Source organism: Synechococcus sp. BDU 130192, from assembly GCF_963876085.1.
GTDB lineage: Bacteria > Cyanobacteriota > Cyanobacteriia > Cyanobacteriales > MRBY01 > MRBY01.
Genome location: NZ_CAWNNO010000059.1, coordinates 1 through 115,343 on the forward strand (window position 1 = coordinate 1; position 115,343 = coordinate 115,343).

The window sequence follows — 115,343 nt, forward strand, 5'->3', positions numbered from 1 at the left end:
AACCCCTGACCCCAGAACAGCGCTTGATCGCGGCAATTCAAGCCCAGTTAGATGAAGTTACCCAACCCTATGGGGACAACATTGTGCGCACGATCCAGGCGGATTTTGACACCAATACCCTGCGGATTACGGTAGGTGATGCTTGGTATCTCTTGCGAGAGGGGTTGCAAGATCGCCTCGGCATGGAGGTTTTAGAATTAGCCCAGTTGCTCGATTTTAAAAAGATGGTTGTGGAAGATTTAGCCGGAAATTTCGTGGCGCGGAATCCGGTCGTGGGCGATCGCCTTGTGATTGTGCGGCGCTATCAAGATTTCCAGGGGGCAAGCTGAAGCTAAGTCTAAGTCGGTGCATTCAGCCCATAAACCCGTTAAGATAGGGGCAACAGCGGACTGAATTGGGGACAATACTGACCATGACAGCGGGAATGAGCAAACAAGGCAAAGTATCCATCCGGCCAGTACAGTATCGGGATCTCACGGCGATCGCCAATTTTGCCAGCGAAGCGGATCTAGATGGGCCTTCTCCCCTCGATATGCCCCTTGAGGATCACCTCGAAAATACCAAGAATTTCTACGGCCTCGTTAAGTTACTGAGTTTCTTTCCAAATCCTAATCAGTACAGCTTCCATGGTTATGTCATTGAAGTCGATGGCCAGCTTGTGGGCTTTGTGAAGATTTCCCCCTTCAACTCCTCCCAAAGTACCTGGCGCGTTGAACAGGTAATCATTGACCCCCATTTTCCCAAATTGCAATACCACGGCTCCGCCAGAGACCCCGGTTCAGCCCTGCTCCGTTATTGCTTTGACCATGTTGTCGAAGCCCGCAACTGGGTCTTAGAGGTGAATGTTAACGCCCAACAGACCCTCAGCCTTTACCGTCAAAATGGGTTCCAGCCCCTCGCAAAACTTACCTACTGGGCGATCGCCCCGGAAATTCTCAGTGAATTGGCCCTCCAGGAACCCGCCCTACCCAATTTGATGCCCGTGGGCAATGCCGATGCCCGCTTGCTCTACCAACTAGACACCGCTTCCATGCCGCCAATGCTCAGACAGGTCTTTGATCGCCACGTTCAAGACTTTAAGAGTGCGCCCCTCAGCAATTTAATCTGCCGCGTTAAAAATTGGACGCAGCACGTGGATGTGGTCGAAGGCTACGTTTTCGAGCCCCAACGAAAAGCCGCCATCGGTTATTTCGCCGTGCAATTAGCCCACCAAGACCACAAACCCCACCATGGCCGCCTCACGGTACACCCGGCCTACACCTGGCTCTATCCGGAACTGATGATCAAAATGGCCCAGATCGCCCAGATCCGACCAGAACAACCGCTTTTGACCACCTCTACGGATTACCAGCCGGAACGGGAAGAATTTTTTGAAACGGTGGGTGCTACTCCCAGGGAGCATACACTCCTCATGTCTCGTTCGGTATGGCACAAAGTGCGGGAATCCCAGCCCCTCGAAGCGTTGCAATTATCAGGGGTACTCCAGGGTTTACAGCCGATGCGATCGCCAATCCCCAGCCGCATCCATTGGTTTAAAAATCATCCCAGCCTAAAATTACCAAAGGAATCACCGCAGCGGGATTTCTTCCCGGAAAATTAGGCACAGCAGATGGAATCAGTGGCAGCATTGGGCCTGGATATTGGCCGTAAACGTATTGGGGTGGCTGGCTGTGATGGTCTGGGGCTGTTGGCGACGGCTTTGACCACCATTCAACGCACCACTTTAGAGGCAGATTTAGCGGCGATCGCCCATTGGATCGAACAGCGCCACATTCAAGTTTTGGTGGTGGGTCTGCCCTATGCCATGGACGGCAGTCTAGGGAAACAGGCGAAACAAACCCAAAAATTTGCCCGCAAATTGGCAGAAGCCTTTGGACTCCCTATTGAATATGTAGACGAACGGTTAACCTCCGTCGAAGCCGAAAACCAACTCAAAGCCGAAAAGCAATATGACCGCCAACAAAAGGGCCTCGTCGATCAGCGAGCGGCCCAAATTATTCTGCAACAGTGGCTAGAAACGAGACAGTGTGCCCCGACTTCCTAAGTGACAGCATCAGAATTTCCTGAAGCGAACAGTTCAAAGGCTTTTTGGGAAAATCGTTGGAGGCGATCGCACACATCTTTAGCGGGTTGATAGTCGCCGACCAGTTGCCACTGGGCAATGGTTGAGAGTCGCCACGCTTCCCCCTGGTGATTAAAACCCGCCGTTTCAATACCGATAAAGGTTTGCACTTGATCTAGGGGGTCTGTAAAAAAGCGAATTTGCACCAGCATACTCCGACTTTGGAAACGGGGACTCCAGCCCGGCAGGTGAAAGCCAATGTCAATGGAATCTGGGTCCATCCATTCACGGGTTTCGGGGTCATTGCGCCAGGGTTTGAGGTCGGCCCTTGCATCGGGGAATTCGGCTCGGAATAAATTCACCACCGAGGCAATTTTCGTCGCCAGCTCAACGCCTAAGGCCCGTTCTGATGCATTCACGTTTAACCTCCTCGGAATCTAGTAGACATATCTCAAGCTTAACGAGTCATGTTCTACGCTAAGGGAGAAATTCGCAGTTTTTTGACAATTGGTTTACAATCTCGCGAAAATTTGTCTCTTTATAGTTGTTTTAGTATCTGGGCAAGCCGTTGTCGGAGGGTTTCAAAACCGAGGCGATCGCCCGCAGAAATATAAACAGCGTGTGGATGGCGCAACTTCGCCTCCTGGAGCGCTTCACTAGAAACTTGATCCAGCTTATTAAAAACCAACAGGGCTTGGGCTGGCATAATCGGCATTTCCCCTAGAATTTTTTCGACGGATTCTAACTGATGCTGCCAGGCAGGATGAGACAGATCCACCACATGAATCAACGCATCGGCTTCGGTGACTTCTTCGAGGGTCGCCCGAAACGCATCCACCAGGGCCGGAGGCAACTCATGGATAAAACCAACGGTATCCGTTAGTAGGATTGTCTGAGTTTGAAAGGCTTCATCGGTGAGAGTCAAGCGCCGAGTCGTGGGATCGAGGGTGGCGAACAGTTGATCCGCCGCATACACTTCAGCATTGGTGAGGGCATTGATCAAGGTCGATTTGCCTGCATTGGTGTAGCCGACAATCGCAAAGGTGGGCACATCCTGCCGTTGTCGTTGACTACGCATCCGAGAGCGATGGGCTTGTAGCTGATCGACTTCCTTTTGCAAGCGACTGAGGCGACTTTGGATCGTGCGGCGCTCCGTTTCTAGTTTCGTTTCCCCAGGGCCACGGGTGCCGATCCCCCCCCCCAAACGGGACATGGCTTGACCCCGACCCACCAAGCGCGGCAAGAGATACTCCAATTGCGCCAGTTCCACCTGGAGTTTTCCGGCGCGAGACTGGGCCCGCTGGGCAAAAATATCGAGGATTACTTCCGTGCGATCGCAAACCTTCACCCCCAGTTGTCGTTCCAGGTTGCGCCCCTGGGCAGGGGACAGATCCCGGTCAAAGACCACAAGATTCGCGCCGAGGGTTTGTACCTGGAGGGCAATTTCTTCGACTTTCCCGGTACCAACCACGGTTTGGGGATGGGGTGTACTGCGTTTTTGCTCCAGGGTCAGCAGCACTTCCCCCCCGGCGGTATCCACCAAGCGGGCCAGTTCCGTCAGTCGATCCTGGAAAGGGCGATCGCCAATGTCTGATGTTTGTAAGCCGACGAGAATCACCCGGTCATGGCTTTGATCCACTTGTTGGGCGGTAAATTCCCGGCGAAACTCCGCCTCTAGTCCTTCAACCAGATCCAGAAAATCCTGTTGGGAAACCTCCTCTAGGGCTTGGGACTCAGAAACAAGCCAATAGGCATGGCTCGGATGGGTCTGGGGGAGTAAGTGAGCCACATAGACATTTTTAACATAGCCAGCGGCCCCCCGGCCCCGTTTCGTCGTCCCCGTTCCCGTTAACGTAAAACTCACGAGGGCGTCTAATCGTTGCAGCACCATCGCCGTTAAACTCGATTCCTTGGGCGGTTCATCCTTCGGGCTGGCGGTCAAGCAGCGGATACCCGATAAACGCTCGGCACCATAACGGGGCAATTCTAGGGGAGGAATTTGGGTTTGTCGGGGTGAACCAACTCCAACCCGGATTACCTTGCCGCGTCGGTTGAGATAGACACAAACCGCTTGGTTTAGCTCTGTACTGAGGGCTGCGATCCGTTGGGCTAATTCTGGAGTTGTGAGGCGATCGCCAGGCACAGCCTGTTGATACAGTCGTTGCAACTGCTTGAGTTGACTACTTTTAAGACCTTTGAGATTACCGTGAATAGTATCGATGGGCAGCTTCCTAGAACGAAATGAATGCTAAATAATCATTAGAATATCGTGTCGAAATGTTTTCTATTCGTCAAGGCGAGGGGCCGCCGCCGTATCGGTGCGACCATTGCCACAGACAAAGTCTAGGAGGCTAGCTCCCGTCGAACCGGGGGAAACCGTATTCACTTCCCCTTGATCGCCGTAGTTTTTGTAAAAATCAGTGTTTTCGCCGTTGAGGATAAACACCGAAATTTCCCGTAGACGGGTGACCCGCCGGGAGCAGTCCCCAGAATAATAGGCCCGGGCATGGTAGCGCAATTCCTTCGATGTGCTATCGCGGTTGACCGCTTCTACTTCCCACCAAGCAAATGGCCCCTGCCGTCTGATGGTTGTGGGGTTGACGTATAGCTCTTTTTCCATGTACTGGCCGTAGTCTTCGTCGTAGCTGCGACTGGCTACCACCTGTACCAGTTCTGCCTGGGCGACCAGGGGAACCGTTAAAATCCCCGTGGCGATCGCCAACGTGCGCCAAAATTTTGAAAAATTACCCATTGCCCGTCCTCCGCAAGGCATCAAAATCAAAAATTGGGGAAGGGTTTTGAGGCGATGTTTTAAAAAATATGCGATCGCCATCTGTTCTACTAGCTGGGAACTTCCCCGAATGCCTCAACCAGCAAGCCAAAACACTATTGATAGCGGTCGAGTAGCGTTTGCAAGCCTCCTTGGTAACCATCACCCACTGCATTGAGACGCCATTCGCCCCCTTCGTTAACGACCTCTGCCATAATCAGGGCTGTCTCACTGGAGAAATGTTCCTGGAGAGAATAGCGCAATACCTCTGCTTTCGTTTCCACGTTCACCAACCGGACATAGGCATTTTGCACCTGACCAAAGTTCTGCCGCCGCGCTTCCCCGTCATAGATCGAAATCGCGACCACAATTGTGGCGACATTTTCCGGTACTTTCCGAAAATCAATGATCATCACCTCATCGTCACCTTCACCAGCCCCCGTGCGATTGTCTCCCATTAATTTGACGGCTTGTTCAGGATCGGGACTCGTCAAGTTATTGTAAAAAATGAAGTGCTGGTCTGAAATGAGCTTGCCATTATTCCCTAGCATAAAAATAGAAGCATCAAGGTCAAAGTCTGCCCCTGTGCCCTGTTGCTTTATATCCCAACCTAAACCAATAAAAGCGGCGGTGAGGCTTGGTGCAGCTTTCTTGAGGGAAATGCCTTGGCCCTTGTTTAGATTAATCGTCATTTTCTATAGCTAAAATTCGATGAACGTTTCTGAATTAATTCAAGTTTTAAAGTCTGATCTCATTATCGATCATTCCCTCGGAAGTGACCCGGAGATTACGGGGGTCGCCGCCATTGATGCCGCAAAATCCCAGGAAATCAGCTACATCGAAGGGGGGAAATTTGCCGCAAGGGTCGATACAACGGCAGCTTCGGCGTTAATCTTGCCAGCGGATGAAGATTTGCAACAGCGGGCGACGGATCGGGGTTTGGCTTGGCTCAGTACCAAGGAGCCGCGTTTGTTATTCGCGGCGGCGATCAAAGTCTTTTATCAACCGTTTCGTCCGGCACCGGGGATTCATCCCACCGCTGTTATTGATCCGTCGGTGCAGCTGGGCGAGGCTGTCTCGGTGGGTGCCCATGTGGTGCTTTATCCGGGGGTGAAAATTGGCGATCGCACTTGCATTATGGCCAATGCGGTGATTTATCCCGATGTGGAAATTGGTGCGGATACCTTACTCCATGCCAATTGCACGATCCACGAGCGAGTAAAGATTGGCAATCATTGTGTGATCCACAGCGGCGCGGTAATCGGGGCAGAAGGATTCGGCTTTGTGCCCACGGCCCAGGGCTGGTTCAAGATGGAACAGTCGGGGATTGTCGTCCTCGAAGATGGCGTTGAAATCGGCTGTAACAGTGCGGTGGATCGGCCTGCCGTTGGGGAAACGCGCATTAAAACCCAAACCAAACTGGATAATCTCGTCCATGTAGCCCATGGGGGAACCATCGGCTCGAACTGTGCTCTTGCTGCCCAGGTGGGTTTAGCAGGGGGCGTCACCGTCGGGAATAATGTGCTCCTTGGGGGTCAGGTGGGCGTCGCGAACCAAGCAGTGATCGGTGATGGGGCGATCGCCACGGCCCAAACCGGGATTAATAATCGGGTTGCCCCTGGGGAAATCGTTTCTGGTAGTCCGGCAGTCCCCAATGCGGTTTACCGGAAAGTCTCGGCCATCTACAAGCGTTTACCGGAAATGTACGAGGTATTTCGTAAACTCAAGAGGGGTTAAATCACCGCCAGTTGGGGCGTTTGGATGGTGGGAATGCTGGCTTGGTTTTGTATCTGCTCAATGGCTTCATCGAGGAGGGCCTGACCTTCGGCGACGGTGTTGATTTTATTAAGGCGATCGCGAAAATCTGCGGCTCCCGAAAAATCCCGACAATACCAGGTCAAATGTTTGCGGGATTGGTAAATGCCCTTTTGTCCTTTGTAGGCCCAGAGCCCGTCCAAATGTTCCTTGGCGCACTGGAGCAATTCCACCACGGTTGGTTGGGGCCGCCGTTGTCCCGTTTTGAGGAAATGGTCAATTTCGCCGACTAAAAATGGATAACCCAAGGTGCCCCGGGAACACATTGCCCCATCAGCTCCCGTTGCTTCCAAGCAGGCGATCGCCGCATCCACTGAAAAAATATCGCCGTTGGCAATCACCGGAATCGAGAGGACTTCTTTGACTTTTTTAATCCACTGCCACTGGGCTTTCCCGGTATAACCCTGGGCCCGGGTGCGACCGTGCACCGTCAGCATTTGCGCTCCGGCATCTTCTAACCGGCGGGCAAAGTCAACAATCACGATTTCAGCATCAGCCCAACCAATGCGGGTTTTAACGGTCACAGGCACATCGACGGCTTCCACCACTGCTTTAACGATCGCCACCGCCACCTCTGGTTGCCGCAGGAGAGAGCTACCACCTCCTTTGCGGGTAATTTTATTCACCGGACAACCCATGTTGATGTCGATGGTTTGGGCGCCCTCGGCCACGGCTTTTTTCGCTGCTTCCCCCATAAAATCAGGGCGACAGTCAAACAGTTGAATGCTGATCGGCTGCTCCCCTGGGTCAATCTCCATGAGCCTCGGTAAGGTCTGGAGGTGGTGGACTTCCTGGGCGCGTACCATTTCGGTGTACATCATTGAACTGGGGGCGTAGCGACGTACCAGGCGACGAAATACTAGATCTGTGACCCCCGATAGGGGCGCTTGGAGGACACGGCTCTGGAGGGCAACGTTACCGATTTTTAAGGGGCTATCCGGCAGGGAGATTTGGGGCGATCGCCTTGGGTCAGAATTCACTGAATTTACTGGGGCCGTGGTGTTAGGGGTCAGGGGCATCAAAGATTACCGAATCATGGGGAAATATTGTCTTGGACAAGAGTAACTGCTCTAGTTCTGGGGCGCTCATCGGATAGCCCAACAAAAAACCCTGGGCGCGATCGCAGTTGAGTTGCTGCAAACACTCTAATTCTGTCTCGTTTTCAACCCCCTCCGCAATCACTAAGCGTTTCTGTTGGTGGGCCGTGTTAATTAGCGATCGCACTACTGTCTGTTGTGCCGATTTTTGGTGGATGTTGCGGATTAAGCTGGGGTCTAGCTTGAGGAAATCAAAGGGAAATTTTTTGAGGTAAGTCAAAGAGCTATAACCGAGACCAAAATCATCCAGAACAATTTTGACACCGAGGGTTTTAATCGCCTTGAGGCGGCGAATGGTTAACGGGGCATTGTCTAAGAGGGTTGACTCCGTGAGTTCTAACACGAGGTTTGCTGGGTTTAAGCCATTTTCAATCAGTAAGTGGCTGAGATCTTGGTGGAAGTGGGGTTGATTAAATTGAGTCGCCGAGAGGTTGACCGCCATTTGGAACGTTTGATGGTCTTGGTTTGCCCAGCGGCGGAGCTGACGACAGGCTTGGGTCAGCACAAATTGATCGAGAAGTTCGAGTAAACCGATGGGGTTGGCGATCGCCAAAATTTCCTCAGTCAGAATAGAACCCCTCAGGGGATGTTCCCACCGCAGCAGGGCCTCCGCCCCCACCATCTCTTTTCCTGGCAGTTGGCATTGGGGCTGATAATGAACCGTTAACTGATGCTGGTGATAGGCATCCCGCAGATCATCGGCTAGATCAAGGCCCTTGGGGTAACTTTGCGGCGTCATTGCGTTGGCAAATTGATAGCGCGGCTCCCCTAAATTTTGGGCCTGGCGCTGGGCGGCCTGGGCCTGGGCGACTAAATCCCTGAGATTGTCGGCATCCTGGGGATATTCAGCAATCCCTAGGCTCACGGACAGGAAAAACTCCTCGGTGGCAGTGGTTAAAAATTGCTCGAAAGCAGCAAGGATTTCCTGGGCGATTGCTCCGGTATCGGCCTGGACATAGGCGCGATTTAAAACGAGGCAAAATTCCCCAGCCGCCAAACAAATAACTCTTCCTCGCCCTTGGAGCCCTTGATTTAGACGATTGATGATCGCCTGGTTGAGCTGGTCAATTTCCTGGGGTTCGAGGTCGGCACAGATCTGGGCAAACCGTTCAAAGCCAACGACAAATAGCGGTAAAAATGCAGCATCATCTTGCTGGAGGGTCAGGGCGATCGCCTCGAAGGTTTCCTGGAGACTAAAGCGATCGCTGCAATCATTTCTCAGTGCTGGGGGCGTTGTCTGGGGCGCTGCCTTTGGCGATGCATCTGGGGGGCTATAGTGCTGTTGCAAAGAAGATAACTTACTCAACCGGATGGCGATCGCCGACAGTAACTCTTCTTTTGTAAATGGTTTTGTTAAATAATCATCCGCCCCCAAACGCATTCCCTGGCGAATGTCCTGTTTTTCCGCCCGGGCCGTTAAAAACACAAAGGGGATCATCGCCGTTGCCGCTTCGGCCTGGAGCTTTTGCAAGACCCCATAACCATCTATCCCCGGCATCATCACATCACAAACAATCAAATCCGGTTGGTGCGCCAGGGCTAACTGTACACCCTGATGTCCCCCGGCGGCTTCTAGGACTGCATATTGTTGCTGCGCTAGGATTTTACGGATTAGCTTCCGCACAATATCATCATCTTCAATGACTAGAATTGTCGTCATAACAAAATAGGTGATTAGGGTATGGCCCCCTTGCTACCCTCCTTTCGTTTGTCCCAAAGGCCGCCGTTTTTGGCTGGTCGTACCATGGCTCTCAAATCGATCATAGGCGCTAACGATTCTCTGGACGAGGGGGTGACGCACAACATCAGCATCCGTCAGATAACAAAAGCCAATCCCTTCTACAGACTGGAGAATCTTACTCGCCATAATCAATCCCGAAGACTGATGACTCGGCAAATCCGTTTGGGTGATGTCCCCGGTGATCACCATCTTAGAACCGAAACCCAACCGTGTCAGCACCATTTTGAGCTGGGCTGGGGTCGTATTTTGGGCCTCATCGACGATCACAAAGGAATTGCTGAGGGTGCGTCCCCGCATGTAGGCTAATGGTGCGATTTCAATGCGCCCTTTTTCCATTAGTTCAGGCAGTTTCAGCGGATCGATAAATTGGTAGAGGGCGTCGTATAGAGGACGCAGGAAAGGATCAACTTTTTGTTGCAAGTCCCCCGGCAAAAAGCCTAATTTTTCCCCAGCTTCCACCGCTGGCCGGGTTAAAATCAAGCGTTCGACTTCATCCCGGAGCAGGGCTTGGACGGCTAGGACTGAAGCGAGAAAGGTTTTCCCAGTACCCGCCGGCCCAATGCCAAAGGTGATGTCATGTTTTTGAATGAGTTGGATATATTGGCGCTGTCGAAATGTTTTGGCGCGGATATATTCGCCACGTCTGGTTTTTCCTAGGGTCTGCTTTTGGAGGTCTTGGTATTCTTCGACTTGGTGGGTATCGATGGCATGGAAGGCCGTCAGTAGATCTGGTTGGGAGATGTGTTGGGCTGTTTCCCAAAAAGGTTGCAGGAAATAGAGTGCTTTAACGCAACGATTAACGGCCTTTTCGCGACCTCGCACCAGTAGCTCTTGTCCCCGTAAGACCACAGTTGTGCCGGTGTGCTGGGATAGAAATTTGAGGTTTTCTTCCTTGACGCCAGAGAGGGCGATCGCACTTTCTAGGCTGGGGAGTTGAATGGTTTGCGAGGTTTCACTCATGGGCAAAGCAAAAAAATAGATCAGCCTTAATTATAGGCAGCAGAGGGAAGAGAAAAGACCAAGATAGGGTTTCGGACCCTCACTTTTGGGGGGTCTTTTCCTGTCAGATGACGCTACAGACTGGGAACTGATCAGCGGGTTTCGCTAAAGGAGTTTAATGTTGTTTCAAACATATAGCCCACACCCCGCACAGTTTTGATCGGGTTTTCTTGCTGCATGAGGTTGTCAAGTTTGCGACGAATTTGTCCGATATGGACATCCACGACCCGTTGATCGCCTAGGTAATCGTAGCCCCACACTGCTTGAATCAGTTCTGAGCGCCGCCAAACTTTGTTCGCATTTTTCGCGAGGAAGTGGAGCAGGTTGAATTCTAGGGCCGTTAGGTTGACGGGTTCTCCCTTGACAGCGACCACATGGCGCATCGGGTCAATGTTTAAATCAGCAAAATCGAGGCTTTGGTCTTGGGCTGGGGGGGCAACGGGCGATCGCTGACGGCGGAGAATCGCATGGACACGATGTTCAAGCTCAATAATGTCAAAGGGTTTAGTCAGGTAATCATCTGCCCCTTGGGTAAAGCCTCGTACTTTATCGGTCGCATCGGTGCGACTGGTCAGAATCAACACGTAAGTATCCTTCGACTCTTGCATTTGCTCACAGAGGGCATAGCCGAGGGTATCTGGCAGATTAATGTCGAGGATTACCAGGTCAGGACTAAAGGATTGAAATGTTTCTTTAGCAGATTGTCCATCCGTTGCTGCTGCCACTGCATAACCTTTCTGCCCGAGAAATCGAACAATTAGTGTGCGAATTGCTGGATCATCATCAACAACTAAAATTTTGGCACCGGCCATAGACTCTTCAAGATACTTTCGGCGAATAGTAAATCAAGGCTTCAAACTAAAGCTTGTTTGATTAGTGTGCGATCATATTCCTCCCTAACACATTATTTTAGTGTAATTCTGCGAAAAGTCTATGGCGATCGCCCTGAGCCGCCCCAGAGTTTTTAAAAATTCAATTTGACCAGTGGGCAAGCCCTAAAAATGGCCTGAAGGGAGCCAGAACATAAAAAGCAACTTTTGCTGCTTTCCCAAACTCCACGACGGCTTTCCGAAGTAGAAAATTTTACCTTCTTCTTTTTTTGATAATTTTAGACAACCTTTGCCTGTTAAATTAATTGTGTTAGAAAAAAGATGCATCACCAAGCTTTCAAAATTGAGACTTCAATTTATCCCAAGAAGTTAGAGGTAGACTAGATTCAGACTACTAAACGAAGGTCATCAATACCCCTCTTGCTTATGTAATATTTGTTTACTATTTTTGAGCATCGAAACATATCTTGAATTTTTATTTAAGCTACGTAGTCATGCTTTCTCAAATATTGTTATCATTTAGGGGGAGAGCATCAATATTTCAATCACTCAACCTCGAATTTTTCTCATCGTAAACATAAATAATTCATGACCGAAAGCACTGAGTACAACATTAAGCACCAACAAATCCAAGAGATGTGCTTTCAGCAAAAATTCTTTTACAAAAAATTTCACTCAAACTGATCGCTCCAATATTGATCAATTAAGTCAAGGGAGGAAAAGAGCAAGATGAATAAACTGTTTACAACAGCCCTCAGTGGTCTATCATTTATCGTTGTTCAACAGGCAAAAAGTGAACCTGTATTCATTGATTTTGATTACCAGTATCGGTATGGTTATGAATATAATTACGACTATGATGACTATAGCTATTACTACCACGCCAATGTCTACACCTATAGCGATGATTCGGTTGTATTCCCAGTCAAAGTACTCGTTAATGCTGCATGTCAACAACCACAGTACCCCATTGTACTAGACTCTGAAGCAGATACAAGCAACGGTACAAATATCTTGATCGAAGAATCTAATGTCGTTATTGATAATGATTTCAGTACAAATTGCTCTGCTTTTACAGAAAAAAATGTCCTGCTGCTCTGGGAAGAAAACGAAATAAAATAGGCGTCCCTTCTGGTTTTTCTTTCTGTCAAGCTGTACTGTTTTAAAATAGATCTTAATAAAAGCACTTTGACTTTATTTTCTTGAGTTACTGATACAAAATTAACTCAAGAAAAATACTGTGAACCAAAAGATACAGTAGGATATTTCAATACAACAATTCCATGCCTATTTGACGGACCTCTAAGTATGGCAATAAAAACACTTGGAGTTAGTAACAAAACGACTGTGTTTTAGTGCTTTAGAATGCAAAGACATGAGCTACTGTAAGCTGAAAATTTTTTTTAGCCACTCTTTTTTTATTTTTATATAGCCTTTGAGATATTTTTCCTCACCACTCAAAATATTATATTTAATCAGTCTTTAAGTAATTAGCAGACAATTCTACATCATCATCTAGCTTATTGTGAGTCGATTCATTTTGTCGGGCTTCATTTGTGCTAGAAGTCCGTCCTTGTGAAACCAACCGAACCGCAGAACATTGCCGCGCTAATACTGGATAAACCTCTGGATCTACTTGAATGCCTGAAGAAATCATGTCAGCACAAAGTTTGACTGTTTCCGCTGAAGTTTGGATTTGAAACTTTTCTAATTCGGCTTGCTCTCTTTCCAGTAGGGTAGTGCTGAAATCTCTACAGTTGCTGCCCACTTGACCACCGAGGGGCACAATAATGGCACCGGAAAGAGCGTAGGAATTTGAACTCTCCCCATCAAATGTATTGCCATTTGCAGAGCCACTGAGCACAAAGGAAGGGCGGGGACAAACGATCCCTCTAAAACCGTAGGTGGCACTTTGACCTAAGTTGTACACAGCGGTTTGGTTGACTACCCCAGTCGCACTATTCCCCAATGAATTTTCATTATTCATCGTATTACTTTGATCTTGCATCGTTTGAGCCGCTCCGTAAATAGGAGTCAGGAACACTGTGGAGACAGCCGTTAAAAGTGTGAAGAATTTTCGACCAAACATAAATGAAACCTTTAGAAATCAACGGAGAGATTGCTTTCAAAAATAAAGGTGGTGCCATAGGTCTCTGCTGAGCCTTTGACCGTTGTAGAGGAACCTCGTGTTGTAAATTCTGATGCGTACGAATATTGACTTTCGACTGTGTAATTTTCGAATTCGACACCACCATTGATGGGGTTCATCGATCCAGAAACTACATTTTGAGAGAATTCTGTTTCGAAAATGCTGGATTGCCCACGAGATTCTTCTGTAATATCAATTTCTGTGGAGCCGCCGTAGAATGGCTCAATGGAATGAAAAAAATTAGCCCGGATTGTGGGTACAGATGCAAAAGGATCTGGCTCTATATCCAAAGATAAAGGAGCGCCTGTGTATAAACCATCATAATAAGGCTCTCCCTGGAGCAGATTACCCGCAGATGCCGGGCTGGCGATGAACAATGCCATCGCCAAACCTAGCATTCTTTTCATGATTCTATCTGTAATAGTTAGAAACTTAGCTACGTGATAAATTACCGATGAGATTATCGGTTGCCGGCAGCAGTTTCATGCTCTGTAGTGTCAGATCCAGATTGCGTGAAAATGCTACCATCAAGTTTCGTTGTACTGCCGAAAGTTTCATAACCAGTTTCACCAGCAGAGGCAGTATGGAAAGTAAAGTCCTTAAAAGTTGTCGTAACGTCATAGCCACCACAGTAGCAGTCGATTTCCTGTGTTACAGACCCATCTTGATATGTTTTGTAAGCGTAGCTGCCCCAATCACGGCGACCATTAGACCATTCATCACTGTCTAAGGTAAGGTTAGTAGTCGTTCGAGACCAGCTAGTGATGTCTCTGTTAGTAACGTAGCTTTCGCCAGCCTGTGCGGCTTGACCGATGGCACCAAAAGCGATGATGGTTGCGAATGCGATTGTAGAAGAATTGAATTTAGCCATTGTAAGGAATCCTCAATAGAATTCAGTTTGATTTCAACAAATGCGTAACTAATTAATTTAGTCTTGCTGCTAGGCAAAGGTAAGACCCAAACCATCAAGTCTAAATTTCCCGTATAAACCAAGCCTCAGAACACTTAATTTCCTTGAAATCTCGGTAGAAGAACTACTCCCTACTTCTAGGATTTTTTTGGGAAAACACGTACGTATATCGCTTTGATCCTTGCAAGTAGAGGTTTCAAGTGCCCCAGAAGGATCTCCATGAACCTTCTCTCAAAGAAGAAAGATGAATAAAATACTTCTTTTGGGGTAAGAGTACGTGATTATACTGAAGCAGATTGTGGTTTACTTCTTTTTGTTACTTACGTATTTGTTTGTACTTCAGTTTTATTCCCTTTCAAAAGGAAGGTCAACCCTTTAAAGCTTGATTTTTATAAATTCTATATAATGAAGCTTTTTTCTATAAAATTAGTGCCTAATTAATCTGAGATTAAAAGAAGCTTCATGAAACTGACAAAATTCAGGACGTCTTTAACTAATTAACATAAACTTATGTTTACAAAGCCAGATCGAAAGAAAGACGATCCATAAAAACTCAAGCTTGAGTTTTTATGGATCGACAAAATGGACTTATTTTAGTGCCGAGTGCGATCAACGGGCACGAACCACAGTCTGGGAGGATTGTATTTTTGTGCTTGTCTGTTCATTGGCCTCTACGCGATCGCTTAGTGGAGGGTCTTTGGGATGGTCTCTGAGATTTTGTACATTGCAGCGAGTTAGGGAGCCTGAGTGGTTCAAGTACCTACTCCGTTGATCAGCTAGCGTTAAGTATGGGGATGTATGCTCTCTGGTCTAGGCAAGTCTTGAGGCGATCGCCCCGGCTATCATCACCAGAAAAAATTTTGCTCTATGGAAAGCGCACCGGAAAACGCTCATAATAATAAACTGTATGATGATTGGGTTACATTAAGAATCTAAGGATGTTCCAATAACCCAGTGGCATGCTCACAGGAGGAGGAGAATGAGCGAACAAAATCCCTACGAAACCCTTGGGCTTGCAAAAACGGCTTCATTTGAAGAGATCCAAGCAGCCAAACAAAAACTAAGCGCCCAATACGAAGGCGATCGCGCCGTAGTGGACAAACTCGAAGCGGCCTACGATGCGATTATTATGGACCGCCTTAGACAACGGCAACAGGGCACCCTAGATGTTCCGGATAAAATTCGCTTTGCAGAAACTTCTCAGAAGAAAGCGCAGGCGTCTCAACCGCTGATGAAGTCTCCCGAACTGCCCCAGTGGTTGGTCAATTTACGGGATACACCAGAAACCAACACTCTATATACCGCCCTCGGTGTCAATGGGGCGATCGCCATTGCCGGAATATTCCTCGCAACGGATCTCACTTCAACTCTTTTGACTGTGGCATTGATCGCGAATATTTATTTGCTTTACCGTAAAGAACAACGCTTCGGGCGAGCCGCTCTGATTGGGATTGTCGCCCTGGTCGCAGGCATTGCCCTCGGTAGTGGTGTGAATGCCATCCTCAATAGTACTGGCGTCACCGTGGCGATCGCCCCCGAACATCTCCTATTAGTGCTCACCAGTATTGTTTTTGGTTTAGGGACGAGTTTCTTAAGATAATGATAATAACGACCTGAAGGGCATCTATTTGAGGCTGTCTTCAGCCCGGAGGCGATCGCTAACCCGGCGCAGAACACCATTAATGAAACGATGGCCATCTTCGTCAGAATAGCGTTTTGCCAGTTCTACGGCCTCATTGATGGCCACTTTATAGGGCGTTTCTAAAAACAAAATTTCAGCCACAGCGATGCGCAGAATATCACGGTCTAAGCGGGGCAGACGATGGTATTGCCAATCCACTAAAGACCCGTCAATGACCTCTTTGATTTGATCATTGCGACGGCGGAGGGTTGTGAGAATCTCTAACGCAAAATTGCGCACCTCATGTTGGCGGGTCAACTGCAAAAATTCTGGCAATTCCACCACATGACCCAAACGATTAATTGCCGCACGAGTCAATTCCAGGGCATCTGCGGCCATTGTGCGCGCACTCTTGACATTAACCGCTAACGTTTCACTTCTGAGTAATTGCTCCTCTGCCCGGGAAACCTCACTCGCCGCATCCTCTAAAATGTCATGGATTTCGCTACTCAGGGTCCGAACCGCTGCCAACATCAATTCATCAAGCTCTACGGCTTCTAACTTATCGGGCTTGCCTTTGATCTGGCTCAAACTCAGTAGAGCAATTTCACGGGCAACACTACGGGGCTGTTTACGGGCGGGCATAGTCTAACTAGGGATAAACAATAAGGAAAATCAACGTCACTCAGAGGCACCATTAAACTACACTTCTTCCTCTAGAGAAAGCATATCCGCCTGGGGACTGTTTAATTCTTCGAGGGGACGCTCCAATTCACGGGACTTTTTACGGCGGGTCAAATTGAGGGGAATTGTGCCCCGCACTGATTTTCGTTCGGTCTCTGCATCCGGACTCACAATGCCCCCAGAAATTAAGACTTTAAAGGCATCCTCAATGGACATTGAGAGGTTGATCACATCATCTTCTGGCACCATTGCATACCAGCCAGAGGTGGGGTTCGGAGTCGTCGGAATAAACACACTCAAGAGGGGATCGGCCACCTGGGCCTGTAATTGGGGACTGACTGTTCCTGTGACAAAACCTAGAGTCCAAACACCAGGTCGCGGATATTCCACCATCACTACCCGTCGGAAGCGACTCTGGGAATCCCGCAAGAGAGTTTCTAATAGTTGCTTGAGGGTTTTATAAATTGCGCCTGCTAGGGGAATCCCTTGGAGAATTTGTTCTCCGACATCTAACAGCCAACGTCCGACAAAATTTCGTGCCATCAGACCGATCACCAGAATAAATGTCAGGGGAACGGTGATCCCAACGCCAATATTTAAGGCATTGGTCAAGATTGGGTCCAGGCCATCGAACGGATTAATCTGCTTAGGGATTTGCGTCAAAAAATTAATCACCCAAGTCGCAATCGTGATCGTCAACCAAATGGTGGTCGCTAGGGGGATAACAACGAGCAACCCGGCAATCAGATCGTTTTTTAAATCTTGTTTCAGACGTTCTAACACGGTAGGGCGAGGTTTCCTGGTAGGGAGATGGTGGACGAAATGGCGGGAATATGTACAGTGGGTAGTCGTTTTTGTCGGTTTAGGAAATCAGGGAAATTTTGGGGACTAGGGTAGAAAAATAAGTGAAATGTTAAGAAAAAAGACGACGTAATCTATTTTACTGAATTCTTTGGGGTTGCCAACGTGTCTGGGTGCTACTGTGTTGGAAAAAGTGGGGTGACAAGTACCCGTCGAGGTCACCCCAAGCGGGAAAAGTATTATTCGGAATCGGCAGGTGCTTCAGGTTTGGGGGCTTGGGATGGGCTTGTTTTATTGAACCAAGCATTGCGAACGCCAAGCCAACCCACAATCAGATAAGCAATTCCTAACAAGAGACTGCGGATAGTGGTTGGGATAATTTCCTGGAGGACACTGCGGTTGGCTTCTTGGCGCTGTTGTGTCTGGAGTTCAACAACGCTTTGTTGTAATTCTTCTAGCCGCGCATTCAGGGCTTCGGGGTCATTGACGAATGTTTGGTAGTTGAGGAATTCTTGTCTTTGAGCTTCGACTTCGGCGATCTGCTGGGGGGGAACTTGACCAGAGTTGAGGGCTGTTTCAATTTCTTGGATCTGTTGCTCTAGTTGTTGTTTGGCTTCGGGGTTTTGGGCAAGGGCTTGGAGTTGGCTATATTGCTGCTGGACTTGTTGTTCCCGTTGTTGGGTTTCTTGTTCAATTTGGGCGATCGCCTGTTCCCGAATGCCCTGCATATTATCGAGGTGGATAGGGATGAGAATCAAGAAGATCACTCCAAGGACGAGGGAAAAAAGAAAACTTAAAAAACGACCATCTGTAATGGAGGCGCGCAGTTTTGCTGGTTTTCCGGCATTGTCATCTAGCCAACTGCCCAGAAGCAGAGCCACAATCCCAATCAAAGGGTTAAGCCCTCTACCGACTACCTGATTTGTGAAATTAATTTGCCAAGCATTGTCCAGGGGCAGCCACGGGAAGGCGGCAATGACGTAATCAACGAAAGAAGAAATTAACAGTACGCCCCCCAAAATCTTGAGGCTCAGGGACGTAAAAGAAGCAAGGCGAACATTATTCATACTTTATGTATCAGTCAATGGGCGTTTATGGGTGTCACCACTAGAATGACGAGTAACGCTATTTTAGGGGGCATGGTTCGTCCTCTGTAAAGTTTATGACAAAATACCTGGAAATCCTGGATGACAAACCGGAACTCATTAAACGGGCGCTGCGTATTGTCATGGGCCGGATTGAGGAGGCGATCGCCCGTCGTGGTGTCTGTACCATTGCCCTTGCCGGCGGCAGTACCCCCAAACCTTTATACGAAAAATTAGCAGAGCAATCCCTCCCCTGGGCGCAACTCCACATTTTTTGGGGAGATGAACGCTATGTACCTGCCGATCACCCCGATAGTAATCAACGGATGGCCCGGCTCGCCTGGCTGGATCAGGTGCCGATTCCGGAGGGCAATATTCACCCGATGCCGACCGCAGCCGCAGACCCCCAGCAAGATGCAGCGGCCTATGACGCAACGTTGAGAAATTTTTTTGGCGATCGCCCCTGGCCCAGTTTCGATATTGTGCTGTTGGGTATGGGGGATGATGGCCATACTGCTTCGCTCTTTCCCCAAACGGCGGCCCTAACGGTTGGCGATCGCCTCATCACCGTCGGTGAAAAACAGGGAGAACCCAGGCTGACCTTTACCGTGCCCCTGATTAATGCCGCCCAGAACATTCTTTTCTTAGTCGCTGGGGAAAATAAACAGGAGGCGCTCCAGAAAATTTTCCATAGCGATGCCGATGGGTTTGCCTATCCCAGTAAACTGATCAACCCAGACCACGGTGTCCTCTGGTGGCTCCTGGATGCTGCTGCTGGCGATCGCCTCGCCCCCGATCAAGCAATCTATCAAACGAAATCTCGCCCAGAGCCTTAAAATAAAACCATTCTTTTCCCTTTGACCACCCACTGTCATGATTAGTTGTCCCAACTGTAACCACCAAAATCCTGACGGCGCTGTCCAATGCGAAGCCTGTTATACCCCCCTCCCCCAAGCATCGGCTTGCCCCCAATGTGGCGCTAGCGTCCAAAGTAATGCCGCCTTCTGTGGTCAATGTGGCTTTAACCTGCAACAGGCCGCTCCCATGGCAGTAACAGAGGAGTTACCCAAAACTGTGGTTCCCAATGCCCCCAGTGCCAGCGCCCCCCCCACAGATCCCCCTGAGCCCACCCTGGATTTCCCAGAGATTCCCGAAGCGGATTTCCCTGATTTTCCTGACTTTTTCGAGGAAGAAGAAGCCGCTGCCCCTGCCGTTGCCGAATCTCCAGAATTGCCTGATCCTTTCACATTTGATTTTGAAGAACCAAGCCCTGCCCCAGAGGTGCCGCCAACGCCTGCTCCTGCTCCTGCCCCAACCACTGTCCAGGGATCAATGCAGGCAACCCAAATTCAAGTGCAGACCGCCAGCTTGCTCCATGTGCAAACCCAGGTGGCCTTAGAAATTCCTGAACACCTCGATGTGATTCACATCGGCAAACCGAATGAGACCGTCCCACCAGATATTGATGTTTCTGGTTTCCCGAGTTCTGAGGTGGTATCACGGGTACACGCCGACCTGCGCCAAGAAGCGGGCCTCTACTATATCGAAGACACTGGTAGTTCCAATGGCACCTATATCAACCATGTGCCCCTCCCCGTGGGTAATCGACATCGACTCCGGGCCGGCGATCGCATTGGTTTAGGCAAAGGCGATAAGGTGACGTTTATTTTCCAAATCAGTTAAGGGCGATTTTCCAATCCTGGCGTTTTGCCGTGGCCATTGACGTACCTTGGTTTAGAAAAACTTATCAATAGCCCCTAAAATTCCCTAAGAGGTTCTGATAACGGAGTTTCCCGGAACAACGATATACTAATTCAGTGATGTCACTTTTGTTGGAAATCCCTGCCTCGATACATTCCCTTAACAATCCATCGTGCAGGCCAAAGAACCCCTATGAACTCAGGAATCGATCTTCAAGGTAGTTTTATCGAAACCCTCCAATCCTTTGGGTTGTCCCATGAAATTGCCAAGACTATTTGGCTACCCCTACCGTTGTTACTGATGATTATTGGCGCGACAGTGGGTGTTTTAGTCGTGGTGTGGTTAGAGCGAAAAATTTCAGCGGCAGCCCAACAACGGGTTGGCCCGGAATATGCAGGCCCCCTAGGGGTTTTACAGCCGGTGGCCGATGGTTTAAAGCTGGTTTTTAAAGAAGATGTGGTCCCCGCTAAAACAGATCCCTGGCTCTTTACCCTCGGGCCTGCTCTCGTGGTCATTCCGGTCTTTTTGTCCTATCTCATCGTTCCCTTCGGGCAAAACCTGGTGATTACGGATTTGAACGTGGGGATTTTTCTGTGGATTTCCCTCTCAAGCATCGCTCCCATTGGCCTTTTGATGTCAGGCTACTCTTCTAATAATAAATATGCGTTACTGGGGGGACTGCGTGCTGCCGCCCAATCAATCAGCTACGAAATTCCCCTGGCCCTGGCTGTATTGGCGATCGCCATGATGTCCAATAGCCTGAGCACCATTGACATTGTTGAACAACAATCCGGTTACGGCATTTTAGGCTGGAATATTTGGCGACAACCCATTGGCTTCCTCATTTTCTGGATTGCCGCCCTTGCCGAATGTGAACGACTCCCCTTTGACCTACCCGAAGCAGAAGAAGAACTCGTCGCTGGCTACCAAACCGAATATGCCGGGATGAAATTTGGTCTGTTCTACGTTGGCTCCTATGTCAACCTCGTGCTTTCGGCCCTGATTGTTTCGATTCTCTACCTAGGCGGTTGGGAGTTCCCGATTCCCCTCGATAAGCTTGCCGGTTGGTTAAACGTTGCCCCCAGCACCCCTTGGCTCCAGGTGATCACCGCCTCCTTGGGGATTATTATGACCCTCGTGAAAACCTATGCCCTGGTCTTTATCGCTGTCCTCCTACGCTGGACTTTACCGCGAGTACGCATTGACCAACTCTTGAACTTTGGCTGGAAGTTTCTCCTCCCCGTTGCCCTTGTTAACCTATTGCTCACGGCGGCCCTAAAACTTGCTTTCCCCATTGCTTTTGGGGGCTAAGGCTTCGTCGTTTCTTTCTCCTTCTTTGTTGATCTTCTCACCCTATGTCCTATGTTTAAAATCCTCAAACAAGTCGGTGACTATGCCAAGGATGCAGCCCAGGCAGCGAAGTATATTGGCCAGGGTCTCTCGGTAACTTTTGATCACATGCGGCGACGCCCCGTGACAGTGCAATATCCCTACGAGAAGCTGATTCCCTCAGAACGGTTTCGCGGCAGAATTCACTTTGAATTCGATAAATGTATTGCCTGTGAAGTCTGTGTAAGAGTTTGTCCGATCAACCTCCCCGTCGTGGATTGGGAATTTGATAAAAGCATCAAAAAGAAAACTCTCAAGCATTACAGCATCGACTTTGGGGTTTGTATCTTCTGCGGTAACTGTGTCGAATACTGCCCCACCAATTGTCTATCGATGACAGAAGAATATGAGCTGGCCACCTACGATCGCCACGAATTGAACTACGATAATGTGGCCCTGGGTCGTCTGCCCTACAAAGTCACCCAAGATCCAATGGTGACGCCTCTCCGGGAGTTGGCCTACTTGCCCCAAGGTGTCATTGACCCCCATGATCTCCCCCAAGGCAGTCAGCGGGCTGGCGAGCATCCAGAGGATATTCTCGAACGCTTACAGGCCGAAAAGCGACAAGAAACGGCAGATCAATAAAGCCACGATAGACTAAGCAAGATTAGTGCAGGTGTGAATTTAGCAGGAGTTTTAAAAAAACTGTGAATTTAGCAGAAGGTGTTCAAATTGTTTCGTTCGTCATCCTCACGGTGATGATGCTGGGGTCAGCCCTTGGGGTTGTGCTCTTTGAAAATATTGTCTACTCAGCGTTCCTGCTGGGGGGCGTGTTTATCAGTATTTCTGGGTTCTATATTCTGTTAAATGCGGATTTCGTCGCGGCAGCCCAGGTCTTGATTTATGTAGGGGCGATTAATGTTTTGATCTTATTCGCCATCATGTTGGTGAATAAAAAAGAAGACTTCAGTCAGATGCCTGGTCGTCTCCTTCGTCAGGGGGCAACGGCTCTGGTCTGCTTGGGTCTTTTCGCTCTCCTTGGCACGATGGTTTTGGTAACTCCTTGGGAATTGTCAGCAATTTCTCCGGCAGCAGTGGGCAATTCTGTGGTGGCGATCGCCAAACATTTCTTTAGCGATTTCCTCCTGCCTTTTGAACTAGCTTCAGTGCTCCTCCTGATTGCCATGGTGGGCGCGATTATCCTGGCCCGTCGCGATATTATTCCTGAGATTACAACCACAGAAGAAGGGAGTACTGGCCTCCAACTACCAGAGCGTCCCCGGGAGCTCGCTGGCGCAAATAGCCCCAAATCCAAACAAAACTAAGCTTTTCTTGACACCCATGCAAATTCAACTCGAATACATCCTGGTTCTCGCTGCCGCCCTATTTTGCATCGGCATTTACGGTTTAGTGACCAGTCGCAATGCCGTCCGCGTGTTGATGTCCATTGAGCTATTGCTAAACTCCGTCAATCTCAACTTTATGGGCTTCTCTAACTTCCTCGATCCCGGCGAAATCAAAGGACAAGTTTTTACCGTCTTTGTTCTGACTGTTGCTGCTGCCGAAGCCGCCGTGGGTTTAGCGATCATCCTTGCCATTTACCGCAACCGCAACACCATCGATATGGAACAGTTTAATTTGCTGAAATGGTAGCCCTTTAAAAACCAAGCAAAGTTAATAAACTTCATCTTTTTGAGAGGGATCAGTCCACTGGTCTCTCTTTTTTTCTTCACAAAACATAAGGTTATCAAATAATAACAAGATAAACTAAAACTTAAACTTAACTCCCAAAGGATTGAGATAACATTAAGACCACGACAGCACAAACGACCTTGTGGGATTGACCGTAGCGATCTTCAAGCATCGTCCCGTGATTGCGATAAAGATATATAAGGAAAAATACATGGTTTCGACACTTTCTCCTCAAGCAACCCAATTACCCAATATTTGCGGTCAGGAGCAGGAAATTTCAGAGATTGTCAATCATCACGAAAAAATCTTTCTCGATCGGAGTGATCTCAATCTTGATCAAGTCAAGGCTGGGTTTGCCTGTGCCCTTCATATGCACCAACCCACCATTCCCGCCGGAACCGATGGCGCACTCATTTGCAACTTGCAGCACATGATGGAAAATCCCCATGATGGTGATAACCACAATGCCACAGTGTTTGCTTGGTGCTACAGCCGCATGGGAGAGTTTATCCCTGAGCTAGTAGCTGCAGGCTGCAGCCCCCGGATTATGTTGGATTATTCTGGCAACCTGCTCTGGGGTCTACGGCAAATGGGTCGGGAAGATGTCCTCGATAACCTTAAGAAAATCACCACAGATGCCCGTTATCAGCCCTATGTGGAATGGCTAGGGACTATGTGGAGCCATGCGGTAGCCCCTTCGACGCCTATTCCTGATTTAAAATTGCAAATTCAGGCCTGGCAGCATTATTTTGCAGAAATTTTTGGGGTCGAAGCCCTGAAGCGGGTTAAGGGATTTTCGCCCCCAGAAATGCACCTCCCCAATCATCCGGATACGCTATTTGAATACATTAAAGCCCTCAAGGAATGTGGTTACCGTTGGCTCTTGGTGCAAGAACATTCCGTGGAGCGTTTGGACGGTTCTGGTTTACACCATGATGATAAATATCTCCCCAATCGCCTGGTGGTGAAAAATTCCCGGGGCGAAGAAATCAGCATTACGGCACTGATTAAAACCCAGGGGTCTGATACGAAACTGGTGGCCCAGATGCAACCTTATTACGAAGCGAAGAGTCGCGATCGCCAAGAATTAGCAGGTCAATCAGTGCCCTGTTTAGTTTCCCAGATCGCCGATGGGGAAAATGGCGGCGTGATGATGAATGAGTTTCCTGGAGGTTATCTCCCGGCTTGGCATGACATTAAAAATGACGGTAGTGTTGTCGGTTTCAATGGCACAGAATATCTTGAACTCCTAGAAGCGAAGGGTATTACCGAAGCCGATTATCCAGTGTGTCAGGCGGTGGGCCAGGCGAAGATTTGGGCAAGACTAGAGGCCGAAAATCAAGGTGTTACGCCGGAAACTGTCAATCAGGCGATCGCCTATTTAAATGAACATGACCACCAATTCCATGTGGATGGCGCTTCCTGGACAAATGATCTCAGTTGGGTCAAGGGTTATGAAAATGTCCTGGAGCCGATGAACGAACTGAGCGCTAAATTCCACGAAAAATATGACCGCCTCGTGGCCGAAGATCCCAGCGTAACGAAAACAGAAGCTTATCAACGATCTCTGTTGTATTTGCTGTTGGTAGAAACCAGTTGTTTCCGCTATTGGGGCCAGGGCACTTGGACGGACTACGCCCGGAAGCTCTACAGTGATGGGCTTGCAAGTTTGGCTTAGGGTTTGTACTAGAGTGATGTGATGGCGAAACTCTTCTGGTCTTGGACTGGGGGAGTTTTTTCTTGTTGCGACTTTGGCTTATGCTGGGATACTCCCTTGGTCGCACGGGCTGACGGGTTAGCCCGAATTTGCGTATGCTAAGGGAACCATTGAGCGATCGCCCACCATGCAAATTTACCTTGATTACAGCGCAACAACGCCCCCCCATCCCTTGGTGATCCAGCGGGTGCAAAAAGTCTGTGGCCAAACCTGGGGCAATCCCTCAAGCTTACATGGTTGGGGCAATCGAGCCGCTACCCTCCTGGAAATGGCGCGGATGCAAGTGGCGAGCCTCATTGGTGCAGCGAACCCCGATGAAATTATTTTTACGGCGGGGGGTACCGAAGCCGATAACCTGGCAATTTTTGGCATTACAGACCAGTACCGAGAGCCGCAACATTTGATTATCTCCCAGGTGGAACATCCGGCGATCGCCAAGGCCGCAGATTTCCTCGCAACCCAAGGCTGGCAAGTGACACGCCTCGGAGTTAATCGTCGTGGCCAAGTAGATCCTCAGGATCTAGAAAAGGCGATTCAAGCCAACACGGTTTTAATTTCGGTGATCTATGGCCAGAGCGAAGTGGGCACCATTCAACCCATTGCCGAACTGGGGGCGATCGCCAAAAAACATCACATTACCTTTCACACCGACGCAGTTCAGGCCGTGGGACGCATTCCCATTGATCTCCGCCAGCTTCCCGTGGATTTGCTTTCCCTGTCTGGGCACAAGATCTATGGCCTCCAGGGGGCTGGTGCATTGTATGTGCGCGATGGTATTAAACTTCAGCCCCGACTCTACGGCGGCGGCCAAGAGCACAATTTACGTTCCGGCACCCAAAATTTACCCGGCATCGTTGCTTTGGGCATGGCCGCTGAACTCGCCGAGGAAACCATGGCCCAAGAAATTGAACGCTTGAGTCGCCTCCGCAATTTTCTGTTAAACCGAGGGAGCAGTAGCCCACATCTACAAATTACAGGCGATCGCCATGCCCGCTTGCCCCACCATGTCAGTTTTGCCTTGCGCCAAGATTCGTCCCTCCTGGGCCTAACCGGGAAAACCCTCGTGCGCCAAATGAACCTCGCTGGCATTGGTATTAGTGCGGGGTCTGCCTGCCATAGCGGTAAACTCAATCCCAGCATAACCCTAAAGGCGATGGGCTATAGCGATCAAGAGGCTCTCTCTGGGATTCGCTTAACCCTAGGTGCACAAACTCAAATGGAAGATATAGAATGGACGGCGATCGCCCTCGAACAAATTTTGCAGCGACAACCTACCGTGCTTCTGGCATAACCTGACCCAAATACATGGCTTCTGACTTCTCTAAGGATCCCTCCCCGCGGCTAGATCCAAGCCCTCCCATCCACCACAAACAAAATGAATTCTATGTGCTTTATCTCTACGTTGCTGGCAGTAATAGCCATTCCCGCTGGGCGATCAACGAACTAGAAAGCATTTGCAGCGAATATCTGCCCGGACGCCACGAAATCCGGATCATTGATATTTATGAGCACCCCGACCTCGCTGAATCAGAACGGATTGTTGCGACCCCGACTCTGATCAAAAAATTGCCGCCCCCCTTGCGAAAGTTTATCGGCGATTTATCCGATCGAGAAAGTATTCTGATTGGTTTAGATATTTGGTAAAAGCCATGGGGAGAGACCGCCCAACCGCTATACTGACAGACGTTCTGTTTTAATGTGGGCTGTTATGGCAGGGGAAAATCCTGAGGCAAAACTTTCGCGTCGCCTGGCCCTGGTGGGGGTGACGCTTACCGGGCTATTTGTGGCGATCGCCCTCGGCGCACCCTTATTAGAAAATGTCGGCTGGCTGAAAGACCCCCTCGATTCCCTTAGTTTCCCGATCCATAGTCCCCCCAGTTGGCGCCATTGGTTTGGCACCAGTCGCCAGGGTTACGATGTTTTGTCCCGCACCCTCTTTGGTACCCAGGCAGCCCTCAAGGTAGTGCTGCTAGCCACGAGTCTCAGTTTAATGATCGGCGTTCCCCTGGGGATGGTGAGTGGGTATTTTGGTGGCAAGGTAGACCGGGTGCTGCTCTTTTTAATGGATACGATCTATACCCTACCGGGATTGCTGTTGTCCGTTACCCTTGCTTTTGTGGTGGGCAAAGGAGTGATTAACGCGGCGATCGCCTTGAGTATTTCCTATGTGCCCCAATATTTTCGTCTTGTCCGCAACCGCACCACCAGCGCCAAAACAGAACTGTTTATCGAAGCAGCCCAGGCCATGGGGGCAACGCCGAGGCGAATTTTGTCGAAATATTTGTTTCTCAATGTAATCCAGAGTGTACCGGTACTGTTTACCCTCAATGCCGCCGATGCGATTTTAATCCTGGGGGGATTGGGCTTTTTGGGTTTAGGTTTGCCCGATGGCACGCCGGAATGGGGCCATGATTTGCGCCTCGCCCTCGATGCTTTGCCGACGGGGATTTGGTGGACGGCGCTATTTCCGGGGCTGACCATGACCCTGATGGTGATGGGTTTATCTTTGCTAGGGGAAGGCTTAAACACCTGGCTAAATCCTGCGAACCGCCGCTAGGGACAACTTTTAGGGCGAGATTCGACCTCAGCGATTAATTGGTCTAATTCCCGCTGCATTTCCCCTAAAACCCGCTGATAGCAGGCTTCAACATAGGGGCGATCGCCCGCCGCGGCCCGGCCATATTTTTCAAAGCGAATTGGTGGACAGACCCGTGTGTACATTTTTGTGGGTAAGGGAAAGTTGGGTAGGGGGCCAAAGGCGACGCCCCAGGGTAAACCAAGATAAATAGGAAAGACTTCTGGGTCGATGTTAAATAGCCACGGCAGGTTAAACGCTTTTAAAAATTCTTTAAGGGGTTCGTAGATATCTTCAATGACGAAAATGCTGTCGTGGGCACCCCAGGAAATCAGTGGCACAATGGGCACCCCCTGGCGCAGGGCCAGTTTAATAAATCCCCGCCGCTCGGCAAAATAAATCTGATTTCTTTGGGCATGGGGCCGGAAGACATCTTGGCCACCTCCGGGATAGACAAGGACATTGGCCCCGGATTTCAAAGCGGCGATCGCCATTTTCGGGTGGGCTTGCACTGCTCCCGTTTTGACCGCAATTTTCGCTAATTCTGGGAAAGCAAGCCAAATATTACGATGCATCAGGCCATAGGTAGGCCTTTCAACTCCATACCGCTGAAACCAGTCATACATCATCATCCACATATCCGGCGCCGCAAGGCCGCCATTATGGGAACCAACCCCTAACACCGGCTCAGCCGTCGGCAAATTTTCCCAGCCGCTCGTTTCTACCCGAAAATAAAATTTGTAGAGCCACTCCCAGAGGGGCAGCAAACGCCGGATAGTTTCTGGGTCGCGCCCTTCTAAAGACCAGCCATCCAAAGGCGGATCCAGGGGCGGAAATGGCGGAAAAAGGGGCATAATAGCGACAAAACAAGACTTTACAATGCTTAAAATTATGGCACGGTTTGTTAAGGAGGAATTCCCTTGGTGAAAATTGCAATTATTGGCTGTGGCTATGTGGGCCAGGCGATCGCCAAGCAGTGGACAACGGCGGGTCATCAAGTGACCGTGACAACAACGACCCCCGAAAAAGTCTCCCAGTTACAAGGCATAGCCCACCAGGTGAAAGTCCTCAGCGGCGATCAACCCGAAGCCCTCCAGGAGCTTTGTGAAGGCCAAGATGTCATTCTTTTGGCCGTGGGTTCAAAGGGGCGCACCGAAGCAAATTATCGGCAGGCTTATCTCAAAACGGCCCATAACCTCGCCCAGACCCTCACCCATAACGACACCGTTAAACAGGTGATCTATACCAGCAGCTACGCCATCGTCGGCAATCACCACGGTGCTTGGGTTGATGAAAAGACCCCCGACAAACCACCCCATATTTTTGCAGAAATTCTTTTGGCAACGGAACAAACCCTAAAGGCGATCGCCACCGATGCACGTCAGGTTTGCATTCTCCGTTTGGGGGGAATCTATGGTGAAGGGCGGGAAATTAAGAAAATTTTCCAGCGGGCCATGGGGCAGGTGCGACCTGGTGACGGCAGCGAATATGGTAACTGGATTCATTTAGCAGACATTGTGGCAGCGATCGAGTTTGCCCAGATCCATAATCTGAGCGGTTTATTCAATCTGGTTTGTGATGAACCACTGCCCCGGCGAGAATTACTCTCTCGTTTGGCCGAAAAATATGCCCTGGCCCCAGTACGTTGGGATGCGAGTCAACCCTCTGATCGCCCCTTAAATGTGCGTGTATCTAACCAAAAATTAAAAAATTTAGGGTTTACATTCCGCCATCCGACCATTGAAGTTTAGATTGAAAGACAGAGCATTACGACCCAAGCTAGAGTTGACCCGAAAAATATGCCCATTGACTTCATTCGGGGGGCCAGTTACCCATTCCGCGCCGCGAGATTTTTTTCCCGTCACCCGAAGCTTCTCCAATATTTAGCGATTCCCCTTGGCGTTAATGTCGTGCTGGGGGGATTGCTCTATACTTTTTCTTTGCGCTGGGCGTGGCGGACGGCGGGGGCTGGCTACACTTGGATTAGCACCAGTCTGATTGGTTTAATTGATCGCTTGCCTGCCTGGTTGCAGTGGTTAGATTACGGCGCAAATTTTCTGGGAGGGTTGTTAGGCCTGATTTTCATTGCGGCAGTGTTTATTGCTGTGGGACTGCTGCTGGTGCAGTTTGGCGTTATTCTTGGTGCCCCTTGGTATGGCCAACTCTCAGAACAGATTGAAAAACTCCGCACCAGTCGCCTGGAAATCATTGAAGTGGGTATTCTCCGCGACATTGGCCGCGCCATTCTCTTTGAACTAAAAAAATTAGCCTTGGTTTTGGCGATCGCCCCCTTGTTGTTTGGGATCAACTTTTTGCCGGGGATTGGTAGCGTACTGTCCTCCCTGGGAGGCTTGGCGGTGACTTTAACGATCATTTGCCTTGATTTTTTTGATGCCACCCTCGAAAGAAGGCGCTTTACATTTCGTCAAAAGTTGCGACAAGTTTACCGGGCCTTGCCGGGTAGTGCGGGGTTTGGGCTGGTTTGTCTAGGGTTGATCAGTTTGCCTTTTCTCAATCTCGTGACAATTCCCCTCTGCGTTGCCTCTGGCACTTTGTTTGTGTGTGATCGCCTGTTGCCAAAGCTAAATCCCCCAGCCAGCGATTAGGAACCGAGAACAGGATACTCTCTTAAACTCTTCCCAATGCAGGAAAACCGATTGTTTATCAATCACGCCACGGAACATTAATCCTCTTAATTGTCAAACTCCACGAGGCGATCGCCACGGAAGAAGACGATAAACTTCAGAAAGTAACCGTGGACTTGGTATTTTACAAACGCAGCGAAGCAGCAAATGGTTAGCTTGAAATTAGCCTAGAAACGTTGAATTACAAGCATTTTTTGTTTTTTTCTAAACAGTGTTTATGGCACATCAAGGTTTATGAATTAGCCTTAAGTATTGTAAACTACCCAAGGATTAACCAAATTTCACAGACATCGAGGAGAACAGGAGCTTATGACGGCGGCGGCAGCGTCATCATTGGTAATGTCAAGGGAGTATTTGCGTCCCCCTGGTGGGATGAACCCCAATGTGTGGATGGTCATCATCGCAGTAGGATTGATCGCCACCTCCGTGGGAGGCTATTGGTTTTGGGGTTGGTATGACTGGATTTGCTTCCTAGAAAATGTTTTAGCGCTGCACCTTGCGGGAACGGTGATCCACGATGCGTCCCACCGTGCCGCCCATAGCAACCGTGCGGTCAATACCATTTTGGGCCATGCCAGTGCCCTAATGCTGGGATTTGCTTTTCCGGTCTTTACTCGAGTCCATCTCCAGCACCACGCCCATGTCAATGATCCTGAAAATGATCCGGATCATTTCGTTTCGACTGGCGGCCCCCTTTGGATGATTGCAGCCCGTTTTTTCTACCACGAAATCTTTTTCTTTAAGCGTCGTCTGTGGAAAAATTACGAGTTACTGGAGTGGTTCCTTAGCCGTGCTTTTTTAGGGGTCATTGTCTACCTGGGCATCCAGTATGGCTTTATTGGCTACATCATGAATTTTTGGTTTGTCCCGGCCCTGGTGGTTGGTATTGCCCTGGGTTTGTTCTTTGATTATTTGCCCCATCGTCCCTTTGAAGAACGCGATCGCTGGAAAAATGCCAGGGTTTATCCGAGCAAGCTCCTCAATATTTTGATCCTTGGGCAAAATTACCACCTAGTCCATCACCTGTGGCCCTCGATTCCTTGGTATAAGTATCAACCCGCCTATTACTACATCAAGCCCCTGTTAGATCAAAAAGGTTCTCCCCAATCATTAGGACTGCTCCAGGGAAAAGATTTTCTCAGTTTCCTCTACGATATTTTTGTGGGCATTCGCCTGCACCACAAACCCAAATCCTAAATTTTCCTGAAGTTATGGCTGATACCCAAGCAATTCTGGCTGCCCTCCGTCCCGTTCAAGATCCTGAGCTTCAAAAAAGCCTGGTGGATCTCAATATGATCCGCAATGTTTCTGTGGAGAATGGTACGGTGAAATTCACTCTGGTGCTCACAACGCCCGCTTGCCCCCTCAAGGAATTTATCGTCGAGGAGTGCAAAAATGCTGTGCTGCCTTTACCTGGGGTAAACGCTGTGGATGTGGAAGTCACCGCCGAAACGCCTCAACAGAAAGCACTGCCCAACCAACAGGGCATTGATAACGTCAAAAATATCATTGCCATCTCCAGCGGCAAGGGGGGCGTTGGTAAAAGTAGCGTTGCGGTGAATGTGGCGATCGCCCTGGCCCAAACTGGCGCAGAAGTCGGCCTCTTGGATGCAGATATCTACGGGCCAAATGTGCCGAACATGATGGGCATTGGCGAAGTCGAAATCAAGGTCGATAAAACAGGTGGCCAAGATATTCTCCAGCCAGAATTTAACCATGGGGTCAAACTCGTTTCCATGGCGTTCCTGATTGACCCAGACCAACCAGTGATTTGGCGAGGGCCGATGCTCAACGGGATCATTCGTCAGTTTCTCTACCAGGTGAACTGGGGCGAACTGGACTATCTCATCGTTGATATGCCCCCTGGTACGGGTGATGCCCAACTAACGATGGCCCAGGCGGTGCCCATGGCCGGTGCTGTCATTGTCACCACCCCCCAAACCGTTTCTCTCCTAGACTCGCGCCGGGGCCTCAAGATGTTCCAGCAAATGGGAGTGAATGTGCTGGGAATTGTTGAAAATATGAGCTACTTTATCCCGCCGGATCTGCCAGATCGCCAATATGACCTGTTTGGCTCTGGGGGCGGCGAAAAAACCGCGAACGAATTGGATGTGCCTCTCCTCGGCTGCATTCCCTTAGAAATTGCGCTCCGGGAAGGGGGCGATACTGGTACACCGATTGTGGTCGCCCAACCAGAATCTGCTTCGGCTAAGGCTCTGGTCTCCATCGCTAAGGCGATCGCCGCGAAAGTTTCTGTGGCGGCCCTCGCTTAAATTGAACCCTTAAATCCAACTGATCGGCATAAAAAAGGGGGCGTTAGCCCCCAGCTTTTTAGTGAATATTCTGAAAATCACCGTCGAAAATCGCAATAGTTCTTAACCCTTAGCGATTCATTTTCTTCGCCATGTTACGGAACATGTCCATGCTGCTATCGACCTTCAGGTTAGGACGAGGTGCTGCCGGGGTGATGGGAGTGCTGGCGGTTTCAGAAGAAGCCTTTGTTGCTTCCGTTGCCTGGGATACAGCTTGTTGATTTTTGTTCAATTTACGGGCGATCTCCGAGGAGACTTGAGTCACGATTGTCGCGCCCTCTTGACCTTTAACCTTCGGGAAAGTCCGCTTAATGGTTACGGATTTCTTCATCAATTCAGTATCACCAAGGGTCTGGGCTTCTTCAAAGTCGAGGAAGTAATCACCCTTAGGAGCTTCGTTCTTTTTCTTGCCGCCAAATAAGCCAAAAAGTGCCATAGGATTTAAATTTTCTTTTTTTAACAAACAACATTACTTGTTGTAAATGATATCAAAATTTTCTCATTTATGAGTTGGAACTCGCTTCTAACCCCACTTCAAAGCCCCTTGCTTTTTTTTGCATCATTTTAAAAATGTTGTAAAAACCGTTAGCCCTAGACGGCGTTAGGCTCACATTCAATCCCGTTTCTGCGATGAAGTCTGGGGTGACCGCCAGGATCTCGGCAGGCGATAAACCATTTAAACCTGTAATCAGTAGGCCCACTAATCCTTTCACGAGCTGGGCGTCAGAATCCCCGTGGTAGGTCACTTTGCCCGCTTCGTAGTCTGCTGTGATAAAGACCTGGGAAACGCAACCATGGACTTTATTGTTGGCGTTTTTCTCACTGTCGGCCATGGGTTCGAGCTTGTTGGCGTACCACAAAAGCTGTTGATATTTTTGTTTGGGATCTGTTTTTCGCTTAAACCGACTGACGATCTTTTCGAGGTTTGCAGGTAACGTTCTAGGCATAATCACTTAAAAATAAACGTCGATAAAATTTGCAACTTCTATTGTTAAATATTGTGACAAAAAAAGATTGGCGATCGCCACTGGGTCAATCACCAACGGGGTCTTAGGGAGACCCAATATTTAGGACAGCAATTAGTTCCGTAAAAAGGCTGGTAGATCCACCACTGCCGCAGACATCGGCCGCTTCTGGCTCCGGGGACTGTTGAGGGTCGGCGCTGGCCAGTTGTGGTTGGTTTCTGCTTTGGCCGGGGTGCCCATGGGCGCACTGACCCGTCGTTTTGTCACCGGGGGGGTAATCCGTAGGGCGGCTTTTAGGCTCATGGTGGACTTCAGGATTGAAGCGGCCCCGGCGGATTCTTCCATTTCTTCAATTTCTTCTTCGAGGGCCGCTAACTGACGATCTAGGTCAGCTTCGGTATTCGGATCTGCTTTAGCGATCGCCGGCCTTGTTGGCTCGGTTGCCGCTGTTTCCGGCTCAGACCAGGGTTGAATATTCGACGCCTTGGGCATGGAGGCTTCCCCGGTCGCCAAATCGTTTTCGACGGGAATATCCGCGCATTCATCCAGGGCTGATTTGTACTGCAGGGTGTAGCGTTGTTGCCGCTGGAGTCGCACCTGGAGATCCTTAATTTCCTGTTCGGCGGCGAATAGTTTTTGCTGCTGCTCGTTATAGGCTTCCTGGAGGAGGGCACATTCGCGCTCGATTTTCGCCAACTGAGTTTGGCTGGTTTGGAATTTGTATTCTAATTCTGCGAGCATCTCTTGGTATTGGCGGGCATTTTGTTTGGCTTGTTCGAGTTCTTGCCCCAACTGACTGAGCTGTTGCTGGCTCGTATTCAGTTCGTCACTCTGCTGGGTAATAAGACTGTCGGCGCTGCGGGAACGGATAATGTGTGCCTGGAGTTTTTCTTGGGATTCGGCCAAGGCTTCTTCGAGTTGAACGACGGTTTTGACCAGTTCGCGGTTGTGCTGCCTTAGTTTGTGGGCAATAACATAGCCATCGGCGTTGGGATTCGGTTTCGGAATCGTCGGGCTAGGACTCACAGACTCTGGTTGTTGTTTTTCAGAATGACCCGGATCTACGGCACTGGTCGCTTCGGTCTCGGGGGCCTGGGGCGGAGACTGATTGAGGTTCGCTTCGGTCTCGGGGGGCGTGGGCTCTGGCGAGGGGAAGTTAAAGTTGCTCATAGTTGTGCTGATGTAGACGGGACGCGAAAGGAAAACAGGAGAGGCAATGGGGTTTTGCTCTGCAGTGTAACAAGGGATTTGGCCGACTTTGACAAAATTTGCGAATTCTATCGTTTTTTTAATGGACTTGTCCCCAAGGAATCATGGTGGTGGGATAGGGTTCCCCAAAGTCTTGTCCCAAGTGTATCTGAATTGAACCATGGCGATCGCCAAATTGCATACCACTCCCGTAGGATTCTTAGGGGCTTGGGGCCAGGGCCACTTGGATCATTTCCGCAGGACTGAGGTTTGGGTGGGTAATACTGCCATCCCGGAGCCAGATAATCCGCTTGGTTTGCCGGGCCACTTCTGTTTCATGGGTGACCATCACCACGCTCATGCCGTCGTCGTGGAGGGTCTGAAATAACGCTAAGATTTCTTGGGTGGTGCGGGAATCTAAAGCCCCGGTGGGTTCGTCCGCTAGCAGTAGCAAGGGTTTGTTCACAATTGCCCTGGCGATCGCCACCCGTTGTTGTTGTCCCCCAGAGAGTTGGTTGGGACGATTATAGAGACGACTGCCCAAACCGACTTTGGTTAAAGCGGCGACGGCCCGGTCCCGCCGTTCATGGGGAGGGACATTGCCATAGACCATCGGCAAAATCACATTTTCAAGGGCGCTCATCTGGGGCAAGAGATGAAATTGCTGGAAAACAAAGCCAATATTGCGATTCCGAATGGTGGCCAGTTGGCGATCGCTGAGGGTGGCGACATTTTGGCCATCGAGGAAATAATCGCCACTGGTGGGCTGATCGAGGCAACCAATGATGTTCATCAGGGTTGATTTGCCGGAACCCGACGCCCCCATAATGGCGCAATATTCTCCCGCTTGAATGCTGAGTTCTACCTGTTTGAGGGCATAGATTTGGGTGTCCCCTTGGCCGTAAATCTTGGAGAGATTATGAATTTCGATCATTGATTTTTTTTGGCGATCGCACAGTTGATCTTCATTCTAGGCCACAATCTTTGGAGTCTGCCGCTGTGGAGGTTTTCACGCTATGCCCCAAGAAATTGAACGGAAATTTCTCGTGATTGGCGATCGCTGGCGGGATCTGGCCCCAGGGATTCCCTATCGCCAAGGCTATCTCCAGCGGACACCCGAAAAAACGGTACGGGTGCGCATTGCCGGAGAACAAGCTTTTTTGACGATTAAAGGTAAAACCGAGGGGATTGGGCGCTTGGAATTTGAATACCCGATTCCCTTAATCGAAGCCCTAGAGATGCTAGAACATCTTGGCGATCGCCCCCAGATCGAAAAAATCCGCTACCGCATTCCCCTCGATAATTTCCTCTGGGAAGTCGATGAATTTCTCGGCGAGAACCAAGGCTTAATCCTGGCAGAAATTGAACTCACAGATGCTGATCAACCCTTCCCAAAACCCAATTGGGTTGGCCCTGAAGTGAGCCACGAGCCCCGCTATTACAACGCCAACCTCGTTAGCTATCCCTACTGTCAATGGTCCCCCACAGAACAATCACCCTAGGGTTTCCCAAAGCTGCTACATTATTGGATCGATAACAAAATCCTTTAATTTTTTTCTAAATCCAAAGCGCCATGACCTCCTCCCTCAATGACAAAACCATCGTCAAAGATTATTTCAATGCCAAGGGCTTTGACCGTTGGCGACGCATTTATGGTGACGGGGATGTCAACAAAGTCCAGGCTGATATCCGCGTCGGGCACCAACAGACCATTGATAAGGTGGTGGCTTGGCTCAAGGCCGATCAAAATCTTAACCTCAGAAGCATTTGTGATGCTGGCTGTGGGGTCGGTAGCCTCAGTATCCCCCTCATGGAGGCCGGTGCTCGCTCAATTTACGCCAGCGATATTTCTGAAAAAATGGTCGGTGAGGCCCAGGAACGGGCCGCAAAAATCTTTGGCAACACCCCTAATCTAAAGTTTGAAACCAAAGATCTCGAAAGCATCAGCGGCAAATACAATACGGTGATTTGCTTGGATGTGCTGATCCACTATCCCACCGAGGATGCGGCAAAGATGATTGCCCACTTAGCATCCCTCAGCGAAGATCGCTTGATCTTGAGCTTTGCGCCGAAAACGTTTTGGCTGACGATCCTCAAGAAAATTGGTGAATTCTTCCCTGGCCCCAGCAAGACCACCCGCGCCTACCAACACAAGGAACAGGATATCCGCCAAATCTTAATCGATAACGGTTTTGCGATCGCCCGCACCGAAATGACCAGTACCCGTTTTTACTATTCTCGTTTGTTGGAAGCGGTTCGCCTCCGGTAATATTGCCTGAAATTTCCTAAGGAGACTTTGTGTCGAATGAGGGGGCTACGTAGGAACACCAATCACTCCAGCCCCCAGGGTACAGTTTCAAATTATGATGGCCCGTCAGCTCCAAAGACAGCCAATTGACGCAGGCCGTGACCCCGGAGCCACAATACAGCACGATCTCTTGCTCAGGGGATAGGTTTTCCCAGAGGGTTTGTTGCACTTCCGGCGGTTGAGCGAACCCTTGGGCATCGGTAACTTGTTTCCAGGGGACATTGAGCGCCCCAGGAATATGGCCAGCAATTGGATCAATGGGTTCAACTTTTCCCAAATAGCGATCGCCATCCCGGGCATCGATCACCAGCCGTTGATTGTCCGTCGCAATCAGTAAATCCTGACGATTAACCACCAATTGAGGTTGGGGATTTGGCTCAAATTGGCCGGGTTTAAACCCAGGAATATCAGTGTCGATTGGCGCTTGGGCAGTCTGCCAGGCCGGAAACCCGCCATCTAACAGGCGGGCTTTGTCGTGGCCATAGTATTTGAGCAACCACCAAAACCGCGCCCCAAAAGCACAGTAAAAGTCGTCATAGATAATCACTTCGGTGCGATTGCGCTCAATGCCGAGGCGAGAAAGTAACGAAACAAAAGCTTCTGGGTCAGGCAAAGGATGACGCCCCCCATGTTGTTGCACAGGGCCAGAGAGATCCCGATCCAAATGCAGGTAATAGGCCCCAGGAATATGGCCTTGTTGGTATTGCGTTTCCCCCCAGGTCGGATCATTGAGCCGAAAGCGACAATCCACAATGACAAGGTTGGGATCAGCTAGGCGATCGCCCAATTGATCAACGGTGATGAAATGGGAAGATAAACGGGGCATCAGATGTTTAACGATATGTAAATAATTCTGTTGCCGCTGGGGATCACGGCGATAGGTGAGATGATTGGCCACTTTCTGCAAAATCATCATGCCACGCCCCCCCGCATCTTCTAGGGTGGTTTGTTGGTGTTGTTGGGTGGCGTAATATTGCTCTAGATCAAAGACAGTGGGGCTATGGTCCCAAATGCGAATTTCGAGGCTGTGGTGACTGAGGCAGAGTTCAACGGTGATCTGGTACTGCTTGAGATCTTCGCCGTGGGCATGGCGAACGGCATTGGTAAATCCCTCAGCGATCACGATTTTGCACTGGAGCCAATCTTGGCTGGCCAGGTGATGACGCAGTTGAAAAGCCTCACAGTGCTGGAGGACTTGGTCTAACTGAGCCGTATCACTGGGAATTTGGAATTGAAATTGGTCTAAGATAGCCAAAGTACAGCCATAAAAAGGGATAGTCTCCCTTGGTAGTTTAGCTTAAGTAATGCCTCAGATTCTTGTCATTGATGATGACCTTGCCATGCGGGTTCTCTTGGAACGGACCCTCAAACGTAAGGGTTATCAAGTCACCACCGCGAGTGATGGCAAAACGGGATTGGACTTGGCGATCGCCACCCGGCCCGATCTCATCATTTCCGATTGGATGATGCCGGAAATGAATGGCATTGAAGTCTGTCAAGCAGTGAAACAACACCCCGATCTCTCGACTACCTTTTTTATTTTGTTGAGTGCCCTAGATGCCGTCGAAGATAAGGTGATGGGTTTAGATGCGGGAGCCGATGATTTTCTCTGTAAGCCCATTAGCAGCCACGAACTAGAAGCCAGGGTTAGATCTGGCCTGCGAATCTGTCGTCTCACCCAGGATTTGACTGCCCAGAAACGCGCTTTAGAGTCGGAACTGACCGAGGCGGCCCAATACGTTAAATCCCTTTTACCAGATCCCCTCTATCAAGATCATTTACAGATCGATAGCTGCTTTATCCCGTCTTCCCAATTGGGGGGCGATGGCTTTGATTATTTTTGGCTCAGTCCCCAGGAGCTGGTGTTTTATCTTTTGGATGTGTCGGGCCATGGCCTCAAAGCCGCACTTCCTTCCATTAGCATTTTGAACCTATTGCGATCGCGCAATAAAACTAAAGGTCTTGACTACCGCAGCCCCCAGGCTGTTCTGAATCACCTCAACCGCACTTGCCAATTTCTCGAACAGCAAGGGCAATACTTCACCATGTGGTATGGGATTTATGACGTGGATGACCGGATCGTTACCTATGCCTGTGCGGGCCATCCCCCGGCGGTTCTGGTGAAGCCCAATACTGGTGAACCGCCGCAATTATTAAAGGCCCAGGGGTTCCCGATTGGGATGTTGCCACCCGACCTCAGCATCTACGAAGAACATAGTCTTTATCTGCCGTTTAATTCCCGCTTGTATCTGTTTAGTGATGGGGTCTATGAAAATACGGCGGCCCTAAACCACAAGCAACAATGGAATCTTTTTTTGAACTTTCTACAGCGGTTCCAAGGCACTTCTCTCCAGCCTCTGGTCAAAAGCATTGGCGATCGCCTGCACCAAAATCACCTCGAAGACGATTTTTCACTGTTGCGTTTGACCCTCTAGCGTAACCTTGCCGCCGTCCGCAAAATTTGTCCCGCCAAGATCGCCGCCCCAAAGCCATTATCAATATTCATCACACCAATGCCCGCCGCACAGGAATTAAGCATGGTCAGGAGAGCAGAAACGCCCCCAAAACTCACTCCATAGCCAACACTGGTGGGCACCGCAATCACAGGGCAATCGGCCAGACCTGCCACCACACTAGGCAAAGCCCCCTCCATGCCCGCCACCGTAATCAGAACGTCTGCTTGCTCGATTACATGGCGATGACTTAAAAGACGATGAATTCCGGCCACCCCCACATCCCAAAGGCGATTTACCGCAAAACCCGATAACTCTGCAGTGACAGCCGCTTCTTCGGCTACGGGGAGATCAGCGGTGCCAGCGGTCAAGATCGAAATCGTCCCCCGATGGCGTACCTGGGGCGGTGCCTGGATGAGGGCACAAATGCGGGCTTCGGGGAAATAGGTGAGGTTATGTACCTTGGGCTGCAGTTGGTGGTAGGTCTCCACATCAATGCGGGTAGCCATGACAACCGGGTGGCGATCGCCCATCGTTTGCATAATTTGGGCAATGTGATCCGGCGTTTTCCCTGGCCCCCAGATCACTTCCGGAAAGCCTGTGCGCAGTTGGCGGTGGTGATCAATTTTGGCAAAGTCACCCACAGCTTCAAAGGTCAAATGCTTCAGCTCTGTCAGCGCATTTTGGGGACTAACTACCCCCTGGGCCACCGCTTCGAGTAACTGTTTGAGGGCCTCAGGATCGCTCATGGATAACCTTGTCGGTACAGATCGCGCCGCGCCTTAGTTGAGAACCAACCATTTTTGGCCATTGAGCCGCTGGATCACATAGCCAACCATCAAGGGAAGATTCACACGACGTTCATCGATCATGAAAGACTCTAGGGTGCTGTGGGGGGAGCCATCCGTCGCAAAAGACCAAGCTTTCTGGCCTTTGATGTCTGCATCAATGAAATAAAGGATAAATTGCCGCTTGTTGTTGAGCCAACTGCCTTGAACCTGCCAGCAGACTTGGGATTCTAAGCCTTTAATGGGAATATTCGTTTCGATAAATTTGAGACCCATGTCCCCAATGCCATTTTCCTTGAGGGCAGTTTGTAGATCCGGGAGGAAGTGATTCTCAATAAACTCCGCAAAGGGTTTGTCTTCTACTGCGGGGGGCTTTTCCTTTTTTTTCGCGGCGGGGGCTGCTTTGGATTTGGGATCGGTGGTTTCTGCCATAGTCTGCCGAAAAGTTGAGAGGTTCACGAAGGGCAAAGGGTTTTTGCTCTTTTTCATTTAAGCATATCCAAGTTTAGCGTGGGGGACGTGGCACAATGGGATGGCAAATTTTTTCGTTGGACATTTTTAAGGAGTGAGTTCGTGGGGCGATCGCGCGTTCGACAGCATGTCAATCCCTTAACCGATAAGTATCAACAGGTGTTTCAGATGCCAGATTGGTCAGATCTTTTTGCTGATCTAACGGCTCCTTTACACCTCGATATTGGTTGTGCGCGGGGGCGGTTTATTTTAGAGATGGCCCAACGGTTTCCAGAGCGTAATTTTGTTGGTGTAGAAATTCGTGAACCCCTCGTGGACGATGCCAACGAAATCCGGGATCAACTGGGGCTAAAAAATCTTCACTACGTTTTTGCGAATATTAATACCTCTCTCCAGGTGCTGTTGGACTCCTTGCCGACGGAAACTTTGACTTGGATCACGATTCAATTTCCTGATCCTTGGTTTAAGAAAAAGCACCACAAACGCCGGGTTGTGCAACCAGATTTAGTTGACATTCTGGCGAAACATACACCCCAAAAGCTGGTTTTGTTTTGTCAGTCGGATGTTGAAGAAGTTGCTTTAGAAATGAGAGAAAAATTTCTGGAGCATGAAAAATTCATCCTCACCCATGATTCGTTTTGGCTAAAGGAGAATATTTTTCCAGTGCCGACGGAGCGGGAAGTCGCCACGGCCAACAAAGGCGAACCTGTCTACCGTTTTCTTTTGCATAAAAAAGAAGAAAGTAGCGCGTAACAGATGCCTTGGCGATCGCCCCTAAAGCGACTAAATACCTTGGCCAAGCCCTAGCCCACTAACACAAATGATCCCGTCTGAAGCCGAACCGTTGATTTCGGTTAACCGCGTTGTATCAAAAATGTGACGATCTTTACAATGGGGGAATACAAAGCTTTCTGCGGACAACATTGCTATGAGCATCAAAGATAAACCCCCCTCTCGGACGAGGCAAATTGGCTCCATTTTGTTGTGGCTGACGGGACTTTTTTTCCTGGTGAATGCCTTTTTCCCCAATTTGTTTGGTAATCCGACCCCTCAGGTGCCCTACAGTCTCTTCATCAATCAGGTAGAAGATGGTCAGGTGGCCCGCGCTTCCGTTGGCGATCGCGAAATCCGTTACCAACTCAAAGCCGAAGGCGAAGAACAACAGGGCACAATCCTCCGCACCACCCCCATTTTTGACCTAGATTTGCCCAAGCGTCTCGAAGCCAGTGGCGTTGAATTTGCCGCACCACCCCCAAAAAATAATTTCTTTGGCAATATCTTGGGTTGGGTGATCCCGCCGATTATTTTTGTCTTAATCTGGCAATTTTTCATTGGGCGCAGTGCTGGCGGTGCCGGTGGAGCAGGGGGAGCGCTCTCCTTTACCCGCAGCAAAGCAAAAGTTTACGTTGAGGAAGAAGCGACAAAAATTACCTTTGATGACGTGGCTGGTGTCGAGGAAGCCAAAACCGAACTCACGGAAATTGTTGAATTTCTAAAAACGCCCCAACGTTACACGGCGATCGGTGCCAAAATCCCGAAAGGGGTGTTATTGGTTGGCCCTCCGGGAACTGGAAAAACCCTCATGGCGAAGGCCGTTGCTGGCGAAGCTGGCGTGCCTTTCTTTAGTATTTCTGGTTCGGAATTTGTTGAACTCTTTGTCGGTGCCGGTGCCGCCCGGGTACGGGATCTCTTTGAACAAGCCAAGAAAAAAGCCCCTTGTATTATCTTTATCGATGAATTAGATGCCATCGGCAAATCTCGGGCCAGTGGCGGCATGATGGGGGGCAATGACGAACGGGAGCAAACCCTCAACCAGCTTTTAACCGAAATGGACGGTTTTTCGGCGGGCGATGCCACCGTGATTGTCCTAGCTGCAACGAATCGCCCCGAAACCCTTGATCCTGCCCTGCTCCGCCCAGGACGGTTTGACCGTCAAGTCTTAGTCGATCGCCCGGATCTCGGCGGACGTCTGAAGATCCTCGAAATCTACGCCAACAAAGTCCAACTCGATAACGAAGTCAATTTAAAAGAAATTGCGACTCGCACCCCTGGATTTGCGGGGGCTGACTTGGCAAACCTTGTTAACGAAGCAGCTTTGCTAGCGGCTCGTAATAAGCGCGATAAGGTGACCCAAGCGGATTTTTCAGAAGCAATTGAGCGGGTTGTCGCTGGCCTGGAGAAAAAAAGCCGGGTTTTGTCGGATAAAGAAAAGAAAATTGTCGCCTATCACGAAGTCGGTCATGCCCTTGTTGGTGCTTTGCTTCCTGGAGGAGGCCGAGTTGCGAAGATTTCCATTGTGCCGCGTGGAATGGCAGCCTTGGGTTATACCCTACAAATGCCTACGGAAGACCGTTTCTTGATGGATGAGCGGGAAATGCGCGACCAGATTGCCACCCTACTCGGAGGCCGTTCCGCAGAAGAAATTGTTTTTGGTTCGATCACCACAGGTGCCGCCAACGATCTGCAACGGGCCACGGATCTCGCCGAACGGATGGTCACCACCTACGGCATGAGCAAAGTCCTCGGCCCCCTCGCCTATGAACGGGGTTCCCAAAATAATTTCCTCGGTGAAAATATGATGAATCCCCGGCGCATGGTCAGCGATGAGACAGCCCAGGCCATCGATGCAGAGGTGAAAGAAATTGTCGAGACTGCCCATGATCAGGCGATCGCCATTTTGCGGGCCAACCGAGATTTACTCGAAACCATCTCCCAAAAAATCCTCGATACAGAGGTCATTGAAGGCGATGAACTCCAGGAACTTTTGAACCAAGCCGTTAAGCCAGAAGTTTCAGCTTCAGCCTAGGCCCCAAACCTTGAATGTTGCCTGATTAGTAACTTAGAAATAAAAAATAGTTTCCTATGGCTTTCAAGGGTCATGGGAACTTTTTTTATGGTGCTGTGGTCTCTGGGGGGCTCACATTTTCCACGTCTGGTAGGGTAGGAATGCTAGGTAAAGCAGGAATCCCCGCATCGGGAACTAACCCTTCGCTTGGGGTTGGGGTCGTATCTAAGCTTGGGGGTGGCGTGATTGTCTCTGGGGTTGGCGATGCTGGCGATGTTGCAGCTTCGTTGCTCGCTACGGGCTGACTGAGGTTCAGGAGGACATCTACTTCGGGATAATAACTGGCCCACTGTTTGATATTGGGGTTCCGTTGCCAATCCTGTTGGGAAATACGCAGATTAAATAGAGGGGCTACCGCCACATCATTTTGACCAAGTACCAAAAGATCCAAAGTGCTGGGGGTAGGACTTTGCCTAAATAACAAAGGAATTAGCAATTCGGTGCGATCTTCGGCCTGGCGCATAAACCAGGAATAGCGGCTGGGGGGTTGACCGGAACTTAAGGGTTCTAGACCATTAATTTCGATGGCATCAAAACGGAGCATACAAGACATTTCTGGGGTGATCGCTGGGTCTTGGGGAGGCTCGGCATAATCACAGGTCAGTTGGGGCGGTGCTTGGGCGATCGCCTGGGGGAGCGTCAAGCTTAATAGTCCAACTAAGCCCACCAGACCCAAACAAGATCTAGAGGCGAGACCCAGGGCCAATGGGGAAATCCCTGGGACAGAGATGCGGTTTTGAAAACTATAGAACATCGGCGAAACCTACAATAGGAGCGCGAAAGGAAGGCAAAAGCCTTGTATGATATCATCCTACCGAAAAAATACCTGTCGCCAAGTCAGGCTTGATCATCCTCTGCCCTTGACACGTTTCGTTTCAAGACAAGAAGATTCTTTCGGCAACCCCTCAGCTTGCCATAAACTTTCTTTAGAAAAGCTTAGATCTAAAGCTCCCGCCAAAAATTAGGGCCATGCTAGACAGCAACGAGGTCTGTCTGATTGGTCTCTTGACGTAATTCATGATTCTTAACGCCATTACCCCCGATATTGCTTGGACTGCCCCTTGGAATGTGCTGCAACAGCTGTGTCATCTTTGGCGGCGGTTTGGCATTGGCATCGACCCCCAGGATCGCCTATACATCAGTGGTGCCCAGTTACAAGAGGCAGGGTTGGCCCTCGACTACGACGTTTTTCACCTCCTCATCGAAACGGATTTTACGGCTCTGCTGTGGGCGAAGGCTATTGATCCCGCCGCAGTTACTCCGGATACGCCGTCAGCCCCAGGGGAACAGTATGAAATTTCTATGGCGTTTGATCCCCAGGCGATCGCCCCCCTGATTGCGACCCTCCTCGGTAGTCATGTGGACTTTCCCCAATTGAAGGCCCTGCGAAAAAAGATTTTGCCCCAACGCTCTGCGATTCCGCCGGATCTGATGGTGGGCCTCTTGGAGATTGTGCGATCGCCGTCCATCCAAGAAACTGCGCCTGACGAGGCGGTGGTGCCCAACCAACCCCTGAATATGTTGCTGAGCCAGCGCCTAGAACAGGAAAAAATCCTCAACAATGTCACCCATCGCATCTACCAAAACCAAGACCTGATGGTGACGGTACGCATGGCCCTCGAACAAGCCCAGCGCCTCTTACGGGTTGATCGGCTGCTGGTTTATCAGCTCGATTTACCGACGGCGAATCCAGAGAAATTCGTCAATCGGGTCACCTTTGAAGTGGTGTCCTCAGACAAAGTCACTTCCCTCCTGCATTTTGACCAAGATGAATGCCTGACGAATAATCAACTGATCAAAGATGCCTATCTGAATGGGAAGCACTTGGCGGTAAATGACATCGAGACCCAACCAAACCTCAGTCCCTGTTTTAAGCAACAACTCCAAGGGATGCAGGTCAAGGCGAAGTTGGTAGTGCCCCTCATCGTCGAGCAGCGCCTCTGGGGTTTGCTCATCGCCCACCAATGCCATGGCCCCCGCCGTTGGCGCAAAAATGAAATTACTTTCCTGACCCACGTGGCGGAATATTTGGCGATCGCCATCCTCCAAGCCCGTTCTTACCAGCAATTGCAAGAACAAAAAACCAGCCTTGAGACCCTCGCCCAACGCCGCGCCCGGGAACTAGAAGATGCCCTCCTCTCTGCCCAAGTGGCCAGCCAATCGAAAAAAGAATTTATCCACATCATGAGCCACGAGCTTTTGACTCCGCTCACGTCGATCATTGGTCTATCGAATACCCTCAGCTATTGGACAGCCGATGACAATCCGAAAAAGCTCTCCCCCGAAAAACAGCGCGTCTATCTCCAAACCATCCATGAAAGCGGCACTCGCCTGCGTAATTTGCTCCAGGATATTCTTGATTTTTCCCAAACAGAAGCGGCCCGTTCTGTGTTGGATTTACAGAAATTTTCCCTCAAACAATTGTGTTATCGCGTCCTCAATGGGTTCCAAGAATTAGGCGATCGCCAGGGGATCAGCCTTAAATTCATCAATCAACTAGAACCAGAACAAGATTCCTTTTACGCCGACCCGATCCGCCTGGAAAAAATCCTCAGTCACCTCCTGTCCAATGCGATTAAATTCACCTCCCACGGTGGCGAAGTCACCTTCAGTATTTGGCGCGAAAAACAAAAAGATGTCAGCTTCCAGGTCAAAGACACGGGCATTGGCATCCCCCCCCAGCAAATTCCCCTCCTGTTTGAGCAGTTCCAGCAACTCGAACCTTCCATGAGTCGTCGCTACGATGGGGCGGGGTTTGGTTTAGCCCTCGTCAAACAGCTCGTCGAAATTCACCAGGGACAAATTCACGTCACCTCCACCCCAAAAAAAGGCTCCATCTTCACCGTCCGCATCCCCAACCAAGTGCCCCGCAATCTTCACCCCGTGGGTAAGGGGAGTGTGGGCGGCAACCAGGGCGGCACCATTGTGCTGGTTTCCCAGGATGAAGAAATGGCGACCCTGATTTGTGAGTTGTTAACGGCGACGAACTACCAAGTGATTTGGCTGATCGATAGCGAAATTGCCAGCCGTCAGATTAGTGCTCTCCAGCCGATTTTAGTGATTCTCGATGCCCACCAACATAAAATTCAAATTGAAGACATTATCGATAGCCTTAAAATGGCTCCCCAAACCCAACAAATTCCCACTCTCTTGACGGGCGATCGCCTCAGCGATGACCAGTGGCAAAAACTCCAAAAACATGGTTTCCAAGATTACCTACCCAAGCCGATCCACAGTGAAAAACTGATTGATATGGTGAACCATTACGTCACCCGTCACTATCTCGCCAGCACCCTCTAGGACAGCCAACCCATTGGCGATCGCCCGCTGTTTCTGGCACGATTCAACTATGCCCACCCCTTCACCTCGGCCATGCGCAACCTCTATCCCCCTCTCCAGCCCTACCACAGCGACAAACTCCCCGTTTCTGATCTCCACACCCTCTATTACGAAGAATCCGGCAATCCAGATGGTAAACCCGTCGTCTTCATCCACGGTGGCCCAGGGGGTGGCTGTCCCCCGATTTATCGTCAATTTTTTGATCCGCAACAATGGCGCATTATTCTGTTTGACCAGCGGGGCGCAGGCCAGAGTACCCCCAGGGCAGAATTACGGGAAAATACCACCTGGGATCTCGTTGCAGATATCGAAAAAATCCGCGACCATCTCGCCATTGACCAATGGTTTATCTTTGGCGGCAGTTGGGGCAGTACCCTCGCCCTTGCCTATAGCCAAACCCACCCAGACCGTTGCCTTGGTCTGATCCTGCGGGGAATTTTTATGCTCCGTCAAAAAGAAATCCAGTGGTTCTATCAGTACGGGGCCAGCGAAATTTTCCCCGATGCCTGGGAAAGTTATCTCAAACCGATTCCCCCCGACGAACGTCACAATCTCGTCAGTGCCTATTACAAACGTTTAACCAGTCCCGATCCCCACATTCGCCTAGAAGCAGCCCAGGCCTGGTCTGTGTGGGAAGGTAGCACCAGTCGGTTAATCCCATCGGCGGCCAGTAAAGTGAGTTTTGCACGCCCAGAATTTGCCGAAGCCTTTGCCCGGATTGAATGTCATTATTTCGTGAATAAAGGTTTTTTTACCACGGAAAATCAACTCCTCGAAAACATTGATCGCATCCGTCATTTACCGGCAGTCATTGTCCAGGGTCGCTATGATGTGGTTTGTCCGATGACCAGTGCCTGGGAACTCCATCAAGCCTGGCCGGAAGCAAAGTTTGTCCTTGTCCCGGAGGCAGGTCACTCGGCCTTTGAACCGGGGATTCAAACGGAATTATTGAACGCAACGGATGCGTTTGCAACCCTATAGTTTTTATTTTTTAGCAGCACTTATGGCTTGGCATTACCAGACCCCTGGCATTCCGGATCACCTATTTAAACGTTTACCGGGCATTCCCCTGACGAAACGAGAAGCGCGGCTTTTGATTATTTCGGCCCTACGGATGGAGGCGGATTCTGTACTCTGGGATATTGGGGCCGGGACGGGGACAATTTCCGTTGAGATCGCCCTTTTATGCCCCCAAGCCCAGGTGATCGCCGTTGAACGGGATGAGGAGGTGGCGGATTTAGTGCGTCGCAATTGTGCACATTTTCAAACCGACAATATTACGGTGATTGAGGGGAATGCACCGGAATGTTTTACCCAGATTGCCACGAAGCCGGATCGGATTTGTCTTGGGGGTGGCAAACCGATCAAAGTTCTGTTGAGTGAGGCTTGGCAATGCTTGCGGCAAGGGGGCCGAGCGGTGGCGATGGCGACTAACTTGGAGCAGCTTTATCAGCTTTCGGAGGGTTTTTCGGAACTGCAGGCCCGGAATGTGGAAGTGGTCCAGGCGGCAATTAACCGTTTAGAAACCCAGGGAATGCGTCAGGTGTTTGCGGCGGTAGACCCGATGTTTATCTTGAGTGGGGAAAAAATTTAGGGGTAGAAAATGCTTGTAAAATAAACCCCTGCCCCTGGATGGAGAGAGATAAAACGATGCGCCCCCGAAAACGGTTTGGTCAACATTGGCTGACGGATCAACAGATTTTAGATGAGATTGTTGCGGCGGCAAACCTGCAACCGACAGACCGGGTCTTGGAAATTGGCCCAGGGAAAGGGGCGTTAACCAGCCGTTTATTGCCTCAAGTAGAAGCCTTGCTCTCGGTAGAAATTGACCGGGATCTATGCAAGTACATGGTCAAAAATTATGGCGATCGCCCGAACTTTTTACTCCTCGAAGCGGACTATCTCCAGGCAGATATTAATGAATTTTTAGGGGATTTTCCCCAATTTCAGAACCCCCGCAAGGTGGTGGCAAATATTCCCTACAACATCACCGGGCCGATTTTAGAGAAGCTCCTGGGCACCATTGACCGACCGAACTCGAATCCCTTTGAGTCGATTGTGCTGCTGATTCAAAAGGAAGTAGGCGATCGCCTGGTGGCCCATCCCTGTACCAAAGCCTTTGGGGCCTTGACTCTGCGGGTGCAATATCTCGCCGATTGTGAAACGGTTTGTGTCGTCCCACCGAAGGCCTTTTACCCGAAACCAAAGGTCGAATCCGTGGTGGTGCGCCTACGGCCCCGGCCCCTTGCCCAGCCAGCCCAGAACCCCAAACTACTCGCAACCCTGATTAAGGTGGGCTTTGCCAGTAAGCGCAAAATGCTGCGCAATAACCTCAAAAGCCTTTACAAGCCGGAAATTCTCGATCCAATTTTTGCGGATCTCGACATTAGTCCCCAGGCGAGGGGGGAAGAAGTGGATCTTTTACAATGGATTGCCCTGAGCGATCGCCTCAATGATTACCCAAAGGAATAGTGCTTTTTCACAGATTGGGTAATCTCCCAGGTACAGGTCAGGCCCGCCGCAAAGGTCACTAAATCTCCTTTACCCATGGTGACCGGGGTGCCTCCCTCTGGGGTTACAGTTACTTCCCCCTCAAGGAAATAGCAGGTTTCCGCTTCGTCGTAAGACCAGGGAAAGGTGGAGACTTCCTTCGTCCAAATGCCCCAAGTTTTGACCCCCAGTGCCGTTAACCGTTCCGGGCTGGGTTGACGTTCAATCTGAATGGCTTGCTGGTTTGTTGTGACCATGGTTTTTCTGAAAAAAACGACAAATCAAGTGCGTTTCGATTGTAAGGGAAAGCCAATGAAAGCTAGTTGCGGAAATACAGGCGACCATCAAGATCCATAAGCCGTACCCGCACATTCATCAACTCTGCCTCTTCCCGTTGGGCAAAGGGGCCGATGGCGATGTGAGGCCCCCGGGGAGCGCTTTTTGCTTCGATCAAATCCTGTTGAATGCCCATGCGCCGCAGTTGGTCTTGAATATCTTGGCCTTGGCCGCGGCTGGGAATCGCCACAAAGTAACCACCATGGCTACTGGCTGCTGTGGTGCTATTGGCAGCGAATGAATCCCCGGAACCCATGTCTGTAATTTGGGCAGCAATGCCACTGGCTTGGAGGTTGGCCCGCAGCGTTTCTGCATTTTCGCGCTCAGAAAACAAACCAGCCTGGATGCGATCGCCTTTCACAAAAGCAGTTGGTTCCACCTGGCGCACCGTTGCCAACATCAAGGGGCTAGATCCGACTACTTCAACCCGGTAGCGGGCGCTTGACCGCGGCGTCGAGGGAACAAATGCCGGAGGGGACGCGGTGGGAGCCGGAGCCTCAAAAATATATTCTTGACCAGGGGCCACCGTCGTTGCAGGGCCATCGTAAAACACAGGTTCCGAGGCGGGGGGTTCTTCCCAGAGGGGAATCACTGGGGGGACGGGGGGTAACGGCTCAAAGGTGAAAACTTCTTGGGCGATCGCCCCAGGCGAAAGCAGCACAAATCCCCCAAGAACAGCCAATAGGGGACACAGATTAGGGCAAGACTTCAACACCGATCTTTTCCTCCGTAAACAGACGGGGTAAATAGGCTTTTTCGACAATCTTATTAAAGATTTGGCCAAACGCAAATGCTGACCCCCAGTCCTGAAGATTCCGAACCCATGACCCACCGAGATTAAACATTTAAGCAGGGATTAGGGTCGGCTTTTGGGACACAATTTTCGCCGTTAGGGCTTCTTCCAAAGGCGATCGCCCCAAACGAGCCTCTAGAATGGCCATCACTTCCCGACCAAAATCATTGGGGTTTTGCCGCCACGCCTGGAGACACACTTCCCCAAAGAAAGAACCGAGGGGTTCCGGGTTCCACAGGAGTTTTTTCGCCGTCCAGGGCATCAAACTCATCGGGTTATAGTCCGGCTTTAGCACTTCTTGGTCAAAGGCATATTGTTCAAGGTGGGTGTGGGGCTGGAGGCCAATGAAGAAAATGGCGGGTTCTACCTTATCGACCCCGAAGATTTTTTCGAGTTCCCGGTGGTAGGCAATGGTTTGGCGGATCGTATCAAAGGTCTCATCAATGACGTTAAAGGAATAATTCACCGAGACCACATCATTAAAGCCCGCCGCTTTGAGATCCCGGCAGTTTTGTAAGACCCGCCGCAGGTTGTAGCCCATGCGCATTTTCCGCACGAGTTCCTGGGAGCCGCTGGTGATGCCAATCTCGAAATAATTCATCCCCGTTTCTACCATCAGATCGCAGATCTCTGGGGTCAGATTATCGGCGCGGATGTAGGAAGCCCAGTGAATATCGTCCATGCCCGAATCGCGGATCGCCTGGAGCAGTTCCACCACATCATCCATGTACTTTTTCGCCGGGATAAACTGGGCATCGGTAAACCAGAAATTGCGAATGCCTCGATTGTAGAGTTGGCGCATTTCTGCCACCACTTCCGCTGCTGGATTGACCCGGACTTGCTTGCCTTCGACGACGGTGTAGACGCAGTAGCAACAGTTGTGGGGACAGCCCCGTTTCGTCTGGACACCGATGTAAAAATCATTTTCCTGGAGATAATAATCAAACTCCGGCCAAATTTCAGCAATGTATTGGTAGTTGCAAGCGGTTTTTTCGATGGGAGTGGGTTCTTCGTGGATCATGCCGGGGCGTAGCTCTGCCTGACCCACAACATAGCAGCGTTGATCGCTAAAGTCTTGGCCCCGGAGTAGGCGTTCTAGTAGGGTCTCCCCTTCGCCGATGGAGACGATCGCCCCTTTCGGTAATGCGGTTTTTAGTTGTTCATAGAAGACACTGACTGCTCCGCCGCCAACGACCATCTGGGCTTCAGGATTATACTGTTGGGCTTTTTGAAGACCGCGCTTAATGAGTCCCAGGTTGCGCCACAGTTCGCCGTAGTAGGCAGCCATTACCTTCAGGCCCCCGAAGGCTCCCCTCAGCTTAATGAAGGGATTTTTTGCGTAGAAAATCTCAAAAGAGTTTTGTAAAGGGTTACCACCCCGACCACCCACAGGGGCATAGATCTGGATATCACGCCAGGAAAAGACCAGCAGCGTCGGCTTAAAAGCGGCGATACAGTCATCGAGGGCTTTTTTGTAATCCAGGGGCGGTACGGCCCCCAGGTCGAAAATCTTTTGTTCGAGGTTTGGGAAGAGCTTATGGACATGATCTGCTAGGTACACCACGCCAATGGGAAAGATGGGGTTGCAAGGGAGGCGGACGTAGAGGAGGCGCTGAGTCATGGTGAAAATGAGCAGGCGTTGTTACATAAGTTAACTCTCATTATAGGGAAAATCCGCAGCGGGGCGATCGCCTTGGGGTAGTGACAGGTGCCTGTTCGCAAAACGAGCAGCCTAAAAATATACCGTAATTATCGATTTTAAATTCAATAGATCAGCTTCTTTCTTAAACGGATTGAAAGAAAATTTAAAGTTTTAACTGGTCAATCTTAATTTCTACTTAATTCCCATGGAGATAATTGTAATCGGCATCCTCTATGTCTGCCCATTTAACCGATTAGATGTTTTCTAACCACGGCTAAAGCCTTTGTTTAAAACAATATTTAAAAGGCTCTAACCACTTCCTGTTTAAGGACATTCATTTGGATAAAAGTGTATTTCAGGAATTGATTCGCCATAAAAAAAAATAATGGCATAATTCTCTATGCTAAACACTCAATATTCAAAACCAAAATCAGGGGCAAATTAGAATATTTCTTCCTTAAAACATCTTTGAGACGCTGTAAACTAAGCACCCTACAATCATGATTCACGACGACGGCAGAAGTAATTATTCAAATAATCGTCCTTTCCAAGATATTTTCAAGGCGCGATTCTCCCGCCGGAGTATGCTCCAAAAAAGCATGATGCTCTCCGCCGCTGGTTTTATCGGGGCGATCGCCGGCAATAGCGTCCTCAAACCCAGCACCGCCGCCACCCAAGTTGCCCAACGGCGCACCAGTCCCCTGTTGGGATTCAATGCTGTAACCCTAGCCCAAGGCAATGGCCCCGTCCCCAGTATTTCCAGTGACTACCAATACCAAGTGTTGATCCCCTGGGGCACTCCCATCCAACCCGGTGGCCCCGAATACAATGGCGACCCCAACACCCGACCCACCGCCGACGAACAGGCCCAGCAGATCGGCATCGGCCACGATGGGATGTGGTTTTTCCCCCTCGGCAACAACAATGACCATGGTTTGTTGGCGATTAACCATGAATTTGGCATCAACGAACACGTCCTAGGTAAAGCAGATCCCGCCAGCCTTGAGGATGTGCGATTGTCTCAACATGCCCATGGTGCCTCCGTTGTTGAAATTAAGAAAAATAATCGTGGCGTTTGGGAAGTGGTTCGCAGTAACTATGCCCGCCGGATCCATGCCAATACCCCCATGGCCTTCAGTGGCCCTGCAGCAAATCATCCTCTCCTAAAAACGGCAGCGGGCAATGCGCCGAAAGGGACGATCAATAACTGTTCTAATGGTCACACTCCCTGGGGCACTTACCTCACCTGTGAGGAAAACTTCAACACCTACTTCGGGGCCACCGGAGAATGGACGCCCACCGAAGCCCAGGCCCGCTATGGACTCGCCAGCAGTTCTCGCTATGGCTGGGCAAACTATGACGAGCGATTCGACTTGTCAAAGGCAGCCTACAAAAATGAAGAAAATCGCTTCGGTTGGGTTGTCGAAATTGACCCGATGGATCCCAACCAGACCCCTGTTAAGCGCACAGCCCTCGGTCGTTTTAAGCATGAAGGGGCAGAAATTGTCGTTGGTCGTGGTGGTCGTGTGGTCTGCTACATGGGTGACGATGAACGCTTTGACTACATTTACAAGTTCGTTTCGGCAAACAATTGGCAGTCAATGCGGGCGCGGGGGATCAGTCCCTTCGATGAAGGCCAGTTGTACGTCGCCAAGTTCAACGATGATGGCTCTGGAGAGTGGTTACCCCTCAGCATGGATAACCCAGCCTTACAAGGAAAATTCCAAGACCAGGCTGAAATCCTTGTGTATGCTCGCTTAGCGGCAGATGCGGCTGGGGCAACGCCAATGGATCGTCCGGAATGGATCACTGTCGGCACCGAGGAAAACGTTTATTGTGCCCTCACCAATAACAGCCGTCGCACGGAAGCTGATGCGGCGAACCCCCTGGCACCGAATCCTGATGGCCACATTATTCGCTGGCAGGATAGCGATCGCCACGTGGGGACAAGCTTCACCTGGGATATTTTTGCGATCGCCCAAGATACCCATGGCACCGAAGAATCTTTTGCCTCTCCCGATGGACTATGGGCTGACCCCGATGGCCGTCTCTTTATCCAAACCGACGGTGCCCAGAAGGACGGCTTGAATGACCAACTGCTCGTAGCGGATACCAATACCAAGGAAATTCGGCGTCTCTTTACTGGGGTGACTGATTGCGAAGTAACGGGGATTACGGTGACCCCAGAACGCCGCACGATGTTTATTAACGTGCAGCACCCAGGCGATGGCAACCCAGCCACCACCAATTTCCCGGCTCCCCAGGGGAGTGGGATGGTGCCCCGGGATAGCACTGTGGTCATCACCCGTAAAGATGGCGGCATCGTTGGTTCATAGCACTTTGATGATTTAGTTAGGATTTGGCGTTACAGTTCGGTCACCCCAACGGTTCAACTCTGGGGTGACTTTTCTCTTTCATCGGCCTAGGGGTTAAGCTGGATTTTGCTCTGTCACCACCCAATTTTTGTCCATGTCCCCAACGACCCACGCCACGGGCCAAGATCCTGAAGTCCAGCTCCAACGGGTTTGTACCCAAGCCTACGGCGAGCCTCTGCAACTACTTTGGTGGGAAATTGCGGATGCCCAGGGGAGCCTCAAGGTCATTTGTCGAGAACAGCGCCGGGGGTATTACATTGAAGTGTTCTTGCACCGTACCGCCGCTGGCTATCAACTGAGTCATGGTTTGGTGGCAGCCTTTGCGACGTTGTTAAAACCTGACCCCAGTCGCTGGGAAAATTTGACCAAACGGGCCACGGCAACGGACTGGCAAGCTCTCGATCGCCTCTGGTTTTATGCTTTGACAATTCCCGATAGTGAGATTCTCTGGGGCGATGAAACGATTATTGGGGTTACGGTGGCAGAAAAGGCGATCGCCCGGTTTGGTTATGCCGTGCCCGACCCATCCTTGCTCCCGGTCTTGATCTTTGAAAATCGAGCTTTGGGGTTAAATCTAATCAGCTATGTTTGCGATCCAGATCATTTTGCGGGCGAGAATCTCCTTTATGATCACCGTACCCACCGGGGGGAAGCTTACCCAAATCTGTTTGAAGCCCAAATCCGCCTAAAACAAAAACTAGATTTGTATTTTCCCGGCTAGACCGCCGCGATCCATGGCTTGTCCTGGGGGCGAATGGCTCAGAATTTATTGGGTGCAAACAACCCTAAATAATCCGTTGAGATCCCAGATAAAACTTAATCTAAAAAACACCATTTCTTTAACTGCAATTAACTTTTTTCCTTTGTTCGCCTAATCACCTAAATACGTGAAACCTAAATACGTGAAAAAAGATAAAGCCCAATCATTGCGCCTCGGCACTGGAACCTCTGGCCTTGATGACTAGGGTTCGGGTTTTAAGTTAGGCTTGAGTTGAGAAATATAGAGGTTGCCTCTGCGCTAATGGAATTGCTCGAATACCAAGCAAAACAACTTTTTGAACAGGTGGGGATACCCACGTTGCCGTCCCAGATTATTGCGGATCCCCGGGAACTGAAACAGTTGCAAATTCCCTATCCCATTGTGCTGAAGTCCCAGGTGCGGGCTGGGGGACGGGGTAAAGCTGGGGGCATTAAACGGGTGCAGAATACCATCGATGCGATCGCCGCCGCGCGGAATATTTTTAATTTGGCGATCGCCGGACAATACCCTGATGTTTTATTGGCCGAGGCCCACTACGAACGCAAGCAGGAAATTTTCTTGGCGGTGGTTTTAGACTACGAATTGCAGCGGCCTGTGCTTTTGGGGTCGGCCCACGGCGGCATGGAAATCGATCAACTTTTGGCGAACCTCCATCAAGTGGTGATCAAAGACTTTTTCTCCCCGTTCCAAGCGCGCCATCTCCTCAACAAAATGGGTATCCGGGGGGCATTGGTGCCCGCCTTGAGCGACATCATCAAAAAAATGTACGATTTGCTCCTTGCCAAGGACTTGGAATTGGTGGAAATCAACCCTCTGGGCATTAACCAAGCAGGGGAATTAATGGCCCTTGATGGTAAGGTCACGGTTCACGATACGGCCCTCCGTAAGCACCCTGAAATCGCCCTGTTTTACGAGCACCAAAATCAACTCAGCTTTACCCCAGAGGCGGCCCCCCTCTCTTGGCAACATGATGTCCAGGGGGGCGCGGTGGGCATTGTTTGTTATGGGGTGGGGGCGGCGGCGGTGATTTGGGATATGCTCCATGATCTCAAGGGTCATCCAGCCTGCTGTTGGCTCCTTGGCCCCCGCGCCCAGGGTCGAGTGTTTTCGCCCTACGACCTAGATGAACAGATCGAAATTATTCTTGAACAATTGGCCGCACTACCGCAGATCAAGGTGGTTTTGTTGAACTTGGTGGCGGAAGCAGAAATTAACCAACGCATTTTGGCAACTTTAACCGCACGTTTACCCCAATTGGCGATCGCCCCGGATGCCGACCCCGATCCAGAGCTGCCTGAGTTGCCCCAACACATTATTGTGCGCTGTTTACCTTCCCTTGACCCGGCGATCGCGCCTGGTTGCCATTGGGAAGAAGATTTAGAGGCCGCCGTCAAACAGGCGATCGCCCTCAGTAAACCCGGAACCTAAAACGCCTTTCAACTTCTCTCACACATAGGACTTAGACACAACGGCAATGGCTTGGCACACAAATCACAATATTCTGATTCAAGGGATCCATACGCCCCTCGCCCAATATTATCTCCCCCGGATGGTCGCCTATGGCACCGAGATTATTGGGGGCGTCAGTGCTGGGGGCGGTGGCGAGACCCTTGACGGCATTCCCATTTTTGATTTGGTCATGGAAGCCAAGGCCCAGGTCGGCGAGATTACCACCAGTTTGATCTTTGTCGAACCCTTTGAGGTTTTGGATGCGGCCTTTGAGGCGATCGCCGCCGGGATTAAACAACTAATCATCGTTTCTGCGGGAGTGCCGCCCCTGGATATGGTGCGCCTACTCTGCCAAGCCCAACAAGAAGAGGTGCAGATCCTAGGGCCAGGGAGCAGTGGACTCGTGATTCCGGGGCAACTGTGGCTAGGGACAAGCTTCGTTAATCATTTCCAACCCGGCGAGGTTGCGCTTCTCAGTCGGTTTAGTAGCCTCTCCCAGGAAGTGGCAATTTTGCTCAATCAAGCGGGTTTAGGTCAATCCTATGTGGTGGATGTGGGCAACGCCGATCTGCCGGGTTCCCATTTTGCCCAGTGGCTCCACTACCTCGATCAAGATCCCCAAACCAAGGCGATCGCCCTTTTGGGTCGTTATGGTTCCCAAGAAGAAATCGATCTGATTCCTCTGATCCGCGACCAGATCCAAACCCCCGTGGTCACTTACCTCTGTGGCAGTCACGCTCCCATCCAGCGCAGTTGCTACGATGCCGGAACCATCATCGCCAACCAACTTTCCTACTGCATTAGCGACACTTACACCCCTGCGGAAATGCACAGCGCCTTTAAACGGGAAAAACTCGCCTTTGGCCGTAATCTTAAAGAAATTCCAACCCTGATCAAAAAAGCCCTTCAACCCCCACGCAGTCGCAGCCGTCGCCCCAAAAATTCTCCTACAACTCCTTAAATTTGACTGATTCAAGCCCTATCCCCAGCATCGGATCTAAGATAAACTTGGCAACCGAAATGCTCAGCATCCCCGACATCCATGGCACAAATCCTTGACGGCAAAAGCTTTGCCCAAAAAATCCAAGCAAACCTCAAAACCCAAATCGCGGCCCTCACCCCAAAAATGGGTCGTCCCCCCGGTCTCGCCGTGCTGATGGTTGGGGATAATCCTGCTAGCGCTGCCTATGTCCGCAACAAAGAACGCGCCTGCGAACGGATTGGCATGGCCTCCTTTGGTAAGCATTTTCCCGCTGACACCACCCAGGGCGAACTTGAAGCCGTGATCCAAGACCTGAATCAAGATGAGCGAGTTGACGGGATTTTAGTGCAATTGCCATTACCGCCCCACCTAGATGCTGTGGGTTTGCTGTTGACCATTGCTCCGGAAAAGGATGCCGATGGGCTGCACCCCTTGAACCTAGGTCACCTCGTGCGCTCCGAACCGGGCCTGCGCAGTTGTACCCCCTACGGCGTGATGGAACTGCTCAAGGAATATCACATCCCCCTCGAAGGGAAAAAAGCCGTGGTGGTGGGCCGGAGTATTTTGGTGGGGAAACCTATCGCTCTGATGCTTTTAGAAGCAAATGCCACGGTGGCGATCGCCCATTCTCGCACCCAAGACCTCGCTGCGGTGACCAGGGAGGCAGATATTCTCGTAGCCGCCATTGGCAGACCCGAATTTATTACCGCTGACATGATCAAGCCCGGTGCCGTGGTGATCGATGTGGGCATCAATCGCATCGTCGATACGGCAACGGGTAAATCTCGTCTGGTGGGAGATGTCGCCTACACAGAGGCCGCCCAAGTCGCCGCCCAGATTACGCCCGTCCCCGGTGGCATCGGCCCCATGACCGTAGCAATGCTCCTACAAAATACCTTCAACAGTTACCAAGCTAAGGCGAAATAAGCATTTATTTTTAGGTACAGATTTTGATGAAATTCTCTCTCCTCCTGGGGGGAGTTTTTTATGGTCTTTAGCGAGGGAAATTGCCCAGAGAAATTGACCTATCTTTGGCCAATTTTTGATTAATGAAGATATTTTTCAAGGATCCTTACTGGGCTAAAGGGTACGCTAACATCACAACAGCAGTTACCTTTTGGTTGCGTTTTGCGATTCATTTTTCAACGAAAACCAAACCCCTTGCGACGGTTGATATTGGGTATGCCCCCAGAGCAACGATGATGCGTCCCCAATCCCCTCAATACATCGTTTTAATTAGTATTCACGGTCTTATCCGCAGTCAAAATTTAGAATTGGGTCGTGATGCTGATACGGGTGGTCAGACGAAATATGTGGTCGAACTTGCGGCTGCCCTGGCCCAGCACCCAGACATTGAACAGGTCGATTTGATTACCAAGCAGATCATTGACCCAAAAGTGAGTGCCGATTACGGTCAGTCTTGCGAACCCATTAGCGAAAAAGCCAATATTATTCGCATCTCGGCCGGGATCGATGACTATATTCCCAAAGAAGAACTGTGGGATTACCTCGATAATTTCGCAGACAATACTTTAACCTATCTCAACCATCAACCCAGACTCCCGGATCTGATCCACAGTCATTATGCCGATGCGGGTTATGTGGGCATCCGTCTAGCGAATCATCTGGGAATTCCTTTATTTCACACGGGCCATTCCCTCGGTCGCAGCAAACGCAAGCGCTTGCTTGCCAGTGGAGTTAAAGGGGAACTGATCGAGAGTCGCTACCGTTTGACCCGGCGAATTAATGCGGAGGAAGAAACCCTTGCCTCGGCGACCAGGGTGATTACCAGTACCCAACAGGAAATCCAGGGTCAGTATGCCCAGTACGATTTTTACCATCCGGAAAATATGCGGGTGATTCCACCGGGGACGGATCTGCAATGTTTTTATCCTCCTACGGGTGATGAATGGCAGGGCTCAGTTTGGCAGAAATTGGCGGTGTTTTTGCAGGAACCCCGTAAGCCGATGATTTTAGCATTGTCCCGTTTGGATCAGCGCAAAAATATTCTGGGCCTAATCCGAGCTTTTGGGACATCACCATCGTTGCAACAGCAGGCTAATTTGGTGGTTTTTTCGGGTACGCGGGACGATCCACGGGATTTAAGCAGCAATGCCCAGGCGATCTTTACGGAATTGTTGTGGGCGATTGATCGGTATAACCTATATGGCAAAGTGGCCTATCCTAAATTTTTGTCTGCCCAGGAAATTGGGGAACTGTATCGGCTGGCTAGTCTTTCCCAAGGGGTATTTGTGAATCCAGCGTTAACGGAGCCCTTTGGTTTGACGTTGATCGAGGCGGCGGCCAGCGGTTTACCCATTGTGGCTACTGAGGATGGGGGGCCAGTGGATATTTTGAAAAATTGTCAAAATGGTTACTTGGTCAATCCCCTTGAACCCCAGGATATTGCGGCGAAGATTAGCAAAATTTTAGGGGACGCCCAACGGTGGCAAAAGTTTTCGCAACAGGGGATTCGCAACGTGCGCCGGGTATATACTTGGCAGTCCCATGTGGAGCGGTACATGGAAGTGGTGCAGTCGATTTTGAACCGCACGGAGTCCCGACAGGAATTGGCGATCGCCCGTCGTCCGGCCCTATATCACCAGGGAGCGATTGTTTCGACCATCGATCAAAATTTGGTGGGGGATCCGCTTGCCCTGCAAGCATTGGTGGATTTGCTCAATCAGCACCGTAAGGAAATTGCCTTTTGTATTGCGACTGGAAGGCGTTTGGATGCGGCCCTCAAGGTTTTGCGGGAACACAATATTCCCCAACCCGATGTGTTGATGACGAGCCTCGGCACAGAAATTTACTACGCCCCTCAATTGACGCCAGATCGAGCTTGGTCAAATCACATTAATTATCTTTGGAATCGTCAACGGGTGGTGGATCTTTTAGGGGATTTACCTGGGTTAGAGCTTCAACCTAAATTATTCCAAAGCACCTTTAAAATTAGCTATTTTTACGATCCGGCGATCGCCCCCAGTGTTGAGGAATTAAAACGCATTTTATTTAAAAATGATCAGACCGTAAATGTTATGTTTTCCTTTGGTCAATACCTTGATGTTGTGCCGATTCGCGCCTCAAAAGGTTACGGGTTACGCTGGTTTGCAGAACAGTGGGAAATTCCTCTCAATCGTATTCTAACGGTGGGTGGTTCTGGGGCCGATGAAGACATGATGTTAGGCAATAGTTTGTCTGTGGTGGTTAAAAATCGCCACCGGGAAGAGCTTTCAGATTTAAACAATATTCAACCAATTTATTTTTCTGAAAAAGAATTTGCGGCTGGCATTTTAGATGGTTTAGCCCACTACAATTTCTTAGAATTGTGTCGTGCGACAGGACAAAATCATGACTGATCGCTTGCTGTTATGTACTGATTTAGATCGCACTTTGATTCCCAATGGTGCCGCCCCAGAATCTCCCCAGGCAAGGGCTTATTTCCGTCAATTTGTTGCCCAGCCCCAAGTAACTTTAGCCTATGTCACGGGACGCCATTTAGCTTTAATTGATCAGGCGATTTTAGACTATCAACTGCCACACCCCCAATTTGCGATCGCCGATGTGGGTAGCAGTATTTATACTTGGCAAAATTCCCAATGGCACCGCTGGCAAACCTGGGATGAACACCTCGCGACGGACTGGCCAAAACAGGGGGCGATCGCCATCCATCACCGCCTTGCCAATCACCCGGCTCTCCAACTCCAGGAATCAGCCAAGCAAAGCCACTATAAACTAAGTTATTACGTCGATCTTCAAGCAGATAGTCAACAATTATTAATTGAGATCCAAGCACTTTTAGAAAAACATAATTTTTCCACCCATTTAATCTGGAGCGTTGATGAAGAAAAGCAAATAGGCTTATTAGATATCTTGCCTTCCCAAGTGAATAAATATCAAGCTATTTCTTTTTTGATGGCTGCCCAAAAATTTTCTTTGGCACAAACGATTTTTGCTGGGGATAGCGGCAATGATGAGGCAGTTTTAAGCAGTCCTATTCCTGCGGTGCTTGTGGCCAATGCTCCCCAAGAATTAAGAAAAAAACTTCAAAGTGCCCATGATCAAGCCTCACTTTATTTTGCCCAAGGCAATTGTTTAGGTATGAATGGCAATTATAGTGCTGGAATTTTAGAGGGCATTTTTTATTACTTTCCCGAATATCAACAATGGCTTAATTCCACCTAAGGAAACGTTTGACTATGGCAAAAAATATTGTAATTTTTGGTGAAGTGTTGTGGGATATTTTTCCCGATAATGATCGAAAGCTGGGGGGCGCTCCCTTCAATGTGGCCTGGCATCTAAAGGCATTTGGGGCCAATCCTTTGTTAATTTCTCGGATTGGAACCGATGATCTTGGGGCGGCAATTCAAACCAAAATGCAGACTTGGCAGATGACCCTTGCTGGTCTTCAAATAGATAAAATTCACCCCACCGGAACCGTTCAAGTCACCCTGGAAAAGGGTCAACCCCAATATGAAATCACCGCCGACTGCGCCTATGATTTTGTTGATAGTCAACAGTTTCCCATATTAGAAAATGAATTTTGGCTTTACCATGGCAGTCTTGCCCTCAGAAATGCTGTTTCTCAAGCCAGTTTTAGGGTACTACAGCAACGAGCAGACCAGATTTTTTTTGATGTGAATTTACGTCAACCCTGGTGGACATTAGAAACTATTGCTTCTGCCCTAGCTGCTAGTCAATATGTGAAATTAAATACCGAAGAATTAACGTTACTCACACCTGAGTTTTCCTCAACTAACCTTGCCATCGATCATTTATTGAATCAGAATTCGCTACGGCATATTATCCTAACAGCGGGAGAAGCCGGTGCGAGTCTCTACACCCAAGGCGATCGCCAACAAATTTCTCCTCCAAAAAATACCACCGTGGTTGATACGGTTGGAGCTGGGGACGCTTTTTGTAGTATTTGCTTATTGGGGCTTATGAATGATTGGCCATCTGTCCTAACCCTAGAACGGGCGCAAGCCTTTGCCAGCGCTATTGTGGGGATTCGTGGTGCGGTAAGTGAAGATCCCCGATTTTATCAACCTTTTATTCAGGCCTGGCGGTTATAATTGCTTGGAGTTAACCCAGTACTCATTTAATTTTCTGCAAACGTTTTTTTGCAAGCACCTTTGCTTTACTATAAATACGGTTCAATTTTCTAAACTTTAGGTTTCGGGTTATGTACGAACAGTTTTCTCACTCGATTTTAAATGAGATTTTAGATCAATTAAGGCCCGAACTTAAAGAACAAGAATTAAGTCACTTTTATACCCGTCTAGGTGCCAATTTTTACAGCCTTTTCTCTCTCTTTTATAAACTCTATGGTCGCCGCTCAGACTTTAAGGCCCAACTGCTGAGACTGGTCGAAGTGATGGCCTATCAATACATTGGGCGATCGCCAGAATTTAAACAGACTGATTTAGTACGGGAAAAAAACTTTAACTGGTTTCTTGAATCCCAATGGGTCGGTATGACTTTGTATGCCGATGGCTTTGCCGATGATCTCCAAGACCTAGGCGATCGCGTTGCCTATTTCAGCGAATTAGGAGTTAATTTCATCCACATTATGCCGATATTAGAGTGCCCTCGCCATGCCAGTGACGGCGGCTATGCTATCAGTAATTATCGACAAATTAACCCCAAAATTGGAACCCTCCAGGATCTCCAACACCTCGTAGAAATCTTTCGCCAAAAAGAAATTTTGTTGGCCCTCGATATTGTAATTAATCACACTTCAAACGAACATGAATGGGCACAAAAAGCACGTAAAGGCGATAAAAAATATCAGAAATATTATTACATGTTCGACACACGGGATATTCCCGACATGTTTGAAAAAAATCTCCCAGAAATTTTTCCAGAAACGGCTCCGGGTAATTTTACCTGGGATGAAGAATTACAAAAATGGGTGATGACTGTTTTTAATAACTACCAATGGGATCTTAATTATCAAAACCCAGCGGTGCTCATTGAAATGGTCGATATTATTCTCTTTTGGGCCAACCAAGGCGTTGATGTGCTGCGGCTCGATGCGGTCGCTTTTCTATGGAAAAAGATCGGCAGCCAGAGTCAAAACGAAAAAGAAGCCCACATGATTTTGCAGATCTTCAAAGACTGCTGCCAAATTACCGCCCCAGGGGTCATTTTCATTGCCGAGGCGATTGTTGCCCCCGTAGAAATTGTGCGGTATTTCGGGGAGGATGCGATCAACGCCAAGGAATGTGAAATTGCCTACAATGCCACGCTCATGGCCCTCCTGTGGGATGCCGCCGCCACCAAGAATGCCAAACTTTTAATCCAAGGACTCAAAAATATTCCGGCAAAGCTGGACCGCGCCACCTGGCTCAATTATATTCGCTGCCATGATGACATTGGCCTGGGGTTTACCGATGCAGATATTGCCCAGGCGGGCTATGATCCAAAATCCCACCGACGGTTTCTCATTGACTATTTTTGTGGCCAATTTGAAGGCACCGACGCGAGGGGTTTACTGTTTGGTCAAAATTCTAAAAATGACGATGCCCGTATTTCAGGTACTCTGACATCTTTAATGGGCTTAGAAACAGCTATTGAGGCCAATGATCATCAAAAAATAGCGATTATTATCAAACATATTTTGTTACTCTACAGTATTATTTTTTCCTTTGGGGGCATTCCACTAATCTATTATGGCGATGAAATTGGCACTTTAAATGACTATTCCTACGTAGGAAATTTGAGTAAAGCTAATGATACCCGCTGGGCCCATCGACCGAAAATTAATTGGAAAAAAGCAGAACTACGACACATTGAAGGCACCATTGAACACCATATTTTTTCTGCTTTACAACACATGATCGCAGTACGTAAAGCAATTCCTGCCTTTGCTGATTTCAATAATCGTCAACTGTTATCCATTGATAATTCGCACCTATTTGGGTTTGTGCGCATTAGTCCCAATAAACGGGATCATATTTTAGTCATTGGAAATTTTTCACCGGACTATCAAAATTTAGATCTTAGTCACTTAGCCTGTCATCCTTTTGATTGCCATGACCAGGATTTATTGATTGATTTATACAGTCAAAATGCACCGGAAATTTTTGAAAAACAACTTGTGCTGGCACCGTTCCAGTTTTATTGGTTGAGTAAAATGCAGCCGAGTCTGACCACAACTTTGCTGTAGGTTATTGCGCCAAGAACTAATTGAGAGAACCATTGGCCTTGCTGCTACCGATGAGATAAAGCAACGCCATCCGTACAGCGACGCCATTGGTCACCTGCTCAGAAACAAGACTGAGGGCGGGATGATCCATCACATCGGAGGCAAGTTCCACGCCACGATTCACAGGCCCCGGATGGAGCACTTTAACATCTGGTTGACAAAATTTAAGGCGATCGCCTGTAATGCCAAACCGTTGATGATATTCCCGCAAACTGGGCAGGAGATGGGCGGTCATCCGTTCATGTTGCAGGCGGAGGGTCATCACAAAATCGGCATCTTTTAGGGCAGGTTCAATGTCCCAGTGGAGCTTGAGGCTTCCCGCGGCGTCCGTGGCAAATTCCCGAAATCCTTCTGGGAGCAAAGTGGGCGGCGCGGCTAAGTGGACATCGGCCCCAGCGGTAGTCAAACTCCAGATATTCGAGCGGGCCACCCGGGAGTGCATAATATCCCCGACAATGGCAATTTTTTTGCCCCGCAAAAGTTCACACCGGGGATTTTCGGGATCGAGTACCCGGCAAATGGTAAACAGATCCAATAGGGCTTGGGACGGGTGGGCGTGGAGTCCATCCCCCGCATTGAGAATACTGACGCCTGAATTTATCCGATCCATCTCGGCGGCGATCGCCTGGGGAACACCCGATTGCTGGTGGCGAATCACCATAATGTCTGCCCCCATGGCCAGATAAGTCTTCGCTGTATCCAAAATCGTTTCCCCCTTACTCAGGGACGAAGATCCCGGCGCAAAATTCATCACATCCGCCGAAAGCCGTTTCGCCGCCAACTCAAAACTACTCCGGGTACGGGTCGATGGCTCAAAAAACATATTTGTGACCACCTGCCCTTGCAGCGCGGGCACCTTCTTCATGCGACGAAATAAAACATCCCGCAAGCTAGTGGTCGTCTGCAGTACCGCATCCAGTTCCGCCACCGAAAAATCCATCAGTGACAGAATATGTCGCCTTGTCCAGGTGGCCGTTGCCGTTGTCATAACTGTTCCCATTCACTATCAAGCCACAAAAAAAGAGGGCACTTTCTGTGACGCCCTCCCCATCTTAACCAATCAAATTAGGTGTCCTTACGCAGCATCCGTGTGGAAAAAGCTGAGGTGTAGTAAGTTTCGCTTCCAGGGATGGGACTGGATTTCTCGCACAACCGCAGTGCCAGACCAATCGGGGGTTTTGACTTCAACTACGGTTTCGTTGGGGGTTACTTTTTTCAGCAACGTTAGGGCATCTTTGTAGTTCACCACAAAAACATCAGAATCAGCACCCTTATGGCCATAGAGGTTGACGGGTAGGAGGCCGTCACGGCGGAGTGCACGGGGGTTGACCCCTTCAGGGCGAGCTTGACATTCAATCGTTAAAGACATGGGAAATAACCTAAATAAATAGCGTTAGAAAATAAAAAGTTAAAAAATAGCAGGCTTAGCCGATGGGTTCACCGTTACGATCCAACAAAGCCCGTTTGGGGCCATGGATTGGGTCTTCGACGATGATCGTTTGTTCTCGACCTGCCCCTAGAGAAACAATGGCGATCGGCACGTCCATTAGTTCTGCTAGGAATTTCAAGTAGGCAAGCGCTTCCTTGGGCAACTCATCGAGGGAACGACAATCACTCGTGGGCTGTTTCCAGCCGGGCATTGTCTTGTAAATCGGCTGGCAACGAGCAAACAGATTAGCATTACTCGGGAAGTGTTCACAAGCTTCCCCGTCGATTTCGTAGGCCACACAGACCTTGATCTCATCGAGGGAATCGAGCACATCTAATTTAGTAATCGCTAGACAATCTAGGCCATTGATCCGTGCCGCGTAACGTCCAATAACGGCATCAAACCAGCCGCAGCGCCGCCGCCGCCCCGTGGTTGTCCCAAATTCTGCACCCACATGGCCAAGGAGTTCACCGATCTCGTCGTCGAGTTCTGTGGGGAACGGCCCTTCGCCGACCCGTGTGGTGTAGGCTTTAGCGACGCCAATCACGCGGTCAATGATGGTGGGGCCAATGCCAGCACCAACACAAGCCCCCCCAGCAATGGGGTTAGAGGAGGTGACGTAAGGATAGGTTCCGTGGTCAATATCGAGGAGTGTGCCCTGGGCGCCTTCAAAGAGGATATTTTTCTTCGCGTTGACGCCTTCAAAAACCTTCAGGGAACTGTCTACGACGTGGGGACGTAGCGCATCGGCATAGGCACGATATTCTTCGATGACTTCCTGGGGATCTAGGGGAGGCAGATCGTAGAGTTTTTCGAGAATGACGTTTTTGTATTTGATCGCCCAAACGAATTTGTCTTGGGAGTTATCAAGATCCATGAGGTCTAGAACTCGTACCCCCGTCCGTTCGGACTTATCGGCATAGGTCGGGCCGATTCCCCGTCCGGTGGTGCCAATTTTGCGATCGCCACGCATTTCTTCGGAGGCCCCATCGATTAAACGGTGGTAGGGCATCGTCACGTGGGCGGTTTGGGAGATAAACAGATTTTCCGTCGAAACATTCAGACGGTGGAGCTGATCAATTTCTTCGAGGAGGACTTTCGGGTCAATGACCGTCCCTGAGCCGATGATACATTCGGTATCTGGATATAAAATGCCGGAAGGGATTAGATGAAGCTTAAAAGTTTGTCCCTGCACAACGACGGTGTGTCCTGCATTCACGCCCCCTTGGGAGCGCACGACAACATCGGCGGATTTGCTCAGTAAATCCGTGATCTTTCCTTTTCCTTCGTCACCCCATTGGGCACCAATGACAACTACGTTAGCCAAGGGTTTGTCTACTCTAATTCACACAAACTTCAATTATTGTGACTTTGGCGATCTTGTGTCAAGCTTTTTAAAAAAGTTTTCTAAGGGAAGTCATGGAAAATATCAACAAAATCCCAGTGGTGATCAACGGTGCCGGTGGCAAAATGGGCCGGGAAGTGGTCAAAGCAGTGGCTGGGGCAGCGGATCTAGAAATTGTCGCTGCTGTGGATAAAAATCCGGCGCTCCTCGGTCAGGATGCAGGGGAAGTTGCGGGCTGTGGTGCGATTGAAGTGCCCATTGTGAACGATTTAGAGGCTTCCCTGGTCATGGCGACCCAGAGCAAAATCCAAGGGGTGATGGTGGACTTTACCCATCCCAGTGGGGTTTATGCGAATACGCGCGCGGCGATCGCCTATGGGGTGCGTCCTGTTGTGGGAACCACAGGATTAAGCGAAGAACAAATCAATGACCTCAAGGAATTTGCCGAAAAAGCCAGCACCGGAGCATTGATTATTCCCAACTTTTCCATTGGCGTCGTCCTCATGCAACAGGCTTCATTACAGGCCGCTAAATATTTTGATCACGTCGAAATCATCGAGCTACACCACAACCAAAAAGCCGATGCCCCCAGTGGCACTGCGATTAAAACGGCGCAGATGCTGGCGGAGCTCGGCAAGCAATTCAATCCCGCTGAAGTAGAAGAAAAAGAAGAGATGCCCGGTGCAAAGGGAGCTGTCACCGAAGATAATATCCGCATCCATAGCGTTCGGTTACCTGGTTTAATCGCCCACCAGGAAATGATTTTCGGTGCTCCTGGTCAAATCTATACCCTACGCCATGACACCAGCGATCGCTCCTGCTATATGCCCGGTGTACTGCTCTCGATTCGTAAAGTGACTGAGTTAAATACCCTTGTTTACGGCTTAGAAAATATCCTGTAGTACTTGCCAAAATTATGGCTAAATCCGCCGATATTGGCAGTAAACGTCTCATTAGTCTTAACCCCGATGCCTGGGTGCAGTGGGTCATGGGGGATCAAACGCTCCAGGCCCAGGAATTTATCGATCCCCAATTCCAGTGGGTCAGCCGGGATAGCGATGTGCTGTTGCGCGTGACCTGTCCCCAAGATGGCGATTTTCTGCTGCTCAACGAATTGCAGTTGCGTTATACCGCCCAGATGCCCCGTCGGATGACGGCCTATGCAGCCTTAGCGCGGGAAAAATTCAACTTGCCCGTTTACCCAGTACTGATCAATATTCTGCCCCCGGCAAGCAAACCCCAGATTCCGACTTCCTACCAAGCGGTGTTTAAAGGGTTGCAAACGAGGCAGGACTATCAGGTGATTAATCTTTGGGAGGTGGAAGCTAATTTGGTTTTGGCCCAATCCCTAACCTCATTGTTGCCCTTTGTTCCGATTCTCGCCGGGGGCAATGATGAAAGCTTAATTCGGGAAGCGGTCTACCAACTCCGTCAAGAGGAACGACTCGATGAATTGGAGCCGCTGTTGGCCTTTTTTGCTAGCTTTGTATTGGATCTGCCCCTTGTTCAACAAATTATGAGGTGGGATATGACTGTACTTCGGGAATCGCCTTGGTATAACGAAATTCTTAGTCGAGGTCAGCGTCGAGGTCAGCGAGAAAAAGAAATTTCAGTTGTACTTCGTCTTTTACAAAGGAATTTTTCGGTGGAGGAAATTGCCGAGATTGTCGATGATTCTGTTGAAGCGGTGACCAAAATCATTCAGGATCATCAAGGGCGATCGCCACAAGAGGGCACCCAAGATTAACCAATGCTCATTCCCATTACCCAAGAGAAATTTGAACAATTGATCCCCCTGGTCGCCAGCGCCGAGCAATACCAATACTACTGGGGGAAAACCGAAGATTTTTTACGACGCGCCCTAATCTCTTTTATTTTGGTGGTCTTGTTTTATTTACTGGGCCTCTTGCTGCGAGAAACCGATTCCCTGCGGCTCCTGACCCAAATCATTGGTGGTTTGTATTGGTTTTGGTCGCCCATCTACTCCGCCAGTCTGAAAAACGCAGAATATCGACGGCAAGCCTACTGTTTTTTTTGGCGAGGCAAGATTCTCGATGTTTACCTCACCGAAGAAATTGTCCGTACCCAGGAAGAAGTCGATAAACTTGGTCGTTTGTTGCGGGTCGAAAATCGAGAACGCCGCATTAACTTAGAAGTCGGTGACAAAGAAGGCTATTTGGCCCGCATTCAAGCCCCAGTCGCCCCCATCCATCGCAACCTCAAACCAGGCCAAGCCGTTGAACTGTTGGTGTTGTCGAATCAGCGCAATCTCGGCCCCAAACTAAAGGTAACGGATGCCTATGTACCTCGACTTAATCTTTGGGTGGGGCTATATCCCTATTTGCGGCGAGATGTGTTTTGGGATGTGCGGGAACAACTGCGGGTACGCTACAGCAAAAACCCCAATAATCCTCCCCCAAGACCCTATCCAAAACGGCGATCGCCCCGACTGATGCGTAATTTTTAAACGACTCAAGAAAGCTCTTGGTACAGATTGTGGGTCTGGATATATTCAGTAACAGCGGGAATAACTGTCTTTTGTTTGCCTTCACTGCGATATTCACTGGAAGAAACCGAGGGTGGCACATAGGTCGCTGTTTCCCAGGAACCCTTGAGGGCTTCTAGTTGTTGGAGTGCTTCTGGTTGGAGAGGGTAGCCCCGGCGGGGAAAGATGAGGAGAGTAACTTGTTGGAGGAGATCCTTGGCCCGGTACCAACGGGGAATTTGACTGACTAGATCAGAGCCAATTACCAGAAAAAATGCTGTTTCTTGACCCCAAATAGTCTGGGCGCGCTGGAGAGTATGTAAACTGCGGCGATCGCTGAGGCGTTCATCCACCAGAACATTGTCGCAACCTAAATCTTCGATCACCAACTGCAACATCGCCGACCGTTGAGCCAAGGATGCCCCATGTTTTTTAAAGGGATTATCGGCAGCCCAAACCGCCACTTGATCGTAATGTTCACTGAGCCAGCGGAGGATCGCTTGGTGGCCCACCGTAGGCGGATCAGCACTGGTACCAAAGAGGGCAACGCGTGTCATGGAAACAGACATTGGTGTGACATGATGGAAGGTTAGGTTGTTCTGAGAAGTTTATATGAATTTACCCACTTGGATCACGGTTTCTCGATTGGCGGGTGTGCCTTTCCTCTTGTTTCTGTTAGAAAATCCGACGCCGAGACTACGCCTCATTGCCCTAATTATTTTTCTCGTCGTGGCCCTGACCGATTGGCTGGATGGCTATTTAGCCCGCAAACTGGATCAAGTGACAGATTTAGGCAAATTTCTCGATCCCCTCGTGGATAAACTGCTGGTCACAGCGCCGCTATTATCTTTGGTTCATCTACAACAAATTCCTGCTTGGGGCGTTTTCCTGATTTTGGCGCGGGAACTGACCATTGCTGGCTGGCGCGTCACCGGAGAAAAGAAAATTCAGGGGGCAAATCTCTGGGGAAAAGCGAAAACAGTGACCCAAATTGCGGCGATCGCCTTGTTAATTTACCCAATTACCGCCCAAGGGGAAATATTGGCTTTCGGTTTATTCTGGCTGGCTGTCGCTTTGACTTTGATTTCCGGCCTGATTTACTTGCTGCCCCAAACCCCAGATCGCGCTCAGGAGGAGCCAAGTAAATAAATTTAAACGCAAATCGAGCACCGTCACATCAAGGGTATTGAACAAAACATAACCGCCAAAAGCCATCAGATAACTAAACAACAACAGGCGATCGCCCTGGTTCGTTAACTTGTGCCAGGCCAACACTCCCTGGGCGTAGAGCCAGCCAATAGTACCGATCAATAAAGCCGCGAAGGGAATGCCAATTTCAGAAGTGAGCATCAGATAAAAATTGTGGGGGTGGCCCAGCCAACGGTTCATCGCCACTTCATAGCTGGGGGTAAAACTGCGGATGCCCCACCCCGTCAAAGGCCGCTGACGAATCATGTCTAGGACAAACTGCCATTGGGTAATGCGGAGATCTTCGATGGCACGGCCACGGTGCATTTGATCCGATAAACGTCCCCAAAAATAGTAAGGCACAATCTGGCGCAGGGGATCGCGCCAGGGGGTTTGGCCAAAAGATGCGCCGAGAATGGCGGTACCGAAGCCCGTTGCAAAGCCACAAATCCACCACCAGCCCACATAAATGGCATAGATAAACAGCCCTAAAAAGGCGATCGCCCAGACATTCCGGGAATTTGTCAAAATCAGAGCAACACCATCCAGGAGTAAGGTCAAGGTGAGATAAAGAAAAATTCGGGACTGCCGTAACTTTCCCCAAGCGAAATCCCGCAACCATAGCCCCACCCCCAATAAAAAAGCCATCAACAGATAGGCGGCGCAAATGTTGGCATACATAAACGTGGAGGACAACCGCGTGGGGGGATTTCCTTCCCCTGTCAAACCCCAGCCAAACAGTTGCCAAATCAGAGGGGGCGTCCGCCAGCCAAACCAAAGCTCCCCTAAACCTAAAACGGCGATCGCCAAAGAAGGGGCCACAATCAGCCACGCCAAGCGCTCCAAACGTTCCAGGGTATTGAAGAGGGTCGAGAAAGCGAGAAAAACTAGGAAAAACGGGACAAAGTTAGCAACCCCCAACAACGATTCCAAAGGATAGGGGGCGATCGCCGTTACTCCGAATAGCCAAATTGAAATGGCCCCAAAAATCCAAGTTAACGGTTGCTGCCATAGCTGTCGTCCAGCCTGTTTTAACAACATAATCATTTGAATCCCCAGACAAGCGACCCCCCAGCCAGGGGCGATCGGCAGGAGAACCATCCCCAGTTCTGTTAGGGGTGGTAAATATTCTAAAGTTGAGGCTGACGAATGTTTGATCATACCGAGGGGAAGGGAGCCACAGCCTTCAAATCCTACCGCACCACCCCACCCTTCTTGGATTGCTGGAGATTCTAACCGCCCCAAATGCCCCAACTGGTCAAGCCCACGAGACCCAAGCCCAAAGCCCACCAGAGAAACTGATTATCCTGGGTTTCGATTTGGGATAGATCTTCAAAATCCTCGATGGCAAGTTCTTTGGTTTCCACTTTTTTCTTGCCTTCGACGTAGAGCGATTTTGCCGGATCAAGGTTATCTAAGCTGGGGATTTCCGTGAGCCACTCCTTGGGTCGTTCAAGTTTGGGAGCTTCGAGGATGTACAGTTGTCGCTGGGCCCGTTGACTGGTGCTGGCAAAGGGATGGGTCATTAGTTCACGGCAGAGGGCGATCGCCTTTTCCCCTTGATTGTTCGCCTGGTACGCACTGACAAGCCAAAGTTGCACTTCCCCAGATTCGCGGGAATAGGGAGGTAGATTTGCAACGGTGCGCTGGAAATAGTCGATGCTTTGGCGATATTCCCCCTGGAGAAAAGCATCCTTGCCAGTTTCAAACAAAATTTGCGTCGTGGTATCCATCAAAAAAAACGGTGGCGCTGGAGAGCAGAATTTATTTTTGCTAGCCTACAAAATTTTGCGGCCCGTCAACATTTGGCGCACCTCTAACATCGCTGAATAGGTAGGCAGAATATGGAGGGTTTGCTCGGCTGGACTAAGGGCGATCGCCTGGTCGAGGGCTTTTGTTAAATCCGGTTCCACAATTAATTCGGCAGCCCCTTCGCAATAGCGCAGCCGCAGGGCCATGTCGTAGGTGCGATCGCCGCTGATGATAATTTTGCCGGGGGATTGGGTGAGCTTTTCGAGATCCACATCCCAAATCCAGGACACATCGGTGCCGTCAGGGGTGCGGTCATTGAGTACGACGAGGACGGTGCTCGTTTTCCCTTGCTGCTGTAAATCAGTGATAGCGCGGACTGTTTCGTTCATGCCCACGGGATTTTTTGACAACAGAATTCGCACCGATTTTCCTTGGACGGTTAATTCTTCCGCCCGACCAAAGGCCGCTTTAAACGACTGAATCTGTTCGTTGATGATGTCCCGGTGAATGCCCAGGGTTTCCGCCAAGAGAGCGGCAGCAAGGGTATTGTATTTGTTATAAACGCCGATGAGGATTTGACCCCAGTCGGGGCTATGGATATCTAAGGGATTTTTGGCAAAGCCGCAACTATCGCAGTGGTAATCGCCGAGGTGAGAGAGGTAAACGCCTTTGTAGGTGAGAGGCGCACCGCAGCGGGGACAATAAATGGAATCGACAGCGTGGGGAATGGCCTCTAGGTACAAATCCGGTTCGTTAAGGCCAAAAAATTTCACCGTCTGGCTGAGGTTTTGCCCCAGATCATTGAGGGTCGGGTCGTCGCCATTGACGATAATCGTGGTTTCCGGCGGGAGGGGGGCGATCGCCGCTTGCCAACGCTGACTAATGGTATCGACTTCGCCGTAACGGTCGAGTTGGTCACGGAATAAATTGAGGGCGAGGATATGGGTCGGAGAGCAGGTTTTGAGGAGGATCGGAATAATATTTTCATCCACTTCGAGGATCGCGTAGTCAATATCGAGTTGGCCGAAAAGATTCGCATGCTCCAGGAGGGCCGTCGTTAAACCATTGATCAAATTTGCCCCGGTAGCATTGTGGGCGAGCTTATAGCCCTGGGCCGTGAGGATTGCTTTGATTAGCAGAGAAGTCGTGGTTTTACCATTTGTGCCCACCACCAAAATGACGCCTTTTTTCGCCTGTTGGAACAGATCCGGCAGAATCTCTGGAAAAATGCGTCGGGCGATCGCCCCCGGGAGGACACTGCCCGCACTGAGCTTGAGGCCCCGTACCACCGCTGTAATTGTTTTGCCTAAACCACAGGCGATCGCCAACCGTACACTGCGCAAAATAGCCATTCCCTTCGGCTGTCTCCCAGACTGTCTAAGTCCTTAAACATAACAGAACTTGCAGTCCCTGCCTATCTCTGGGCGAGGTCTGACTGACAACTAACCAACGGCTTGGGGTAACCCTTGCCAGCCCCCATGGGCATCGGGTGAGTGATAGGTCAAATTAGCCAGCACCGGACGATCGATTCCCGGTAAATACGCTAAATTTTCTGGCTCGAGCAACACATTCCGCAGGTCTGCCCCTTCTAATTTTGCCCCGACGAGCTTTGCTCCCCGCAGATCTGCCTCGACTAAACAGGCGAGCTTTAGATTGGCTTCGACGAGATTACTCCCCTGGAGATTCGCCTGCCGGAGATTAGCGCCATAAAGTTTCGCCCCTGAAAAATTTAGCCCTGCTAAATCCATGCCCAGCAAATTCACATCCCGTAAAAAAGCGCGGCTAAAATTGCCATGGTGTAAATTAGCGTGCTGGAGATCCGCATGGCCGAGGCGTGCTTCCTGGGCATTGACCCAAGCTAAATTTGCCTGATTTAAGTTTGCCTGGCGTAGGTTCACCCGGGCGAGATTCGCGCCGCACAGATTAGCCCGCCGGAGATTCCCGCCCCGTAGATTGGTATGGTCTAGGCTGGCTCCACACAAACGCGCTTCGATCAGTTGAGCGTTGACCATAAAAGCCCCGTCTAAGATCGCTTTCGTTAAATCTGTACCAACAAGCTGGGCATCGTTTAGTTTGGCATGGGCGAGGTTTGCCCAATTTAATGCCGCCCCAGACAAATCTGCTTTTAGTAAAAATGTTCGACTCAGATTCGCGCCCATGAGGTTGGCCCCCTGGAAGTTGACGCCAATTAATGCCTCACCCCGGAGATCGGCTCCCTGCAGGTTAATCCCGGCAAAGTTTCGTTCTCCATGTTCGTAGGCGCGTAGTAATTGTTGAACATTCATGGATTTCGACCCACAAAACAAAAAAATAGCGCTAATTCCATGCCATGACTGGACAGAATCACGGTGACAGGCTGCTATTTCAATATCACGTTTATTCTATATCTTAAAAAATTCTTAAAAGGAAATCTCCGGGGCGATCGCCAAAAAAATTCACGAAGATTTTGGGAAACTTAATAACTTTCTTTGGGGTTGGAAATGCCTTAAAAACTGAGATCTATTGTTACATTTCTTCTTAAAGAAATATCAATTATTTTCCCAGAAATAATCATAAACAAGGCTTTAAAAAAGTTTTTTGAGTGAGGTCTACCTGTAAAGAAATAAAGCTTTTCGTGATTTCTGAAAGGAAAATTAATGGCTTTGTCATCGGAGTATTACGCAGCACTTTCCTGAGAAAATAAACAGATAATGCAATATATCGCAATGACATTCGAGACATCCTTGCGATCTGACTCAGTATAAAGGCCACTAGCTACCGGAAGATTGATGTTTTTTTGGCAGAAAACAGCTTTAAGATTTAAGGGAGCGCCGGTTCAAACTCAATGCGTTCGGCATGGCCCCAAAAGGCTTCGAGGTTATAAAATTCCCGTTCCTGGGGCAGGAAGATGTGTACAATCACTTCGCCATAATCTTGGAGAATCCACATCCCTTCGCTTTTGCCCTCCATCCGTAGGGGCACTTTGCCATATTTTGTTTCTAATCTTTCTTCGATGGCATCGGCGATCGCCCGCACCTGAGTCCGCGAGAATCCTGTCACCACAACGAAAAAATCCGCCAGATAGGAAATTTGATCTACCTTCAAAATCGTAATATCTTCGGCTTTCCGGTCATCGGCCGCAGCCGCGATATCCCAGACTAAACATCCATTTTCATGGGCTTCGAGGGTTTTCGGTAGAGTCATTAACGGTTCTGTTGTGAATATCAATAGAGCAAAAATAATTGTTCTTCTAGCTTACCGTGGAATCTCCCCCACAGCACCCCAGGGAAAACAAAGGCCTTCTGCCGCATTGGAGAAAATATCTTGCCTTTGATCGATCAAACTAAATATTCCTATGTTATGATGCATTAGTTGAGAATAGTTCTTAATTGATTGGCGATCGCCTTTGGGAATTGTCCCCAGGCCCTGCCATGAGAGTCACCGTTAAGCCCCTATGAATGAGTCCCCCATCCTGCGCGTCGAAAGTCTTTGTAAACGTTTCAGTGCCCAAGATCTACCAGCGGTCAGAGATATTCAGTTTCAGCTCAAGCAAGGGGAAATTCTCGGACTTTTAGGGCCTTCCGGTTGCGGCAAAACGACGTTGCTTCGCTTAATTGCCGGGTTTGAGCAGCCCAGCGCAGGACAAATTATTCTCAATGGTGTACCTGTCAGCACCCCAGAACACTGTCTTCCCCCGGAGCGACGGAATACGGGAATGGTTTTCCAAGACTATGCGTTGTTCCCCCACCTCACCATCGCCGACAACATTGCCTTTGGGTTGCGTCACCGTGAACGCAAGTTTTCCCGCCAGGAAATTCGCCAACGGATTCAGGAAATTTTGCACTTAGTGGGACTTGCGGGCCTAGAAAAACGCTACCCCCACGAGCTATCTGGGGGGCAACAGCAACGGATCGCCCTCGCCCGCGCCCTAGCGCCGCGCCCTTCATTAATTTTGTTAGATGAGCCCCTGAGTAATTTGGATGTGCAGGTGCGCCATCACCTCCGCCATGAGATTCGTCAAATTATTAAAGCAGCAGGGATTTCAGCGATTTTCGTCACCCATGACCAAGAGGAAGCGTTAGCCATTTCAGATCGCATTGCGGTGATGCGTCAGGGAAACCTGGAGCAGTTGGGCACCCCAGAGGAAATTTATACCCGCCCGGCCTCTCGGTTTGTGGCAGAATTTGTCACCCATGCGAATTTTTTACCGGCCCAGTGGATTGGTGGGGTTTGGCGCACAGAGATCGGTGAATTTAAAGTGGCGATCGCCCCCCCAGAACAGGCCGCCGAGGGAGATTTAATGGTACGAGAAGAAGATCTAGAACTAATTCCCCAGCCAGAGTCCCCAGTGATTGTGAAAGAGCGGCAATTTTTAGGCCGGGAATACCGCTATTGTCTCCAGACGGATTCTGGAAAATGTCTCCACGCCCGCATGGGCGTCAACCAATTGGTTCCCGTCGGGTCACGGGTCAAAATCAAGATCCAATCGGCAACGCCCCAAGTGTTTGCTGCATCCTAGGGAATTGGCCTAGAGCTTAAAGGAATAGAGAATTTCCCCATCGGGCGATCGCCGGGTTGTGCCGTTAAATTCTTTGGCTCTAGCATCGAGATATTTTTGCGCTTCCTTGCCGGAAAGCTGGGTACTTTGGGCAAAACGGAGTACCGTCACTTCGCCATTGGTCTCACTGAGGGTTTGGTAGAAATTTTGCCGCAGCCAGTCGGAGTCAAACTTTTCCTTCCGTACTTGGCGATTTAACCGCCACAGCATAAATGAGCCTGTTCCAGTAAAGGGAACCCCGAAAATAATAAAAGCGGCGATCGCCCCTTCGCGGTCCTCCTGGGAGACATTTTCATTGACCCCTTCCACGAGACCATAGATCGCAATCGGCAGCCCCATAATTAGCAAAGACACTCCGATAAACCGTTGCACGGCACGGAATAGAAACTTCGCCCAGTGGGTTTTTGGGGGAGCGGCGAGGGGCGCTTGTCCTTGAATGTTTTGACCCAAGCCACCACTCACCACCGTTGCGGGCACTGCTGCTTCCTGCAAATTCGTTTTTTGGAGATTAATGGCTGGCTGGGCGACGGGTTGGGCGGCCCCCGTCAGGGATTGGAGAGCGGCTTTTACGGCCATGGCCGATGGATAACGACTGCGGAAATCGAAACAAATCATTCGGTCTAGGATCGCCGCAAATTCTGGGCTAACCTGGGCATCTTGACGCCAAAGAATCTCTGCAGTTTGGGGATCTTCGTAGAGCTCGTCGCCACTACGATAACCCATGGGGGGCAGCTTCCCAGTCAGGGCCTGGATAATAATCAAGCCTGTGGCGTAAATATCACTACTGAGTTTAGGTTTGCCCCGGCCTTGCTCATTGGCCATATAGCCAGGGGTGCCAATGATGGTGCCGACACGGGTTTGACCCGGAGCATTGATTTGGGTGCCTGCCAGTTCTTTCACAGCGCCGAAATCGATCAGAACAATTTTGCCGTCCTGTTTCCGCCGAATCAGGTTTGCGGGTTTAATATCCCGGTGAATCACGTTCTGGCTATGGATAAAACTGAGGGGTTCGAGGATACTTTTTAACAGGGCGATCGCATAGGCTTCACTGAGTTTTTTGCCGACGGTGATTTCCCGCTCGAGACTATGGCCTTCAACAAAATCCTGAACCAGGAAAAATTCTTGATTGATTTCAAAATAGGCGAGCAAGTGGGGAATTTGATCATGATCGCCCAGGCGATTGAGCAGTTGGGCTTCCGCTTCAAAAAGCCGCCGCGCCACCTTCAGGGCTTCGGGATCAGAAAAACTGGGTTTAAACTGCTTAACGACACAGGGCTTGTTGAACTGTTTGATGTCCTCGGCGATAAAAGTTTGCCCAAAGCCCCCCGCCGCCAAGGATGTGACGATGCGATAGCGGCCATCGAGTAACTGCCCAATCATAATCTCTGTAATGCTTGGCTCACACCTAAACTGATGTTCCCATTATGGAACAGGTTCGGCGAAAACATTTAGCCAATCAGGAATTGGGCATGGTGCCGGACATGGTCAAGCATAAAAGTGGCAATGAAAAAATAGCTATGGTCATAGCCGTCTTGGTAGCAGAAGGTGATGCTGGTGGGCATGGGACAAAGGGCAAAAGGAAAACTAAATTACTGTAAACGGGATTGCTGTTGGGGATCTTGTTTGAGGTGAAGACAAGCAATGACGACTATTTGCGTTTCTGCGATGATGTAAAACAGAGCGTAGGGAAAGCGGCGGATAATTTTGCGGTGGATGTCTTTTCTAACGACAGGGTGAGCTTCAGGATAACGCTGAATTTGGGCGAGGTTCGCATCGATGATCCGGATAAATTCTGACCCAAGTCCTTTGTTTCGCTGTTCATACCAATCATAGATTGTTTCTAAGTCTTGTTCTGTTTGAGGAGTTAGAACAACAGGTCGTTTCATCGGTCTAAAATGCGCTGCTGTACTTCTGCCCAAGGGGAAACGTCTGTCGGATTGGCTTGGTATTGCTCTTGACGGCGATCGAGATCTGCTATTTGAAGTTGAGTGAGGGGAAGGTCCTCTGTTGTAGTGGCAATGTCGTCCCACAGGTCTTGTACGAGTTGAATTTTTTCAGCAAGACTTAATTCTTGGATTTGTTGTTGGAGAATACTCATCGTATTTTTAGGAGAAGGATTAGGAGCGTGCAACTTCCACAATTTTACTCTGGTTGGTATTTGAGGTTGTTCATCAGCACAAAGTTTGAATCCTGCCACTAATAGAGACAGCATAGCTTGTCAACCAAGCTACTCTACCACGCGGCCCCAAGGTAATTTTTGGATGAGATTGCTCTCATCGCTGGATTTAGGCTGGACTCCCCACTAGGCACGCTCAATACATTTACACATCTATTGATTCTGGTAAAAATTGGGAGCACTGGAGCCAACGCAAACCACTCGACACCCAACCCAGACCCCCCCGTAGGAGCCGTTCAGGTTGACCCTGAAGCGATATGCCGAGCGACAAAACCTCGGACTGTTGTTCAAAGAACCGCCCCGTAGTATACGAAGCCTTTCATAAATAGATGGCCATGTAGCGTTCCCATTTTCGCTCACTCGCTTTGACTTTTCCATATAGCTATCGTGCCAAGGATCTGCACACCACTCCCATAGGTTACCGTGCATATCGTACAGCCCAAAAGCATTAGCAGGGAAACTGCCTACAGCCGTTGTTTTTCGTCGATAGACCCCGGTTTTCCCTTTGCCATAGAAATAATTTCCATCGTAGTTGGCTTGGTCTGTGCTGATGGTATTCCCAAAATAAAACGCTGTCTTTGTGCCAGCACGACAAGCATATTCCCACTCCGCTTCACTGGGAAGTCGATAGGTTTTTCTTGTTTTTTTATTAATTTCCTCGATAAACTTTTGACAGTCGTTCCACGATACTGAATCTACCGGATAGTTGTCTCCATCGTTGAAATACGACGGATTATTTCCCATCACCGCCTGCCATTGTCCTTGGGTGACTAAGAATTTTCCCATGTAGAAGGGTTTTTTGATCTTTACGTGATGTTGTGGGCGTTCGCGCTTAAAGTAATCGACTTTATATTCCTTGCACAGTTTAGTGATTTCATCATACGGTGTCCCCATCATGAAGCTTCCCGCTGGGATCAATATCATTTCTAGCTTGACCCCATTACCCAAGTCCTCCACGAAAGAAGATGGCATTGAGGGCTGATTTCTAGCAGAGGATACCCGTGGCGTAGTAATCTGCTGTGGTTGATTCTTGTTTGTGTTTAAGACTGATAAAACTTCCGTTGCTGCAGCAAAGCGCTCCTTTGGACGCAGGCTCAACATTTTCAAAAGTATCTGCTCTAGTTCTTTGCTTAGAGAAATCCGATTGCGCCGACACCAATCCCCAAAGACCCATTCACAATTAGGAATGTCATAGACCTCATCTTCGAGCAAGCCATTGACCTCTTGCGCAAATCTCCCCGTTAATAACCGAACTGTTGTCGCCGCTAAAGCATAAAGATCAGAGGAATAATCCACATACCCTCGCATTTGTTCTGGTGGCGCATATCCTGTAGTCCCCGCAGTCGTCCCCACCTGAGTTAAAGTACTGCCCACCTGCTTCGACACCCCAAAATCAATTAGTACATATTGTTGTTTTTCCGTTTGATAAATAATATTTTCCGGCTTAATGTCTCGGTGAATCACCTTTTGTCCATGGACAAATTCTAAAACCTTGAGCAGACTAGCCAAAAATTCCCGGATCTTTGCCTCAGGAAAACGTCCTTGAGACAGTACTAGATCTAGTAGATTTTTGCCTTCTATATATTCTTGAACGATATAAAGCTTGCTCTCTTCTTCAAAAAATGCCAACAGATCAGGAATTTGGGGATGTTTGCCCAACTCTTTCAACTGCTTCGATTCCCGTTTAAACAATTCTTTCGCTTTTTCGAGCACCGCACTGCCAGATGCTCCTCCCAAGTTCGGCAAAAACTGCTTAATCACGCAGGGTGTGTCCCAGGTATCCGAGTCGATCGCCAAAAATGCTCTTCCAAAACCACCTTCCCCTAAAAACTGCACCGAACGATAGCGATTTCTTAGGGTCAACCTTTTACCGCAACGCTGGCAAAATTTATGATCATAGGGATTGATAGTTTGACAATCGGGAGCTAGACACTGACTTTGGTGGTAGGTCATGGTGTAAGAACTTGCTGGGATTGGAAAACAGTGAAACTTACAGAATTTTCGTGGTGTATTCTGACAATTTTAAACAAAAAAATGCGATCACTTTAGGCGATCGCCGTGGAGATGACGGTTGAGAGTTTTAATCGCGACGGGTTGATTTTTTTCGAGATTAAAGGCGCGGTAGGTCAGCCCACAGCCGCTGGGGGTCAAGCTTGCATCGATACGATAACGGTTTTTGAGGACTTGTTGGGGGCTGACAAATGGTCATAACAACGGGAGAACACTTACACCAATCTTATAAAGTTTTGGCTTAATCAGGGTATGTGAACAGTGAGTTGCTGTTTAATGTTCTCGGCGATAAAGGTTTGCCCAAAGCCTCCCGCCGCCAAGGATTTGACGATGCGATAGCGGCCATCGAGTAACTGCCCAATCATAATCTCTGTAATGCTTGGCTCACACCTAAACTGATGTTCCCATTATGGAACAGGTTCGGCGAAAACATTTAGCCAATCAGGAATTGGGCATGGTGCCGGACATGGTCAAGCATAAAAGTGGCAATGAAAAAATAGCTGTGGTCATAGCCGTCTTGGTAGCGGAGGGTGAGGGGTTGACCGACTTTTTCACAGGCGATCGCCAATTTTTCTGTCAGTAATTGTTTCTCCAAAAAACCATCGGCGCTGCCTTGATCCACCAGGATTGGGTACTTTAAAGGGCCATTTTTTTGTAAGAGAGCCGTCGCATCATAATTTTCCCAGAGGGTTTTATCCGTGCCCAGATAAGCAGTAAACGCTTTTTCTCCCCAGGGGCACTGGCTCGGCGCAACAATCGGCGCAAAGGCGGAAACCGACTGGTAGAAATCAGGCTGCCGGAGGGCACAAATTAAAGCTCCATGACCCCCCATAGAATGGCCAAAAATCCCCCGTTTCGCCGTCACGGAAAAGTTCGCTTCGATGAGTTGGGGCAGTTCCTCGGTGATGTAACTGTACATTTGGTAATGGTTTGCCCAGGGCTGTTGGGTCGCATCCACATAGAAACCGGCACCACTGCCAAGATCCCAATCTTTATCCTCGTCGGCAATGCCCGTATTGCGGGGGCTAGTATCGGGGGCCACGAGCATTAAGCCATAGTCTGCGGCATATTTTTGGGCGCCCGCCTTCGTGGTGAAATTTTCCTCAGTACAGGTCAAACCAGATAAGTAATAGAGGGTTGGTACGGGTCGAGTTTTGGCTTGGGGCGGCACAAATACCGCAAAATTCATCGGTACACCGCACACCTCGGAATCGTGCTGGTAATACTGCACTTTGCCGCCAAAACAGAGGGTTTCTTTATTGAGGACTAGCTTTGTCATTGATTCAAAACAAATGTTTTTTAAATTATAAGAAGTTCATAATAAATACTCATGCATAGTACTTGCTTAAAAAGCCATAAGACAAATAACATCTTACTCTTTCTCAATAACAAAGAAAAACTTGCATACGTGAGCATCATACTTTGTTGCTAATTTTTTGAGAAATTTAGTATGTTGTATTGCTTTTTTTAAATCAATTGCTTGAACATCTCCATGCGCAATATTGTTCCTTAATTGCTTTATGTCCTCGAAATTTTTTTGTTCTTCACTACTCATGGCTAAACCGAAAATATCTTCAAGTATTATTGGTATGTCTTTGGCTGTAAAAGATTTCTTGACTGATTTCAGTTGCTTCACACCAAAAGACGAAAATAATTGACTCGGGAGCAAATATGGTGTTGTCCTTAGATGATCAATTGCTTTTTGATATGCTTGTTCATTCGATTTCTTTGGCTCTGTCCTAAGCTTCTTTAGCTTCTTTTTGAGCTGTTCATCAGAACTTTCCAGTTCAAAGGATTTATTTCTTCTTTCGTTAGTAAAATCCAAAAGGTCTTTTCCTAAACTTTTCTGATGAAAGTCCAAAACTTCATCAATAACATTGAAAACGTAAGATTCAAAGTAACTAAAAATACTTATCGTGAGTGAATCTCCTAGTACTTTTTTATAATTCTTTTTTATCTCTTGGAGTCTAGAGTATGAAGGAATGCTCTTAAAATAATCAGCGTCTGGTATTTTTTCTGCACATCCTTTTTCTACCGCTTTCATATATGCATTTAATGAAGGTATTGCATAGCAACATAAATAAATAAAGTCAATTGCTTCCTGAGATTGTTTTTTGTACTGCATGTACGATTTCGAGTGTGGTATCATAAATTACTTGACTTATCTAGGAAGTTTACTTTAAGATTATAGGCGGCTTGTTAGTGTAACGGTTAGCACTCCTACCTCCTTTCCAAAATTCTTCAGTTTTTCATTCAAAGTTAAAGGCTTTTGGAAAGTAGGTAGACTAGGTTCGATTCCTAGGCGAGCCATTTTTGAACATATTTAGTAGATCAGATAGACTTCAGAAAGTAACGACGCTGCGGATGGATTCTCCGGCGTGCATCAGGTCAAAGGCTTCATTAATCCTTTCAAGGGGCATGGTGTGGGTAATCAGATCGTCGATGTTGATCTTGCCTTCCATGTACCAATCGACAATTTTCGGCACATCGGTGCGACCCCTCGCGCCCCCGAAGGCGGTTCCTTTCCAGACACGCCCCGTCACCAACTGGAAGGGTCGGGTACTAATCTCTTGACCTGCGCCTGCTACCCCAACGATGGTGGAAACGCCCCAACCCTTATGGCAACTTTCCAAGGCCTGACGCATCACCTCCACATTGCCGATACATTCAAAGGTATAGTCCGCACCGCCTTTTGTTAAATCCACTAAGTAGGGAACGAGATCACTCTCAGCTTTCTTGGGATTGACGAAATGGGTCATGCCAAATTTTTCGGCGATCGCCTTTTTATCATCGTTAATATCGACCCCGACAATCATATCTGCCCCCACCATGCGACAGCCTTGGATCACGTTCAGGCCAATGCCCCCCAAGCCGAAGACAATCACTTTAGAACCTACTTCAACTTTCGCCGTATTGATCACCGCCCCGATCCCCGTGGTGACACCGCAGCCGATGTAGCAGACCTTATCAAAGGGGGCATCTTCGCGGATTTTTGCCAGGGAAATTTCTGGCACCACGGTGTAGTTAGCAAAGGTAGAGGTGCCCATGTAGTGAAACAGCGGCTCACCATTAATCGAAAAACGTCCGGTACCATCGGGCATCACACCCCGGCCTTGGGTGAGTCGGATCGCCTGACAGAGATTTGTTTTAAAACTGAGGCAATATTCGCACTCGCGGCATTCTGGCACATAGAGGGGAATAACGTGATCGCCCGGCTTTAGGCTTTTAACATCCGGCCCCACTTCAACCACAACCCCAGCCCCCTCATGGCCCAAGATCGCCGGGAATAGCCCCTCTGGATCGGCCCCAGATAAAGTGTAGGCATCGGTATGACAAACCCCCGTCGCCTTGATTTCTACCAGCACTTCTCCAGCTTTGGGGGGTTCGAGTTGGACGGTTTCTACCTTGAGGGGTTCTTTTGCTGCATAGGCGATCGCCGCTTTCACATCCATGGGGTCAATCCTTAAATTTTGGTTTTAGTCGTTACTATTCTAAAGACAAATACCGGGGGCACAGATTTTTGCTAAATCTAGGGTTCATCGGCAAACACAAGGCTTTTAAAATACGAGGCGACAACATTGTGATCGCCACAGGGCCTGCACCAACAAATCCAATCGCACAGGCTTGGTAATGTAATCATCCATCCCAACCTCCAAACAAGCCAACCGATCATGCTGCATAGCATTGGCCGTCAGCGCAATAACATAGGGATGTGGCTTCAAATTCAGTTTAAGTAATGCTTTGGTGGCGTCTAAGCCGTCCATTTCAGGCATCTGAATATCCATCAAAATCACATCATAAATTTGCTGTTCAACTGCCTCTAGAACTTCTAAACCATTACTCACAATGTCTACCTGATAACCTAAATTCTTTAGGATTTTTGCGACAACCTTTTGATTCGTTAAATTATCTTCCGCCAAGAGGATCTTCAGGGGCAGTTTCGTCGCCAACTCTCGATCAAAAACAAACAAAGGATTTTGCTTTTTTTCAAGGGAGTCACTAGGTTTATTGACAATTTGAGTACAGATCATAAACTCGAATTTACTGCCGACGCCCGGCTGACTCGTCACCGAAATTTTGCCGCCCATCATCCGGACAATTTCTTGACTAATGGCGAGACCTAAACCAGTCCCTTGGGTTTTAAATTTGGCTTTACCGGTTTGTTCAAAAGGCAGAAAAATTAAGTTGAGTTTATCAGGCTCGATACCAATCCCAGAGTCTTCAACTTCAAAATTGAGCAATGTATAAGTCTCACTCAAATCGGGAAAAGAATGAAGTTTTAAACGAAAAATAATCTGGCCTTTCTCTGTAAATTTCGTCGCATTATGCAAGAGATTTAACAATACTTGCTTAAGCTTTTTTTCATCAATGCTTACCACTGCTGGCAACTTGGGGGGGAATTCACAAATGAATTCAATGGCATCGGTATTGATTTGCGCTTGAATAATGCCCTTAATCCCTTGGAGAAATTTGGGAAAATCTACTTCTTGAAAATGAAGCTCGACTCTTCCCGCTTCAATGCGAGAAATATCTAAAATATCTTCAATGAGATGGAGTAGGTGAATCCCTGAGTCACTGATGGTTTGTAAATCTCCCCGTTCGTATTCATCTAAATTATCAGAATCTTTGAGCAGTTCCACTAACCCTAAAATGGCGTTTAAAGGGGTGCGCAACTCATGGCTCATACTAGACAGAAACCGCGTTTTGGTGCGATTCGCATTTTCTGCTGCTTGTTTGGCTTCGATGAGCTCTAAGTTTTGTTGCTCTAATAAAAAGGCATTTTCTTTCAGGATTATTTTGCTTTGTTCAAGTTGTGATGATTTTTCTTGGAGGTGGAGTTTAGATTGGCGCAAGTTGTTAAAGGCTTCTTTTTTTTCTCGTAAAGTCGCCATTAAGCTCAAATTAGTCACCACGATTACCACGGTGAATAACTGCAAGCGTAGTAAAGATTCGTTAATATCTTCACTGGCAAAGGAACCCAGTCCCCGCACAGTGCCGAGTGCCGCTAACATTGTCACGAGGGAAATAAGATTTGTCGCGCCAAATTGACCAAAACGAATCACGGCCCACACCAGACAGGGAATGAGCATATATTCCAAATGGAGATCTTGAGAAAAGGAAATATAACTAATCAACAAAATAATTGTAAGTAGGCTTAGGGCCTCAACAAATCTTGTTTTAAGCAATAATTTCCAGGCAAGTTTAGCGGGCTTTTTAGACTGTTTGTTGAAAGTGAAAATTGCTTTTTGAATGAGACGATTTAAGGTTTGTGGTTGAAATAGCTCATACCAACTAATTAGGGCCGGGGTAAAAATATAGATTCCAGAAACGTTAGAAATCCACCAAGTTAACCAAGATGCTCCAAAGTTTGCCCAAGTGACTGTATTGCCGATGGCAAGGGCAAAAACTCCGGCTGTGGCATTGATTGCCGGGGTTAAAATACCGATAAATAGAAGAAACTTGCAGAGATCGTCAAGCTTTTTAAGGGGATTTTTGCGCTGAATTTTGGTATCTAGTAAGTACTTTCCCAAGCCCATACCGCTTGTGGTGCCTAGGGCGATCGCCAATACCTGCACAATTGAAGTGAGGGCTTGATTGAGATTTCCCCCCTGAAAAAAAGCCCAAATATTCGCCAAAAAAGAGCCAAGAAATACCCCTGGCAATACTTGATAGCCATAGATAAATGTTGCTGCCAGGGCAATGCCATCGGGGGGCCATATAGGGGTAACGGATTGGGGGGTCGAAGCAACCTGGCGAGAAATTTCTGCGGTCCCGTAATAGGCTAAGGCAAGCAAAATAATGAGGATAAACCGTCGGGATAGTTTCAAGGGCGGTTGCGGGAAATGGAACATGACGATCCTGATGGAGCTTGGACAGATTCTGGCAGGTGAATCACAATGGGTAGCTGTAACTTAAATTGGGAAATGTCAACTGGCACAAAGAGCTCTAAGGAACTAAGTCCTACTATTCTATTATTGTCGAAAAACCACAACTACCCAAGCATACAATTTTGCTTTAGCGTGCCCTAGCTCCCTAAATTTTCTCGGACACCGTTTGCTTGTAGGCCAGGGGCAAACCTGTAACAATAAGTAGGCAATTTGGCTGCATTTGTTGAAATCCCCTATGTATCCTTCTTTTTTACCGCCTCTGGTTAATCAGCTTACGGAACTTGATGCGATTCGCCTCGCCCAGCAGCTCCAACAGGTGGCGATCGCCACTCCGCTTCAGACAGATCCCATCTTGACGAGCTTTGTCCAACAGGGCAGCGGCGACCAAGACATTCTCCTCATCCATGGCTTTGATAGCTCAGTTTTAGAATACCGCTATCTTTTGCCCAAATTAGCCCAGCAGCATCCTGTTTGGGCCGTGGATTTGCTCAGTTTCGGTTTTACGGAGCGACCAGAACAGCTTCCCTTTACCCCAGAAACCATCAAAACCCACCTCTACCAGTTTTGGCAACAGCAAATTAATCGCCCGGTAGTGATTGTTGGTGCCTCCATGGGTGGGGCGGTGGCCCTCGATTTTGCCCTGAGCTACCCCGACGCGGTCAAGCAAATTGTCCTCTTAGATAGTGCTGGTCTGGCCCCAAAACCCCTCAGCCGCTTTGCAATGGTACCGCCTTTGGATCGGTGGGCTACACAATTTTTAGGGAGCATGAATATCCGCCGAAAGATTTGCCAGAGTGCCTATTTCGATAAAACAAAAGTCACAACAGATGCGGTGCTCTGTGGCGCGATGCATGTCCAGTGCGATCGCTGGCAGGAAGCCTTGATTCAATTTACAAAAGGCGGTGGCTATGGCTCTTTTTATCCCAAATTGAAGCAGATCCAGCAACCCACCTTAATTCTCTGGGGTGAACAAGACCGAATCCTTGGCACAAAAGCAGCCCATCGCTTTCAACAGGGCTTACCCAATAGCACCCTCCACTGGATTCCCAATTGTGGCCACCTCCCCCATGTGGAGCAAACAACCCTCGTCGCCGAACACATTCTTCGCTTTTGCCAAACTTTAATCCCAATCACATCTAATCATTAGCTTGAATCCTTGAGTTGATAGGAAATATTTTTTAATAAACTCAAGATGATATTTTTTGATTTTAATTAACTGGTGGAAGCCGAAATATTGTTTTTACTGTTATTGAACATTGGCAATCTCACAGTAAAAGTCGTTCCTTTATTGATTCGGCTGGACACATGAATATTGCCTCCAAGGAGATCCACAAACTGTTTAACGATACTTAGCCCTAGTCCTGTACCAGGAATATTACTGGTATTACAACCCCGATGAAACGGTTCAAAAAGATATTTTCGATCTTTTAAGGCAATGCCAATCCCTTCATCTTGGACTTTGATAATTAATATTTGTTTCCACTTTCTTAAGCTCAAAGTAATTGCGCCACTCGCGTGGGTGTAACGAATCGCATTGGCAAGTAAATTTCCTAAAATTGAATAGAGTAAGCGTTCGTCAAGCTCAGTGATAATCGAATGGCTGGGGCAAATCAATTTAATGGGATCAGACTGACGAATAAATTCTCCTTCCTCTAATAACCGACGGCAAAATGCCACTACATCAACTTTTGTTCGGTTAACTTCTAGAACTTTGGCTTCAATCCTACCAATCACTAAAATATCGTCAATGATTTGAGTCATGCGCTCAACATTCGCATTAATACTGGAAAGATAACCTGCTTTTTCTGCTAAGGAAAGATGGGTGTCATAACGTTTCAGGGAAGAAACAGACAGGGTGATGTTATTAAGGGGATTACGAAATTCATGACAAACCATGGTGATGAAGCGTGAACGCATTTCGCTAAGTTCCCTTAGCTGTTGATTGGCTCGTTGCAACTTTTGGGTCCGCTCTTGAATTTTTTGCTCTAAATCTTCATTGGCCTGTTCAAGAATTTTTTCTGCCCAACGCCGCTGACTAATATCTTGAAATGTGACAACCGCCCCAATTAAAGTGCCATCTTCATCTTTCATGGGGGTGCTGATATATTCCACCGGAAAACTGGTGCCATCTTTGCGCCAAAATACATCGGAAATCACGCGATGGGTACTACCATCTTTGAGGGCGGCATAAATTGGGCAATCTTCACGGGGATAGGGCGAACCATCCACATGGGAATGGTGCAATACCGTATGCATTGACTTGCCGACCAACTCTGTCACTGGCCAGTCAATCATCTTAGCGGCAGCGGGATTAATAAAGGTCACATTGCCATCTAAATCAAGGCCATAAACCCCTTCGCCAACGGCATTTAAAATGAGTTGGTGCTGGCGACGGAGCTGTTTTAATTCTTGGGCAAATGGTTTAGACAAGAAACGTTATTATCCTCGACATCAGTACAGTAGAAAGTATTATGACTGACTCTATCACTCGGCTGCCGTTACCCATTGAGTCAACTCAGACTGATGTGAATCAATGGGCTAATTACCGCTTGCAGATGATGGGAACGCTGAAAATTTTGTATTTATTCAGGGGAATTAATCAATCCAGGATGATCGAGGGGGCGATCGCCAGGGGCATCCCAAAAAAAGCGGCGCTCAGATTCGGCAATGGGTTTGTCGTTAATACTGGCTTCTCGACGGCGCATTAAACCATTTTCGTCAAACTCCCAATTTTCATTGCCATAGGCGCGATACCATTGCCCTGCATCATCTTGCCATTCGTATTGAAAGCGTACCGCAATCCGGTTTTCGTCGAAGGCCCACATTTCTTTGACGAGACGATAATTTAGCTCTTTATCCCACTTACGGCGCAGAAATTCACGGATATTTTCCCGACCTTGAAAAATTTCAGCACGGTTGCGCCAAAAACTATCTTCTGTATAGGCCATGCACACTTTATCCGGATCGCGACCATTCCAAGCATTTTCTGCCATCCGCACTTTGGCGATCGCCGTTTCTCGATCAAAAGGAGGGACTAACTTTTTTGGAGTCGATGTCATATTTCAAAGCCTCAACACAAATTCTGTTTAAAAAAGAGGCTGCCAGCCAATCACTAACAGCCCCGATCCATGCAAACGCCATTAATTCATAGCAGGAGCTCTACTTACCATTTCTTGTAGGGCAAGAACTTACCGCACATGATCACCTTAACACGATCGCCTTTGGGATCTTCTTCGCACTCAACATCAATGGAGAAATCAATCGCACTCATGATGCCATCGCCGAATTTTTCATGGACAACCGCTTTAATGGGCATACCATAAACCTGCATGATTTCGTAGAAACGATAGATGAGAGGATCCGTCGGAATGACAGGCTCAAGCGAACCCTTTAAAGGACATTCGGTCAACGGCTCAATTAGAGACTCATCCGCCCCAATCGCTTGCACAATCTTGGTTGCTTCTTCTAAAGAGGCACTGGCCTGACGGTAAACCACGGAAGCAATCCAAACCTCATCACAACCGACTTTCGCTTCCAAATCTGCAAAGGAAATACCAGCAGCCTTTTTTGCAGCTAAAAGCTTCTCTGTAACCTCAGAAATTGCCATTCTTTAAATCCTCTAAAAAATCAAAATTACAACGTAACCAAATCGAATCATGTCGCTTAACGACTAATTCTTGCCGCCTCAACCGCGCGGGTTTCGCGAGAAAGATGACTCTCCATTTCAACCTTTAGATCGTGATATTCCGGATACTGATCCAGCTCCTCACGATTACGAGGACGAGGGAAAGGCACATCCAAGATTTCGTCCACACCAGCAGCCGGGCCACGGGTCATCATAATGATGCGATCAGAAAGCAATAAAGCCTCATCAATACTGTGGGTAATCATGATTACCGTTTTCCGTTCCCGCTCCCAGATGCGTTCAATCTCATCCTGCAAGAACCCACGCGTTAGCGCATCCAATGCTCCGAACGGCTCATCCATCAATAAAATTTGGGGATTAATCGCCAGAGCACGGGCAATACCGACCCGCTGTTTCATGCCACCAGAAATCTGATGGGGATGCTTTTTCTCCGCACCCGTTAGACCCACAAGCTGAATATGCTCTTTAATCGTGCGCTTAATTTGCTTTTTCGGCATATCCGGATAAACCGTTTCCACCGCAAAGTAGAGATTTTCCTCCACTGTCATCCAAGGCATCAGCGCATAACTTTGAAACACCATGCCGCGATCAGGCCCTGGCCCAGTAATCGGTACGCCATTAAGACGAATCTCACCAGAAGTGACAGGCGACAAACCCGCAATCATATCCAGTAACGTGGACTTACCACAGCCCGAAGGCCCAATAATCGACACAAAAGTGTTCGGTTCAATATCGAGGCTAATATCCTCGATCGCCACATAATCTCTCGATTTTTTACCAGTAACCTTACCCAATAAACTTTGTTTACCGTGAAAGACTTTGGTCAAATTACGAATTGAAAGTTGAGCCGTATCCGAAAAAGTATCTTCCGGCGTTAGGGGAGTTGCGTAATTCACAGGAGTAACACTCATTATTTTCGACCAAATGCAACAAATTTTTCGACAGCCGCAAAGCAACTATCCAGAATGAGACCAACCAAACCGATGATCAGAATCGCCACCAAAATGTTCGGAATATAAAGGTTATTCCACTCATTCCAGATGAAGTAGCCTAAACCTGTACCCAACAACATTTCTGCTGCCACAATGACCAGCCAAGCAATCCCCATACTGATCCTTAAACCCGACAAGATGTTGGGCAGAGCAGCAGGAATAATCACTTTGAAAATGGTGCGGAAACTCGAAGCACCAAGGGTTTTTGCCACATCCAAATATTCTTTACTAACATTCGCCACACCGAAAGACGTGTTGATCAAAGTCGGCCAAATACTGGAAATGAAGATGATAAAAACACCTGTTTGCTCAGAATCGCGCAAGACGTATAAACCAAGAGGTAGCCACGCTAGGGGAGATACGGGTTTTAACAACTGAATGAATGGGTTAAAACCTTTTCTGGCGATCGGTGAAATACCAATCAAGATTCCGAGGGGAACAGCGACACAAGAAGCCGCAAGATAGCCGATCGCCACCCGTCGCAAACTGATTAACAAATTCCAGCCAATGCCGAGGTCGTTAGGCCCATTGTCGAAAAAAGGATTAGTCGTCCACCACCACAGCTCCTTGAGAGTCAAAGAAGCAGTAGGCATATTCGCAAGGATTCCTATGCGAGCACTGATTTCCCATCCTCCTAAAAAGACAATAAGGGAAGCAACAAATAGTGCAAATGCGAGAAAATTCTCATTTTGCCAAAGGGACTCTTTCGGCCTAGCGTAAGCTGATGTTGGTAGTCGTTTACTTGTGACTGCCATAATAAAAAACCTCCTAAAAATTACACGCCATATTCATCGATTTGCTGTTGCACATAAGCCGCAGGATCAGCGGGATCGAAGGTGTCAAATTTGAGGGTCTCCTCGCGATAGATCTCAGTGGGCGGTGTCTGACCAAGCTCAGTTGCCAGTTCTCTTGCTAAATCGGTGAGAAAGACATCCGTACCAACGGTGTCATAGCCAGTCTCAGGAATAATTGTGGGAGCCAATCCGTCACCCTGAAGATCCCAACGCACAAGCTGGGAAGAAATCCAGTTTGCAAAACTCTGCCAAGGATAGGGGTCAAAGCCGATTCGGTCAGGAATATCAAGGCTATTGCCATTACCATCGTCAAACTTGCCAGTGAGAACTGCTTCGACAACTTCCACAGGCTGGTTAAGAAAGGCCCGCTCGGAAATCGCTTTGGCAATTTCAGGACGATTTTCAGGGACTTGAGCGTAAGCAGCCGCTTCGATAATGGACTTGTTTAGGGCGCGGAAGGTATTGGGGTTGGCGTCAATCCACTGATCACTCGCGGCAAAGGCGCAACAAGGATGACCTGGCCAAATTTCTTTGGTCAACATGTGGATAAAGCCTGCACCTTCGTACACGGCCCGCTGGTTAAACGGATCAGGCATCAAGTATGCGTCGATATCACCCGCTACCAACTGAGCAATACTATCTGGCGGGGGAACAGGACGAATTTGAACATCCACATCAGGATCAATGCCGCCCGTCGCGAGGTAGTAACGCAACAGGAGATTGTGCATTGAGTAGGGGAAGGGAACCCCAATGGTAAAGCCCCTAAAGTCGGCAGGCCCATTTACCTGCCCCTTATATTTTTCAGCAACGGTGATCGCTTGACCATTGATATTTTCGATACTTGCCAGCTTCACGCCAAATGCCTCGGAACCAAGACCTAAAGTCATCGCAATGGGCATCGGAGCCAGCATGTGATAGGCATCCAATTCGCCGGCGATCGCCGAATCTCTGACGGCCCCCCAGCTCGGCATTTTGACGACCTTGGCATTAAAACCATACTTTTCATAAAAGCCCAAAGGCTCAGACATAATAATGGGCGTCGCACAAGTGATGGGAATAAAACCAATCTGTAAATCAGTTTTCTCCAAATTACCCACTGGCGCATCTGCCGGAGCGTCTGCCGCGGGGGGCGTTGTATCCTGACCACAACTCGCTAAACTCACAAGGGCAGCACCGACGGCCATATTCCGCAGAAATTCTCGACGGGTCTGTTGACTACTACGAATTGAGTCTGCAAAAAATAGACCAGCTTGGGGCCCAAAGGCTGCCGCAAAAGCATTTTCCATCCCGCCAGCCTGCTTACAGAGGGCCAAGATCAGCTTCTCTCGCTTTGGATCACTGCGACCAATGCGCTTCAAAAATAAAGTTTTTCTCAGTTCGTAGGCATTTACTCCTTCTGCAGCCCGCAACTGATTCTCTTTATAAATCCCCATTTTTACGAGGTCATCGACCATTTCTACAGGATCTTGCGGCATCGTCTGCATAAACTGCCAGTGATCACTCGCGCCATGGTATTTTCCACAAACATGACACAAAGACTGTAAGTTCGAGCGCCTGCCACCGAAAGAGTCGGAACCCCCTAGTCCCTGTAAAGCCTGCTGTGCTGAAATCAGAGTCATAATTTATATCTACCCAAAAATAACAACTTAAACTTTCAAAACCGCAGAATTTTGAAAGAGTTCTAAAACTCAGAAAAGTACTTTTATTTATTAAGAGTTGCGGTCTATAGTAGCAGCCACTTTCGTAATAAACATTAGATTTTTTTTTGAAAAAATGTCATTTTTTTAGGCTGTTTTTTCAACTCCCTTGATATCCTGCTTTTTTTGTTAAATTAATTACAGAAAAGTCTTTTCTGAAGATGTTATTCTCAGTTAGTTTTTGTGAAAAACTGTCCTGGCAACCCACAAGAAGACAGGCTATATTTGCTCAGAACGCCAATTTAATGGTGTTTTTCCATGGAATCGCCGGAATTGGTTGGTAAAGTAGCCAGCATCATGGTAGCCACACAATTCTGCAATTTTATGGATTGGCTTGTTTGTATTTTTCAATAGTTTGCGAGCCTGCAGCATGCGCCTTGCGATAATCCACTGCTTGACTGTATAGCCAGTTTCTTTTTGGACTAAATTACTCAGGTAAGACGTAGAGTAACCGACTTCCTCGGCGATCGCCTTGATTTTAATGGGTTGATGGTAATGATCTTCAATAAAATCAAACGCTCGATTTAAATTGCTGGAGTAGGGAAAAGAAAAATCGCGATCAATATCTGTTAATGGAAAGTCGATTTCGGCACCAGAAGAAACAACTGTTTTATTTTTTGTCGAATCTAGATGGTGATTTTCAATCGTGTCTTGTTGTCGCTTTAGTCGAACATTGATTGCCCCTAGAAATTGTTCAACCGTGCAAGGCTTGGTCAGGTAATCGTCTGCTCCGAGTTGCATACCATAGCGAAGCTCGGCCATGGTAACTTTGGCGGTGAGAAAGATAAAAGGAATTGCGGTTGTTTTAGGTGAGCGGCGTATTTTTGACAACACGAAGTAACCATCCATGTCGGGCATGAGAATGTCACACACGATCAAATTTGGTTGTTCGTTTAATGCCAGTTCAATACCATCTAAAGCATTACTTGCAGCACAGGTTTTAAAGCCTTCAAATTCTAGACACTTAAGGAAAACATTACGGGTTTCTGCTTCATCCTCAATAATCAAAATTTTCGTCATTGCCTTCTTGTTTCCAAAAATTGATCATTTATGCTGCCAAATAGAGCCCCCTATACCCCCAGGGCTTAAAGAGCAAATTGATATTGTGTTCTTGTTTAGATGTAATCACTGCACTCAACTTAAGCTTTATTAGCCTTTAATTATGGTCGGCTTGATGTATCCCGCTATACAAAATAGGGGCGATCGCAATGATCAACTTGGAAAAATATTGTCGAATTAAGCCCCAAGATGTTGTGTGACCGTTCGCCCTTCGCTTCTCTGATCAGCAGGCGATCGCAGTTTGGTCGTGTAACAATTAGATTAAAGATGCCCTAGCATTTTGGATAACCTCAATGGCGATCGCCATCTATTTCTAAGGCGAATAAACTTGGCAACAACTAAGTGCAAAAGTCTATGGCGATAGATAAATAAAACGATTGAGGCATGAAATAGCGAAATGTACGACCGTGGCTTTTGTGCGCTACACTACATATTAAGAATTATTACATTAATTTCGATAAGACGAGGTTTTTACCATGGCAGCTCCAGAACCCACCGTTAAGCCCAATCTTGAAGATCCGAAGTTTGGCTTCAATCTCTATTCCGAGAAGCTCAATGGCCGGGCGGCGATGATCGGGATCATCATTGCGATCGCCATCGAATTATTCACCAAAGAAGGCGTCCTGAGCTGGTTGGGGTTGATCTAAGGCCGCTGACTAATTCTTTATTTATTGAGTCCGGGTCTTCCTCGCCATTGTGGGGAAGATTTTTTTCGTTTTTAATAAGAATCCCCGGCCCCAGGGATTATCATCGCTATTTTTGTCAGTAACTGCCATGCTTCGTCTTACGGAAATCAAACTGCCCCTCGACCACAGCCCAGAGGCGATCGCCCAGGCCATTTGCCAGAAGTTAAAAATTCAGCCGGATGACTTGCTGGAATATCAGATTTTCAAGCGCAGCTACGATGCCCGTAAAAAGAGCAATATTTACCTCGTCTACATCTTTGATGTGCACACCACGAAGGATCAAGCTTTGCTAAAACGCTTCAAAAAAGATCCCCACGTGCTTCCCACCCCAGACATGAGTTACAAAATGGTGGCCCAAGCACCGGCAGATTGTGCGACGCGGCCCATCGTCATTGGCATGGGGCCTTGTGGGATGTTTGCGGGATTAATGCTAGCCAAAATGGGCTTTCGGCCGATTGTGCTAGAACGGGGAAAAACCGTCAATGAGCGCACCAAAGACACCTTTAATTTCTGGAAAAAGAAGGGAGAATTTAACCCCGAATCTAATGCCCAATTTGGAGAAGGGGGCGCAGGGACATTTTCCGATGGGAAGCTCTACAGTCAAGTGCGCGATCGCCACCATTACAAACGCAAAGTCCTCGAAGAATTTGTCGCCGCCGGGGCTAACCCCGAAATCCTTTACATCGCCAAACCCCACATTGGCACCTTTAAACTCGTCGGCATCGTCCAAAGCATCCGCAAAACCATCGAATCCCTCGGCGGCGAAATTCGTTTCCAAAGCAAGGTCAAAACCCTCGAACTAGAAAACCATCAGGTCAAGGGCGTCACCCTCGAAAATGGCGAATTTATTCCCAGTTCCCACGTGGTGTTGGCCATGGGACACAGTGCGCGGGATACGTTCCAGATGCTCCATGACCAGGGTGTTTACATTGAACCCAAGCCCTTTTCCATTGGCTTTCGGATCGAACATCCCCAACCCCTGATCGATGAATGTCGCTACGGGGAATTTGCTGGCAATAAGATTCTCGGTGCCGCCGATTACAAGCTCGTCCACCACTGTCAAAATGGGCGCTCGGTCTATAGCTTTTGTATGTGTCCGGGGGGTTTGGTGATTGGGGCCACCTCCGAGGCAGGCAAAGTCGTCACCAACGGCATGAGCCAATATTCCCGCAACGAACGCAATGCCAATGCAGGGATTGTTGTTGGCATTACCCCAGAAGAGGATTTTCCAGGGCATCCCCTCGCAGGCATCGATCTCCAACGAAAATTAGAAGCCAGAGCCTTTGAACTGGGTGGCGGCGATTACAGTGCGCCGGGTCAATTGGTGGGAGATTTTCTCGCAGGTCGTTCTTCTGAGTCGTTGGGCAAAGTAAAACCTTCTTATGCCCCGGGAGTTAAGCTAACGGATCTCAGCACCGCGCTCCCGGACTACGCCATTGAAGCAATTCGGGAAGCTCTACCCGCTTTTGACAAACAAATTAAGGGGTTTGCTATGGCCGAGGCAATGTTAACGGGGGTGGAAACGCGCACCTCTTCGCCAATTCGCATTAAACGGGGAAAAAATTATCAAAGCATCAACACCCAGGGCCTTTATCCTGCGGGGGAGGGAGCTGGTTATGCAGGGGGCATTCTCTCGGCAGCCATTGATGGGGTCAAAGTGGCGGAGGCGATCGCCTTAGATATTGTCAATGAGTAACAATTCAGCCAAATCGCGCTTTTTTTTCTAAAACATTTTCACTACACTGACACTACAACTTTTGATATTTTGCCTCATTCCGAGGACAGATATTTAGTAAAGTCTTAAATGTAAGGGGATCAGCGAAAATTATGACTCGGGCAACTAGCACGACAGAAATGGAAGTCACCAGTATTCGCCTAGAGCGCAAACTGAAAGATAAACTCAAGGAACTTGCCGGCCATCAAGGATACCAGGCCCTAATCCGCGATATTCTCTGGAACTACGTCAATCACAACTCAGGGGATTATCGCCCCCAGTTTAGCGAAGCAGATATTCGGGCGACCCTTGAGGCGATCGCCCAAAAGGATGAAACCTGCGCCCTTACGGGGAAACGCATCCAAACAGGCGAAACCATGTGCCTCGGCCTCACTATTCACGGCGATTTTGTCCCCCTGAGTCCGGCTGTCGATCTGCCCAATTCCTAGGTTTAGGCCGTCCCAGTGGCGACTGCTAGATAGGTTTCTTCAAGCAAAAAAGAGCCCCGCTCGAACTTAACCGCCCAATAACCACCAGGGCGGCGATCGCCTAGGGTGCCAACCGCCCCCACCACCAACAAATCTGCCGGACGCAACATCGGCATCGGGTCTGCGGTCTTGAGATAGGGAGGTAACTGTGTCAGCTTTACCTGGGTTCCTTGTTTAAATCCAGCCATAATTTTTCCTGTTAACCCCTGTAACAACGCCACTGCAAATCTTATCAGGAAAAACAAAACCCCTCACCACTCAGGCAAGGGGGAATTTTATTTTCTCAACTTTCGGAATACAGTGACGGCTAGGCCACACTAAAGAAAATGACGAAGCCTAGCACCGCCCCAAACACAATGAGCGCATAGAACTGGACGCGGCCATTTTCAATGTATTTCAAGCCCTCACCACTCAGGAGGGTGGCGATCCCCGTGAGGTTTACGGCCCCATCGACGACGCGATAGTCCACCTCAAGGATTTGTCGGGCTAAGCGCCGGGTACCCATCACAAAAACATTGTTGTAGATATCGTCGAAGTACCATTTGTTCAAAGACAACTGATACAACACCGGGAATTTTTCGGCCAAACGAGCCGGATCAATTTTCTGCTGGAGATACATCAGTGAGGCAATGGTAATACCAATGAGGGCGATCCCCACAGAATTACCACCCATGATCAAAAATTCTGTCAATTCAAAACCATGCTCAGCAGCCTCTGCTGCTTCGTTGGGAGAAAAGACAAAAGCTTCAAACCGATTGCCCCAGGGAACCCCCAGCAAACCGATCAATACCGACGGAACCGCCAAAGCCATCAACGGGAAAGTCATCGTCAAAGGAGACTCGTGGGGCTTAGAGCCATGGTGGCCTTCTTCGGGGGCTTGACCTGCCGCTGTCAGGAGCTTTTCTTGCAATTGATGATCGGTGCCGCGAAACTCCCCTTCAAAGGTCAGGAAGTACATCCGGAACATATAAAAAGCGGTCATGCCAGCGGTGGCCCAACCAATGAACCAGAGCACTGGATTAGCCTCAAATGCCAAGCCTAAAATTTCGTCCTTCGACCAGAAACCAGCAAAAGGCGGGATTCCACAGATAGCGAGGGTGCCAATGAGAAACGTTGTGGCAGTGATGGGCATATATTTCCGCAGGCCACCCATCAGCCGCATATCCTGGGCCAGCACAGCATTATGGCCGACCACCTCTTCCATGCCATGGATGACAGAACCAGAACCCAAGAAGAGCATCGCTTTGAAGTAGGCATGGGTCATTAGGTGAAACAACCCAGCGGTGTAGCCACCGATCCCCATGGCCATCACCATATAGCCCAACTGGGACATGGTGGAATAGGCAAGACCTTTTTTGATGTCGTTTTGGGTTAAGGCAATGGTCGCCCCTAGAAAAGCGGTGGTTGCCCCCGTCCAGGCAATGACATTCATCGCCTCTGGGATCGGCTCAAACACGGGATACATCCGCGCCACGAGGAACACTCCAGCAGCAACCATGGTCGCCGCGTGGATCAAAGCGGAAATGGGGGTTGGCCCTTCCATGGCATCGGGGAGCCACACATGGAGCGGAAATTGGGCGGATTTAGCCACGGGGCCAAGGAAAACGAGTACAGCAAAGACAATGGCCAGGAGGGAGCTGATTTGCCCTGTCGAGACGAGATCCACCAGGCGATCGCCCATCAGATCAAATTCAAAACTGCCCGTGGCCCAATAGAGACCGAGCATCCCTAGCAAGAGACCAAAATCGCCGACACGGTTTGTGACAAAAGCCTTTTGGCAAGCATCGGCCGCCGCCTTGCGGTCATACCAGAAGCCAATCAGGAGGTAGGAACACATCCCCACCAATTCCCAAAAAATATAAACCTGCACAAGATTTGGGCTAAACACCAAGCCCAACATCGACGAGCTAAAAATGCTCAAATAAGCATAAAAACGGACATAACCCGGATCGTGGGCCATGTAACCATCGGTATAGATCATCACCAGCAAGGCCACCGTGGTTACGATCACCGACATCAAGGCACTCAGGTGATCCACGGTATAGCCCATCTGCAGATGAAAATCGCCTGCCGCCGCCCATTCTAGGGTGTAGGTAAAGGCTTCATGACCCTGAATTTGACTCCAGAGTAGCCCAAAAGAGAGGGCCATCGAAGTGCCGATGAGCGACAGAACAAATACCGCATTGAGTTGCCGTAGCTTGTTCGTGAATTTGTTTAAGGAGATTAAGCCGATCCCGATAACCATTGCCCCCAACAGAGGCAGCACCGGAATCAACCATGCATATTGATAAAGCGGTTCCATTACGAATGCCTAGGATTCTTGCTTTCTAAGTTACACATCCATTGATGTCAAATTTCCCAACAAATTTTGGGTGACAGCGCACAGTTGACCAAGGGCATTTTTCGGAATTGCTTGGGGCGAGTTGCTCTGTTTGGGCTGTTCTAAATAGACACCAATGGTCAAAGAGTTTCGCCCCTCATTGTGACATATCCCCCTAAATCTTCAACGGATTGCCGCCGTTTGATTATATTTTGCTATCACAATTCCCCAGCAAAGGCGATCGCCCTGTTCTAATCCATTTCAAAAAAATCTAAAGAAAATCTAAAAAGATTACCTCTATGAAGATCCCCTTACAAAGCCCCAAGAAGAATGCAACAGCCATCACAAAACCCCTAGAGAAACATCCCTAAAATGCTTTTCTAAACTTCCTTGACTCACAATCTTGCACTAACTAACTCCAAGGAACCGAGCCCGGCTAAGATCGTGTTTCCAGTGACCTTGCTATCCCAATTCTGATACATCAAAATCAGTTGCACTTCCCGCCCCATTCAGTAAAGCATGGGCAGCACAATGATAGTCTAAATGGAGTAAAGCCCTTATAATCTTGACTCTAAAGCGGGAAAAAGCGGTTTGTACCGACGATCCACCCCCTTTAAGATCAAAAAAACTGATAAATCAAAATAATTGGGAAACTGCACATAATGTACGGTATCACTAGCACAGCAAACTCTACTGGAAATCAATCCTACGCCAATCGTCTGTTTATCTACGAAGTTGTTGGTCTGGGTGGCGACGGTCGTAACGAAAACTCCCTCGTTCGTAAAAGTGGCACCACATTTATTACTGTGCCCTATGCCAGAATGAACCAGGAAATGCAACGCATTACCAAACTGGGAGGCAAAATCGTTAGTATCCGTCCCGCAGAAGATGCAGCCCAGATTGTGAGTGAAGGCCAGTCCTCCGCCCAAGCATCTGCACAATCTCCTATGGCTTCTTCAACAAAAATCGTTCACCCCAAAACCACTGACACCTCAGTTCCAGTTAATATCTATCGCCCGAAGACTCCCTTCCTCGGCAAATGTATCGAAAACTACGAGCTTGTTGACGAAGGCGGCAGCGGCACCGTGCGTCACGTAACCTTCGATATTTCCGAAGGCGATCTGCGCTACCTAGAAGGTCAAAGTATTGGGATTATTCCTCCCGGTGAAGACAAAAACGGGAAACCCCACAAGCTCAGACTCTATTCCATCGCCTCTACCCGTCATGGCGATATGGAAGACAACAAGACCGTCTCCCTCTGTGTTCGTCAACTCGAATACCAAGATCCCGAATCTGGCGAAACAGTTTATGGTGTGTGCTCTACCTATCTCTGTAATCTTCCTGTCGGCACAGATGACGTCAAGATCACTGGCCCTGTTGGCAAAGAAATGCTGCTGCCCGATGACGAAGACGCAACTGTCGTCATGCTCGCTACCGGCACTGGGATTGCACCTTTCCGGGCTTTCCTCTGGCGGATGTTCAAAGAGCAGCACGAAGACTACAAATTTAAAGGCAAGGCATGGCTCATCTTCGGTGTCCCCTACACTGCCAATATCCTTTATAAAGACGACTTCGAGAAAATGGCCGCGGAAAATCCTGACAACTTCCGCCTAACCTACGCCATTAGCCGCGAACAAAAGACCGCCGATGGTGGCAAGGTTTACGTTCAAAGCCGCGTTAGTGAATATGCTGATGAACTCTTTGAGATGATTCAAAAACCCAATACCCATGTTTATATGTGTGGTCTCAAGGGCATGCAACCCCCCATTGACGAAACCTTTACCGCCGAAGCAGAGAAGCGTGGTCTCAATTGGGAAGAAATGCGCCGCTCCATGAAAAAAGAACACCGTTGGCATGTGGAAGTTTACTAAAAACGTTGCTGTGAGCTTCTGCTAGTCACACTATCGTGCAATTTCAGCAAGTTGTTAATCTCTGCCCTGGGAGCCACTATGGTTTGTCAGGGCTTTTTTGTTCAAGACAGATCCCTTGCCAAAGCAGGTTAAAACTGGAGCGCCCTCCGAGGAAATTCATCATTAATTCCCAAAGTGAAGGAGATCTTTATAAAATCGAAGGTAATAAAACTAGCAGTCGAATATGTTTGATCGAAGTCTTAATCGAGTGAACGAGCGATTAAATCGCACCCTGACTCGTAATCAATTGCTACAACAGGCCACTGATCAAACACGCTGGCAACTCCGGGTGAGTCGGGTTGTCATTTATTATTTCTACCGGGAATGGAAAGGGCAGGTGATCATTGAATCCCTGAGCCAGAGTGAATTTTCGATTTTAGGCTCGACGGGGGCCGATGATTGTTTTAATGGTGATTATGCCCAACGGTATCTCCAAGGCAGAATCCTACAAATTACAGATATTGAGGCAAGTGATTTTGACCCTTGTCACCTGGACTTTTTACGATCAATTCGGGTGCGGGCCGATCTGGTTGCGCCAATCATCGTCGATCAACGTTTGTGGGGACTGTTAGCGGCTCATCACCATGAAGTCCGGACTTGGCTAGCGGAGGAGGTGGAGTTTGTGCGACAACAGGCGCAAACCCTAGCTGGTGATTTACAACTCATGGACTAAATCCTGACCCTGGCTAAACTTGGCAGTGTGAATGTATAGGAAATCACAATGTACTAGCCAAATCTCTGCCTTTTGATGTATATGTTGGCGTAACCCTGTAAATAATTTATTTTTATGCTCTCCCTTGATTTGATGTCACATACCCTAGATGCTGAGCTATCGACGAAAGCACGGATCCTAGTAGTGGAGGACGAGGCAGTCATTCGTGACATGATTGTGATGGGTTTAGAGGAAGAAGGCTATGAGGTCTTTTTTGCGGATAATGGCCGCACAGGCTTGAATATGCTGCAAAATCCAGAATTCAATGCCCCGGATATGCCTCTGGATTTGGTGATCCTAGATATTATGTTGCCGGAGGTGAATGGCTTAGATCTATGTCGTTTTTTGAGATATCAGGGAAACACAATTCCGATTTTAGTTCTAAGTGCCAAGGCGAGTGAGACAGACCGGGTATTGGGCCTAGAGGTGGGCGCAGATGATTATTTAACCAAACCGTTTAGTCTGCGGGAGTTGGTGGCCCGGTGCCGTGCGCTGTTGCGGCGTCAGCAGTTTATCCGGAGCACGCCTAAAAATTCGGTGCGCCAGTTTAAGGATATTTCTTTGTTCCCGGAGGAGTGTCGGGTGACGGTGCGGGGCGAGGAAGTGAGTTTATCGCCCAAGGAATATCGTTTATTGGAATTGTTTATGAGCTATCCGCGCCGGGTCTGGTCACGGGATCAGTTGATTGAACAGGTTTGGGGTGCTGATTTTCTAGGGGATACAAAAACGGTAGATGTGCATATCCGCTGGTTACGGGAAAAGTTAGAGTTAGATCCGAGTCAGCCGGAATATTTAATCACAGTGCGGGGCTTTGGCTATCGATTTGGTTAGGGGAAAGCGGCCATAATTCGGTACAATCAGCGATCACATTATTTCGACAGAGATGGTATGGCTCAGGCGCTCGTCATTGGCATTGGTCGTTCAGGAATTGCGGCAGCACGGCTTTTAAAGCGACAAGGTTGGGAGGTGGTCTTAGGCGATCGCCAAACGGATGAATCCCTCGTGGCAGTGCAACAGGAGCTGTCGGCCCAAGGGATTACGGTCAAACTCGGCCATACCCCCAGTTTGGAAGAAGGCGATCGCCCGGATTTAATCGTCGTCAGTCCGGGGGTGCCCTGGGATATTCCTTTTCTGAAAGAGGCGCGGGATCAAGGCATTGACACCATCGGCGAGATGGAACTGGCCTGGCGCAATTTAGACCAAAAACCCTGGGTCGGCATTACGGGCACAAATGGTAAAACCACCACTACGGCTCTGGTCGAAGCAATTTTTCAGGTAGCAGGTCGTGGTGGCCCTGCCTGCGGGAATATTGGCCATGCCGCCTGTGAGCTTGCGTTGGGAGAAGCCACCCCGGAGTGGATTGTGGCCGAAATTAGTAGCTATCAGATCGAATCTGCGCCGACCCTCTGTCCTCAAATTGGCGTGTGGACGACCTTCACACCAGACCACCTCGCCCGCCACTACACCCTCGACAATTATCACAGCATCAAAGCGTCCCTTATTCAGCGCAGTCGTCGCCAAGTCTTAAATGGGGATGATCCGTTTTTGCGATCGCAGGCGGAGCAATGGCCCGACGCCTACTGGACAAGCATCAAGGGAGCAGAACATTTACCGTGCGATCCTAAACGGGGGGTATTTATCCAGGATGCTTGGGTGAAAGCCTTTGGGGAATTGGTAATTCCGGTTTCTCTGCTCAAAATGGTCGGCGACCATAATCTCCAGAATTTACTCTTGGCGATCGCCGCTGCCCGGTTAGCAAATATTGACAAAGGGGCGATCGCCAAAGCCATTGCTACCTTTCCGGGTGTGCCCCATCGTCTTGAGTTCATTCGCCAGCACCAGGGGGTTGATTTTATCAACGACAGTAAAGCAACCAACTACGACGCCGCCGAGGTGGGCTTAAATGCGGCCCCTGGCCCAGTGATTCTCATTGCTGGGGGCGAACCCAAAGCAGGTAACGCGGAGGCTTGGATCGAAAAAATTAAAGAAAAGGCAGCGACGGTACTTTTAATTGGTGAGGCGGCTCCCCAGTTTGCCCAATTCCTCCAAGAGAGCGATTACACCCAATACGAAATTGTCGAAACCCTAGAAAAAGCGATCGCCCGCAGTGTTGCCTTAATTCCGACCCATCAACCGAAAACAGTGCTCCTCTCTCCCGCCTGTGCCAGCTTCGATCAATACCGCAGTTTCGAGCACCGGGGCGATCATTTTCGTCACCTTTGCCAAGCTCTATAGGGCCAAAACCCTTTAGCATTAAAGAGAATTGTAAACACTTACTGGGAGCGCACTGTGAACCAAAGGCCCCTAGCCATTGATTTGTTTGCCGGATGCGGCGGAATGTCCCTGGGGCTAGAAGCGGCGGGCTTTGATGTGGTCGCAGCGGTAGAGATTGATCCCGTCCATGCCCTCGTTCACGAAGTCAATTTTCCCTATGGCGTCACCTTTTGCCGGGATATTCGTCACCTGCAATGGCCAGAAATGCGCCAAGCCATCGAACGGCGTGGCTATCCAACGGCAGACATTGATTTACTCACGGGTGGCCCTCCCTGCCAGGGATTTTCGGTGATAGGCAAACGACAATTGGGTGACCCACGCAATCAATTGATCTTTGAATATGTCCGTCTGTTGCGGGATATTCAACCCAAATATTTCATTTTTGAAAATGTCCAGGGCCTGACTGGGCAACGTCACCAAGGGATGCTAAAACAGCTTTGCCAATCTTTAGGGGAGGCTGGCTACCATGTTTTGCCCCCCCAGGTGCTCAATGGTGCTGACTACGGCGCTCCCCAACGACGTAAACGCTTAATTCTCTTGGGATATCGTCGGGATGTCCCCCCGGTGGCCTATCCAACGCCGAGCCATGGCCCCGGCCTAGCACCCTATGTCACTGTCCACGAGGCGATCGCCGATTTAGAAACTATCCCTGTTTTTACAGACATTGACCGGGGCATTGTCCCTCCCGAACCCCCAGGGACTTTTGGGCGATCACTCCATGAGCAGTTTCGCCATTGCCATTCCCGTCAGCTAGAGAAAAATCTGCTCTGGGGCCACCTTGGTTCTCAGCATCAACCCGAAATCCAAGCCCGTTTCCAAGCCACTCCCCCCGGCACAAAAGAAGTCATTAGTCGCCTCTTTAAGCTAGATGCCCAGGGTCTCAGTAATACTCTGCGGGCCGGTACCCCCACCGAAAAAGGCTCCTTTACGGCTCCCAGGCCGATTCATTACCAACTTCCCCGCTGCATTTCGATTCGCGAAGCCGCCCGCCTACATACCTTCCCCGATTGGTTTCAGTTTCATCGCAAGGTTTGGCATGGCTTCCGGGAAATTGGTAATGCTGTGCTGCCGCTCTTGGCCCAAAAAATTGCCCAAGAAATTATTCACACCTTAGACATTCAGCCGGATTTGCTCCCCCAAAAAACAATTTATATCACCCAAACTGATGCTTTATGGTATCCCCTTGGGCAAGCTAGTCAATATTGGGAAATTCCGCGACATTTAGTGCCACGCCGTCGTCGTCTTTCTCCACCTTAAAAACTCATAAAAATCATATTTTTTGAAACCCAATTTCTCACCTATGATGACTATATTGTTATTTGACAGACTATCTTTTTAAGCCCCGATAACCTATTACAAGACCGATTTTGAGCTGGTAGAAACCAGTCTCTTTTTGCTGTTTAATTCTTGTTAACGCTTCTCCCCAATTACTGGTACTATGGATTTTCTCCGACTGCTACACAGTCGATGGCTGCGATGGTTCGGCCTCAATATCTGCTTGGCGATCGCCTATGCCTGGACCGCGGAAATCAGTCTAGTTTTTACCACCCTGCCGGGAACCGTCGCTTCAGTATGGCTTCCTTCGGGATTGACATTGGGTTTAACTCTTCTTTTTGGTAATAAAATCTTACCGAGCATCGCCCTAGGTTCCCTTTGGGTTATTTCTTTTGATTTGATCGAACGGGATCCAAATATTAGTATTCAGGCTTTCTTTTGGGTTAACTTTGGTTGCATTGCTGGCAATTTAGTACAGCCTCTGTTGGCTCGTTTTATCCTAAAAAAATATTCCCAGAGCCGACACTTTTTTAATCAAGTTCGGGGCGTTTTAACTTACATCACGGCTGCAACCCTTTCGCCAATGGCCTCTGCATTCATTGGTGTCACCAGTATTGTGTTTGCAGAACGTATGGAATGGGGACAGTATGGCTTAAATTGGTTTACTTGGTGGCTGGCGAGCACTTTGGCTCACTTGATTTTCACCCCGGTAATTCTCCTGGGGAAGGACTTTTTTAGCCGAAAAATCCCCTACCATGTCATCGAGATGTTGCTGATTTTAGCTGTTTTCATCAGTGTGAGCTGGAGTATTTTTATTCAAAGTTATCCCGTTGCTTACCTATTGCTCCTGATCTTAAATTGGACAGTATTTCGTTACGGTGCTTTTGTGTCAAGCCTATTGGTCAGCATTGTTTCTATCTTGGCTATTTATACAACTGCCCATGGTTTGGGTGTCTTTGTTTTAGAGTCCCAAAATCAATCTTTATTGTTTTTACAGTCCTTTATGGGGGTATTTGCCCTCAGTTCTCTGCTCCTCTCGGCAGTCGTTGAAGAACGGAGCCGCGCCCAAGCTTCCCTAAAGAAAGCTCTGGATAATTCCACAAAGCTCATTTTAGAAAGAACAAAAGAATTACGTCGCAGTGAAGCACTCCTCCGGCAGACCAACCAAGAATTACAAAAATTAGTCCATTTAGACGGTTTAACTCAAATTGCCAACCGACGTTGTTTTAATCAACGGCTCGCGGCGGAGTGGCATCGTCTCTACCGCGAGCAAAAACCCCTCGCTTTAATTCTTTTTGATGTGGACTACTTCAAGCGCTACAACGATTCCTATGGTCACCAACAGGGAGATGAATGTCTGATTCAAATTGCCCAAGCAGTGAAACACCTCCTCAAACGACCGGCAGATTTGGTGGCTCGCTATGGGGGAGAGGAGTTTGTGGTTGTCTTACCGAATACGACTCAGGAAGGCGCAACTATTGTCGCCAAGCGGATTCGACGAACTGTTTTAGAGCTTCAGATTGCCCACAATGCAACGGAGATAAATGAGGCAATTGTTACCGTCAGCCTTGGTGTTGTTAGTGGTATTCCCCAGAGCCAGGAAAAACCCCTAACGTTTGTGAAAAAAGCTGACCAAGCTCTCTATTTAGCCAAACAACAGGGGCGCAATCGCATTGTTGTCGCCGGGGAGTCTGAGTTTCCCCATTTGCTCTAGGCCAAGGGCATTAGGTGGCGATCGCCTTGCCTATAATTTGTCAGCCCCTAGGTTTTAAGCCCAGATTAACAGCGATTTATCCTTACGCTAGCCTGGATTAAAAGTCCATTAACCCCGTGCAAGATGATCTCAGGGAACGACCCAACCGTCTATAATGTGGGATGATTTCAACGATTTGCTTTAATTTCGAGCATTTTGTTTTGATCCAAATACCCGACATCCCCTTTGAAGTCATCCTTTTCTACAAACTCGGGAATATATGTATGGCGTACCATGAACCCCAAAAAATTTTCCGGGAGTACACACCATGCACATTACTTTTTAAAGCACCAAAATAAAAAACCTAAGGAGTTGAATCCATGAAAATTATTGTTCTGGGTGGAGATGGGTTTTGCGGCTGGCCCACAGCATTGCATCTGTCGAAAACAGGTCATGATGTTGTTATTGTTGATAACCTTTCCAGAAGAAATATTGATAACGAACTGGAAGTAACATCACTGACGCCGATTAGCCCAATGTCGGTCAGGCTCAGAGCATGGAAAGAACTCACTGGCAAAACAATTCAGTTCTTCAACTTCGATATTGCCCACGAATATGACCAGCTTCTCAAGCTATTCGTTGACTATCAACCGGATGTGGTCGTTCACTTCGCCGAACAGCGGGCCGCGCCTTACTCCATGAAGTCTCCCAAGCACAAGCGTTATACCGTCGATAACAATCTAAACGGAACCAATAACGTACTTTGCGCCATTGTGGAATCCGGCCTTGATATCCACGTGGTACACCTCGGCACCATGGGGGTTTATGGTTACGGTACCGCTGGGATGAAGATCCCCGAAGGCTACCTCGATGTTCAGGTGGTCACCGAAGAAGGCAAAGTGATCGAGAAGCAAATTCTGCACCCGGCAAATCCTGGCAGCATCTATCACATGACCAAAACCCAGGATCAACTATTCTTTGCCTACTACAACAAAAACGACCAAGTCCGCGTCACTGACTTGCACCAAGGGATTGTTTGGGGTACCAACACCGCAGAAACAGCAATGGACGAGCGGCTCATCAACCGCTTTGATTATGATGGCGACTATGGCACCGTGCTGAATCGCTTTTTGATGCAGGCAGCCGTGGGCCATCCGTTGACTGTCCATGGTACTGGCGGCCAAACCCGTGCTTTTATTCATATTCAAGATACGGTGCGTTGTGTTGAGCTGGCGATCAGTAATCCTCCGGCGAAAGGGGAACGGGTCAAAATTCTCAACCAAATGACGGAAACCCACCGCGTCCGGGATCTGGCGCAGATGGTGGCGAATATCGCTGGGGCGGAAATTCAATATTTAGAAAATCCCCGGAATGAAGCAGCAGAGAACGAACTGTATGTGGATAATCAGTGTTTCCTCGATATGGGCCTAGAACCGACCAAGCTCGATAAGGGATTGATGTTAGAGGTCACAGAAATCGCGAAGAAATATGTGGATCGCTGCGATCGCTCCCGAATCCTCTGTACTTCTAAGTGGAACCAAAGTACGACCTCAGAACCCCTGAAAGTCCATGCAAAGGTCTAGATAGGTTTAATTAAATATTTGGCGTAATGGGGGGCGATCGCCCCTCTTTTTTGTTTTGACTGAATTGTTGGCTAGTATAGTGGCGAAGTGGTGAGGTGCGAAAAAGAACTGAATTTTTTAAAATTTAGAAATAAATAAAGAAGACCTCCATAGCAACCCATGGAAGTCTGGTGAAAGTAATAAAGAACTGGCGTTTTTGACCTTAGAGTTTGTTAAGGTTGATACCAGCTTCTCTAGCCATGGCATCGATGCCTTTCTTTTCAAGGGTTTTGATGGCTTTGGTGGAAAGACGTAGGCGGACAAAGCGATTGCCTTCGGGCCACCAGACTCTTTTCCACTGCAAATTAACTTCTTGTAGCTTTTTCGTCCGACGGTGGGAGTGGGACACCGCCATCGCATTATTGGCTTTCTTGCCGGTAAGCTGGCACTTACGAGACATACAAAAGATCTCCTAGTAATTTTTATAATAAGTAATCCAATCTACAATCATAGTGCATTAACGAAGCGAGGCCAAATTCATGCAACGCGGAAAACTGACCGCTATTATTACGGGAGCGATTTCTCTTTTGTTGGCGATCGCCTATTTACTGCTCGTCCAAATTCTGGATTTTCGCGGCGAAATGAAACCCGCGCCGATGGTGGAGATGCTCCCGACAATGATCAGTGTTTTAGAACAACCCTGCACTAATCAGAAGTTTTACTCCTAAGCATTACAGCGATTTCCCTGGGGCGACTAAGTCGGGCCGCTAGAATGAAACTATGACAATCAATGGGCGATAGTCCTCCAGTCCTCAAATTCATTCATACATTCATAGGGCGATCGCTCGGCAACTGGAGAATTTTATATGGCTTTTACTGGGGAAGAAAAATCTTCCCAAAATCCAACCATCGCAACCCCCTCAACGGACAATTCCCCGCAACACAAACAAGAGTTTAATGCCTGGCAACTGTGGAACATGAGCATTGGCTTCCTTGGGATTCAGTTTGGTTGGGGCCTGCAGATGGCAAATATGAGCTCTATTTTTGAACATCTCGGCGCCAGCGCCCACAGCATTCCTATTCTTTGGTTGGCCGCCCCCCTAACGGGTCTTTTGGTACAACCGGTCATTGGCAATTTAAGCGATCACACTTGGACTCCCCTGGGACGTCGTCGCCCTTATATTCTCGTGGGGGCTCTCTTGGCGTCGATGGCGTTAGTCCTGATGCCCCAATGCAGCAGCCTTTGGATGGCGGCAGGACTCCTCTGGATCTTAGATACCAGCGCTAATACGAGTATGGTGCCATTCCGGGCTTTCGTTGGGGATCTCTTGCCCAAACAGCAACGGACAAAAGGGTTTGCCATGCAGAGTGTGATGGTCGGTTTAGGGGCGATCGCCGCTTCGATGTTGCCTTGGCTCCTGAGTCACTTATTCGCTGTAAATTCTGCCACCGGCCCAGCTCAGCAAATTCCCCAATCCGTCACTTGGTCTTTTTATATTGGTGCCGGGCTCTTTCTTAGTACAGTCTTGTGGACGGTGCTGACCACTGCAGAAACTCCTCCCCCGGATTTAGACCGCTTCGACCAACTCAAGGAAAAACGGGGTGGTATCCGCCAGAGTTTCAGTGAAACCTGGCAAGTGTTGGGACAAATGCCACCGACGATGTATCGACTTGCTTGGGTGCAAATTTTTACCTGGTTAGGAATTTTTTGTTTTTTTATTTACTTCCCGCCAGCGGTGGCCCGGAATATTTTTGGGGCTGTGGATATTCAGTCAACCCTCTATAACCAAGGCATTGAATGGGCAGGGCTTTGTTTTGCGGTGTTTAATGCCGTCTGTATTCCTTTCTCGTTCCTGTTACCCTGGTTAACCCGTCGCGTTGGTCGCAAGGTGATCCACATCATTTGTCTTTTGTGTGGTGGCTTTAGTCTGATTGCCCTCTTAAAAATTCAGCAACCCTGGCTGCTTTTGCCTTCGATGGTTGGTTTTGGCTTGGCCTGGGCCAGTGCCCAAGCGATCCCCTATGCCATTTTGACCTACGCTTTACCGACCCAGAGACGGGGCATTTACCAGGGCATTTTTAACTTTTTTATTGTGTTACCAGAAATCGCTGTTTCCCTGGGCTTTGGCTGGATCATGGAACATTGGCTCCAGGATAATCGACTGACTGCCGTGGTCTTGGGGGGAAATTTCCTCGTGATCGCCGCAGGCCTGATGGTGTTTGTCCCGACAGAGGCAAAGCAATTAGCGGCACAACAAACATCGCAGCAACAAGTGACGGAGCCTGCCGTTGTTGATTCGACGGTCTAAGAAACTTGAGAAATTTGGGCGATCGCCTGGTCTTGGGTCAATAGATCGAGGGCCGCTTGATATTGTAGGTCCGTCTCACTACCCATCATCCCATAGCCGATTGGCTCCTGGGGCACCACCTCATCGGGCATAATTCCTAACTTATTAATGTCATGGTGGAGGGGAGTTTCATATTTCGCGACGGTGACGGCCATGCCTGCCCCATCTGGCAATTCAAACAGCGATTGAATCAGCCCTTTTCCAAAGGTTTTCTCGCCCACGAGCACCGCCCGACCATTGTCCTGGAGTGCCCCGGCTAGAATTTCACTGGCGCTAGCCGTCGCTTGATTCACAAGGACGACCAGGGGCGCATTAGTGAGGGGTTGGCCCACGGCACTGTAGCTTTCGAAAATACCTTGGCGGTTAACTGTGTACACAATGGTTTCTTGATCAAGCCAGAGGCGTGCAATCTCGATGCCAGCCTGGAGCAAACCACCGGGATTATTGCGCAGGTCGAGGACATAGCGGTCAGCTCCCTGTTTTTGCAGCTGATTCAGGGATTTAATAATTTCTGTTTTGGCGTTGGCACTGAATTGATTGAGGCGAATGTAACCCACTTTTTCGCCATTTTTTTCATCTAATTTGTCATAGACAGGATTTAGGGCAATGGTGTCGCGGGTCACTTTGACGGTGCGTACCGTGTCTGTTTGCGGAGATTTTACGGTGAGAGAAACGGTGCTGCCTTTTTTGCCACGCATTCTTGCCGCCGCCTCCTCAAGGCCAATATTGCGGGTGTCAATGCCATCAATGGCTAAGATTTGATCCTTTGCTTCAATGCCAGCCGCTTCTGCTGGGGAGCCAGGCAGAGGCAAAATCACTTCTAAAACATCGACTTCTGGATTGACATTGATCTGTAAACCGACCCCCGACAGTTCACCAGAGGTACTGACTTTTAGGCTGCGGTACTGCTCTGGGCGCAATAGACGCGTGTAGGGATCATCGAGGAGGGCCAACATTTCACCCACAGCTTCATAGGCTTCGTCGCGGGTTTTGAGAGGCCGCTTCAGGAATTTTTGCCGGATGAGCCACCAATTTTGGTGGTTAAAGGTTTCATCGACGTAGGCTTGACTGACGTAACGCCAGGCCTGGAGCAGTAAATCTTGTTCGTCGGTAAAGGCGATCGCCCGCTCCATAGGCCCAAAGACCAATACCAACACCAGCAAAAGACTGCAAAGACCAGCCTGTAAACGTTTTCTCAGCATCCGTCGAGTTTTATGAAAAATACTTGATTATTTTTAACACTATAGCGAAATTAACAGCCCTTTGACGGTTTTTGAGGTTATCCTGGGGCGATCGCCATCAACAAAAATTTGCCCTAACGCCATTAGCGTCATATCCGCCAAAAAGCCCGATAATCCTGTTACTTCACCACTTGACAGAGCAAGCTGTGTTACATTTTTGTAAAGAGATTTTTCGTTTCTAATCAGGCTTCATGTTTACAAAAGAAGTTACCGACTCCAAATTATATAAGTGGTTTAACGAACGACTAGAAATCCAAGCGATCTCTGACGACATTTCTAGTAAATACGTTCCCCCCCACGTCAATATCTTCTATTGTCTGGGTGGTATTACCCTTACCTGTTTCATTATCCAGTTCGCCACTGGATTCGCAATGACCTTCTACTACAAGCCCACCGTAGCAGAGGCATTTACTTCCGTTCAATACATCATGAATGAAGTGAACTTCGGGTGGTTGATCCGTTCGATCCACCGTTGGTCTGCCAGCATGATGGTCTTAATGATGATTCTCCACATTTTCCGGGTGTACCTCACCGGTGGCTTTAAGCGTCCCCGTGAGCTGACTTGGATTACTGGGGTCATCATGGCGACGATCACCGTTTCCTTCGGTGTAACTGGTTACTCCTTGCCTTGGGACCAAGTTGGTTACTGGGCGGTCAAGATTGTGTCTGGTGTACCTGCGGCGATTCCTGTCGTGGGCGACCAAATGGTTGAGTTGCTCCGGGGTGGCGCAAGCGTTGGCCAAGCAACCCTAACCCGTTTCTACAGTCTTCATACTTTTGTTTTACCTTGGTTGATTGCGGTCTTCATGTTGGCCCACTTCCTCATGATCCGTAAGCAAGGTATTTCTGGTCCTTTGTAAGGATCAGGTTTTCCGTTTGCTCAAAACAACGTTCTTGTTGAGGAGAACTTTTACTCATGTCTATCATGAAAAAGCCGGATCTTAGCGATCCAAAACTCCGGGCAAAACTGGCTCAAAACATGGGACACAATTACTATGGTGAGCCGGCTTGGCCCAATGACATTCTCTTTACCTTCCCCATCTGTATTGCGGGAACCATCGGTTTAATTACCGGCTTGGCGATTCTCGATCCAGCGATGATCGGTGAACCGGGTAATCCTTTCGCAACACCTCTGGAAATTTTGCCGGAGTGGTACCTCTACCCCGTCTTCCAGATCCTCCGGGTACTGCCCA

At 48.9% G+C, this 115,343-nt stretch carries 113 protein-coding genes (1 of these 113 running past the window's edge); 58 read left to right on the forward strand and 55 right to left on the reverse strand.

What is annotated here, in order from left to right:
• The 3 genes from AACT35_RS12555 to ruvX form a co-directional block, all read left to right on the forward strand.
• A partial coding sequence (locus tag AACT35_RS12555) for a hypothetical protein (protein WP_445267909.1) occupies nt 1-329 on the forward strand: 329 nt, incomplete at its 5' end.
• Between the two features lie 83 nt (nt 330-412).
• Complete coding sequence (locus AACT35_RS12560; RefSeq protein WP_012306575.1) at nt 413-1,600, forward strand: GNAT family N-acetyltransferase; 1,188 nt, start codon at nt 413-415, stop codon at nt 1,598-1,600.
• 9 nt (nt 1,601-1,609) lie between these two features.
• Complete coding sequence (gene ruvX / locus AACT35_RS12565; RefSeq protein WP_099238041.1) at nt 1,610-2,044, forward strand: Holliday junction resolvase RuvX; 435 nt, start codon at nt 1,610-1,612, stop codon at nt 2,042-2,044.
• Here the strand turns inward: ruvX and AACT35_RS12570 are convergent.
• The 4 genes from AACT35_RS12570 to AACT35_RS12585 all read right to left on the reverse strand — a co-directional run bounded on the left by AACT35_RS12570 (nt 2,041) and on the right by AACT35_RS12585 (nt 5,524).
• The gene (locus AACT35_RS12570; protein ID WP_012306573.1) at nt 2,041-2,481 is read right to left on the reverse strand and encodes a hypothetical protein; all 441 of its coding nucleotides are present in this window, start codon (nt 2,479-2,481) and stop codon (nt 2,041-2,043) included. The two genes, ruvX and AACT35_RS12570, sit on opposite strands and share 4 nt — an antisense overlap.
• 119 nt (nt 2,482-2,600) lie before the next feature.
• Complete coding sequence (hflX, locus tag AACT35_RS12575) at nt 2,601-4,229, reverse strand: GTPase HflX (RefSeq protein WP_254047950.1); 1,629 nt, start codon at nt 4,227-4,229, stop codon at nt 2,601-2,603.
• Nucleotides 4,230-4,346: 117 nt separating this feature from the next.
• Nucleotides 4,347-4,814, reverse strand: coding sequence for a surface-adhesin E family protein (locus AACT35_RS12580; RefSeq protein WP_143596758.1), 468 nt, complete (start codon nt 4,812-4,814; stop codon nt 4,347-4,349).
• 134 nt (nt 4,815-4,948) lie between these two features.
• A complete protein-coding gene (locus tag AACT35_RS12585) occupies nt 4,949-5,524 on the reverse strand; it encodes a TerD family protein (RefSeq protein WP_062433111.1) in 576 nt (191 codons plus the stop codon).
• 19 nt (nt 5,525-5,543) lie between these two features.
• Here AACT35_RS12585 and lpxD point away from each other — a divergent pair, with 19 nt between their 5' ends.
• A complete protein-coding gene (lpxD, locus tag AACT35_RS12590; RefSeq protein ID WP_099238045.1) occupies nt 5,544-6,569 on the forward strand; it encodes a UDP-3-O-(3-hydroxymyristoyl)glucosamine N-acyltransferase in 1,026 nt (341 codons plus the stop codon).
• Here the strand turns inward: lpxD and dusB are convergent.
• From dusB to AACT35_RS12610, 4 genes are all read right to left on the reverse strand, one after another.
• A complete protein-coding gene (dusB, locus tag AACT35_RS12595; RefSeq protein WP_254047951.1) occupies nt 6,566-7,666 on the reverse strand; it encodes a tRNA dihydrouridine synthase DusB in 1,101 nt (366 codons plus the stop codon). The two genes, lpxD and dusB, sit on opposite strands and share 4 nt — an antisense overlap.
• Nucleotides 7,650-9,404, reverse strand: coding sequence for an EAL domain-containing response regulator (locus tag AACT35_RS12600; RefSeq protein ID WP_099238047.1), 1,755 nt, complete (start codon nt 9,402-9,404; stop codon nt 7,650-7,652). Before AACT35_RS12600 ends, dusB begins: the two co-directional genes overlap by 17 nt.
• Before the next feature lie 33 nt (nt 9,405-9,437).
• Nucleotides 9,438-10,445, reverse strand: coding sequence for a PhoH family protein (locus AACT35_RS12605; protein ID WP_099238049.1), 1,008 nt, complete (start codon nt 10,443-10,445; stop codon nt 9,438-9,440).
• Nucleotides 10,446-10,576: 131 nt separating this feature from the next.
• Nucleotides 10,577-11,296: a response regulator transcription factor gene (locus AACT35_RS12610; RefSeq protein ID WP_030007285.1), complete on the reverse strand. Its 720-nt coding sequence runs from the start codon at nt 11,294-11,296 to the stop codon at nt 10,577-10,579.
• 747 nt (nt 11,297-12,043) lie between these two features.
• On the opposite strand from AACT35_RS12610, the gene AACT35_RS12615 reads away from it, so the two are divergent.
• Nucleotides 12,044-12,436: a hypothetical protein gene (locus tag AACT35_RS12615; protein ID WP_030008357.1), complete on the forward strand. Its 393-nt coding sequence runs from the start codon at nt 12,044-12,046 to the stop codon at nt 12,434-12,436.
• A 349-nt stretch (nt 12,437-12,785) separates the two neighbouring features.
• On the opposite strand, the gene AACT35_RS12620 is transcribed toward AACT35_RS12615, so the two are convergent.
• The 3 genes from AACT35_RS12620 to AACT35_RS12630 form a co-directional block, all read right to left on the reverse strand.
• A complete protein-coding gene (locus tag AACT35_RS12620) occupies nt 12,786-13,322 on the reverse strand; it encodes a hypothetical protein (protein WP_143596759.1) in 537 nt (178 codons plus the stop codon).
• Nucleotides 13,323-13,414: 92 nt separating this feature from the next.
• A complete protein-coding gene (locus AACT35_RS12625; RefSeq protein ID WP_143596760.1) occupies nt 13,415-13,870 on the reverse strand; it encodes a hypothetical protein in 456 nt (151 codons plus the stop codon).
• Between the two features lie 53 nt (nt 13,871-13,923).
• Complete coding sequence (locus AACT35_RS12630; RefSeq protein WP_030007845.1) at nt 13,924-14,334, reverse strand: hypothetical protein; 411 nt, start codon at nt 14,332-14,334, stop codon at nt 13,924-13,926.
• Nucleotides 14,335-15,352: 1,018 nt separating this feature from the next.
• Between AACT35_RS12630 and AACT35_RS12635 the strand changes: the two genes are divergently transcribed.
• Nucleotides 15,353-15,973 (forward strand): CPP1-like family protein, encoded by a 621-nt coding sequence (locus AACT35_RS12635; protein ID WP_099238051.1) that lies wholly within the window; start codon nt 15,353-15,355, stop codon nt 15,971-15,973.
• A gap of 24 nt (nt 15,974-15,997) precedes the next feature.
• Here AACT35_RS12635 and nusB read toward each other — a convergent pair whose 3' ends face one another.
• The 3 genes from nusB to AACT35_RS12650 form a co-directional block, all read right to left on the reverse strand.
• Nucleotides 15,998-16,639 (reverse strand): transcription antitermination factor NusB, encoded by a 642-nt coding sequence (nusB, locus tag AACT35_RS12640; RefSeq protein WP_012306559.1) that lies wholly within the window; start codon nt 16,637-16,639, stop codon nt 15,998-16,000.
• A 57-nt stretch (nt 16,640-16,696) separates the two neighbouring features.
• Nucleotides 16,697-17,461, reverse strand: a complete 765-nt coding sequence (locus AACT35_RS12645) for a DUF502 domain-containing protein (RefSeq protein ID WP_030007843.1) — start codon at nt 17,459-17,461, stop codon at nt 16,697-16,699.
• 257 nt (nt 17,462-17,718) lie between these two features.
• Nucleotides 17,719-18,546 carry an HpsJ family protein gene (locus AACT35_RS12650; protein ID WP_099238053.1) on the reverse strand — a complete coding sequence of 276 codons (828 nt, stop codon included), beginning with the start codon at nt 18,544-18,546 and terminating at the stop codon, nt 17,719-17,721.
• 95 nt (nt 18,547-18,641) lie between these two features.
• On the opposite strand from AACT35_RS12650, the gene pgl reads away from it, so the two are divergent.
• The 10 genes from pgl to AACT35_RS12700 all read left to right on the forward strand — a co-directional run bounded on the left by pgl (nt 18,642) and on the right by AACT35_RS12700 (nt 27,560).
• A complete protein-coding gene (gene pgl, locus AACT35_RS12655) occupies nt 18,642-19,400 on the forward strand; it encodes a 6-phosphogluconolactonase (RefSeq protein WP_030007841.1) in 759 nt (252 codons plus the stop codon).
• A gap of 37 nt (nt 19,401-19,437) precedes the next feature.
• Entirely contained in the window at nt 19,438-20,247 is an 810-nt protein-coding gene (locus AACT35_RS12660; protein ID WP_099238055.1) for an FHA domain-containing protein, read from the forward strand.
• Nucleotides 20,248-20,457: 210 nt separating this feature from the next.
• Complete coding sequence (gene nuoH / locus AACT35_RS12665) at nt 20,458-21,576, forward strand: NADH-quinone oxidoreductase subunit NuoH (RefSeq protein WP_030007840.1); 1,119 nt, start codon at nt 20,458-20,460, stop codon at nt 21,574-21,576.
• Nucleotides 21,577-21,627: 51 nt separating this feature from the next.
• A complete protein-coding gene (ndhI, locus tag AACT35_RS12670; protein WP_099238057.1) occupies nt 21,628-22,239 on the forward strand; it encodes an NAD(P)H-quinone oxidoreductase subunit I in 612 nt (203 codons plus the stop codon).
• Nucleotides 22,240-22,301: 62 nt separating this feature from the next.
• Nucleotides 22,302-22,919 (forward strand): NADH-quinone oxidoreductase subunit J, encoded by a 618-nt coding sequence (locus AACT35_RS12675; protein ID WP_062433086.1) that lies wholly within the window; start codon nt 22,302-22,304, stop codon nt 22,917-22,919.
• A gap of 22 nt (nt 22,920-22,941) precedes the next feature.
• On the forward strand, nt 22,942-23,247 hold the full coding sequence (gene nuoK, locus AACT35_RS12680; RefSeq protein WP_198158715.1) for an NADH-quinone oxidoreductase subunit NuoK: 306 nt from the start codon (nt 22,942-22,944) through the stop codon (nt 23,245-23,247).
• 250 nt (nt 23,248-23,497) lie between these two features.
• On the forward strand, nt 23,498-24,964 hold the full coding sequence (locus tag AACT35_RS12685; RefSeq protein WP_062433083.1) for a hypothetical protein: 1,467 nt from the start codon (nt 23,498-23,500) through the stop codon (nt 24,962-24,964).
• A 166-nt stretch (nt 24,965-25,130) separates the two neighbouring features.
• Nucleotides 25,131-26,294, forward strand: a complete 1,164-nt coding sequence (locus tag AACT35_RS12690; protein ID WP_099238059.1) for a cysteine desulfurase family protein — start codon at nt 25,131-25,133, stop codon at nt 26,292-26,294.
• Nucleotides 26,295-26,308: 14 nt separating this feature from the next.
• Entirely contained in the window at nt 26,309-26,647 is a 339-nt protein-coding gene (locus tag AACT35_RS12695) for a circadian clock KaiB family protein (protein ID WP_012306548.1), read from the forward strand.
• A 64-nt stretch (nt 26,648-26,711) separates the two neighbouring features.
• Complete coding sequence (locus tag AACT35_RS12700) at nt 26,712-27,560, forward strand: ABC transporter permease (RefSeq protein WP_254047952.1); 849 nt, start codon at nt 26,712-26,714, stop codon at nt 27,558-27,560.
• On the opposite strand, the gene AACT35_RS12705 is transcribed toward AACT35_RS12700, so the two are convergent.
• Complete coding sequence (locus tag AACT35_RS12705; protein ID WP_099238063.1) at nt 27,557-28,432, reverse strand: lysophospholipid acyltransferase family protein; 876 nt, start codon at nt 28,430-28,432, stop codon at nt 27,557-27,559. The two genes, AACT35_RS12700 and AACT35_RS12705, sit on opposite strands and share 4 nt — an antisense overlap.
• Nucleotides 28,433-28,501: 69 nt before the next feature.
• On the opposite strand from AACT35_RS12705, the gene AACT35_RS12710 reads away from it, so the two are divergent.
• The 4 genes from AACT35_RS12710 (at nt 28,502) to AACT35_RS12725 (ending at nt 32,496) form a co-directional block, all read left to right on the forward strand.
• The gene (locus AACT35_RS12710; RefSeq protein ID WP_099238065.1) at nt 28,502-29,329 is read left to right on the forward strand and encodes an SDR family oxidoreductase; all 828 of its coding nucleotides are present in this window, start codon (nt 28,502-28,504) and stop codon (nt 29,327-29,329) included.
• 48 nt (nt 29,330-29,377) lie between these two features.
• The gene (locus tag AACT35_RS12715) at nt 29,378-30,184 is read left to right on the forward strand and encodes an EI24 domain-containing protein (RefSeq protein ID WP_030007835.1); all 807 of its coding nucleotides are present in this window, start codon (nt 29,378-29,380) and stop codon (nt 30,182-30,184) included.
• Nucleotides 30,185-30,532: 348 nt separating this feature from the next.
• Nucleotides 30,533-31,420: a beta-carotene hydroxylase gene (gene crtR / locus AACT35_RS12720; RefSeq protein WP_099238067.1), complete on the forward strand. Its 888-nt coding sequence runs from the start codon at nt 30,533-30,535 to the stop codon at nt 31,418-31,420.
• A 14-nt stretch (nt 31,421-31,434) separates the two neighbouring features.
• Entirely contained in the window at nt 31,435-32,496 is a 1,062-nt protein-coding gene (locus tag AACT35_RS12725) for an Mrp/NBP35 family ATP-binding protein (RefSeq protein ID WP_099238069.1), read from the forward strand.
• Nucleotides 32,497-32,605: 109 nt separating this feature from the next.
• On the opposite strand, the gene AACT35_RS12730 is transcribed toward AACT35_RS12725, so the two are convergent.
• The 4 genes from AACT35_RS12730 to AACT35_RS12745 form a co-directional block, all read right to left on the reverse strand.
• Entirely contained in the window at nt 32,606-32,971 is a 366-nt protein-coding gene (locus AACT35_RS12730; protein WP_065710344.1) for a hypothetical protein, read from the reverse strand.
• A gap of 67 nt (nt 32,972-33,038) precedes the next feature.
• Nucleotides 33,039-33,482: a SufE family protein gene (locus tag AACT35_RS12735; protein ID WP_012306540.1), complete on the reverse strand. Its 444-nt coding sequence runs from the start codon at nt 33,480-33,482 to the stop codon at nt 33,039-33,041.
• Between the two features lie 132 nt (nt 33,483-33,614).
• Nucleotides 33,615-34,670, reverse strand: coding sequence for a hypothetical protein (locus AACT35_RS12740; RefSeq protein WP_099238071.1), 1,056 nt, complete (start codon nt 34,668-34,670; stop codon nt 33,615-33,617).
• A gap of 238 nt (nt 34,671-34,908) precedes the next feature.
• Nucleotides 34,909-35,622, reverse strand: a complete 714-nt coding sequence (locus AACT35_RS12745; RefSeq protein ID WP_062433062.1) for an ABC transporter ATP-binding protein — start codon at nt 35,620-35,622, stop codon at nt 34,909-34,911.
• 82 nt (nt 35,623-35,704) lie between these two features.
• Here AACT35_RS12745 and AACT35_RS12750 point away from each other — a divergent pair, with 82 nt between their 5' ends.
• Both AACT35_RS12750 and bchM read left to right on the forward strand, forming a co-directional pair.
• On the forward strand, nt 35,705-36,190 hold the full coding sequence (locus AACT35_RS12750) for a CYTH domain-containing protein (protein WP_030007828.1): 486 nt from the start codon (nt 35,705-35,707) through the stop codon (nt 36,188-36,190).
• Nucleotides 36,191-36,261: 71 nt separating this feature from the next.
• The gene (gene bchM / locus AACT35_RS12755) at nt 36,262-36,957 is read left to right on the forward strand and encodes a magnesium protoporphyrin IX methyltransferase (RefSeq protein WP_012306536.1); all 696 of its coding nucleotides are present in this window, start codon (nt 36,262-36,264) and stop codon (nt 36,955-36,957) included.
• A gap of 16 nt (nt 36,958-36,973) precedes the next feature.
• On the opposite strand, the gene AACT35_RS12760 is transcribed toward bchM, so the two are convergent.
• Nucleotides 36,974-38,251: a rhodanese-like domain-containing protein gene (locus AACT35_RS12760; protein WP_099238073.1), complete on the reverse strand. Its 1,278-nt coding sequence runs from the start codon at nt 38,249-38,251 to the stop codon at nt 36,974-36,976.
• 49 nt (nt 38,252-38,300) lie between these two features.
• Here AACT35_RS12760 and AACT35_RS12765 point away from each other — a divergent pair, with 49 nt between their 5' ends.
• A complete protein-coding gene (locus AACT35_RS12765) occupies nt 38,301-39,431 on the forward strand; it encodes a PP2C family protein-serine/threonine phosphatase (RefSeq protein ID WP_012306534.1) in 1,131 nt (376 codons plus the stop codon).
• On the opposite strand, the gene larB is transcribed toward AACT35_RS12765, so the two are convergent.
• Both larB and AACT35_RS12775 read right to left on the reverse strand, forming a co-directional pair.
• A complete protein-coding gene (larB, locus tag AACT35_RS12770) occupies nt 39,428-40,198 on the reverse strand; it encodes a nickel pincer cofactor biosynthesis protein LarB (RefSeq protein ID WP_012306533.1) in 771 nt (256 codons plus the stop codon). The genes AACT35_RS12765 and larB overlap by 4 nt on opposite strands.
• Before the next feature lie 33 nt (nt 40,199-40,231).
• Nucleotides 40,232-40,669, reverse strand: a complete 438-nt coding sequence (locus AACT35_RS12775) for a DUF2996 domain-containing protein (RefSeq protein WP_065716136.1) — start codon at nt 40,667-40,669, stop codon at nt 40,232-40,234.
• Between the two features lie 141 nt (nt 40,670-40,810).
• On the opposite strand from AACT35_RS12775, the gene trmB reads away from it, so the two are divergent.
• Together trmB and ftsH4 are read left to right on the forward strand one after the other, a co-directional pair.
• Entirely contained in the window at nt 40,811-41,461 is a 651-nt protein-coding gene (gene trmB / locus AACT35_RS12780; protein ID WP_099238075.1) for a tRNA (guanosine(46)-N7)-methyltransferase TrmB, read from the forward strand.
• 175 nt (nt 41,462-41,636) lie between these two features.
• The gene (ftsH4, locus tag AACT35_RS12785) at nt 41,637-43,514 is read left to right on the forward strand and encodes an ATP-dependent zinc metalloprotease FtsH4 (RefSeq protein ID WP_099238077.1); all 1,878 of its coding nucleotides are present in this window, start codon (nt 41,637-41,639) and stop codon (nt 43,512-43,514) included.
• 85 nt (nt 43,515-43,599) lie between these two features.
• Here ftsH4 and AACT35_RS12790 read toward each other — a convergent pair whose 3' ends face one another.
• On the reverse strand, nt 43,600-44,307 hold the full coding sequence (locus tag AACT35_RS12790) for a hypothetical protein (RefSeq protein WP_099238079.1): 708 nt from the start codon (nt 44,305-44,307) through the stop codon (nt 43,600-43,602).
• A gap of 263 nt (nt 44,308-44,570) precedes the next feature.
• Here AACT35_RS12790 and AACT35_RS12795 point away from each other — a divergent pair, with 263 nt between their 5' ends.
• From AACT35_RS12795 to rsmA, 4 genes are all read left to right on the forward strand, one after another.
• Entirely contained in the window at nt 44,571-46,853 is a 2,283-nt protein-coding gene (locus tag AACT35_RS12795; protein WP_099238081.1) for a hybrid sensor histidine kinase/response regulator, read from the forward strand.
• 72 nt (nt 46,854-46,925) lie between these two features.
• Nucleotides 46,926-47,873 (forward strand): prolyl aminopeptidase, encoded by a 948-nt coding sequence (gene pip, locus AACT35_RS12800; protein ID WP_099238083.1) that lies wholly within the window; start codon nt 46,926-46,928, stop codon nt 47,871-47,873.
• Nucleotides 47,874-47,895: 22 nt separating this feature from the next.
• Complete coding sequence (gene cbiT / locus AACT35_RS12805; protein WP_099238243.1) at nt 47,896-48,486, forward strand: precorrin-6Y C5,15-methyltransferase subunit CbiT; 591 nt, start codon at nt 47,896-47,898, stop codon at nt 48,484-48,486.
• A 56-nt stretch (nt 48,487-48,542) separates the two neighbouring features.
• Nucleotides 48,543-49,364 (forward strand): 16S rRNA (adenine(1518)-N(6)/adenine(1519)-N(6))-dimethyltransferase RsmA, encoded by an 822-nt coding sequence (gene rsmA / locus AACT35_RS12810; protein ID WP_099238085.1) that lies wholly within the window; start codon nt 48,543-48,545, stop codon nt 49,362-49,364.
• Here rsmA and AACT35_RS12815 read toward each other — a convergent pair.
• The 3 genes from AACT35_RS12815 to AACT35_RS12825 form a co-directional block, all read right to left on the reverse strand.
• The gene (locus AACT35_RS12815) at nt 49,349-49,639 is read right to left on the reverse strand and encodes a cupin domain-containing protein (protein ID WP_099238087.1); all 291 of its coding nucleotides are present in this window, start codon (nt 49,637-49,639) and stop codon (nt 49,349-49,351) included. The genes rsmA and AACT35_RS12815 overlap by 16 nt on opposite strands.
• A 62-nt stretch (nt 49,640-49,701) precedes the next feature.
• Nucleotides 49,702-50,433 carry an SPOR domain-containing protein gene (locus AACT35_RS12820; RefSeq protein ID WP_143596761.1) on the reverse strand — a complete coding sequence of 244 codons (732 nt, stop codon included), beginning with the start codon at nt 50,431-50,433 and terminating at the stop codon, nt 49,702-49,704.
• 130 nt (nt 50,434-50,563) lie between these two features.
• Nucleotides 50,564-52,132: a photosystem II high light acclimation radical SAM protein gene (locus AACT35_RS12825; protein ID WP_065710330.1), complete on the reverse strand. Its 1,569-nt coding sequence runs from the start codon at nt 52,130-52,132 to the stop codon at nt 50,564-50,566.
• A 521-nt stretch (nt 52,133-52,653) separates the two neighbouring features.
• Between AACT35_RS12825 and AACT35_RS12830 the strand changes: the two genes are divergently transcribed.
• The 9 genes from AACT35_RS12830 to AACT35_RS12870 all read left to right on the forward strand — a co-directional run bounded on the left by AACT35_RS12830 (nt 52,654) and on the right by AACT35_RS12870 (nt 64,890).
• Nucleotides 52,654-54,489, forward strand: coding sequence for a PhoX family protein (locus tag AACT35_RS12830; protein WP_099238091.1), 1,836 nt, complete (start codon nt 52,654-52,656; stop codon nt 54,487-54,489).
• Nucleotides 54,490-54,622: 133 nt separating this feature from the next.
• Entirely contained in the window at nt 54,623-55,249 is a 627-nt protein-coding gene (locus tag AACT35_RS12835; RefSeq protein WP_099238093.1) for a hypothetical protein, read from the forward strand.
• A gap of 300 nt (nt 55,250-55,549) precedes the next feature.
• Nucleotides 55,550-56,716 carry an ATP-grasp domain-containing protein gene (locus AACT35_RS12840; RefSeq protein WP_030007812.1) on the forward strand — a complete coding sequence of 389 codons (1,167 nt, stop codon included), beginning with the start codon at nt 55,550-55,552 and terminating at the stop codon, nt 56,714-56,716.
• 46 nt (nt 56,717-56,762) lie between these two features.
• On the forward strand, nt 56,763-57,698 hold the full coding sequence (locus AACT35_RS12845) for a succinate--CoA ligase subunit alpha (protein WP_030007811.1): 936 nt from the start codon (nt 56,763-56,765) through the stop codon (nt 57,696-57,698).
• 81 nt (nt 57,699-57,779) lie between these two features.
• Nucleotides 57,780-58,646, forward strand: a complete 867-nt coding sequence (gene folD / locus AACT35_RS12850) for a bifunctional methylenetetrahydrofolate dehydrogenase/methenyltetrahydrofolate cyclohydrolase FolD (RefSeq protein ID WP_099238095.1) — start codon at nt 57,780-57,782, stop codon at nt 58,644-58,646.
• 272 nt (nt 58,647-58,918) lie between these two features.
• Entirely contained in the window at nt 58,919-61,078 is a 2,160-nt protein-coding gene (locus AACT35_RS12855; protein ID WP_099238245.1) for an HAD family hydrolase, read from the forward strand.
• Nucleotides 61,071-61,904: an HAD-IIB family hydrolase gene (locus AACT35_RS12860; protein WP_099238097.1), complete on the forward strand. Its 834-nt coding sequence runs from the start codon at nt 61,071-61,073 to the stop codon at nt 61,902-61,904. Before AACT35_RS12855 ends, AACT35_RS12860 begins: the two co-directional genes overlap by 8 nt.
• A gap of 14 nt (nt 61,905-61,918) precedes the next feature.
• Nucleotides 61,919-62,794: a carbohydrate kinase family protein gene (locus AACT35_RS12865; RefSeq protein ID WP_099238099.1), complete on the forward strand. Its 876-nt coding sequence runs from the start codon at nt 61,919-61,921 to the stop codon at nt 62,792-62,794.
• 302 nt (nt 62,795-63,096) lie between these two features.
• Nucleotides 63,097-64,890 (forward strand): alpha-amylase family glycosyl hydrolase, encoded by a 1,794-nt coding sequence (locus AACT35_RS12870; RefSeq protein WP_254047953.1) that lies wholly within the window; start codon nt 63,097-63,099, stop codon nt 64,888-64,890.
• A 16-nt stretch (nt 64,891-64,906) separates the two neighbouring features.
• On the opposite strand, the gene AACT35_RS12875 is transcribed toward AACT35_RS12870, so the two are convergent.
• From AACT35_RS12875 to AACT35_RS12885, 3 genes are all read right to left on the reverse strand, one after another.
• Entirely contained in the window at nt 64,907-65,917 is a 1,011-nt protein-coding gene (locus AACT35_RS12875) for an aspartate carbamoyltransferase catalytic subunit (RefSeq protein WP_041443396.1), read from the reverse strand.
• 87 nt (nt 65,918-66,004) lie between these two features.
• The gene (rplY, locus tag AACT35_RS12880) at nt 66,005-66,298 is read right to left on the reverse strand and encodes a 50S ribosomal protein L25 (protein WP_012306511.1); all 294 of its coding nucleotides are present in this window, start codon (nt 66,296-66,298) and stop codon (nt 66,005-66,007) included.
• Nucleotides 66,299-66,353: 55 nt separating this feature from the next.
• Complete coding sequence (locus AACT35_RS12885) at nt 66,354-67,685, reverse strand: adenylosuccinate synthase (protein WP_012306510.1); 1,332 nt, start codon at nt 67,683-67,685, stop codon at nt 66,354-66,356.
• Between the two features lie 92 nt (nt 67,686-67,777).
• On the opposite strand from AACT35_RS12885, the gene dapB reads away from it, so the two are divergent.
• From dapB to AACT35_RS12900, 3 genes are read left to right on the forward strand one after another with little or no spacing between them, the layout of a single operon-like run.
• A complete protein-coding gene (dapB, locus tag AACT35_RS12890) occupies nt 67,778-68,605 on the forward strand; it encodes a 4-hydroxy-tetrahydrodipicolinate reductase (RefSeq protein WP_065710322.1) in 828 nt (275 codons plus the stop codon).
• Between the two features lie 14 nt (nt 68,606-68,619).
• Nucleotides 68,620-69,450, forward strand: coding sequence for a transposase (locus AACT35_RS12895; protein ID WP_065710321.1), 831 nt, complete (start codon nt 68,620-68,622; stop codon nt 69,448-69,450).
• Between the two features lie 3 nt (nt 69,451-69,453).
• Nucleotides 69,454-70,170, forward strand: coding sequence for a hypothetical protein (locus AACT35_RS12900; protein ID WP_012306507.1), 717 nt, complete (start codon nt 69,454-69,456; stop codon nt 70,168-70,170).
• Nucleotides 70,171-70,175: 5 nt separating this feature from the next.
• Here the strand turns inward: AACT35_RS12900 and AACT35_RS12905 are convergent, their stop codons facing one another.
• A complete protein-coding gene (locus tag AACT35_RS12905; RefSeq protein WP_041443395.1) occupies nt 70,176-70,745 on the reverse strand; it encodes a nicotinate-nucleotide adenylyltransferase in 570 nt (189 codons plus the stop codon).
• 55 nt (nt 70,746-70,800) lie between these two features.
• On the opposite strand from AACT35_RS12905, the gene pgsA reads away from it, so the two are divergent.
• Nucleotides 70,801-71,337: a CDP-diacylglycerol--glycerol-3-phosphate 3-phosphatidyltransferase gene (gene pgsA, locus AACT35_RS12910; protein WP_099238103.1), complete on the forward strand. Its 537-nt coding sequence runs from the start codon at nt 70,801-70,803 to the stop codon at nt 71,335-71,337.
• On the opposite strand, the gene AACT35_RS12915 is transcribed toward pgsA, so the two are convergent.
• From AACT35_RS12915 to rsfS, 5 genes are all read right to left on the reverse strand, one after another.
• Nucleotides 71,242-72,621 carry an O-antigen ligase family protein gene (locus AACT35_RS12915; protein ID WP_254047954.1) on the reverse strand — a complete coding sequence of 460 codons (1,380 nt, stop codon included), beginning with the start codon at nt 72,619-72,621 and terminating at the stop codon, nt 71,242-71,244. The genes pgsA and AACT35_RS12915 overlap by 96 nt on opposite strands.
• Complete coding sequence (locus AACT35_RS12920; RefSeq protein WP_254047955.1) at nt 72,609-73,109, reverse strand: tetratricopeptide repeat protein; 501 nt, start codon at nt 73,107-73,109, stop codon at nt 72,609-72,611. Before AACT35_RS12920 ends, AACT35_RS12915 begins: the two co-directional genes overlap by 13 nt.
• A gap of 45 nt (nt 73,110-73,154) precedes the next feature.
• Complete coding sequence (locus tag AACT35_RS12925; protein ID WP_099238107.1) at nt 73,155-74,480, reverse strand: Mur ligase family protein; 1,326 nt, start codon at nt 74,478-74,480, stop codon at nt 73,155-73,157.
• Nucleotides 74,481-74,570: 90 nt separating this feature from the next.
• Nucleotides 74,571-75,413: a pentapeptide repeat-containing protein gene (locus tag AACT35_RS12930; RefSeq protein WP_254047956.1), complete on the reverse strand. Its 843-nt coding sequence runs from the start codon at nt 75,411-75,413 to the stop codon at nt 74,571-74,573.
• A gap of 514 nt (nt 75,414-75,927) precedes the next feature.
• Nucleotides 75,928-76,311 (reverse strand): ribosome silencing factor, encoded by a 384-nt coding sequence (gene rsfS / locus AACT35_RS12935; protein ID WP_099238111.1) that lies wholly within the window; start codon nt 76,309-76,311, stop codon nt 75,928-75,930.
• A gap of 250 nt (nt 76,312-76,561) precedes the next feature.
• Here rsfS and AACT35_RS12940 point away from each other — a divergent pair, with 250 nt between their 5' ends.
• Complete coding sequence (locus AACT35_RS12940; protein ID WP_099238113.1) at nt 76,562-77,626, forward strand: ABC transporter ATP-binding protein; 1,065 nt, start codon at nt 76,562-76,564, stop codon at nt 77,624-77,626.
• A 9-nt stretch (nt 77,627-77,635) separates the two neighbouring features.
• Here AACT35_RS12940 and AACT35_RS12945 read toward each other — a convergent pair whose 3' ends face one another.
• The 8 genes from AACT35_RS12945 to AACT35_RS12980 form a co-directional block, all read right to left on the reverse strand.
• Nucleotides 77,636-79,045: a serine/threonine-protein kinase gene (locus tag AACT35_RS12945; RefSeq protein WP_099238115.1), complete on the reverse strand. Its 1,410-nt coding sequence runs from the start codon at nt 79,043-79,045 to the stop codon at nt 77,636-77,638.
• Nucleotides 79,046-79,254: 209 nt separating this feature from the next.
• Nucleotides 79,255-79,551 carry a type II toxin-antitoxin system RelE/ParE family toxin gene (locus AACT35_RS12950; RefSeq protein WP_099238117.1) on the reverse strand — a complete coding sequence of 99 codons (297 nt, stop codon included), beginning with the start codon at nt 79,549-79,551 and terminating at the stop codon, nt 79,255-79,257.
• Nucleotides 79,548-79,763, reverse strand: a complete 216-nt coding sequence (locus AACT35_RS12955) for an addiction module protein (protein WP_099238119.1) — start codon at nt 79,761-79,763, stop codon at nt 79,548-79,550. The genes AACT35_RS12950 and AACT35_RS12955 overlap by 4 nt, the downstream gene beginning before the upstream one ends.
• A 231-nt stretch (nt 79,764-79,994) precedes the next feature.
• Nucleotides 79,995-81,794, reverse strand: a complete 1,800-nt coding sequence (locus AACT35_RS12960; protein WP_065710312.1) for a bifunctional serine/threonine-protein kinase/formylglycine-generating enzyme family protein — start codon at nt 81,792-81,794, stop codon at nt 79,995-79,997.
• Between the two features lie 490 nt (nt 81,795-82,284).
• Nucleotides 82,285-83,130 carry an S-formylglutathione hydrolase gene (gene fghA, locus AACT35_RS12965; RefSeq protein ID WP_099238121.1) on the reverse strand — a complete coding sequence of 282 codons (846 nt, stop codon included), beginning with the start codon at nt 83,128-83,130 and terminating at the stop codon, nt 82,285-82,287.
• Nucleotides 83,131-83,223: 93 nt separating this feature from the next.
• The gene (locus AACT35_RS12970) at nt 83,224-83,976 is read right to left on the reverse strand and encodes a HEPN domain-containing protein (RefSeq protein ID WP_099238123.1); all 753 of its coding nucleotides are present in this window, start codon (nt 83,974-83,976) and stop codon (nt 83,224-83,226) included.
• Between the two features lie 217 nt (nt 83,977-84,193).
• Nucleotides 84,194-85,303 carry an S-(hydroxymethyl)glutathione dehydrogenase/class III alcohol dehydrogenase gene (locus AACT35_RS12975; RefSeq protein WP_099238125.1) on the reverse strand — a complete coding sequence of 370 codons (1,110 nt, stop codon included), beginning with the start codon at nt 85,301-85,303 and terminating at the stop codon, nt 84,194-84,196.
• A gap of 105 nt (nt 85,304-85,408) precedes the next feature.
• Complete coding sequence (locus AACT35_RS12980; RefSeq protein ID WP_099238127.1) at nt 85,409-87,703, reverse strand: MASE1 domain-containing protein; 2,295 nt, start codon at nt 87,701-87,703, stop codon at nt 85,409-85,411.
• Nucleotides 87,704-87,974: 271 nt separating this feature from the next.
• Between AACT35_RS12980 and AACT35_RS12985 the strand changes: the two genes are divergently transcribed.
• Entirely contained in the window at nt 87,975-88,886 is a 912-nt protein-coding gene (locus AACT35_RS12985; protein WP_065710310.1) for an alpha/beta fold hydrolase, read from the forward strand.
• Nucleotides 88,887-88,951: 65 nt separating this feature from the next.
• Here AACT35_RS12985 and AACT35_RS12990 read toward each other — a convergent pair whose 3' ends face one another.
• The 7 genes from AACT35_RS12990 to AACT35_RS13020 all read right to left on the reverse strand — a co-directional run bounded on the left by AACT35_RS12990 (nt 88,952) and on the right by AACT35_RS13020 (nt 95,888).
• Nucleotides 88,952-90,169 carry a PAS domain-containing sensor histidine kinase gene (locus tag AACT35_RS12990; protein WP_030007550.1) on the reverse strand — a complete coding sequence of 406 codons (1,218 nt, stop codon included), beginning with the start codon at nt 90,167-90,169 and terminating at the stop codon, nt 88,952-88,954.
• Between the two features lie 152 nt (nt 90,170-90,321).
• Nucleotides 90,322-90,798: a nuclear transport factor 2 family protein gene (locus tag AACT35_RS12995; protein ID WP_012306492.1), complete on the reverse strand. Its 477-nt coding sequence runs from the start codon at nt 90,796-90,798 to the stop codon at nt 90,322-90,324.
• 104 nt (nt 90,799-90,902) lie between these two features.
• Nucleotides 90,903-91,346 (reverse strand): cyanase, encoded by a 444-nt coding sequence (gene cynS, locus AACT35_RS13000; protein WP_030007552.1) that lies wholly within the window; start codon nt 91,344-91,346, stop codon nt 90,903-90,905.
• A 56-nt stretch (nt 91,347-91,402) separates the two neighbouring features.
• Entirely contained in the window at nt 91,403-92,296 is an 894-nt protein-coding gene (locus AACT35_RS13005) for an ABC transporter ATP-binding protein (protein WP_012306490.1), read from the reverse strand.
• On the reverse strand, nt 92,296-92,970 hold the full coding sequence (ntrB, locus tag AACT35_RS13010; protein ID WP_315862053.1) for a nitrate ABC transporter permease: 675 nt from the start codon (nt 92,968-92,970) through the stop codon (nt 92,296-92,298). The genes AACT35_RS13005 and ntrB overlap by 1 nt, the downstream gene beginning before the upstream one ends.
• A 182-nt stretch (nt 92,971-93,152) precedes the next feature.
• On the reverse strand, nt 93,153-94,790 hold the full coding sequence (locus AACT35_RS13015; protein ID WP_030007555.1) for an ABC transporter substrate-binding protein: 1,638 nt from the start codon (nt 94,788-94,790) through the stop codon (nt 93,153-93,155).
• 297 nt (nt 94,791-95,087) lie between these two features.
• Nucleotides 95,088-95,888 (reverse strand): response regulator transcription factor, encoded by an 801-nt coding sequence (locus tag AACT35_RS13020; RefSeq protein ID WP_012306487.1) that lies wholly within the window; start codon nt 95,886-95,888, stop codon nt 95,088-95,090.
• Nucleotides 95,889-96,403: 515 nt separating this feature from the next.
• On the opposite strand from AACT35_RS13020, the gene AACT35_RS13025 reads away from it, so the two are divergent.
• The 3 genes from AACT35_RS13025 (at nt 96,404) to AACT35_RS13035 (ending at nt 98,776) form a co-directional block, all read left to right on the forward strand.
• Nucleotides 96,404-96,574, forward strand: coding sequence for a hypothetical protein (locus AACT35_RS13025; RefSeq protein WP_012306486.1), 171 nt, complete (start codon nt 96,404-96,406; stop codon nt 96,572-96,574).
• Between the two features lie 127 nt (nt 96,575-96,701).
• Complete coding sequence (locus AACT35_RS13030; protein ID WP_099238129.1) at nt 96,702-98,309, forward strand: NAD(P)/FAD-dependent oxidoreductase; 1,608 nt, start codon at nt 96,702-96,704, stop codon at nt 98,307-98,309.
• Nucleotides 98,310-98,440: 131 nt separating this feature from the next.
• Entirely contained in the window at nt 98,441-98,776 is a 336-nt protein-coding gene (locus AACT35_RS13035; protein WP_099238131.1) for a hypothetical protein, read from the forward strand.
• Between the two features lie 2 nt (nt 98,777-98,778).
• Here AACT35_RS13035 and sipA read toward each other — a convergent pair whose 3' ends face one another.
• The 3 genes from sipA to AACT35_RS13050 form a co-directional block, all read right to left on the reverse strand.
• Nucleotides 98,779-99,003: a regulatory protein SipA gene (gene sipA / locus AACT35_RS13040; protein WP_062432960.1), complete on the reverse strand. Its 225-nt coding sequence runs from the start codon at nt 99,001-99,003 to the stop codon at nt 98,779-98,781.
• A gap of 119 nt (nt 99,004-99,122) precedes the next feature.
• Complete coding sequence (locus tag AACT35_RS13045; protein ID WP_099238133.1) at nt 99,123-101,117, reverse strand: NAD(P)H-quinone oxidoreductase subunit 5; 1,995 nt, start codon at nt 101,115-101,117, stop codon at nt 99,123-99,125.
• 30 nt (nt 101,118-101,147) lie between these two features.
• Nucleotides 101,148-101,279 (reverse strand): hypothetical protein, encoded by a 132-nt coding sequence (locus AACT35_RS13050; protein ID WP_254903390.1) that lies wholly within the window; start codon nt 101,277-101,279, stop codon nt 101,148-101,150.
• A gap of 518 nt (nt 101,280-101,797) precedes the next feature.
• Here AACT35_RS13050 and petH point away from each other — a divergent pair.
• The 7 genes from petH to AACT35_RS13085 all read left to right on the forward strand — a co-directional run bounded on the left by petH (nt 101,798) and on the right by AACT35_RS13085 (nt 110,582).
• A complete protein-coding gene (gene petH, locus AACT35_RS13055) occupies nt 101,798-103,006 on the forward strand; it encodes a ferredoxin--NADP reductase (protein WP_012306481.1) in 1,209 nt (402 codons plus the stop codon).
• Nucleotides 103,007-103,229: 223 nt separating this feature from the next.
• Nucleotides 103,230-103,718, forward strand: a complete 489-nt coding sequence (locus AACT35_RS13060; protein WP_012306480.1) for a GAF domain-containing protein — start codon at nt 103,230-103,232, stop codon at nt 103,716-103,718.
• 132 nt (nt 103,719-103,850) lie between these two features.
• Complete coding sequence (locus AACT35_RS13065) at nt 103,851-104,588, forward strand: response regulator transcription factor (protein WP_445267910.1); 738 nt, start codon at nt 103,851-103,853, stop codon at nt 104,586-104,588.
• A 57-nt stretch (nt 104,589-104,645) separates the two neighbouring features.
• The gene (gene murD / locus AACT35_RS13070; RefSeq protein WP_099238135.1) at nt 104,646-105,992 is read left to right on the forward strand and encodes a UDP-N-acetylmuramoyl-L-alanine--D-glutamate ligase; all 1,347 of its coding nucleotides are present in this window, start codon (nt 104,646-104,648) and stop codon (nt 105,990-105,992) included.
• Nucleotides 105,993-106,046: 54 nt separating this feature from the next.
• Nucleotides 106,047-107,288 carry a DNA cytosine methyltransferase gene (locus tag AACT35_RS13075; RefSeq protein ID WP_099238137.1) on the forward strand — a complete coding sequence of 414 codons (1,242 nt, stop codon included), beginning with the start codon at nt 106,047-106,049 and terminating at the stop codon, nt 107,286-107,288.
• Nucleotides 107,289-107,469: 181 nt separating this feature from the next.
• Nucleotides 107,470-109,020 (forward strand): sensor domain-containing diguanylate cyclase, encoded by a 1,551-nt coding sequence (locus AACT35_RS13080; RefSeq protein WP_099238139.1) that lies wholly within the window; start codon nt 107,470-107,472, stop codon nt 109,018-109,020.
• A 359-nt stretch (nt 109,021-109,379) separates the two neighbouring features.
• Entirely contained in the window at nt 109,380-110,582 is a 1,203-nt protein-coding gene (locus AACT35_RS13085; RefSeq protein WP_065710302.1) for an NAD-dependent epimerase/dehydratase family protein, read from the forward strand.
• 202 nt (nt 110,583-110,784) lie between these two features.
• Here AACT35_RS13085 and rpmB read toward each other — a convergent pair whose 3' ends face one another.
• On the reverse strand, nt 110,785-111,021 hold the full coding sequence (gene rpmB / locus AACT35_RS13090; RefSeq protein WP_099238141.1) for a 50S ribosomal protein L28: 237 nt from the start codon (nt 111,019-111,021) through the stop codon (nt 110,785-110,787).
• A 79-nt stretch (nt 111,022-111,100) separates the two neighbouring features.
• Here rpmB and AACT35_RS13095 point away from each other — a divergent pair, with 79 nt between their 5' ends.
• On the forward strand, nt 111,101-111,289 hold the full coding sequence (locus tag AACT35_RS13095) for a hypothetical protein (protein WP_065713655.1): 189 nt from the start codon (nt 111,101-111,103) through the stop codon (nt 111,287-111,289).
• Nucleotides 111,290-111,427: 138 nt separating this feature from the next.
• Nucleotides 111,428-112,870: an MFS transporter gene (locus tag AACT35_RS13100; RefSeq protein WP_099238143.1), complete on the forward strand. Its 1,443-nt coding sequence runs from the start codon at nt 111,428-111,430 to the stop codon at nt 112,868-112,870.
• On the opposite strand, the gene ctpA is transcribed toward AACT35_RS13100, so the two are convergent.
• A complete protein-coding gene (gene ctpA / locus AACT35_RS13105; protein WP_173867218.1) occupies nt 112,867-114,111 on the reverse strand; it encodes a carboxyl-terminal processing protease CtpA in 1,245 nt (414 codons plus the stop codon). The two genes, AACT35_RS13100 and ctpA, sit on opposite strands and share 4 nt — an antisense overlap.
• Nucleotides 114,112-114,341: 230 nt before the next feature.
• On the opposite strand from ctpA, the gene petB reads away from it, so the two are divergent.
• Together petB and petD are read left to right on the forward strand one after the other, a co-directional pair.
• Entirely contained in the window at nt 114,342-115,010 is a 669-nt protein-coding gene (gene petB / locus AACT35_RS13110; protein ID WP_012306470.1) for a cytochrome b6, read from the forward strand.
• A 56-nt stretch (nt 115,011-115,066) separates the two neighbouring features.
• Nucleotides 115,067-115,343, forward strand: partial view of a cytochrome b6-f complex subunit IV gene (gene petD / locus AACT35_RS13115; RefSeq protein WP_012306469.1) — the 5' portion only. Its footprint extends 206 nt past the window's final position; the window shows 277 of its 483 coding nt (coding positions 1-277); the start codon lies at nt 115,067-115,069; its stop codon lies beyond the right edge, outside the window.

Bases quoted from the DNA above. Each gene is read 5' to 3' on its own strand.
- AACT35_RS12560 (WP_012306575.1), top strand. From the start codon at position 413: ATGACAGCGGGAATGAGCAAACAAGGCAAAGTATCCATCCGGCCAGTA.
- ruvX (WP_099238041.1), top strand. From the start codon at position 1,610: ATGGAATCAGTGGCAGCATTGGGCCTGGATATTGGCCGTAAACGTATT.
- AACT35_RS12580 (WP_143596758.1), bottom strand. From the start codon at position 4,814: ATGGGTAATTTTTCAAAATTTTGGCGCACGTTGGCGATCGCCACGGGG.
- AACT35_RS12585 (WP_062433111.1), bottom strand. From the start codon at position 5,524: ATGACGATTAATCTAAACAAGGGCCAAGGCATTTCCCTCAAGAAAGCT.
- lpxD (WP_099238045.1), top strand. From the start codon at position 5,544: ATGAACGTTTCTGAATTAATTCAAGTTTTAAAGTCTGATCTCATTATC.
- dusB (WP_254047951.1), bottom strand. From the start codon at position 7,666: ATGCCCCTGACCCCTAACACCACGGCCCCAGTAAATTCAGTGAATTCT.
- AACT35_RS12600 (WP_099238047.1), bottom strand. From the start codon at position 9,404: ATGACGACAATTCTAGTCATTGAAGATGATGATATTGTGCGGAAGCTA.
- AACT35_RS12605 (WP_099238049.1), bottom strand. From the start codon at position 10,445: ATGAGTGAAACCTCGCAAACCATTCAACTCCCCAGCCTAGAAAGTGCG.
- AACT35_RS12610 (WP_030007285.1), bottom strand. From the start codon at position 11,296: ATGGCCGGTGCCAAAATTTTAGTTGTTGATGATGATCCAGCAATTCGC.
- AACT35_RS12615 (WP_030008357.1), top strand. From the start codon at position 12,044: ATGAATAAACTGTTTACAACAGCCCTCAGTGGTCTATCATTTATCGTT.
- AACT35_RS12620 (WP_143596759.1), bottom strand. From the start codon at position 13,322: ATGCAAGATCAAAGTAATACGATGAATAATGAAAATTCATTGGGGAAT.
- AACT35_RS12625 (WP_143596760.1), bottom strand. From the start codon at position 13,870: ATGAAAAGAATGCTAGGTTTGGCGATGGCATTGTTCATCGCCAGCCCG.
- AACT35_RS12630 (WP_030007845.1), bottom strand. From the start codon at position 14,334: ATGGCTAAATTCAATTCTTCTACAATCGCATTCGCAACCATCATCGCT.
- AACT35_RS12635 (WP_099238051.1), top strand. From the start codon at position 15,353: ATGAGCGAACAAAATCCCTACGAAACCCTTGGGCTTGCAAAAACGGCT.
- nusB (WP_012306559.1), bottom strand. From the start codon at position 16,639: ATGCCCGCCCGTAAACAGCCCCGTAGTGTTGCCCGTGAAATTGCTCTA.
- AACT35_RS12650 (WP_099238053.1), bottom strand. From the start codon at position 18,546: ATGAATAATGTTCGCCTTGCTTCTTTTACGTCCCTGAGCCTCAAGATT.
- pgl (WP_030007841.1), top strand. From the start codon at position 18,642: ATGACAAAATACCTGGAAATCCTGGATGACAAACCGGAACTCATTAAA.
- AACT35_RS12660 (WP_099238055.1), top strand. From the start codon at position 19,438: ATGATTAGTTGTCCCAACTGTAACCACCAAAATCCTGACGGCGCTGTC.
- nuoH (WP_030007840.1), top strand. From the start codon at position 20,458: ATGAACTCAGGAATCGATCTTCAAGGTAGTTTTATCGAAACCCTCCAA.
- ndhI (WP_099238057.1), top strand. From the start codon at position 21,628: ATGTTTAAAATCCTCAAACAAGTCGGTGACTATGCCAAGGATGCAGCC.
- AACT35_RS12685 (WP_062433083.1), top strand. From the start codon at position 23,498: ATGGTTTCGACACTTTCTCCTCAAGCAACCCAATTACCCAATATTTGC.
- AACT35_RS12690 (WP_099238059.1), top strand. From the start codon at position 25,131: ATGCAAATTTACCTTGATTACAGCGCAACAACGCCCCCCCATCCCTTG.
- AACT35_RS12695 (WP_012306548.1), top strand. From the start codon at position 26,309: ATGGCTTCTGACTTCTCTAAGGATCCCTCCCCGCGGCTAGATCCAAGC.
- AACT35_RS12700 (WP_254047952.1), top strand. From the start codon at position 26,712: ATGGCAGGGGAAAATCCTGAGGCAAAACTTTCGCGTCGCCTGGCCCTG.
- AACT35_RS12705 (WP_099238063.1), bottom strand. From the start codon at position 28,432: ATGCCCCTTTTTCCGCCATTTCCGCCCCTGGATCCGCCTTTGGATGGC.
- AACT35_RS12715 (WP_030007835.1), top strand. From the start codon at position 29,378: ATGCCCATTGACTTCATTCGGGGGGCCAGTTACCCATTCCGCGCCGCG.
- crtR (WP_099238067.1), top strand. From the start codon at position 30,533: ATGACGGCGGCGGCAGCGTCATCATTGGTAATGTCAAGGGAGTATTTG.
- AACT35_RS12725 (WP_099238069.1), top strand. From the start codon at position 31,435: ATGGCTGATACCCAAGCAATTCTGGCTGCCCTCCGTCCCGTTCAAGAT.
- AACT35_RS12730 (WP_065710344.1), bottom strand. From the start codon at position 32,971: ATGGCACTTTTTGGCTTATTTGGCGGCAAGAAAAAGAACGAAGCTCCT.
- AACT35_RS12735 (WP_012306540.1), bottom strand. From the start codon at position 33,482: ATGCCTAGAACGTTACCTGCAAACCTCGAAAAGATCGTCAGTCGGTTT.
- AACT35_RS12740 (WP_099238071.1), bottom strand. From the start codon at position 34,670: ATGAGCAACTTTAACTTCCCCTCGCCAGAGCCCACGCCCCCCGAGACC.
- AACT35_RS12745 (WP_062433062.1), bottom strand. From the start codon at position 35,622: ATGATCGAAATTCATAATCTCTCCAAGATTTACGGCCAAGGGGACACC.
- AACT35_RS12750 (WP_030007828.1), top strand. From the start codon at position 35,705: ATGCCCCAAGAAATTGAACGGAAATTTCTCGTGATTGGCGATCGCTGG.
- bchM (WP_012306536.1), top strand. From the start codon at position 36,262: ATGACCTCCTCCCTCAATGACAAAACCATCGTCAAAGATTATTTCAAT.
- AACT35_RS12765 (WP_012306534.1), top strand. From the start codon at position 38,301: ATGCCTCAGATTCTTGTCATTGATGATGACCTTGCCATGCGGGTTCTC.
- larB (WP_012306533.1), bottom strand. From the start codon at position 40,198: ATGAGCGATCCTGAGGCCCTCAAACAGTTACTCGAAGCGGTGGCCCAG.
- AACT35_RS12775 (WP_065716136.1), bottom strand. From the start codon at position 40,669: ATGGCAGAAACCACCGATCCCAAATCCAAAGCAGCCCCCGCCGCGAAA.
- ftsH4 (WP_099238077.1), top strand. From the start codon at position 41,637: ATGAGCATCAAAGATAAACCCCCCTCTCGGACGAGGCAAATTGGCTCC.
- AACT35_RS12790 (WP_099238079.1), bottom strand. From the start codon at position 44,307: ATGTTCTATAGTTTTCAAAACCGCATCTCTGTCCCAGGGATTTCCCCA.
- AACT35_RS12795 (WP_099238081.1), top strand. From the start codon at position 44,571: ATGATTCTTAACGCCATTACCCCCGATATTGCTTGGACTGCCCCTTGG.
- pip (WP_099238083.1), top strand. From the start codon at position 46,926: ATGCGCAACCTCTATCCCCCTCTCCAGCCCTACCACAGCGACAAACTC.
- cbiT (WP_099238243.1), top strand. From the start codon at position 47,896: ATGGCTTGGCATTACCAGACCCCTGGCATTCCGGATCACCTATTTAAA.
- rsmA (WP_099238085.1), top strand. From the start codon at position 48,543: ATGCGCCCCCGAAAACGGTTTGGTCAACATTGGCTGACGGATCAACAG.
- AACT35_RS12815 (WP_099238087.1), bottom strand. From the start codon at position 49,639: ATGGTCACAACAAACCAGCAAGCCATTCAGATTGAACGTCAACCCAGC.
- AACT35_RS12825 (WP_065710330.1), bottom strand. From the start codon at position 52,132: ATGACTCAGCGCCTCCTCTACGTCCGCCTCCCTTGCAACCCCATCTTT.
- AACT35_RS12830 (WP_099238091.1), top strand. From the start codon at position 52,654: ATGATTCACGACGACGGCAGAAGTAATTATTCAAATAATCGTCCTTTC.
- AACT35_RS12835 (WP_099238093.1), top strand. From the start codon at position 54,623: ATGTCCCCAACGACCCACGCCACGGGCCAAGATCCTGAAGTCCAGCTC.
- AACT35_RS12840 (WP_030007812.1), top strand. From the start codon at position 55,550: ATGGAATTGCTCGAATACCAAGCAAAACAACTTTTTGAACAGGTGGGG.
- AACT35_RS12845 (WP_030007811.1), top strand. From the start codon at position 56,763: ATGGCTTGGCACACAAATCACAATATTCTGATTCAAGGGATCCATACG.
- folD (WP_099238095.1), top strand. From the start codon at position 57,780: ATGGCACAAATCCTTGACGGCAAAAGCTTTGCCCAAAAAATCCAAGCA.
- AACT35_RS12855 (WP_099238245.1), top strand. From the start codon at position 58,919: ATGATGCGTCCCCAATCCCCTCAATACATCGTTTTAATTAGTATTCAC.
- AACT35_RS12860 (WP_099238097.1), top strand. From the start codon at position 61,071: ATGACTGATCGCTTGCTGTTATGTACTGATTTAGATCGCACTTTGATT.
- AACT35_RS12865 (WP_099238099.1), top strand. From the start codon at position 61,919: ATGGCAAAAAATATTGTAATTTTTGGTGAAGTGTTGTGGGATATTTTT.
- AACT35_RS12870 (WP_254047953.1), top strand. From the start codon at position 63,097: ATGGCCTATCAATACATTGGGCGATCGCCAGAATTTAAACAGACTGAT.
- AACT35_RS12875 (WP_041443396.1), bottom strand. From the start codon at position 65,917: ATGACAACGGCAACGGCCACCTGGACAAGGCGACATATTCTGTCACTG.
- rplY (WP_012306511.1), bottom strand. From the start codon at position 66,298: ATGTCTTTAACGATTGAATGTCAAGCTCGCCCTGAAGGGGTCAACCCC.
- dapB (WP_065710322.1), top strand. From the start codon at position 67,778: ATGGAAAATATCAACAAAATCCCAGTGGTGATCAACGGTGCCGGTGGC.
- AACT35_RS12895 (WP_065710321.1), top strand. From the start codon at position 68,620: ATGGCTAAATCCGCCGATATTGGCAGTAAACGTCTCATTAGTCTTAAC.
- AACT35_RS12900 (WP_012306507.1), top strand. From the start codon at position 69,454: ATGCTCATTCCCATTACCCAAGAGAAATTTGAACAATTGATCCCCCTG.
- AACT35_RS12905 (WP_041443395.1), bottom strand. From the start codon at position 70,745: ATGACACGCGTTGCCCTCTTTGGTACCAGTGCTGATCCGCCTACGGTG.
- pgsA (WP_099238103.1), top strand. From the start codon at position 70,801: ATGAATTTACCCACTTGGATCACGGTTTCTCGATTGGCGGGTGTGCCT.
- AACT35_RS12920 (WP_254047955.1), bottom strand. From the start codon at position 73,109: ATGGATACCACGACGCAAATTTTGTTTGAAACTGGCAAGGATGCTTTT.
- AACT35_RS12925 (WP_099238107.1), bottom strand. From the start codon at position 74,480: ATGGCTATTTTGCGCAGTGTACGGTTGGCGATCGCCTGTGGTTTAGGC.
- AACT35_RS12930 (WP_254047956.1), bottom strand. From the start codon at position 75,413: ATGAATGTTCAACAATTACTACGCGCCTACGAACATGGAGAACGAAAC.
- rsfS (WP_099238111.1), bottom strand. From the start codon at position 76,311: ATGACTCTACCGAAAACCCTCGAAGCCCATGAAAATGGATGTTTAGTC.
- AACT35_RS12940 (WP_099238113.1), top strand. From the start codon at position 76,562: ATGAATGAGTCCCCCATCCTGCGCGTCGAAAGTCTTTGTAAACGTTTC.
- AACT35_RS12945 (WP_099238115.1), bottom strand. From the start codon at position 79,045: ATGATTGGGCAGTTACTCGATGGCCGCTATCGCATCGTCACATCCTTG.
- AACT35_RS12950 (WP_099238117.1), bottom strand. From the start codon at position 79,551: ATGAAACGACCTGTTGTTCTAACTCCTCAAACAGAACAAGACTTAGAA.
- AACT35_RS12955 (WP_099238119.1), bottom strand. From the start codon at position 79,763: ATGAGTATTCTCCAACAACAAATCCAAGAATTAAGTCTTGCTGAAAAA.
- AACT35_RS12960 (WP_065710312.1), bottom strand. From the start codon at position 81,794: ATGACCTACCACCAAAGTCAGTGTCTAGCTCCCGATTGTCAAACTATC.
- fghA (WP_099238121.1), bottom strand. From the start codon at position 83,130: ATGACAAAGCTAGTCCTCAATAAAGAAACCCTCTGTTTTGGCGGCAAA.
- AACT35_RS12970 (WP_099238123.1), bottom strand. From the start codon at position 83,976: ATGCAGTACAAAAAACAATCTCAGGAAGCAATTGACTTTATTTATTTA.
- AACT35_RS12975 (WP_099238125.1), bottom strand. From the start codon at position 85,303: ATGGATGTGAAAGCGGCGATCGCCTATGCAGCAAAAGAACCCCTCAAG.
- AACT35_RS12980 (WP_099238127.1), bottom strand. From the start codon at position 87,703: ATGTTCCATTTCCCGCAACCGCCCTTGAAACTATCCCGACGGTTTATC.
- AACT35_RS12985 (WP_065710310.1), top strand. From the start codon at position 87,975: ATGTATCCTTCTTTTTTACCGCCTCTGGTTAATCAGCTTACGGAACTT.
- AACT35_RS12995 (WP_012306492.1), bottom strand. From the start codon at position 90,798: ATGACATCGACTCCAAAAAAGTTAGTCCCTCCTTTTGATCGAGAAACG.
- cynS (WP_030007552.1), bottom strand. From the start codon at position 91,346: ATGGCAATTTCTGAGGTTACAGAGAAGCTTTTAGCTGCAAAAAAGGCT.
- AACT35_RS13005 (WP_012306490.1), bottom strand. From the start codon at position 92,296: ATGAGTGTTACTCCTGTGAATTACGCAACTCCCCTAACGCCGGAAGAT.
- ntrB (WP_315862053.1), bottom strand. From the start codon at position 92,970: ATGCCTACTGCTTCTTTGACTCTCAAGGAGCTGTGGTGGTGGACGACT.
- AACT35_RS13015 (WP_030007555.1), bottom strand. From the start codon at position 94,790: ATGACTCTGATTTCAGCACAGCAGGCTTTACAGGGACTAGGGGGTTCC.
- AACT35_RS13020 (WP_012306487.1), bottom strand. From the start codon at position 95,888: ATGACGAAAATTTTGATTATTGAGGATGAAGCAGAAACCCGTAATGTT.
- AACT35_RS13025 (WP_012306486.1), top strand. From the start codon at position 96,404: ATGGCAGCTCCAGAACCCACCGTTAAGCCCAATCTTGAAGATCCGAAG.
- AACT35_RS13030 (WP_099238129.1), top strand. From the start codon at position 96,702: ATGCTTCGTCTTACGGAAATCAAACTGCCCCTCGACCACAGCCCAGAG.
- AACT35_RS13035 (WP_099238131.1), top strand. From the start codon at position 98,441: ATGACTCGGGCAACTAGCACGACAGAAATGGAAGTCACCAGTATTCGC.
- sipA (WP_062432960.1), bottom strand. From the start codon at position 99,003: ATGGCTGGATTTAAACAAGGAACCCAGGTAAAGCTGACACAGTTACCT.
- AACT35_RS13045 (WP_099238133.1), bottom strand. From the start codon at position 101,117: ATGGAACCGCTTTATCAATATGCATGGTTGATTCCGGTGCTGCCTCTG.
- petH (WP_012306481.1), top strand. From the start codon at position 101,798: ATGTACGGTATCACTAGCACAGCAAACTCTACTGGAAATCAATCCTAC.
- AACT35_RS13060 (WP_012306480.1), top strand. From the start codon at position 103,230: ATGTTTGATCGAAGTCTTAATCGAGTGAACGAGCGATTAAATCGCACC.
- AACT35_RS13065 (WP_445267910.1), top strand. From the start codon at position 103,851: ATGTCACATACCCTAGATGCTGAGCTATCGACGAAAGCACGGATCCTA.
- murD (WP_099238135.1), top strand. From the start codon at position 104,646: ATGGCTCAGGCGCTCGTCATTGGCATTGGTCGTTCAGGAATTGCGGCA.
- AACT35_RS13080 (WP_099238139.1), top strand. From the start codon at position 107,470: ATGGATTTTCTCCGACTGCTACACAGTCGATGGCTGCGATGGTTCGGC.
- AACT35_RS13085 (WP_065710302.1), top strand. From the start codon at position 109,380: ATGAAAATTATTGTTCTGGGTGGAGATGGGTTTTGCGGCTGGCCCACA.
- rpmB (WP_099238141.1), bottom strand. From the start codon at position 111,021: ATGTCTCGTAAGTGCCAGCTTACCGGCAAGAAAGCCAATAATGCGATG.
- AACT35_RS13095 (WP_065713655.1), top strand. From the start codon at position 111,101: ATGCAACGCGGAAAACTGACCGCTATTATTACGGGAGCGATTTCTCTT.
- AACT35_RS13100 (WP_099238143.1), top strand. From the start codon at position 111,428: ATGGCTTTTACTGGGGAAGAAAAATCTTCCCAAAATCCAACCATCGCA.
- ctpA (WP_173867218.1), bottom strand. From the start codon at position 114,111: ATGCTGAGAAAACGTTTACAGGCTGGTCTTTGCAGTCTTTTGCTGGTG.
- petB (WP_012306470.1), top strand. From the start codon at position 114,342: ATGTTTACAAAAGAAGTTACCGACTCCAAATTATATAAGTGGTTTAAC.